Genomic DNA, 115,343 nt, shown 5'->3' on the forward strand with positions numbered 1-115,343 from the left:
TCACGCGCAACTCCAGGCCCGCAGCATTCCTGCCACCACCCGAACCAGACCAGTCCAGCCCCGAAGAGCTACACACCGCTGGGGTGAAGATGAATCCCATTTTCCCTACCCGCTTTACAAACCAAACTGCGGTTCAAGTGGGGGTGTTGTGTGAGAGATTCTCGCCGCCTGCGCTTTACCGCGCCGGCCAACAGATGAAAACATTACGCGGAATCGGGCAGACACACAAATCCGTGCGACCCACAAGAAGCCGACCCCAATGCTGGCAACGAAGTACCCCGCCCACCGGGCGTGTCCCACACGGGCGGGGCACTCAGTCAGCTCCGTTGTTCGCTAGGCGCCTTGTTCAACGAACTTCTCCATCCAAGCGGAAAAGATCTCAGTCGCAATTCTCCGGTTCCCCTCAACGGTCTCCGTCAGTCGCTCCATCACCCGCGCTGTCGCACCCTCTCCGTAGAGCGACTCGAGGGCGCGCTGATACGAGGGCAGCGACGCCCACTCCGCGGCGAGCTCTCTGCCCACCTCCACGTGAAACTGCACGGCGTATGCCGAGCCCACCGCGAACACCTGGTTCTCGTACAACTCAGATCGCACCAGCCGCCTGGCCCCCGCGGGCAGGTCAAACGTGTCGCTGTGCCACTGGAACACCGTGAAGCGCTCGGGTAGGCCCGCGAATACGGGATCCGCCGCCGCCTCCGCGGTGACCTCGACACCATAGGTGCCAACCTCGGGGGTGCGACCCGTGTACACCCGCGAGCCGAGCGCCGCGGCGAGCAGTTGCGCGCCGAGGCACACTCCCCAGTACGGAATTCCGGCGGCCACCGCGGTGGCGATATAGCTTCGCTCCGCGGCGAGCCACGGGTGATCCGCATCGTCGAGCGCCCCCATCGGCCCGCCCATCACCACGATCGCGGCAAAATCGTGGTGGTCGGGCAGTTGCTCGCCCTCGTCGAGTTCGACACGGTGGATCCGATAGCCGCGGTCGAGCAGTATCTCCTCGTACACGGCCGGCGGCTCGCTGCGGAAGTGCTGCAGCACGAGCACGGCATCGTCGCCGCGCGGCTCGCCCTGTTCGGTCTGGTTGTTCATCATCTGTGTCCTCGTTCTTTCGTGGTCGGGTCGGCGAAGCGCCCGGCAGGCTCGCTGCCGGCTCGTTAGTACATGCGGAAGTACTCGCGGTGCTCCCAGTCGCTGATCTCGTCTTGGTCGTCGCTCTCTCCGACCGCGGCGAGCGATTCGGTGTAGCGGCGCCACTCGTTGCGCTTGAGCCGCAGATAGTAGTCGACAAATTCGTTGCCGAACACCTCGCGAAACAGCGCGCTGCGGTCGAGCTCGTCTGCCGCCTCGGCGAGGCTGCACGGCAAACTCGGCAGGCTCGTGTCGTGCGGGTTCACCGTCATCGGGCCGGGGTCGAGCTGCTCATCAACTCCGTGCATGCCGGCTACCAGCTGCGACGCGATGTACAGGTAGGGGTTCGCCGCTGGTTCGCCGATGCGGTTCTCGAAGTGCGAAGCCGGGTCGTTCGCCTCGGCAAGCACCCGCAGGTAGGTGCCGCGGTTATCGGCCGACCACGTTGCACGATCGGGCGAGAGCGAGAATCGCGCGCTCAGCCGCTTGTACCCGTTCACGGTGGGGGCAGCAAAGATCGTCGTCGCGGGCGAGTGGGCGAGCAGACCACCGGCGTAGTGCGTCGCCAGCGGTGAAAGAATCTGTGATTCGTCGCTCGTAGCGAATGCGTTCGTCGCGCTCGCGGTGTCGAAGATCGACTGGTGCAGGTGCCACCCGTTCGCGTCAAATCCCTGCAGTTTCGGCGCGCACATGAACGACGCGTGGAGGCCCTGGCGCGCGCTGATCTGTTTCGCCGCCACGCGGAACAGCACCATCGCGTCTGCCGCCTGCAGCGCGTCGAGCGGCGCGAAGGTGAACTCCATCTGCCCCGGCCCAGACTCGTGCTCCGTGGTGCGCAGCGGCATGCCGAACTGGATGAGCGCGCGGCGCAGGTCGCGAATGTGCTCCTCGGCCTCGTCGCACAGGTTCTCGCTCATGAACTGGTAGCCGATGTTCAGCGGCGCGACCACAGGCGGCCCGCCAGGCTGCCCAAACCCGCCAATGTTCTCTGCCTCGTAGCGGTCGTCGACGAGCTTCGTGAGGTACCACTCGACCTCGAGCCCGATGATCATTTCCATGCCGCGCTCCGCAAGCTTCGCGAGCTCGCGCTTGAGCAGCAGGCGGGCCGAGTAGGGCAGCGGGTCGCCGTTTTTCAGGTACTCATCGGCGAGAATCCACCCGGTTGATTCGACCCACGGCAGCACCTGAAACGTGTCAGGGTCTGGCACGAGCAGAAAGTCGGCGGCGCCGGTCATCTCTTCGTTGCCGAGCCCGCCGCCCGACTCGAACGGGTTGAACACGAGTTCGAGGCCGGTATCGAAGATCACACCTCCGGGGCTCGTGTCGATACCGTTGCGCATCGCCGCTTTGAACGCCGACGGTGTGAGCGATTTGCTGCGCGTCAGCCCGTGCGGGTCGACGTAGACGACCCGAATAACCTCGAGGCCGAGCCTGTCGATCGTCTCGTAGATCCCCTCGGCCTTTCGGTATTGCTCCTTGGTCCAGAGCCCGCGGTCTGCGACGAAGCCGACGCGACCGGTTGCGAGCTCGTCGAGGGTGGATCGGGTTGTCGCAGCCGGGGCGGCCGTCGGTGTTGCGGTGGTATTCATGTGCATGCTCTCCTTTGAGTACTACGGATGAATTGTGGGATTGAGATGTGGGTAGGCTGAGCGCCAGTCGCTGGCCGCCTCGATGTCGCGCGCGAGTGAGAGCACGCGCGCATCGTCGTACAGTCGACCAACGAGCTGCACCCCGAGCGGCAAGCCAGCCTCTGAGACACCGGCCGGGAGCGAGATCGCTGGCCAACCGGTGAGGTTCAGCAGGTAGGTGAACGGCGTCCAGTCGAGACCGGTAATCGGTACGCGCGAGGCGCTCGGCGGGGCATCGTTGCCGAGCGCAAACGCCGGTTCGGGCATCGTGGGTGTGAGGAGCACATCGAACCCGTCGAGCGCCGCATGCAGCTGCGCGCGAATCGCGGCGCGGTCGCTGTGCGCTTGGGCGAGCTGGCGAGCGGTGAGCGTTCTGCCGTACTCGATGAGCGCGAGCAGCCCCGGGTCAAGCAACTCAGCCACCGAGGCGAGGTCGTCGCCGTACGACGGCGCCTCGTGCCCCGCCCACAGCGTCATCATGGTTGTCGCGAGATCCGGGAGGTCGAGGTCTGAGTGCACAACCTCATGGCCGCGCTCGGCGAGCATTTCGGCGGTGCGGTGAGTGGCGGCGGTCTGTGCCGCCCCGGCTCGGGCAAAGCCGAGCGACGATGCGACGCGCACTCGCAGGCGCGGCGAGGAGTGCGCGCTCGTGTCGGTGAAGCCCTGGCCGGGGGTGCTCATCGAGTCGGCCGGGTCGTAGCCAGACATGATTTCGACGGCGATCGCCGCGTCGGCAACGGTGCGGGTGAGGGGGCCGATGTGCGACAGGCCCTCCGGGCAGGCCGGCACGTACGGAATCGCCCCGAACGAGGGTTTGAACCCGACCACGCCACAGAAAGAGGCGGGGATCCGCACGCTCCCGCCACCATCCGTTCCAACGGCGATCGCGCCGAGCCCAAGCGCGGCAGCCACGCCGGCCCCGCCGCTCGAACCGCCAGCCGTGTAGCTCGGGTTCCACGGGTTCGCGCTGGGGCCGACGAGGCGGTTGCCAGCGTCGCCTTTCCAACCGCCCTCGCTCGTGTTTGTCTTCCCAACGATCACGGCGCCGGCCGCGCGGAGCCTCGATACCGCAGGCGCGTCGCGATCCGGCACAAAATTCTCAGTGACGAGCGACCCCCGCGTGGTGCGCAGGTCGCGCGTCCAGATGAGATCCTTCACCGTGATCGGAACACCGAGCAGCGGGTCTCGCACGGCCGCGTCAGGGTCGGCCGCGTAGATGGCATCCGCGCGCCTGGCCGCGTCGGTCGCGCCCTGTTCGTCAATCGTGATGAATGGTGTGAGCGCGGCGAATCGCGTCGCGCGGTCGAGTACCGCGGCGAGCACCTCGCTCGGGGTAAATTCGCGGGCGAGAAACCCCGCCCGCAGCTCCGCTACCGAGGCGAGAGCGAGCGGCTGCGAAGCATCTGGGAGCGCCGCAGTGGGCAGTGCAGGCAGTGCAGCCACCCCAGCAAGCCGGGCGCTCATGCTCGCACTCCCCCACCTCGGCGAGCGCGCCGGCTGGTTGCGGCGAGCGCGAGCACCACGAAGACGACGACAACCGCAACCTGCGCGCCGACGACGAGCGCCGTCGGGGTGTCGCCCCAGCGGCCCGTGAGCTGCAGTGCTCCCGGAATCGTCGTGGTGGTGAACGCCTGCATCACCGCGAGCCAGCCAGTTGGCTTCGCCAGGCGATCTTGGCCGAGCGCAAGCACGAGGAAGAATGCGAAGAACAGCACTGCCCAGGAGAGCCAGATTGTGCCAAATTTTGGGTCGCCAAATCGGTCAAAGTTTACCCAAGACAGAAACAGCGACACGAGCACGGCCCAGCCGCAGTACCAGCCGAGGCCGCTGCCCGGCAGATCTTTGAAGGTGTTCACGGCGACGTAGAGGTACGTGAAGGCGAAGAGCAGAAAGCCGGTGACGCCGAGCACCGCCGAGAGCTCGGGCTCGGAGCTGCCAGCGATGGGGAGCGCCCCCACGGCAACGGTTGCGACGAGCGTCAGCCCGATGAACAGGTTGATGGGGGCGGTGTCTTTCGCGCTGAGGCGGCCGAGCAGGCCGAGGCCGTTTGCGAGCAGCACCGAGCCGACGAAGAAGAGAGCGAGACTTGTCATGAGGTCCTTTGGGTACGGGTGTTGGGTGGTTGGCCCGGTGAGTACGAGGTGTTCCGCCTTTGGAACCTCCACCCACTAGCCGGAAGAAGCTGTTGGACCTATGGTTCTCACAACGGACTTTTCTATCAAGATGCCAATTCCGTGCAATGGATCACTGATGATTGGAGTTGCCGGTGCTGATTGCAGAGCTGCAGGAGCGACTTGCCGGCGACGGCGAGCGCTACAAGATACTCACAACGACAGTGCACGAGCTTGTGCAGAACGGCCGGCTGCGGCCCGGCGAACGGCTGCCGGCCGAGCGCGAGCTCGCCCGCGAGGTTGGGGTCTCGCGCACCACCGTCGTGCGGGCCTACGCCGCGCTCGAGGCTCTCGGCTCGCTCGAGCGCCGCGTGGGCAGCGGCAGCTACGTCACCCGCCGCGACGAATCCGACGCTCCGCGCATGGCCGATCTCATGACCGGGCCAATCGAGGTCGTGCCGCCGCGCGCACGCGGCCTGATCAATCTCTCGATCAGCACGCCACCGATCCCGCTCGAGCTCCCCGCGGCGATCCACTCCGTTGTGGCCGAGGTGTTCGCGCGAGCGCGCTTCGCCACCCAGCACATCGAGGGCGACCCCGAGCTTCGCCAATGGGTCGCCGACTGGTACACCGGGCGCGGTCTCGACACCGACCCCGGTCAAATACTCATCACCGCTGGCGCCCAGCAGGCGCTCGCCATGAGCACCAAGGTCGTGCGGCCGAGCGTTTCATCGTTCGTCGTCGAAGCACCCACCTACCTGGGTTTTCTCGACCTCGCACGCATGCGCAGCTCGCGCGTACTCAGCGTGCCGGCGCTGTTCGACGAGGAGCACATCAGGCAAGCCCACGCTGTGCTCGCGGCCGAAGACAGCCCGCTGCTGTACGCGATGACCGCTTGCCACACCGTCACCGGCCACGCGATGCCCGAGCACGACAAGGAGTTGCTCGCGTCGCTCCTGCACCGCACCGGAGGCATGGTCATCGACGACGACACGCTCGCCGATGAGCTCCTCGACGGGCCGCCCGGTGCGCCGCTCGCCGCGTTCCTTGACGAGCGTCAGATCATCACGATTGGGAGCACAAGCAAGTCGCTGTGGGACGGGCTGCGCGTGGGGTGGATCCGCGCACCGAAACACCTCGCCCGCGATCTCGCTCGCATGAAGAGCGCCTACGACCTTGGCACCCCCGTGCTGTCGCAGCTCGTCGCTCTCGAGCTGCTCCGCGGCTCCGTTGCAACCGCCGAGAAGCGGCGGCGTGATTCCCGTCGCGGGCTCACGACAGCGACCGCGTTCATCGCCGACCGAATGCCAAACTGGCGCTGGTTTACACCCGCTGGCGGCCGCTCGCTCTGGGTGCAGTTGCCACCGGGCAGCGACGGTTCGCGGCTCGCGGCCGACGCCCTCGCGCACGGCGTCGCGATCGCGAGCGGGGAGACGTTCACGAACAACGACACCCATCGCGATCACATCAGGGTCGGGTTCGTGCAGCCTCCCGGCGAGCTGCGTGAGGGGTTAAGCCGGCTGGCCACGGCCTGGGCGGCGCGCCGGTAACTGAGCGGGGGCAGGCACACTCTTCGTCTGCCGGGGCGCGAGCGCTTCTCCGAGCTACGCTGCCCCTGTGCCCGCGGCTGCCCCGCGCACCGACACCATGTCACCCTCACCGTATTGCTCCTTCAGCACGCGCAGGTTGGCCCAGCTCTCGACCGCGGTGATGCTCGGCTCCGCGCGCAAACGGTCGGTAACTGCAATGAGCTCCGCTGCCGATTCGCGCGAAAACGTCGCAACGAAGTTGAAGCTGCCGATCGTGCGTGCGACGAATTCGGGCTCGAGCTCGGTGAGCAGGCGCAGCGTGTGATCGTCGCCGGCGCGGGTGCGAATGCCCATGCCGATCGAGGGCGTCTCGCGCTGATGGTCGCGCACCGGCATTGCGACAACCTTCACCGCGCGGGCGCGCCGGAGCCGTTCGAAGCGCAACCGCGCGCCGCCAGCAGAGAGCCCCGAGGCCTCGCCGAGCTCTCGGTAGCTCGCCCGGCCATCGCGCTGCAGCTTGGCGATGATCGCGCGATCGGCCTCGTCAACTTCGAAATCGGTGTGCCCCGTGCGCAGCGGCGAGTAGCGATTGACCTCGATGCTCTCGTAGAGGTGGGTGCGCACGCTCCGCACCCCGGGAATCTCGTGGATCTCGCCGAGCACCCGGCTCAGGTGCGGGTCGGCGCCGACGCGCACCTCAACATCGATGGGAAAGACCCCGGCGACGTCGGCGACGAACGTCGACTCCGGGAGCGCGACGAGGGCGCGGCGCACCGGGTCGACCGCGCCCTCGACTGCCACCTGGAGGTAGGCGAACCGTTCGAGGCCGAGCAGGTCAGGGCTGATCGAGACCGTGAGGCGCACCTCGTTGTTGGCCACGGCCTGCTGCACGATGTGGGTCACGAGCCTGCGGGTGAGGCCAAGATCTGCGGCGATCTGCGAGTAGCTCGCCCGGCCGTCTTCCTCAAGCGCGCGCAGCACGGCACGGCGCACTGCCTGCGAGGCTTCGACAGCCATCGGGTCTCCAAACTCGATTCTTGCCGGTAGACAAATAATCATAATTGCCCGCGTTATCCACGAGGTTATTCACAATAGTATCCACAGTTGTGAACAATTCATCAGAATGCAGCGATAATGACCGCTGATTCGCTCGCGAATGCTCCGCGGTCGACGTAGGCTTCATACCTGCCCGCGTGTGCGGGCCTCCAGGGAAGGATCTCGTCATGGCGTTGGTGGCATGCAGCCAGTTCAGCCCGGTCATTGGAGCCGTTCGCGACAACGTGCGACGCTCCCTCGAACTCATCGCGGCTGCCGCTTCGATGGGCGCCGATGTTGTTGTGCTCCCCGAGCTCGCGAGTTCGGGATACGTCTTTGCCGATTCCGCTGAGGCCGCCGCTGCGAGCGAGCCCGCTGACGGGTTCGCCGTAAGCGCGTGGCGAGCCGCTGCCGTCGAGCACGGCATCGTGATCGTCGCTGGCTTCGCCGAGACCAACCCGGCCGGCGCGCCCTTCAACAGCGCCGCGCTCGTGATGCCCGGCGCCGAACCGGTGATCTATCGCAAGGCGCACCTGTGGGATCGCGAGCGGCTCGTTTTCACCCCAGGGTCAGACCTCCCACCGGTCGTCGACACCCCGGTTGGCCGCATCGGCGTGATGATTTGCTACGACCTCGAGTTCCCCGAGTGGGTGCGCATCGCGGCCCTCGGGGGCGCCGAGCTCATCTGCGCTCCAGTGAACTGGCCCAGCGTGCCGCGGCCCACGGGCGAGCGACCGGGCGAGGTTGTTCGCGTGCAGGCCGAGGCCTCGATGAACCGCGTCGCGATCGCCGCCTGCGACCGCTCGGGGCGCGAGCGCGGCCTCGAGTGGTCGGCAGCCTCCGTGATGGTCGACGCCGACGGGTGGCCCCTGGCCCTCACCGATCAGGCCGCAGACACGGTGCGACCCGGTGGTGGCACAGCCGCGGATCCGCACCCAACCGGCGAAGCCGAGAGTGCAGAACCAACCGGCTCAGACCGCGCCGACGCGCCCGTCACGCTCCTCGCCGAGATCGACCTTGCCGCCAGCCGCGTCAAGCGGATCGCGGAATACAGCGATGTGATGGCCGACCGGCGCACCGACCTCTACGAGCACTACTCAAGCTAACCCATCTCTCGGCGCTAAGCCGCCCGAGAGCACGACCTGCCCGCAGCGTTCGCGGGCAACAGCAGTAAGGATAATGATGTCTTCAGACACTTCGACGCCGCGCACCGGCGTGATCGAGACTCGCTCGATCGATGTCGTGCCGCTCGCCGAGCGCCACGGCAAGGTGTGGCACCAGGGGCCCTTCTGGTTCACCGGGAACTTCGTGCTCACCACGATGGTCGTCGGATTCACCGGGCCGAGCCTCGGGCTGAGCGTCTGGTGGACGGTGCTCGCCGTCGTGCTCGGCGCAGGCTTCGGCACCTTCTTCATGGCGTTCCACGCGAACCAGGGCCCCACGATGGGGCTCGCCCAGATGATCCAGTCGCGCGCGCAGTTCGGCAGTCGCGGCGCCGTGGTGCCGTTCATCGCGACGGTCTTCGTCTACATCGGGTTCCTGGTATTCGACACGATTCTCGTCACCCAGGGCATCGGGGTCTACTCCGAGGCGACCTGGTTCTGGTACCCGATTATCATCGCCGTGTCGATCGTGATCGCCGTCGTCGGCCACGACCTGCTGCACTTCATTCAGCGCTGGCTCACCTACGCGCTCGTCGCCGTGTTCGCGATCATCACCGTCTTCGCGATCGTGCACTTCTCGCAGGCCCCCATCGACCCGGCCGCCGCCGTCGCCACCGCGGGCTGGAGCACCTCCGCATTCCTCATTCAGTTTTCGCTCTCGGCAGGCTACAACATCAGCTACTCGGTCTACGTGTCCGATTACACGCGCTACCTGCCGGTGAATTCCTCGGCGCCGAAGCTCATCTCATCGGTCTACGCGGGAGCCGGCCTCTCGGCGATCTGGCTAATGTCGCTCGGCGCCGTGCTCGCGAGCTTCATTCCGGGGGCAGACCCCATCGGCACCCTGCGCGACGTCGGCGACATGATCTTCCCCGGTTTCGGCACGGTCGCCGTGCTCGTCTCTGTGCTCGCCCTCGTCTCGATCATGGGCGTGAATGCCTACGGCGCAATGCTCACGGGCGCGAGCGCCATCGATGGCTTCACTCCCGTGAAGCCCACGGTGAAGATGCGCGTTATCGCACTCACCATCGTCGGCATCATCACGCTCGTTATCGCGCTCGCGATCCCCGAGAACTACGTCGACAGCTTCAACAGCTTCGTGGGGCTCATGCTCTACTTCCTCGTTCCGTGGTCGGCGGTTAACCTCGTTGACTTCTACCTCGTGCGAAAGGGCCGCTACGCGCTCACCGACATCGCGAACCCGCGCGGCAGTGTCTACGGCAAGTGGGCCTGGCGGGGACTCGCGGCCTACGCGCTCGGGTTCGCGGCGATGATCCCGTTCTTCTCGCTGTCGTTCTTCACCGGGCCGGTCGCCAAGCTGCTCGACGGCGCCGACTTCGCGTTCGCGGTCGGGTTGATCGTCTCGGGTGTCTCGTACTACCTGTTCTCGCGCGGCCGGGATACCGCTGCAGAGGAGCGGGCGATCGCGCGAAGCGAGGAGGTCTTCGGCGCCTGGCGCCGCTAGGTTCGGGCGAATGATCTGCCGAGAGGGGCGCGCACTGTCATCAGTGCGCGCCCCTCTCGCGTCTGTCGCGGAAATGAATATGGCAGTTGTTGTCGCCATCGGAGATGGTTGGCGACAACAACTGCCATATTGAGCCCGGGTCGGGGGCCCAGGGGTGGCCCGGGCGGGGCGGGGAAGCTGGGGCTAGCCCGCGGTCGGGAGCAGCGGGGCCGTGTCGCGGCCCGTCACTGCTGCGCGGGGTGCGGATCCGCGACGCAACCAGGCCAGCACGTTTCGCGCGGGGTCGAGCGTGTAGTGCTCGAGCGAGCCGTCAGACAGGAACGCGACGTGCGGGGTGACGAGCACGCGCGGGTCGTTTCGCAGCGGGTGGTCTGCCGCGGGCGGCTCGCCGTGCAGCACGTCGACGGCGGCGCCGCGCAGCGTGCCGGAGTCGAGCGCGGCGGCCAGCGCCTCGGGGTCGACGAGCTCGCCGCGCGAGACGTTCACGAGACTCGACCCGGGCCGCATTGCGGCGAACGCGTTGCCGTCGATCGCGCCGTGGGTGTCTGCGGTGAGCGGTAGGTGCAGCGAGAGCACGTCTGACTGAGCGATGAGGGTGTCGCGGTCGACGAGCTCGACGCCGTGCACGGGCGCGGTGACGAACGGGTCGTGCGCGATGACGCGCGCGAAGCTCGGCGCTGCGATCTGGGCGAGCCGCTGCGCGATGCGCCCGAAGCCGAAGAGGCCGAGGGTGAGGCCGCTGAGCCTGCGCGGCACGGCGGTCACATCGTCGGTCCAGCCGCCGCCCGCCGTGACGGCGAGGCTCCCCCGCAGGTCGCGTTCGAGCGACAGCATGAGGGTGAGCGCGTGCGCGGCGACCTCCTCGGTCGCGGCGTCGGTGAGGTTCACGATCCAGATGCCGCGAGCCTCGGCCGCCGCGCGGTCGATCATGTCGAAGCCGGCGCTCATCGTCGCGATGAAGCCGACCTTCGGCAGCCGGTCGAGCAGCTCCGCATCAATGCGCGCGTAGCCAACGACGAGCGCGACGGCCCGTTCGGCACCCTCGGGGAGCTCGCGCGGCAGGTCGGCGCGCGACGGCAGCGCAGCGAGCACGGTGTCGCAGCCGGCGGCCTCGAGCAGCGCCCGGCCCGGTGCCGGGTCGAGGTCGGTCTCGTCGGTGAAGAGTACGAGTGGCCGGGTCATGCTGCTGCTCCGTTCGTGTCGGCGGTATCGGCTCCGGCGGTATCGGGTCCGGCGGTATCGGCTCCCGCGAGGCGGTCCAGGTGCGTCGGCGCGAAGAGTTCGAGCACGGCGGGCAGCACGACGACGCGGGGGCCGCCGGCGGCGAGGGCGCGCGCCACTACCGCCGGGGCGTCTTCGAGCGTGGTCTGTTCGGCGGGAATGCCGAACGACTCGGCGAGGGCTACGTAGTTCGGGCGGGTGAGCTCGGTCGCGGTGGCCGCACCGAATGCACCCTCCATGTACTCGCGCAGCACTCCGTAGCCGCCGTCATCGACAATGAGCCACACGACGGGCAGGTCGTGCTGGGCCGCTACCGCGAGCTCGGCGATGCCGTAGAGCGCGCCGCCGTCGCCGGAGACAGCGAGAACGGATGCGGTTTCGCCCTGGATCCGCCGCCCAAACGCGGCGCCGAGCGCCGCTGGGAAGCCGTAGCCGAGCCCGCCGGCGCCCTGCGCCGACGCGAACTCGGAGTCGCGGGCATCCCACGCCGACCACGCCCAGTAGGCGAGGATCGTCATGTCCCAGTACACCTTCGTGTCGTCTGCGATCGCGTCTCGCAGCCCGCGCACGAGCGCGAGCTCGGCCTCGCGGCCCTGGCCCTCGACCCTGTCGAGCACGGTGCCCAGCAGTTCGGCGATCGCCGCCTTCGCGGCGTCGCGGCGCTCGGGCGTCGACTCGCGGCCGGCCCCGGCAACCGCGGCCTCGAGCCCTGCGAGGGCGAGCTTCGCGTCGGCGTGGATGCCGATGCCGGGGTGGTTCGAGCCGAGCTTGCCGAGGTCGGCCTCGATCTGGATCACGCGGCCGTGCGGGCGGAACGTGTGGTAGTTGCTCGAGAGTTCCCCGACGCCGCTGCCGACGATGACGAGCACGTCGGCGTGCTCGAGGAACTCGGTCGTGGCGATGTCCTCGATCCACCCCTGCGCGGAGAGCGGGTGCCCCCAGGGCAGCGCGGTCTTGCCGCTGAACGTGGTGATAACGGGGGCGTCGAGGCGCTCGGCGAGGGCGGCGAGCTCGGCCTGCGCTTCGGCGCGCACGACGCCGCCACCCGCGAAGATCACGGGGCGCTCGGCGGCCGCGAGCACGGCGGCTGCGTGCGCGACGGTCTCGGCGATGGGCTCGAGCGGCGCCGGGGTCTGCGCGAACGTCGCCCCCGTGAGCACGGGCACGTCGTGAGCCGATGCGAGCAGAATGTCTTGTGGCACTTCGACGAGCACGGGGCCCTTCGGCGCGGCCGCTGCGATGCGCCAGGCCTCGGCCATCGCGGTCGGGATCTGCGCCATCGTGCGCACCGTCACCGTGTGCTTCACGACGCCGCGGAACGACGCCGACTGCTCGGGGAGCTCGTGCAGGTAGCCGTGACGGCCGCCCCCGAGGCCTGCGACAGGAATCTGCGCGCTGATCGCGAGCACCGGGATCGAGGAGGCCGCGGCCTCCTGCAGCGCGGCGAGCGAGGTGAGCGCGCCGGGGCCGGTCGACAGCAGCAGCGGGGCGACGTCGCCGGTCACGCGCGCAAGACCGTCGGCCATGAACCCGGCGTTGTTCTCGACGCGGGCACTGAGGTAGGCGAGGTCGGAGCGGCGCAGCGCGTCAAACAGGCCGAGGGCGTGCTGGCCTGGGAGCCCGACGACGCCGCGCGCGCCGAGGGCGAGCAGCGTCTCGAGTACGACGTCGCCGCCGATGCGCTGGCCGGTGTCTGGTGTCTGTGTGGTCATTGATTCCTCCAGAAGAACTGTGATGAGCAGGCACTCAGGGGGAAGGGAACCGGTCTCGCGGGCGTGCCCTCCGCGAGACCGGTGAGGTGTTATCGAACCCTAGCGCTCAACGTCTGAGTACACGACGTCGTTGACGGCCGTGCGGTCGTCGAGGCTGAGGCGGTGCGTCCACTCGTCGAGCACCTTCGGCGCGACGGGCTTCGTGCAGAGGCTGACTACGACGTAGGTGACGAGGCTCGCGAGCAGGCTGAAGTAGATCGGCTCGTTCGCGAGGATGCCCCACACGAACATCGAGATAACGACGGTGACGGTGCCGACGAGCATGCTCGCGAGGGCGCCTGCGCGGGTGCCGCGCTTCCAGAACAGGCCGCCCACGATCGCAACGAGCAGGCCGCCGACCAAGATGTCGTAGGCGATCGTGAGCGCCGCGACCACATCCGAGACGAGCGTCGAGATGAACATCGTGACGCCCGCGAGCACGAAGATGGTGACGCGGTAGCTCACGAGGCTGTCGCCCGAGACGTGGCCGTCTTCGACCTTTGCCTGCTTCGGGCGCATTCCGAGCACGCGCCGCACCACGGGCAAGAGGTCGGTCGTGAACACGGTTGCCGAGGCGATGAGCGCGCCGCTCGCGGTCGACATCATCGCCGAGAGCGCCGCCGCCAGCACGATGCCGCGCACGCCCGGTGGCAGCATTTCCTGCGCCATCAGCCCGAACGCGTCGTCGCGGTTCGCGAGCTCCGGGAAGAGCACGCGGGCAGCCATACCGATGAGCGCACCGGCGAGCGCGTACAGCAGGCAGTAAACGCCAGACGCGATCCCGCCCCACTTAGCGACCCGCGGGGTGCGTGCGGTAACAACGCGCTGCCAGATATCCTGGCCGATGAGCAGGCCCAGGGTGTAGACGATGACGTAGGTGATGATCGTCATTCCACCGATCGACCACGGCGAGAAGAATGAGTCGCCGAGGCGCTCGCGAATGCCCGCCCAGCCGCCGGCCTCGTCGGAGGCTGTCATGAGCGCGATCGGCAGCAGCATGAAGAACATGCCGACGGTCTTAATCACGAACTGCACGACGTCGGTCATGGTAATCGACCACATGCCGCCCATGATTGAGTACACCGCAACAATCGTGCCGCCGATGACGACGCCCCACACGTTCGAGATGCCGAAGAGCACGTGGAAGATCGTCGCGTACGCGAGCGTCGAGGTTACGGTGAGCATGAGCGTGTAGAGGAACATCACGATGCCCGAGATGAGCCCGTTTGAGCCGCCGTAGCGCAGATCGAGCATCTCGGTGACGGTGGTGACCTTGAGCTTCACGATGCGCTTGGCGAGGAACGCGCTGAGCACGAGAATGCCGAGGCCGATGCAGGTGACGAGCCACGCGCCCGAGAGCCCGTACTCCCAACCGAGGCCGATGCCGCCGACGGTCGAGGCGCCTCCGAGCACGATCGCACTCATAGCGCCCGAGTACATGAAGCCGCCGAGCCTGCGGCCCGCGACAAGGTAGTCGCTCTTCGACTTGGAGCGCTTCATGCCCCAGTAGCCGACGCCCAGAATGCCGGCGAGATACGCGGCGATGCTGATGTAGTCCAGGACCACAGTGTCCTCCTTGATCCGGTGGTATGGATCGACACCGATCCGTGGTGTCGACGCCGACTGCGTGTTTCTCCTAGGGACGGTACTCACGATTCGCACAAAATACGACGAGGTTTTATCCTGAATTAAGTTTGGTTTAGGTTAATTCATCCCAAGGGGCGACGTCTCGTGCAGCACACACCGCAGTACCTCGACCGCGCGACCGTGCCTCTGGCGACGCTCCTCGATGAGCCATCGCTGCAGGCGACCCTCGCATCCCCCTCCCCCGAGGTGCTCAGCGCCGACCCCCGCTTGGCGGCGCAGATCCGCAGCACGCCCGTCGCGGCAGCGATCGTCATTGAGCTGGAAGACCCCGGCCCGTACATGCTGCCGGGCGATCTGCTCATGGTCACCGGGCTCGCGTTCTCCGGCGATGCCGAGCACGACAGAGAGTATGTCTCGCGGCTGCGCGCGTCGGGCGTATCGGCGATTCTGTTCGGCCTCGAACCCGTGCACGCGCAGCTACCGGCAACGCTCCTTCAGGCATGCCAGGCCGAGAATTTTCCGCTCATCGTGCTGCCCCCGCCCATCTATTTCGCTGCGGTTACCAGCATCGTCAACCGCGCGCTTGAGACAGAGCGCACCCGCGCCCTCGAGCACATGAACACGCTTGCCAGGCACCTCACCGAGGCGGTGCTACAGCACCGCCCGGCCCAACGACTCGTCGAGCGGCTCGCAACCGAACCGGGCAGCTGGGCGGCGCTGCGCATCGGCGATGAGCTCTACCTCGGCGGCGACTTGCCGCACGGCGCGAGCTTCGACCCCCTCTTTCGCGAGCTCGACGAACGGCTACGTCGGCCGCGCGGCGCGCGAGGCGGCGCGCCAACCGTCTTCACGACGCTCTCGGCACTCCCCGGCGGCAAGACGGCAGGCGCCGGCCGCGTCGACTACGAGATTGCCGCCCACGCGGCGACGCCGCGCGGCGCACGCAGCCGAGGGTTGGAGGGCCGAGCGATTCTCGCCATCGGCCGCACACCCAGGCTCAGTCGCATCGACCTCACCGCGCTGCAACTCGCAGCGAACCTCGTCGGGCTGCTCCTCCAGCTGCCCGCGGCGCAGTCTCTCGCCGTCGACCAGCTGCTCATGCAACTTCTCATGGAGCGTCACGGTTCCCAGATCATCGGCGCGGAGCGGGAGCGGTTTGCGAGGCTCATCGGCAACGCCCTCGGCGGCAGCGGGAAGACCGCGCACGCGGTCATCGCAATGCGCGACCCGAACTTCTCGGCGCCGGGTGACCCCGTGCCTGCTGGCGAGACGGTCGCCTCCGACGCAAACTGGCTGCGTCATCTTCTCCACACGCCATTCGTGGAGCACCGAGCCAGGCAGCTGCGCGCCTTCGTTGGTTCGCCGCCCTCTGCCGGCGATTTTCAGCACGCTCGCCAGCTTGGCTGGCTTCTCGCGGTGAGCCGCCCGCAGCCCTTTCTCGAACTCCCGACAGCGATGCAGGAGGCAGAGGAACTCGCCCGCGCGGCCCTTCACATCGGCGACCACGTCGACGGCACCGCACCCCCGGGGCTCGCACCGTGGCCGCTCGGCGCGGCAACCGACCCGGCGGTCTCGAGGGTCGCCGCCGCGCAGTGGCTCGCGCCCATCCTCGCCCCCGGCACGCTCGAGCAACGCGCAGCCCTCGAGTGTTGGCTGCGGCAGCACGGCTCCTGGGATCGCAGCGCGCGCGCGCTCGGCGTTCACCGCAACACGGTGCGGCGCCTCGTCGGCGAAGCCCAGCATCTCCTCGGTCGCGACCTCGACGACCCGCTCGAGCGCGCCCGCGTATTGCTCGCGCTCACGGCGCTCGAGGCCGAGCCCATTCCCGGCCTACCACCGGGCATTCGGGCCCCCGGGAGCACTCCCGGGGGCCCGAAGCCAGAACCGCTCGGAGACTAGTCGCGAGCGGCCATCGCGCTCACGAGCTCGTACACGACGTGGCTCGCGGCGACCGCGGTGATCTGCGCGTGGTCGTAAGCCGGGGCGACCTCGACGACGTCGGCGCCAACGATGTTGAGGTCGGCGAGGCCGCGGATGAGGCGCAGCATCTCGCGGCTCGTCAGGCCACCAGCCTCGGGCGTGCCGGTGCCGGGGGCGTGCGACGGGTCGAGCACGTCGATGTCGATCGAGATGTACAGCGGCTTGTCGCCGACGCGCTTGCGGATCTTCTCGAGTGCTGCCGGAATGCCGTTTTCCTCGATGAACTCGCTCGTGACGATCTGGAAGCCGAGCATGGCGTCGTCCTCGAGATCCTGCTTGCCGTAGAGGGGCCCACGGGTGCCGCCGTGCATCGAGGCGGTCATGTCGATGAGGCCCTCCTCCGATGCGCGACGGAACGGGGTGCCGTGCGTCGTGGGGGCGCCGAAGTAAGTATCCCAGGTGTCGAGGTGCGCGTCGAAGTGCAGCACTGCAACGGGGCCGTGCTTCTTGTTGATCGCGCGCAGAAGCGGCAGCGCGATCGTGTGGTCGCCGCCGATCGTGACGATCTTGTCGACCTTCTCGCCGAGCTCGGTGGCCGCAGCCTCGACCTGGTCGACGGCCTCGTCGAGGTTGAAGGGGTTCGCGACGATGTCGCCTGCGTCGACGACCTGCTTGATGTAGAACGGCGAGACGTCTTGCGCGGGGTTGTAGGGGCGCAGCAGACGCGAAGCCTCGCGCACGTGCGACGGGCCGAAGCGGGCGCCGGGGCGGAAGCTCACGCCCGTGTCGAACGGCACGCCGACAACCGCGATGTCTGCTGCTGGCACGTCTTCGATGCGGGGCAGCTTCGCGAACGTTGCGATGCCGGCGTAACGCGGGGTCAGGCTCGCGTCGACGGGGCCCTGTGGAGTGTGTTCGGTCACGGGTTCTCTCTCCTTCGATGTTGCCTAATAGTAAACTCTTGAATACTATTAGTGAACTTTCCTCCAGCATAGACTGAGACCGTACGAGCGTCAACGCGACCGCTCACCCCCGACGAAAGAGGCCCCGCCGTGCGACCGATCCACCCCACCTCGGCCGAAACCCAGGTGCAGATTGGGGCGAAGCTGCGAAGCTCCCGCCAGGCACAGGGGCTGACCCTCGAGCAGCTCGCGGCGGCCTCCGACCTCACCAAGGGGTTCATCAGCCGGATCGAGCGAGACGAGACAATGCCGAGCGTGCCGACGCTCGTGCAGCTCTGCCAAGCACTGTCGCTGCCGATCGGGTCGCTGTTCGAGGAGCCAGACGTGCAGCTCGTCACGCTCGATGCCGCTCCGCGGATCAACATGGGCGGCATCGGAGCCGACGAACGGCTCGTCACGCCTCGGGCTGAAGAGCGCGTGCAGGTGCTTCGCTCGAGCGTCGAGCCCGGCGGATCAGGGGGCGATGAGCTCTACACCGTGAGCTGCGATGTCGAGTCGCTCCACGTCATCTCGGGCGAGGTCGAGGTGCGCTTCGCAGATCGCTCCACTGCGCTCAGCCCGGGCGACACCCTGACCTTCCCCGGGCGCACGCCACACACCTGGCACGCGGGCGACGGCGGCGCCGAGATCGTGTGGATCCTCGTGCCCGCGGCATGGAGCGGCTCGCGCTAGCCCGCAACGCTACGTTGCCGGCAACGTCTCCGCCAGCACACGCATCGTATTGCCACCCATGATCGCGTAGATCTCGTCCTCGTCGTAGCCGCGGTTCAGAAGCTCCTGGGTGATGATCGCGAGCTCGCTCGTGTCCCACGCGACCTCGGTCGAGCCGTCATAGTCGCTGCCGAGGGCCGCGGTTTCGATACCGCCGTGGCTCGCGACGACCGGCTTGGTCGCCATCTCGAGCACCTCGGCAACGCTCTGGTGGCTCGCGTGCGCAATGTCGACGACGATGCCGAGCTGCTCCATCTTCACGATGGCCTCCCGGCCCATGTCAGTCAGCCCGCCCTTGCCGACGCCGTGCATCGAGTCGGCGAGCTCGTTGTCGAAGAAGTGCGTGAGTCCCGCCATGCGCATCCATCGGCAAACAGCACGTCGAGGTTCGCGAGATCGCCCTCGAGGTTCTGCAGCCCCTCGACAGAGAACACCGCGCCGATGACCGGGGCGCCCTCGGATCGGTCTACGAGCAGCTGCTCGAGCTCGGCCCGAGTGGTAATCACGCGAAGCGCGCCGTCCGAGGCGGCCGCGTTGCGCTGCAGTTTCGCGGCGTGATAGCGCGAGCGCTCGAGCAGCGAGAACCAGGTCTTCGGCGGCTGGAGTTGCGCGAACGAGAGCAGGGTGATGTTGTCGGTGTCGCCAGTGTTCGATTCGTAGTTCTGCCCCTTCGGCGACTTCGACACCGACGAAAAGACCTGGAGGGCGACGTTGCCGTCTTGCAGCCTCGGCACATCGACGTGGCCGAGGTCTGCACGGGTGTTCAACGAGCGATCCCACATCAGGGTGTCTGAGTGCAGGTCTGCGACCTGCAGCTTCGAGTGCAGGGCGGCCGCCTCTGCCGAGACCTCCGGGATCGGGTCGCCGGTCACCTCGTTCATGCTCTTCTCGGCAATCGCGGGGGCGAGCGCGAAGAACGCGGTTGCGGCGAGCGCGATCACGAGGATCGCGCCGATGATGGTGCGCCGTACCCAGCGACGACGGTGTCGAGTAGTCATAGCGAGTGACGCTAGCAGTGCCGTATTACGCGCGCCGCACGCTTTGCGCGATCCGCACAACACGCGGTGCCCGAGCTATGAGGTTTCTGTGCCCGCACGAAAAAGCCGGGGTGGATCGCACGATCTGCGATCCACCCCGGCCTGCGACAGCGAGCCGGCAGCGCTAGCCCCGCACCGCCGCGAGCGTCTTCTTGCCGCGGCGGAGCACCGCGAACTTGCCGTGCAGCAGATCTCCGTCAGACAGCGTCGCGTCTTCTGCCTCTACCTTCACGTTGTTCACGTAGACGCCGCCCTGAGCAATCGCGCGCCTGGCCTCGCCAAGGCCCTTCACGAGCCCGGTATCGACCAGCAGCTGTGCAATCGAGGCTCCGGCCGCGCCGACGGCCTGAGGCAGCTCGCCGACCGCGCCCGCGAGCGAGGGCTCGTCGAGAGCGGTGAGCTCGCCCTGCCCGAACAGCGCTGCGGAGGCGTCGATCGCGCCCTGCGTCGCCTTGGCGCCGTGGACGAGGGTCGTCACCTCGAGCGCGAGGCGCTTCTGCGCCGCGCGCTTGAATGGCTCCTCGGCAACCTGCGTCGCGTAGTCCTCGATCTCTGCGCGGGTGAGGAAGGTGAACACCTTCAGGCGATCCACCACGTCAGCGTCGGCCTGGTTCACCCAGAACTGGTAGAACGCGTACGGCGAGCACATCTCGGGGTTCAGCCAGATGGCGTTGCCCTCGCTCTTGCCAAACTTCGTGCCGTCGGCGTTCGTAATGAGCGGGGTGCCGATCGCGTGCACGCTCGCGCCCTCTGCCTTGCGAATCAGCTCGGTGCCGCTCGTGAGGTTGCCCCACTGATCGGAGCCGCCCGACTGCAGCTTGCAGTCGTACTGCCGGTAGAGCTCGAGGTAGTCGAGCCCCTGCAAGATCTGGTAGCTGAACTCGGTGTAGCTGATGCCCTCGTCGGAGTCGAGGCGCTTCGCGACAATGTCCTTCTTGATCATCGTGCCGACGCGGAAGTACTTGCCGATCTCGCGCAGGAAGTCGATGGCAGACAGCGGCGCGGTCCAGTCGAGGTTGTTCACGAGACGCGCGGCGTTCTCGCCCTCGAAGCTCAGGTACTTCGAGACCTGCTCGCCAAGCGAATCGACCCACTGCGAGACGGTCTCGCGCGAGTTCAGCGTGCGCTCGCTCGTGGGGCGCGGGTCGCCGATGAGCCCGGTCGAACCCCCGACAAGCCCGAGCGGCATGTGCCCCTTGAGCTGGAGTCGGCGCATGAGCAGGAGCTGCACGAGGTGGCCCAGGTGCAGGCTCGACGCCGTCGGGTCGAAGCCGCAATAGTACGTGAACGGGTCGCCCTCAAGCAGTTCAGACAGCGCCTCGGCATCTGTCGATACGTGGATCAGCCCGCGCCACTCAAGCTCCGCCCACAGAGTGGGGAAGCTGTCGTCGATGCGCTGGCTGGCCATGAGCTCGGTGCGTTCGTTCAATTCAGACACGCCTCGCAGTTTACCCCGTTTGTGTGTGGCCCGATCCACCCCGCTGTTCGCGCAGGCCCCACCGTGTGCGCCGGGCGCCCCTCGCCCCGCCGCTCGTCCCCGGCACCGCGGTGCCGCGCGCACCCGGCGAAGCGGGTACCGGGGTACCACCGCCGCGGCACCCGAGACCGATGCCAGCTCGCGAGCGACCAGCGACAGTTGAAGTCATGACAAATGTGATCCTCCAGGCAGATCGCCTCACTCAGCACTACGGCAGCACCCGTGCACTCGACGGCGTCTCGCTCTCGCTCGCCGAGGGCACGTCGACCGCGATCATGGGCGCCTCGGGCTCGGGTAAGACGACGCTGCTGCATATGCTCGCCGGCATCCTCACTCCCGACTCAGGGTCGGTGCTATTCGCGGGCCAGCCCATCAGCGGGCTCCCCGACTCCGAGCGGAGCCGGCTTCGGCGCGAACAGTTTGGCTTCGTGTTTCAGCAGGGGCTGCTGATTCCCGAGCTCACCGCCGTCGAGAACGTCGCACTCGCTCCCATGCTCAACGGCGCGAAGAAGCGCGATGCAGTCGGCCCTGCCGCGCAGTGGCTGCACGCGCTCGGTCTCGCGGGCATGGAGGATCGGCGCATCGGCCAGCTCTCGGGCGGCCAGGCCCAGCGGGTCGCCATCGCGCGAGCCCAGGTTACCGGCGCCCGCGTGATCTTCGCCGACGAACCGACCGGGGCGCTCGACTCCGCAACCTCGCAAGGCGTGATGAACGCGCTGCTGTCAAGCACCTCGGGCAATGGTCGCACGCTCGTCGTCGTCACCCACGACCCGAACGTCGCGGCTCGCTGCCAGCGGGTGGTCACGCTCTCTGACGGGCGGATCGTCGCAGACACCGCGCAGGCGCCCAAGACCGATGGAGTCGCGCGATGATCTTCCGAGTACTCCCGCTTTTGTCACGCCCGAGCCGGCAAGGCGCCGCCGGGCTCATTCTCCCCGGGGTCGCCTTCGCGAGCGTCACCGCGTTGCTGGCGATTGTGGTCGGCGGTGCGCAAACATTCTGGGCTTTCGACGACGAGATGGCGCCGCTGTACTGGTTCCTCGCTGGCCTCGCCCTCACGCTCATGATTCCACCGCTACTCTCCCTCGGCTCGGCCGCGGCAAAACTCTCAGCTCGGCGGCGCGATGACCGGCTCGCGGTGCTGAGACTGCTTGGCGCGACCGGGCGCGGAACCGCCGGTCTCGCGGTGTTCGAATCCGCCGCCGTCGCGTTCGTTGGTGCCGTGACCGGTGTGCTCCTGGCCTACGCACTCTCCCCGCTCATCGGCATGATTCACTTCCGCGGTGAGGCGATCGGAGCGGCGCAGGCCGCGCTGCCGCTTGGGTGGGCAGCACTGCTCGTGCTGACCGTCGTACTCATCGCCGGGCTCAGCGCGATGATCGGTCTGCGAAGGGTGATCATCTCACCGCTCGGGGTCGCCATGAAGCAGTCGGCCCCGAAGATGCCGTGGGCGCAGGGGCTCGTCGCTGTCGCGGCGATTATCGCAGCGATCATCGGGGCACAAGCGGTGTCGAACCTGGGCGGCGACGCGAGCATGTACGCCGTCATCGTCGGCCTGCTCGTCGCGTTTGCAGTCGCGCTGCTCGCGATCGACCTCATCGGGGCCTGGGTGCTGTCGCTGTTTGGCAAGGCCCGGCTGAAGCGGGCGCAGACCCCCGTCGAACTCATCTCTGCCCGCCTGGTGCTCGAGTCGCCCCGCGCAGCCTGGCGTCAGGTCTCGGGCGTCGCGATGTCGAGTTTTATGGCGGTGTTCGCGGGCTCTGGCATCGCGCTCATGGGCGAAGCCTCAGGCGCAGACGTTGAGCTCACTGGCCCGGAGCAGTTCATCATGGCTGACATGCGCACCGGGCTCGCGATTGTCGTGATCGGCACCTTCATCATGGTTGCCTGCTCCGTCGGGGTCAACCAGGCCGCGCAAATCCTCGACCGGCGCGACGTGCATCGCTCACTCGCGATCATGGGGACACCGCTGGCGGTGCAAGACGGGGCACGGCGCAAGGCAGCCATGCTGCCGCTCGCGGTCGCTTCCCTCGGATCAGCATCGGTCGCCGCCTTGCTACTGCTTCCGGTGCTCGGTATGGCGCTCATCTTCGCTCCGTTGTCGCTCATCACGATGCTTTCGATGATTGTGCTCGGTACCCTCATTGTGCTTGGCACCCTCTTCGGAACGCGGCCACTGCTCCGCGACGCTGCCCGGGTCGAGTCGGGATCGCGCGCGAGCGAGTAAGCCGCGAGGCCGCGCGCTCTACGCCTCGCGCCTCGCGGCACCGCCCTCGCCGTTCGGTGCGCCCGAGCGAAGTGGCCGCGAGTCGCGCGCACCGCTAAGTGCCTCGCTGATTCGGTCGTTGAGCTCAGTTCTCGTGAGGTCAATCCGCTCGATAACATCGCCGTGAAGCCGAAGCATGCCGTCATAGAGGTTGTCGACTCGAGTGTGAACTCGCTCAAAGCCGACGTCGAGCCTGTCATGGATTTTGCCGTGCTGCTGTTGCATACCGTCGAGGCGCGAATCCACACCGTCAAACCGCGCATCCGCGCGGTCGAACCGGCCATCCACACCGGCAAACCGCGCATCGGTTCGCTGCTCAGAGGATTCAAAGCGCGCCTCGGTTCTCACATCGGACTCGTCGAAGCGCTTGTCCATCCCGTCAAACCGCGCATCCATCCTGTCAAACCGCCCATCCATCCTGCCGAACCGCGCGTCCATGCTGTCGAACCGCGCGTCCATCCCGTCAAACCGCGTATCCATCCCGTCAAACCGCGTATCCATCCCGTCAAACCGCGCGTCCATGCTGTCCAAGCGCGCGTCCACGCTGTCCAGGCGCGCGTCCACACGGTCAAACCGCGCATCGGCTCGCTGCTCCGAGGATTCAAAGCGCGCCTCAGTTCTCACATCGGACTCGTCGAAGCGCGCGTCCATCTTGTCAAACCGCGCCTCCATCCTGTCGATGCGTTTGCCGAGACTCACCTTCATATCCCGTGTCGCCCAGAGCACGGCAGTGATTATCGCTATGACGCTGGCTATGGTGCTGAAAAGCTCGAATGGAGTCACGAGCCACCTCCCAATTAATTGTCAATTGTTGCACATCGTGATCCAACATAGGTCGGAATCTGGCGCACAGGGAGGCGCTGGCGAGATCTGTGGAAAAGTGAGTTGATTCAACGCAAAAGCCGACCTGTGAACAAAGCTTCACGGGCCGGCTTCGGCTGCGCACCGCTCAACGGGCGCGCGTCGCTCGGGGCCAGGGTTTACAGCGCCGCGCTGAACTCCGAGATCCGCTCGGCGAGCTTTGCGAGCTGCTCGGTGACACGCACCTGCGCTGTCCCACCGGCTCCCACTCGCGAGTTCACTGAGCCCTCGATCGTGAGCACGTCGCGCACACCGGGAAGCAGGTGCTCAGACACGCTGAGCAGCTCCTCGTCGCTCGGCTCGTGCAGCTCAAGCCCACGCTCCTCGCAGTAGCGCACGAGTTCGCCAGAGATCTCGTGGGCGTCACGGAAGATCACGCCCTGCTTCACGAGCCACTCGGCAACATCGGTCGCGAGCGAGAAGCCCTGCGGCGCGAGTTCGGCCATGCGGTCGGTGTCGAAGCGCATCGTCGCAACCATGCCGGTGAACGCCGGCAGCAGCACCTCGAGCTGCTCTACCGAGTCGAAGACCGGCTCCTTATCTTCCTGCAGGTCGCGGTTGTACGCGAGCGGCATCGCCTTGAGCGTCGCGAGCAGGCCCGTGAGGTTGCCGATGAGGCGCCCCGACTTGCCACGAGCGAGCTCGGCAATGTCTGGGTTCTTCTTCTGCGGCATAATGCTCGACCCCGTTGAGTAGCCGTCGTGCAACCGCACGAAACCAAACTCCTTGGTGTTCCACAGGATGATCTCTTCGCTCAGCCGCGACAGATCGATGCCGATCTGCGCGGTGATGAACGCGAACTCGGCGACGACGTCGCGCGCCGCGGTGCCATCGATGGAGTTCTCGAGTGGGTCTCCAAGGCCGAGCTCGGCTGCAACCAGTCGCGGATCCAACCCGAGCGACGAACCCGCAAGCGCGCCGCCGCCGTATGGCGAGGCACTCGCGCGCTTCGCCCAGTCGCGCAGCCGCTCGAGATCGCGAACGATCGGCCAGGCGTGCGCTGCGAGCTGGTGGGCGAGCAGCACGGGCTGCGCGTGCTGCAGGTGGGTGCGGCCCGGCAGAATTGCGCCCTCGTGTGCCACGGCCTGCGCGTGAATGGCTCCGGCGAGGTCGACGAGCAGCTGCCCAATGACGGCTGCGTGATCGAGCAGGTACATGCGCACGAGCGTCGCGATCTGGTCGTTGCGGCTGCGACCGGCGCGGAGCTTGCCGCCGAGCTGCACGCCGGTGATCTCGATGAGTCCGCGCTCGAGCGCCGAGTGCACGTCTTCATCGGCCTCTGCCGCGACGAAGCGACCGTCGGCAACGCGCGCCGAAAGCTCGTCGAGCGCGGCGCGCATCTCTGAGAGTTCCGTTTCGGAGAGGTAGCCAGCCGCTGCGAGCGCGCTCGCGTGCGCCTTCGAGCCGCGGATGTCGTACTGCGCGAGCACCCAGTCGAACTGCGTCGACTTGCTGAGCTTCAGGAGCTCCGGTGACGGCCCGCTCGCGAACCGCCCACCCCAGAGGGCCCCATCTTCTGCTGCGCGGTTATTGGTCTCAGTCACTTGCTCTCCTTCAGCAGCCATGCCATCAGCGCCTTCTGCGCGTGCAAACGATTTTCGGCCTCGTCCCAGACGACGCTCTGCGGCCCGTCGATCACCTCGGGGGCGACCTCGTACTCGCGGTAGGCGGGCAGGCAGTGCAGGAAGATCGCGTCGCCCTTGGCCCCAGCCATGAGCTCCGGGGTCACGCGGTACGCGCCGAAGGTTGCGATGCGCTCGGCCTTCTCGGCCTCCTGCCCCATCGACACCCAGGTGTCGGTGATGACGGCGTCGGCGCCCGCAACGGCCTCGGCCGGGTCGGTCAGCACGGTGACGCTGCCACCGGTCTCTGCCGCGATCTTCTCCGCGTCGGCGATGATGTCGGCACGGGGGTGGAAGCCGGCAGGCCCTGCGACGCGAATGTGCATGCCTGCGGTGGCGAAGCCGAGCAGGTACGAGTGCCCCATGTTGTTCGCGGCGTCGCCGAGATAGGCAGCAGTCAGCCCCTGCAGCTCGCCCTTCTGCTCGCGGATCGTCTGCAGGTCGGCGAGAATCTGGCACGGGTGGAAGTCGTCTGACAGCGAGTTGATCACTGGCACGGTCGCGTTCTCGGCCATCTCCTCGAGCCCGGCGTGCGTGTGGGTGCGCCACACGATGAGCGACACCATGCGCGAGAGCACCTTCGCGGTGTCAGAGATCGACTCCTTCGCACCGAGCTGGGCCTCGCCCGGGTTCACGATGATCGGGTTGCCGCCGAGGTCGGCGACGCCCGCGGCGAAGCTGAAGCGGGTGCGCGTCGAGGTCTTGTCGAAGAAGATCGCGGCAGACTGCGGGCCCTCGAGGGGTCGCTCCGAGAATCGATCCTGCTTCATTCGTGCGGCGAGGTCGAGCACCTCGCGCTGCTCTGATGGGCTCAGGTCGTCGTCTCTCAGAAAATGCCTAGTCACCCGCCCAGCTTACTCTCCCGTCGCGGCCGGCCCAGAACCACGGCCACAGCTGCCAACGGCGGCCGCTGTGGGAGAATCGGGGCCATGTCACTTCCCAGCCTGGTCGCGTTCGATCTTGACGATACGCTCGCCCCTTCGAAGTCCCCTGTTCCCCAGCGCATGCTCGATGTCTTTGCCAGGTTGCTCGACCGCACGACGGTTGCGGTGATCTCCGGCGGCAATTTCGAGCAGTTCGAGTCGCAGCTGGTGTCGCAGCTTGACGGTCTTGAGGCGGTGTCGGAGGCCGCGCTCGAGCGTCTCCATCTGCTCCCCACCTGTGGCACCCGCTACGAGCGGCGCGAGGCCGGCGCGTGGCACACGGTGTACCGCGAGCACCTCTCAGCGCAAGAGCGCGACGGAGCGATTGCGGCGCTGCGCGAAGAGGCCGAGCGGCTCGGGCTGTGGGAAGCGGAGCCCTGGGGCGAGATTCTTGAGGATCGCGGCTCGCAGGTCACGTTCTCGGCGCTCGGGCAGCGGGCGCCGGTCGACGCGAAGCACGCGTGGGACCCGACGGGCGAGAAGAAGAACACACTGCGGGCCGCGGTTGCCGCGCGGCTGCCAGAGCTCGAGGTGCGCAGCGGTGGATCCACATCAGTTGACATCACCAGGCGCGGCATCGATAAGGCCTACGGTATGCAGAAGCTCGCGGAGCACACCGGGATCTCGCTCGACGACATGCTGTTTGTCGGCGACCGGCTCGACCCCGACGGCAACGACTACCCCGTCAAGGCGATGGGCGTGACCTGCCACGCGGTCACGGGCTGGGAAGACACGGCCGAGTTTCTCGAGCGGCTGCTGGCTGGCTAGTGGCCGTCTCTGGCGCCCAGCCGGCTGCGGTAAATCTGCTATCTGCAGCAGATAGGCCCCAGCCAGGGGGGGTTCGAGGCGATCGACGGCAGATTGCCGTTCGGGCGCAGACAGGCAGACCCAGAAACACGTGTGGCCTCACCCGACGGGTGAGGCCACACTCATGAGTCGTGCTACGCGGTGGCAGCCTCGGCCGCTGTGACCTCTGCCGGCGCGTCGGCAGCGAGCCCGAGCACCCGAGTGGTGCGCGCAAGCGATGCCTTCGCGGCGTCGGGCCGGCCGTTGAGGCCTTCGCCAAGGGCTGGAACCTGCTCCTTGAACGTCTGCTCCCACTCCGAGGTGTACTCGTCGGGGAAACACGTGCGCAGCACGCCAAGCATGGCGTGAACCGCGGTCGATGCCCCAGGCGATGCTCCGAGCAGGCCAGCAATCGAGCCGTCGGCCCCCGTGATGACCTCGGTGCCGAACTGCAAAATGCCGCCAAGCTTCGGGTCTTTCTTCATCACCTGAACGCGCTGGCCTGCGGTTACCATCTCCCAGTCTTCCGAGCGGGCGCTCGGCAGGTACTGGCGGAGGGTCTCCATCTGCTTTTCGCGGCTCGCGAGGAGCTCAGAGACGAGGTACTTTTCGAGCCCGAACTCGGTCAGGCCGACCTTCACCATCGGCCCGAGGTTGTGGGCGCGAATCGAGCCAGGCAGATCCCACCACGAACCCTTCTTCAGGAAGTTCGGGCTGAACCCAGCGTACGGCCCGAAGAGGATGCTCTTCTTGCCGTCGATAACGCGGGTGTCGAGGTGCGGCACCGACATTGGCGGCGCACCAACGGCCGCCTTGCCGTAGACCTTAGCGTTGTGCTGCTCAACAATCTCGGGGTTCGTGGTCTTCAAGAACTTGCCGCTGATGGGGAACCCGCCGAAGCCCTTGATCTCGGGGATACCCGAGGACTGCAGCAGTGGCAGCGCCCCGCCGCCCGCTCCGACGAACACAAACTTTGCGTTTGTCGTCGTCGCCCCGTAGCCGAGCCGGCTGCGCACGTGCACATCCCATGTGCCGTCGCTCTGGCGTTTGAGCTTCTGGACCTCGGTTTCGAGATGCAGGTTGGCGCCGGCGCCCTTGAGATAGTCGAAGAGCTGGTGGGTGAGTGCGCCGAAGTCGACGTCGGTGCCAGACTCCGAGCGCGTTGCCGCTACGACGTCGCTCTTGGCGCGGCGATCGATGACGAGGGGCACCCACTCGGCGATCTTGGCCGGGTCGTCACTGAACTCCATGTCGGAGAACAGCGGTTCGGTCTTCAGTAGTTCGTAGCGGCGACGGAGGTAGTCGACGTTCTCTTCGCCCTGCACGAACGTCATGTGCGGGGTGGGGTTAATGAAGCTCGACGGCTCGCCAAGAATGCCGCGCTCAACGAGCGTTGACCACCACTCGCGCGAGAGCTGGAACTGCTCGTTGATGTTGATCGCCTTATCGGCAGAGAGGGAGCCGTCTTTGCCCTCTGGCATGTAGTTCAGCTCGCAGAGCGCGGCGTGGCCGGTGCCCGCGTTGTTCCACCCGTTGCTACTCTCGGTCGCGACTTCGCTACGGGACTCGAAGACCTCAATGGTCCAGTCCGGGCGAACCTGCTTGATGAGGGTTCCGAGCGTTGCGCTCATTATTCCGCCGCCGATAAGTACGACATCTACCGTCTTAGTGCTCACGATCTTGTAGTGTACCTCGGTTGCGGGGCGGTTCGCGTCGGAGGGCGCTCAGGGAGCGCCGTTTCAGTCGATCGCCGCGCGCCTCGCCTCGGCGAGCGACTCGACGCCAGCATCGATGATTCGCGTGTACCCAAGGCGTTCTGCCTCGGCTACGCGCTGCGTGCCCGAGGTCACCGACCGAATTTCTCCGGCCAGTGAAATTTCACCGAACGCGACGAGTTCGAGGGGCAGCGGCCTGTCTGCAACCGCCGAAATTACCGCGAGGGCGATCGCGAGATCAGCTGCGGGCTCGGTGAGTTTCACCCCGCCCACCGTCGAGACGTACACATCTTGGTCGTGCAGGCGCACACCCGCGCGTCGCTCGAGCACCGCAAGAATCATTGCGACGCGCGAGGGGTCTACGCCGCTCGTTACCCTTCGCGGGTTTGGGGTCGCGCTCGTCGCGACGAGCGCCTGAATCTCGACGGGCAACGCCCGCCGCCCCTCCATCGCCACGGTCGCGCAGGTGCCGCTCACCGGCACGGCGCCGCGGCTGAGGAACAGGCCGCTCGGGTCGGCCACCTCGGCGATGCCACCACCCGTCATCTCGAAGCACCCCACCTCGTCGGTGGGGCCGAAGCGGTTCTTCAGGGTGCGCAGAAACCGCAGCGCGGTGTTTCGATCGCCCTCGAAGTGGCACACGACGTCGACGAGGTGCTCGAGCAGCCGCGGCCCCGCGATAGAGCCGTCTTTGGTGACGTGCCCCACAAGTATCACCGGAGTCCCGCGGTCTTTCGCGACGCGAATGAGCGCCGCCGCGACCTCGCGCACCTGCGAGGGCCCGCCAGCGATGCCCTCGACCTGGTCACTCGCGAGGGTCTGCACAGAGTCGATGATGATGAGGCCGGGGTCAACCATCTCGATGTGGCCGAGCACCGAGGCGAGGTCTGTCTCGGCGGCGAGGTACAGCGTGTCAACGAGCGCGTTCGTGCGCTCCGCCCGCATGCGAATCTGACCGGTCGATTCTTCGCCACTCACGTACAGCACCCGGGCCCCGTGCCCCGCAATGCGCGCCGCGACGTCGAGCAGCAGCGTCGACTTGCCCACCCCCGGCTCCCCCGAAAACAGCATCGCGGCCCCGGGAACAATGCCGCCGCCGAGCACCCTGTCGAGTTCGTTGATGCCGGTCTGCCTGTGCTTCACCGCATCGCCCGCGAGCTGAGTGATTGGCTTCGCCTCGCGGCCGGCCTCGGGCGCGGTCGCTTTCGTCGTGCGGGCGAGCGAGGCGCGGGCGACGCCGCGCACCTCGACCGTGCCCCACTGCTGGCATTCGCCGCAGCGCCCCACCCATTTCGCCGCCTGCCAGCCGCACTCGCTGCAGACGTATGCGCTGCTCGTTTTCGCCATGTATTCGAGGGTAGCCTGGGCCACCGACATTCCGCCGCGCCGGGGCGCGACACCCCGATTAGGTTCTGTGAGCACTTTCCCGTAAGCTTTTCCGCGGTGACGTGTCCGAGCGGCCGAAGGTGCAACACTCGAAATGTTGTGTAGGCAACCCCTACCGTGGGTTCAAATCCCACCGTCACCGCCACGAGAAAACCCCCGCTAGATCCCTTGGAAACATTGAGATCGCGGGGGTTTTCTGCACCCAGCGAAGGTAGCCGCCCCGGTTACGGGTCGCTTCACACCCCCGCCGGGAGCGAAATCCACCTTTTGAATATGGACTGGGCTGGGGCTGCTCCCCGCTGGGGCGGAGGCTCCGCGGCGGTTTTCGCGACACCCACGCTTTCAGTCAGCACGAGCCTCCACGTCGCAGGCAGCGTGCGGTGGATGAACGATGTCGTTTGCGGCACGACAACTCTCGAGACCTTCCCGGGTGCGAGGAACTCCTCCGAAGACGACGCCCGCGCATGGCTAGCTCAGACCGACACCCAGACCGCCATCAAGGTCATGCAATCTATCGAAATTCACTAGCCGAGGGCATCCGCATACACGCGCGGCAGCACAGCCAGCCCTTTACGCCGCAGCGCGCTCAAGCACCTCGGTAATGAACGCCCGCGCGCGCTGGGCGAGTTCTGCCCGCCGCTTGGCCACGAGCACGGGGGCCGGCGGGTCGAGCGGAGTGACCGGCTTCATTGCGTTAACCCTGGCATTGCAGTCGAGATCAACGCACAGGTATGTACCGAACGTCGACTGGTCGGCCTGCTTCAGCGAGGTTGGCGCGGTAAACAACACCACCTGGTCAAACCGGCGCGGGAGCCGGCAGAACTCGCACATCACCGCGCGCTGCACCGAGTTTCTGCTGCGGGTCTTCGTGATCATCACCCCGATGGGGCCCAGCTCCCCCTCAACGAAGAGGTAGCCGCGCTGCGGCGCGCTCGGGTCGCGCCAACCGAGGTAGTCGCGATCGGAGACAGCCGGGGTAAAGCTGTGGCGCGGCATGCGGGCGGTTTTGCGAGTGGCCGCGTCGACGTTGCCGAGGGCGCCGCGGAGCGTGGTGAGGGAATACGGGTTCATAGGGGGTTCTCCTTTCGGTGTTCGCACTCAAATTGTACGCATGTCCAAATTGCTCAGATAGACTAACACGCATCACGTGAGAGACGAGGATCGATGGCCTATTTGCCGAGGGACGAGCGCCGCGCGGCGATCATCGAGGCGACCATTCGGGTCATGCGCACGGCGGGGTTCGAGGGCGTCTCCGCGCGCTCGGTCGCAGCAGCGGTCGAGGGCTCCCCCGGCCTGATACACCAGCATTTTGCGAGCGTCACAGATCTCGTCGCCTGCGCGTGGCGCGAGTACGTCGCGGAAAGTCTCGCGGAGTTCACCGCTGCGGTGAACGAGCGCGGCGAAGACCCCCTTCACGAGTTTTTCGGCAACCATGTCGACCCGACTCAAGCGCCCGAATTGGGGCTGTGGGTAAGCGCTTGGGCCCAGGCGCTCCGCTCGCCAGACTTCGGAGCGGTGTTCGCCGAAACGGTCCGCGAGCTCACCGATGCTTTGCGCGCAGCTTCACCGGGCCTTGGGGAGATCGAGGCGGAGCGCACCGTGTTGCTTGGCATCGCACTCGCTGGCATGCAGCGGATCGCGCCAGAGCACTATTCCGCCGATCACCTCGGCGCCCTCATCGCCAGTTAGCGCACGATATGGCACTATTTGGCACCACACCAACGCTCGATGATTTCGACCTCTCGAACCAGACGGGCGGGCTCTGCATAAGCGACGCGAGCTATTTCGAAAACGCGCTCATCCTGGGAGCAACGGCGCTAATCATCGGCGTCGCGGTCTTACTTATTGGGCAAGTTGCAAGGCGACGAGCGGCAGCGAGGCTGCGGCAAAGCTCCAGCGAAGATGCGACGCCCTCCACCGCAGATCAACCGAGACTCGAGCGCACACAGACGGCGAGATCACGATGATGAAGCCTGGGGGCCGCTCGCAACCGGGCGTGAGAGGATCGAGCGCATAAGCACTCGTCTCGAACGGAGCCGTCAATGCCGCAGATCAATCTTGCGAAGCAACACCCAGCCGTCTACGAGCAGCTCGCCTCGTTCAGCGGTGCGGCAGAGAACGCAGCCGCAGCCGCCGGCCTCGACCCGAAGCTCGTTGAGCTCGTGAAGATTCGCGTGTCGCAGCTCAACGGCTGCGCATTCTGCATCAGACTGCACACCCGCGACGCGCTCGCGCTCGGCGAGCACAGCGACCGGCTCGCCGTGCTCGCGGCGTGGTGGGAGTCACAGTACTTCTCGCCGCTCGAAGCGGCAGCGCTCGGCCTCGCGGAAGAGGTCACGAAGCTCAGCGTGCCGCCCCGCACTGACTGGGATACCGGCGCGCTCAGCGAGGAGCAGAGCTCTGCGGTGAGCTGGCTCGCCGTCGTCATGGGCGCGTGGAACAGGGTCGCAATTCGCAGCGGCTACCGCGTCGCCCCCTAGACCGCGGGGCGCACGACGCCCTGACGGCAACAGGGCAGCGACGCGCCCGAATCGCAGGGAAATGGTACGGTTTTCTGAGACCCCTCCCATTGGGGCGCTCATGCCACGGCCAGAATTGTCCTCGCGTGTTCGCGCTTCGGGGGTCGTTCACATTGATTTTCAATCCCGCAGCGGTGCGCCCTCGCACTCAGCGCGGGCGGTCTCGTGAGCGGTGTATCCCGAGGGGAAACACGTGTCATCACCCACAACGCAGCCCGATAGCCCGGTGCCGGCGAAGCAGCCGGGGTCGCAACAGCGCGGCTTCTTCGGCCACCCGTGGGGGCTCGCAAACCTCGCGGGCGTCGAGATGTGGGAGCGCTTCAGCTTCTACGGCATGCAGGCGCTGCTCGCCTTCTACATCTACTACTCGGTCACCGATGGCGGGCTCGGCATGTCACAGGCCGCCGCGACGTCGATCGTCGGCGCGTACGGCGGCCTCGTCTACCTTTCAGCGGTGCTCGGCGGCTGGGTCGCCGACCGCGTACTCGGTGCCGAGCGCACACTGCTCGCCGCTGCCTGCTCCATCATGGCCGGCCACCTCGCGCTCGCGTTCATTCCCGGAGCCGCTGGCCTCGCGATCGGCCTCATCGGCGTTGCGCTCGGCTCGGGCTCGCTGAAGACCACGACGTCGACCGTGCTCGGCGACCTCTACGAGAAGGGCGATCAGCGCCGCGACGCAGCCTTCTCGATCTACTACATGGGCGTGAACATCGGTGGTTTCGTCGGCCCGCTGCTCACGAGCGCGCTCTGGGGCTGGAAGGGCTTCCATTGGGGCTTCGGGCTCGCGGCCGTCGGCATGGCGATCGGCCTCGGCCAGTACCTCGCGATGCGCAAGCACACGGTGCGCGAGGAGAGCCGCAAGCCCTCGAACCCGCTCTCCCCGAAGCAGGGTCGCGTGTGGATCCTCGTCTTTGCCGTCGCTATCGCCCTCGCAGCCCTCGCCGTGTCTTTCGGTGTGGTCACCGCAGAAAATCTGTCGTCGGTCGTCGTGCTGCTCATCGTCATCGCGGTCGTCGTGCTGTTCACCGTGATTCTCACGAGCACACAGGTGACCCGGTTCGAGCGCCGCCAGGTGCTCTCGTTCATTCCGCTGTTCTTCGCCTCTGCCGTGTTCTGGTCGCTCTTCCAGCAGCAGTTCACCGTGCTCGCGATCTACGCAGACGAGCGCCTGAACCGCAATGTGTTCGGCACGATCCTGCCCCCGAGCGTCGTGAACTCGATCAACCCAATCTTCATCATCATCTTCGCGGGTGTCTTCGCCGCGATGTGGGTGAAGCTCGGCGACCGCGCTCCGAGCACGCCGGTGAAGTTCTCGCTCGGCACCGCGATCATGGGCATCGCGTTTCTCTGCTTCATCCCGTTCGCCGGCGGCGCGAACGGCAGCGTCCCGCTCATCGCATTCGTGTTCATCATGCTGCTCTTCACGTTCGCCGAGCTGTGCCTGTCGCCCGTCGGCCAGTCGCTCGCGACGAAGCTTGCGCCGAAGGCGTTCCACTCGCAGATGGTCGCGCTGTTCTTCCTGTCAATCTCGCTCGGCTCGGCCTCGGCAGGCACGCTCTCGACGATGTACTCGCCCGAGAACGAGGCACCGTACTTCCTCATCATCGGCCTCGCGTCGATCGCGGTCGGGGCAATCCTGTTCCTCGTGCGCAAGCCCGTGCTGAAGCTCATGGGCGGCGTGCGCTAACCCGCGCCGCCGCCTGCCACGCTGGCAGCACGAAGGGCCGGGGAGGCGTTCGCGCCTCCCCGGCCCTCCTCATCGCGCAGCGGGCCTTTGGGCGTGGCCGCCGAGGGGCTCCTGGGGGATCGTCTCGGCAACCGCGCTGCGCGGCCTCGGTGTCGGGCTACACGCGCCGCTCTGCCCGCCTGCGCTGTCGCCCGACGAGGAGCGCCGCGCCTCCGAGCAGCAAGAGCGCCGCGGCTCCAGTGGCGATGCCTGCCGCCTGCCCGCCCGTCACCGAGAGCCCCCAGAGCAGCACGTTCGCACTGTCTGAGTCGCGCCCGCTATCGTCGGGGTCACCGAAGGTGTGGTAGTCGACAGTCGCCGTGTTCGTGATGTCGGTGCGGGTCGAGCCCGGATCAACAATCACCGCGAGCGTGATCTCCGGCGCTGCCGACGCGCCCTCCGTCGAGCCCTTAGGCTGCAGCGGGCCGAACAGCTCGCAGCTGAGCGTGCCGCCGTAGCCGCGCGAGTCCTTGCCTGTCACATCGCACTCCCGCCAGTTCGGGAACGCTCCGGGCTCGCCCTTACCGGCCCAGCTCACGTTCGTCACCCGCAGGCCCTTCGGAATCTGGTCGGTCACCACCACGCCCTCGGCCGCGGCATCATCGCTTTCGTTCTGCACCGCGAGGGTGTAGTCGAATGCCTTGCCCGGCTGCGTGCGCTTCACGCTCGCGTCCTTCTCAATCTGCACGTCAGAGTGGCGAGCCGCGCCGCACCCTGCCGTCGCCGGCGGGTAGCCTGCGTTGAACGTCAGCTCCGGGTTCACGCTGAACTCGATTGTGGTGTTGCCGCGCCAGGCGAAGTCGAGCTCGCTCGGGTCGAGAATCAACCCGTTGAACACGTATTCCGAGACCTGGGCTGGCGTCATCTCTGTCGCCGTGCCGGGCAGCAGGTACTTGCCAGCCGCGTTGAGGTCGGAGGCCCGAATCGCGCGCCAGCCCGGGTAGTCGATGCTGATGCCCGACGGGGTGAACGCGGAGCCAGGCCAGGTGACCTCGTCGCTCCAGTTCGTTGCCCCGGCCGGCGACGCGAGCGTCACCTCGGCCGGCACGGTTGCCTGGGTGCCAGCGTCTGGGGTCCACCGGAAGTTCACCGGCAGATCTTTGAGCAGCTCCGACTTGTCGACCGACCAGCCGAGCAGCGGCGCGTCGGCGACGCAGAGCGTGTACACGGTCGCCGTGAGGTCGCGCGTCGGCACCTCGGCGTCGTCGCAGTTGTTCTCGGCGTTCGAGTCGCCCTCCATCTCTACGCAGGCCTTGTTCGCGAGCGAGTCGATCGCCTCGGGCGCCGAAGGTTTCGGGTCGCCCGAGAGAATCGGCTTCTCGTTCAGCTGCTGCGCCGGCAAGAACTCGACGGTGACGCGCACCTCGACAGACTCGCCGACCCCGATCTCGTCGATCGAAAGCTCAACGGTGTTTCCCGTGAAACCGGGGGCGGGGCCCCAGCCCGAGTTCGGGTCGACAGTGAGGCCGGTGACCTTGAGCCTGTCGTTGATGTCGGTGTCGGTCACAAGCACGTCGGTCGCGGGCACGTTGCCCTCGTTGGTCACGGTGAGCACGTAGTCGAACACGTCGCCCGGCTGCACCGAGGTCTCGTCTTCAGCAAGCTCCGCGGTCTTCTCGATGCTCACGTCGGTGATGTCTGGCACGGTGACGACCTGGCAGCCATCATCCTCTGCCTCAAAGTCGCCCGAGGCGATGCGCCCGATATTCGGGATGACGATGCCGCTGCCCCCCGTGTCGACGCACTCCTCAGTGGTGCCCTTCTCGGTCGTCGTTACCTTCACAGTCGCGGTCACTGTGTAGCGGTACTCCGTGTGCCCGGCGCGCACCCCCTCCGGGGTGAATTCGGCCCCGTCGACGATCGTCCACTCCCCCGTACCGTTCCAGCTCGCGCCGTCGGGTGCCGGGGTGTGATCCGTGACCGCCGCCGCACTCCAGTTGCCGACGAGCTCGACGCCGGCGGGCAGCTGCGGCTCGTCGGTGAGCGTGAAGTTCACGCCGGCTGGGTTCTCGGCCCCTGTCGCTGTGTAGCGCACCGCGATGTCGTAGCTCAGGCCGAAGGTGCCGTCACCGTTGTCGGTTGTCGCGCCGCCGGTTTTCTCGATCGATGGGAGTACTGGTTCGGCGCACGCCTCGACAGGCGTGGTGACCGGGCCGGAGGTGAGCTTCGCGGTGTTCAGGAAGCCGCCGGCCTCGCCCTCAGCTGGCTCACACTCGGTGGTTCCGTCGGTGATCGCGGCGGCCGTGACCTTCGCCGACACCGTCACGAGGTACTCGTGGGTGGCACCAGCGGCGAGGGAACGGTCGCGGGCGAGCTCGGCACTCCAGTTCGCGCTGTCGAAGTCACCGGCACCCGTGCCGGGGCCAGTCCACGAGGCCGCGGTCACCTCGATGCCCGCACCGAAGGTGAGCGTGTCGTCGAGGTCGTACTTCGCCGAAAGCCCGTCGGGGTTCGCGGTGTCGCCACTAGGCACGGCGACGCGGATCGCGTACTCGATCTTCCAGCTGCCGTCTGGCTGCTGCGTGGTCTCTACGACTGTCTTCTCGACCGTCGGGTACACGCGATCGGTCACCGGGAGGCAGGCGCTGCCCTCGTCGACGGTCTCGCCGCCCTGGAGCAACGCTGCCGTGTTGAAGAACGCCGACCCCGGCTCACCGCACTCGGCGGCCTCGCCGGCGATGTCGCCCGCGATCGAGGCATCCCACGTGACGAGCCAGGTGTGCGGCGCGTCGTCAGCGCCGAGCGCGACCGGGGAGCCGTCGAACACCGCGCCAGCGGTGATCGGGAACGCGGGGGCATTCGGATCCACATCGGTGCGCTTCGCCGTTCCCGCGCCGAGCACAATGCCGTCGGCGAAATCAGGCGTATCGGTGAGTGAGTAGAACGTGTCGAACCCGCTCGGCGTGACGGTGAGCAGGTAGCTCACGTGCCAGGTCTCTGGGTCGGTAGCGTCTTGCACAGCGCTCACCGCGCTCTTCGCGATGCTCGGCTGAGCGGGCTCTGCGCAGTCGCTGTCGGTTTGCGGCACGCCGGCGGCCGTCACCGTCGCGGTGTTCAGGAAGCCGCCGGCTTCGTCGCCTGCCTCGCAGCTCAGCCCCGCGGATTCGGAGGCCCACGCGGCCTGCGCGATTGTTGCGCGCGCGGTCACCTGGTAGCTCGCGGATCCGCCAGCGGCGAGCGCGGCGTCGGTCGCGAGCGTCGCCGTGCCGTCGGCCGCGAAGCTCCCCGCCGCGCCAGCCGGCCCTGTCCAATCGGCGCCGTCGACGACGATTTCGCCGCCGAACCTCAGCTCGTCACTCAGGCTGTAGGTCGCGATGAGCGTTGCAGAAGTGTTCGTCACCTGCACGTCGTAGCCGATAACCCAGGAGCCGTCGGCCGCCTGTGTCACCGAGGTAACCGTCTTGTCGATCGTCACGCCTGGCAGCTCAACTGTCGCGCAGGCGCTTGACTCGCCGCCGCCGATGCCGTTCGTCACAGTTGCGGTGTTCCAGAGCCCCGTGTCCTCGGTGCACTCGAGCGCCTCGGCTGTTGTCGCCGCCCCCAGCGTGACGTCGCGCGAAACAACGTACGTGTGCGTTGCGCCTGCCGAGATCACGCCCGTGGCGAGCTCGCCAGCCCCCGCCCACTCGGGTACGAGCGTGCTCGAGTCTGCCGGGGTGCCGCCGATCACTGTCGGGTCTGCGACCGTCCAGTCGCCGCCCGTCGCGCCTGCCGGCAGCGCGGCCGCGGTGTCATCGAGCGTGTATGCGAGCTGAATATCCGAGGTGTTCGTCACCTGAATCTGGTAGCTCAGCTTCCAGCTGCCGTCGGCGTTCTGCGCACTCGCCTGCGCAGATTTCACGACCGCGGGTGCTGCCGGTTCGGCGCACCCGGTGTCGGTCGCGTCGCCGCCGGGGAAGGCGACTGTCGCCGAGTTAAAGAGGGCGCCGCCGTCAGCGGGGTCGCAGGTCAGCGAAGGATCCGCGGCCTCCGGGTCAAAGGCGGCGATCACGCGGTACACGTAGCGCTTCGTCGTGTTGCCTGCGATCGGGGTGTCGGCGGCGGGAGCGGTGATCTCCGTGCCCGGGTCCGAAGCGTCGCGCCAGCTCGTCGTTACGACGGAGAAGCCGGCGCCGAGCGCTGGTCTGTCGGTGAGCGTGAAGGTGCTCGGAATCGCCGTCGCGTTCTCGACGGCGAGCGCGTAGTCGATCTGCCAGGTGCCGTCAGCGAGCTGGGTGACCTCGCCGTCGCTCTTCTCGATCGTGAGCGGCGGCTGAATCTGCGTGTTCACGATCGTGCACTTCGCGGTGTCCCCGGCGTCAAGGTTCAGCGCGTTGGCCGCGCCGGCGTCAATGAGCTGCGGCTCCTCGTCGTTCACCACGCACGAGAACTGCGTGCCGTTTTCGTACCCGCTCTGCGCCGCAGACTCGGCGAGCGTGTAGCTGCCGGGCAGCACGGGCGTCGCCGCGGTGCCGCCTGCACCCTCGAGCTTCGCCTGCGTGCCTGGGTACGGTGTGATCGGGGTGTCGCCGCCCGCGGTTGGGGCTGCCCAGTCGGCGCTCAGCGTCCAGCGGGTGTCGCCGAGGGCGACGGTCGTCACGTCGTCGCCGCGCTTGATCTGCTTCACGAGCTCAAGCGTTGGCTTCGGGTCGTTGACCGCGGTGCACTTCGTCCAGCCACCTGGCTGCACGGTCACGCCGCCGTTGCGGCCGTCGCTCTGGTTCGTGGCCCACACGGGGGTGTCGCCGTCGAGCCCTGTTGCGACAACACACACCCACGAGCCGGTCGCGCCGAGCGCGTGGTTCGCGGCCCACTGGGCCTGCAGCGTCGGGTTCCACTGCTGCACGTAGGTCTTGGCGGCCGCGGTCTCTGCCTGCTCGGCGAGCGGGTAGGTGGCCCCGGGGGTCACGTTCGCGGTCGCTGCGGCGGATCCCGACGTGCCCGCGGGCCCGGCGAGGGCGTCGCCCTGGGCGAGCGCGTCGAGCGTCCAGTCGGCAGCCGGGGTCTGCCCGTCGCTCACCCACTTCTCGAGGGTGAGCTTCGACTCACAGGTCACCGTGTTCGTGATGGTGACCTCGTTGATGCCCTCGTCGCTTGCGAGCTCAAGCGTGAGTTTGCCGTCTGGCAGTTCCGGTTCGTAGCTGGCCTCGTTCGTGCAGAGCAGCGGCAGGCCTGTGACGGTCTCAGAGATCGCCACCGTGGAGTCGAGCGCGAGGTTCGACACCGTCTCGCCGAAGCTCACCACCCCGCTCGGGAGCCTGGTGTTGTCGCTCAGCGTGAGCGCGGCGCTCAGGCCGGGGATCGAGGTGGGTGCCTCGTTCGGCTCGGTGACTTCGTCGAAGCCGCCCGTACCGTCGGTGTCGATCTGCCACACCTTGTTCACCCGCAGCTGCGCGCTCCGATCCTGCGCCTGGTTGTACACGGTGCAGGTGATTGTCGCGTTCTGAATCGGGTCGACGGCGAAGCCTGGGCTCGCCGGGTCGTCAATGTTCGTCACCGGCACGCTCGCGCCCGTGTCGTTTCGGGTACAGACCGCGTTCTTACCGCCCTGGGGCGCGAGCGTGTGCTCGAGGTCGAGCGTCTCGGTGACGCTCATGCGGCGATCAGCCTGCGAGGTCCCATCGAAGTTCGAACGGAACCCGAGCACCCCGGTGTCGCCAGTGAGGCCCGAGGCCGAGTTCGCAAACGAGGTGCCGACGGCGTCGACGCGCACGGCATTGCCCTGCGTGGCTGCGCTAAACCCCCAGGCGCTTCGCGGCTGGGCCTGCGCCACGGTGCCCCCGACGGGAATGACCTGCTTCGTGACGTTGACCGTGCCGTCGCAGTTGCCCGAGGCGAGTGCGCGCAGCTGCGCCTCGAGGTCGTTCCAGTTCGAGACCTGAAAGAAGTCGTCGCCGGCGTTCTTGCCCGAGATTGCCTTGAGGTTGTCGGGGTTGCCCTGCACGCCGAGGCCGACGCCAACTGCGATGATCTTCGTGTTCTTGGCCTTGATCGCGTTCGCCGATGCGATTGCGTTCTCCATCTCGAAGAAGCGCGTGGCGCTCGCGCCGTCGCCGTTTGTCCCGTAACGGGTCGGTAGGCCGTCGGTGATCATGATCACCGCGTCGAGCTGGCTTGCGATGCCGTTGAGCGACCAGAGCCCGGCATCCCAGTTCGTGTACTGGTTGGGGCTCGACGGGATCGACAGGTTCTGCGCCTTCGTTTTCACCGGGCCTGCGAGCGCGGGCGTCGCTACGCTCGTGAGGCCGAGGAATGCGTTGTTGCTCCCCTCAGCTGGGGCCTTGGTCGAGAACGTTTGGAGCGCGACCCGCGACGGGGTGCCAGTGAGCGCGTCGACGACGGCGGCCGAGGCATTCTGCACCTGCGTCAGCGCGCCACCCGTCATACGCACGGAGGTCGAGAGGTCGACGAGCAGAGCCACGTCGATGCCGCACTCCTTCGGAACCGACGGGTTGTTGCGCACGCTCGACCAGGTGCCCGAGCTCGCGCGGAGCGACGTGCCCGTCGGCGGGGTAAAGATGCGCGACGATTGCTGCACGTCGCTGCGAGCCGGGCCCGTGTAGAAGCTGTACGGCTCGTTCGCACCGACCCCGAGCCCGTCTTCCGAGGTGTTCATCGAGGCGAGAATCGACCAGCCGGCTGGCGCCTCGACCGCGCGCACAACGTAGCCCGGGGCGCTGTTGCCCGAACCGCGGGTAGGCACCTTCATCCAGCACTGGCCGTTCTGGTCGGTGGTGCAGGTCGCGACCGCGGTGTTGTTCGTCACGTTCGTGAGGCTGGAGGCCTGAAATGCGCTGAAGGCAGCGCCTGCGAGGTTCGCGCGGCCGTTCGCCGCCGTGCGGTCGCCCGTCGCCGTGATGCGGATCAGCCACTCCTGGGCACCCGGGGGCGTGCCAGGGCCTGGGCCGCCGCTCAGCGTCGGAACGGCCGCGGGGGCAACGTCTGGCGCTGCGAGCGCCAGCGCGTCAGCGGCCTGCTGTTGGGTATCGGCCGCGGCCGGGGCATCAGCGCCGCCGGGCGACTCATCGGTATCGGGCGCCTCGGTACCCGCAGGCGTCTCAGTGCCCTCCGGCCCCTCCGCGCCATGCGCCGAGTCGATGGCGTCGGGGCCGCCAGTGTTCTCGGGGGTGGCTGCCTCGCCAGGGGCGGTCGGCTCGGCGAGCGCGGCCTCGACGCCCGCGGTCGCGCCAGCAACCGCAGGCGCGTTGGGATCGAGCGGGGACTCGACGGCGAAAGCCGCGGTTGGTAGGCCCGTGACGAGCACTGCTAGCGCGAGCGCGGCGCCGAGCGATCGCCGAGCACTGCGTGCCTGGCCCCGTGAAAACAACTGCCGTCGCCGTCGAAACATGCGGTTTCCCCATCCCCAATGATGCTGCGTTGTGCTGGGCTCAGAAAGAGCCCATAGCTTTCTCGAAGGAGAATAGGTGGCAAGATGCCGAATAGCAACAGTACTTTGCGCTCAAAGTAATGTGACATAAGTAGCCAGATGCCCACCAGCATGCGCACGTCACCCACCAAAGGCGATCGTTCAGCGAGAAAAATACCTACTGCGATCAGGGATTTGCAGCGCCAAACAGCGTGTTCCAGCCAGCGGAACGATGCCACCGCGTTCAGATGTTCCACCACGCAGAACCAGGTGCAGAATTCACTGTCGACACGCCGGTGAGGTCAGCCGCCGCGACGCGCGGAGCCAGGCCAGCAGGCGCCACCGCGACCTCGCGCCCGAGCCCGACTGCGGGGGCCAGCACGCACAGCGAAGGGCCGGGCGAGACTGGGGAGGTCTCGCTCGGCCCCTCTTTTCACATCGCAGCTCGGGCTGTGTTGGGGAAACGTATCGAGTGGCCCTGGGGGGAAGCCTCGATGCCCGAGCTGCGGGCTCAGTGGGCGCTAGCGCCGCTGACCTAGGCGGCGCCACGGCACCGCGAGGCCGACCGCCGCGAGGCCGGCGGCACCGAGGGCAGCACCGAGCACCCACAGCAGCGCCGGCGAGGTCGCCCCCGCCGCAGCGAGCGACGGGCCCGGTGGCGGGGTCACCTCCGGGGCGGGCGGGGGCTTCACCGGCGGGCCGGGCGGCGTCACCGGCGGCGCCTCACCCTCTGTGACGGTGATGGTGACCTGGCCCGTGATCTCATTGCCGAGCGCGTCGCGCGCGATCACGGTCACCGTGTGCTCCCCGGTCTCGGGCGCAACGCCCGAGATGACGCCGGTGATCGGGTCGATCGAGAGGAAGGCCGGGGCGTCTGGCCCGAGCTGCCACACCGCAACGGGAAACTTCGATGGCGTGCCGTCGGCCGGGTTCACGAGCTCTGGCGTGCCCTCGCCCGTCTCGCCCGCGGTGAACTCGAACGCCTCGGCTATCAGTTCAACCCGCTCGATCGCGTTCGTGACCGTGCCGTCAAACCAGAGCGCCCCGTTCGCGCCCTCGCTAAATCCCCAGGCAACGCCGGTCGACGCCGCACCAAAGGTGAAGCGGAACACGGGCGATGCCGGCGCGGGCTCCGTGAGCCCGACGATCGGGGTGCCGAGCGTTGTCGGCGGGGTGGTGCCGTCGTGCAGGCTCACCGGGGTGCTGAGGTTCGCAACATACGTGGTGGCCCCGACCGCGGCGTAGAACGGCTCCCCAGCGATATACGCCTGCTGGGTAATCTTCTGTGAGCCGGCCCGGTTCAGCCCTTTCAGGCTCGAAATGCGATTGCCGATCGCCTGGAAGTTCGCGATGCCCGGGTGGTCGGCGAACACCTCGAGGCTCGTCGCTCCGGTGTAGTTGATATTCACGACCAGCAGGTTGAGCTTTCCAGCCAGCGCGTCGAGGTTGCCTCCGAGTGCCGCGTTGTTTTGCAACAAGATCTGGCTCAGCGCATCGGCCCCCGCGAGCCCAGAGATATCGGTGAGCGTCGGGTTGTTTGCCAGGGACACGATGCTCAGCTTGGTCAGCCCCGCGAGCTCGTTCACGTGCAACAGCTGGTTGCCCGAGGCGTCGATCGTAGCGAGGTTCGTGAGGCCCTGCACGCCGTCGAGGCTCGTGAGACCCGTGCCACTCACCGAGAGCCGCGTGAGCCCGGTGAGGCCCGCGAGGGGTCGGAGCGCGCCCGCAGCGCTCAGATCTGCACTGCCCCAGTTCTCAATATTTCGGAGCCTCGTCGCGTGCTGGAGGCCCTCGAGATTGCGAATCGTTCCGTGCGCGCCACTGCCGCACAGCAGTTCAGGGATCTTCGCGATCTCCTCAACGAGGAGTTGTTGGTCTGCCGGTCTCGTGGGGTCGATCATGGCGTTCAGACACGACGCGAGCGCCGCGTCTGGCACGAGGGGATCTGCCGCGTGCGCCGCAGCGGGCGCAACGCCCAGCATCACGATCACGGCCGCGGCACACCACGCGCCGCGACGCCGCATAACTCCAGGATCATTCATCGCACACCCTGTTTCTGCCGTCACCCGCCCCGCTCCTATGCGTTTCCAAGCAGACAGCTTTAGTTACTCTACTTTCCAGGCATCTCATTCCGATGTCAAGGTTCTGGGTCTTTGATCCACCGATGCGCGCACGGCGCCCCCGCTCCACCGGGCCTTCCCCAGCAGCTGATCACCCCTGCTCAGCTCATCCCCAGCACCTCCCACCGGCATGCGGCACAATGAGAGTTACTATGAGCCCAAGAAACCTCTTTCGCCTGTTTGCCACCGCAGAAGTGATCACCTGGGCGGGGCTCATCGCGGCCCTGATTCTCCGGGCAACCGGGGTCACCGACGGGGCCGTGCGCATCGCCGGGGGCATTCACGGCTTCGTCTTTCTCGCGTACTGCGTCTCGACGGTCTTCGTGTGGATCAATCAGCGCTGGCGCGCGAGCATCGGCGTCACAGGCCTACTCCTCGCGGTGGTGCCATTCGCGACCTACCCGTTCGAGCTCGCCGTCGATAAGCGCGGCCTGCTCGCAGGCCCGTGGCGGCTGGCCCCGGGCGGCGAGGCGCCGCGCGGGTTCGTGGAGCACGTGCAGGCCTGGGTGCTGCGCCGCCCGTTGCTCGCGATCGCGCTCATCGCGGTGCTCGTCGTGCTCGTATTTGTCACCCTGCTCTGGCTAGGCCCGCCCGTGCCTAAGAGCTAGGATCCTGTCAAAGGAGCAATACCATGAGCAATCTTGAGTCACAGCCTGAAGAAACTCTTTGCATAGCTGAGCCGGGCGCCCCGGGCGGCATCGAGGTGCTCGAGCCGCGCGAGGTGCCGCTTGGCGGCCTGCGGGCAATGCCGGTGCGACGCACCCTGCCGCAGCGCGGCCGAAGCCTTATCGGCGCATGGTGCTTCCTCGATCACTACGGCCCAGACAACGTAGCAGACACCGGCGGCATGAACGTGCGCGCGCACCCGCACACCGGGCTGCAGACCGTGAGCTGGCTCTTCAGCGGAACCATCGAGCACCGCGACAGCGCGGGCAATCACGCGCTGGTGAAGCCAGGTGAGCTCAACCTCATGACCGCGGGTTCGGGCATCAGCCACTCCGAGCGATCCACCCCCGACACGACCGTGCTGCACGGCGCGCAGCTCTGGGTCGCGCTCCCGACCGCCGCCCGCGGGGTGCCCAAGCGCTTCGACCACTACGCGCCGCCGCTCGTCACGGGCGCCGGGTTCACCGGGCAGGTATTCCTTGGCGCCCTGCTCGGGCAGACGTCGCCGGTCGAAACCCATACTCCGCTCGTGGGGGCAGAGCTCAACCTGGCACCGGGGGCGGTCATCGAAATCGCCGTGGATTCGGCGCACGAGCACGGCGTGCTTGTCGACCACGGAGCCGTGGCGCTTACAGCCGGGGCCGGCAGCGACCCACACGGTGGCACCGAGCTGCGCGCAGCAGACCTCGGCTTCGCAGCGACGGGCTGCGAAACGCTCACCCTCACCGCGGGGCCGGCCGGCGCGCGCGTGCTGCTCATCGGCGGGGCGCCCTTCGGCGAAGAGCTCGTAATGTGGTGGAACTTTATCGGAGGCAGCCACGAAGAGATCGCCGCGGCCCGCGAAAACTGGCAGCAGACCATCGCGGCGGCCGACGTCGACTCGGAGCTGGCAGACAGCCGCTACGGGATCCCCGACAACGAGCCCGAGCCGCCGCTGCCCGCGCCCGCGCTGCCAACCTCGCGCCTTGTGCCGCGCAGCCAGCTGCCGCCGCTTCCCAGTCGCACCCCAACCATCGCAACCGAACGCACGGAGGTACCCATGACCCCGACACCTGAGCACCCCGAATCGGCTGAACCGCGCGTCGCGCACGAGCCCGACGCCCGCCGCTACGCCATCTACCTCGGCGACACCCTCGCTGGGTTCGCAGACTACCGCCCAACCCCGCGCGACGGGGGCCGGGCCTTCGTGCACACCGAGGTCTTCCCCGAGTTTGGCGGGCGCGGGCTCGCCGGTACGCTGGTCACTGAAGCCCTCGCAGACACGCGAGACGCCGGCCTGCGCATCGTGCCTTACTGCCCCTACGTGTCGGCGTGGCTGAAGAAGCACCCCGAATACGAGGAGATCGTCGATTGGCCGAACATCTGAGCGAACCGATCCGCGTCAGCGCAGTCGTGATGCGCGACCCCGACGGGCGGGTGCTCAACGTGCGCAAGCGCGGCACGTCGTCATTGATGCTGCCCGGGGGTAAACCCGAGCCCGGCGAAGACCCCCGCGACACGGCGGTGCGCGAGTTCCGCGAGGAGCTCGGCATCGACCTCGACCTGCTGCGGTTGCGCGGGCTCGGCGAGTTTCGTTCGGCCGCCGCGAACGAGCCAGATCGCGACGTGGTCGCGCAGGTCTTCGAGCACCCGTATATCGCGGTGGATCGCCCGCTCGCGGAGATCGAGCACCTCGAGTGGGCGGATCCGCGCGCCGCTGACCCGGCCATGGCCCCGCTGAACACCGAGCACGTCTTCCCCGCGCTCGAGCGCGCCTCGCGCCCGCCCCAGCGCCTCGCCGTGTTCACCGGCTCGGCGCTCGGCAACTCCCCGGAGTTCGCCGCGGGTGCGCGGGCGTTCGGCACGGCGATGGCTGGCGCCGGCATCGAGCTTGTCTACGGCGGAGGCAAGGTCGGGCTTATGGGCACCGTCGCCGACGCCGTGCTCGCTGCCGGGGGCCAGGCCTTTGGAGTGATCACGGAGGCGCTGCTCGCCGGTGAAACCGGGCACGGCGGCCTCACGCGCCTCGAGGTCGTCTCGTCGATGCCGGAGCGTAAGCGCCGCATGGCAGAGCTCACCGATGCATTCGTGGCCTTGCCAGGCGGGCCGGGCACGCTGGAGGAGATCTTCGAGGTGTGGACGTGGGTGACCCTCGGCATTCACCAGAAGCCCGTTGCGCTCTTCGATATCGCGGGTTACTGGCAGCCGCTCGTCGCGGCGATCGACAACATGGTTGCCGCGGGCTTCTCGGCGCCCGCTGCCCGCGACTCGCTCATCGTCGCGACCGAGCCCGAAGAACTCTTCGCGAAGCTCGCCGCGTGGCAGCCGCCGCAGCCCAAGTGGTCGTAGAGGCCCGACCTTAGCCGGCGACTTCCATTACGCTTAGGGCATGGACGAAGCGCCGAAACATACTCCGGCAGCCATGCCGCCCTCGGCGGGTGCACCCCTGCAGCAGCCGGGGCTCGCACCCTCAGTCACCGTGCTCCTCGGTCTCGCGGCCGCCGTCGTGGTGCTCGCAGGGGTGTCGCTCGCCCGCGAGGTTATCGGCCCGCTCGCCCTGGCCGCCGTGATCGTCATCATCTGCGCGCCGCTGCGTAAGCCGCTCACGCGACTCGGGTGGCCCAGCTGGGTGTCGACGACGCTCGTGGTCGCGCTCTCGTGGGCGATTCTCCTCGTGCTCGCGGGCATGCTTGCCTTCGCAACCGCCGAGTTCACCCAGCTCGTCATCGCCTACAGCGCAGACCTGCGCGCAACGGCAGACGCGCTGTTCGAGTTCTTTACCTCGCTCGGGCTCAGTGATCAGTTCACCGACGCAATCACCTCGGTGCTGACCCCGTCGACCATTGTGCAGTACGCGACATCGCTCGGTTCGAGCCTGCTCGGGGTGCTCACGGCCCTGTTCTTCATTTTCGCCTACGCGATCTTCATGGCAGCCGACGCTGGGCGCTTCTCGCGGGCGACGCGAGAGTTCGGCCCGGCCGCGGCTCCTCGGGTGCGCCGATTCGCAGACTTCAACAGCAACGTTCGGCGCTACTACGTCGTGAACGCCGGGTTTGGCCTGCTCGTCGCGGTCGTTGACGGCCTGGCGCTGTGGGCGCTCGGCATCCCGGCACCGCTCGTCTGGGCAATCCTGTCGTTCGTGACGAACTTCGTGCCGAACATCGGCTTCGTGCTCGGGCTCGTGCCGCCCGCCATCCTCGCGCTCGTCGTCGGCGGCTGGCCGCTCATGGTCGCCGTCATCGCGGTGTACGCGGTCGCGAACGTGCTGCTCCAGGTGCTCATTCAGCCCAAATTTGTGAGCGACGCGGTGAGCCTTAGCCTGACCCTGAGCTTTGTCTCCGTGCTGTTCTGGACCTTCATCATCGGGCCGCTCGGGGCGATTCTCGCGATTCCACTCACCCTGCTGGTGCGCGCCCTCATTCTCGAACGCGACCCGAGTATGCTCTGGCTGCGTTGGCTCTCGGGCGACAACGCGGCGACACCCTCGGGCGACGCGCGGGCCGGGTAGCCCAGCTGCTCCGCGCCGACCTCGCGCCGGGGCCCTGGCTGACTACGGTCGGGCGCGGTGGCGTCGCACGGCCGCGCGGTTTGCACAGCGCACCGAGCAGTAGCGCTGGCGGCCGTTACGGGTGACGTCGACCACCACGTTCTCGCAGGGTGCGGCCTCGCACCGCCCGAGCCGCGTCACACCGCGCGTGGTCAGGTGGAGCGCCGTGCCCACCGGAATCACCGAGCGGAGCACACCGGGCAGCGACTGCCTGTCATCGCGGTAGTGCAGGTGCCAGCCCTCGTCGTCGTGGTTGACGAGCTGCGGAAACGCAGCGGCGTCTGCCATCTGCGCGTTGAGAATGTCGGCGCGCGCCTCGGGCGTCGGCGCATCGACCACTCGCAGCCACTCGTCGATCACCCGCCGAGTGCCGCCGTAGTCGCTCGCGTGCTCGTCGAACCGCATAGTCATGCCGAACTCGCGGGTGCGCGCCTCGATGCCGGCGCGGCCTGCCGGCCAGTCGTTCGCAAGCGAGGCCGCCAATTCGACCGCGTACGTTCCGTAAGGGTTGAGATGCATAAGGACATTACATCACGCTTATACGTATGAAACTCATCGAGCACCCAACACCAGCCCCCACAGGCGCCGCGGCGTCACCCCAGCGCTCGCACACGCACCGCTGGCGCACGGAGTCGAGCCACCACACATCCGAGGGCATCGTTCGCTACGTTCACTGCGGCTCCTGCGGCGCCCGGCGCGTCGAGTCGCGCGCCAGTCAGCGCACCACCGAGCGCGGTGCTTCGCCGGCGAGCCGGGAGGTCACGTCGCCTGCCCAGGCCTCCAGCCCAATCGGCCGGTCTTAGCGCAGGCGATCCTCCCAGAATGCGCGCAGCTGCCGGCTCTTTGCGAACACGATCTCGTCCCACTCTTCATCGGTCGTCGAGCTGTCGGCAAAGTCAGACGGAATCTTGAACAGCTGCAGCGCGACGCCGAAGCGCTCGCAGAGCGCGGCATACGCGTAGCCCTCCATGTCGACGAGCTGCGCCCCAAGGCCCGCGATGTGCGCGCGCTGCACATCATCCTTCACGAACTGGTCGCCAGTCGCCATCCTCGCGGTCTCCGCGAGCAGCACCTCGCCGGCTGGCTCGAGCAGCGGCGACGGCAGCGAGAAGTCGTGCTGCACCAGCCCGGTCACCTGATACACCGTGTCGAGCGAGAGCCGATCCGCCCCCTCGCCAACAACGCCCGCCGTGCCGAGCACGATCACGCGATCCACCGCGCCCTCGCGCAGCGCCGCGGCGAGCGATGCGGCGGCGTTCACCTTCCCGACGCCCGTCACGAGGTGGGGCACATCGCCAAAGGCCGAGGCCTCATCGCCGTGCGCAAATACGAGCAGGGTGCGGTCAGTCATGGGGTCTCCTCTGTCACAACGCGTGCGGCGGCAAGCGACGGTTCGCTCGCCAGCCAGGCGGGGCTCCTGGGCTCGGGCCTGTTCCGAGCCTTGCCTATACGACAAGGTTAGTCTGCCCCAGCACGCAAGCCCGCCAGCCCGCCAGCCTCGTTGCGGCTGAGCGGCTCGGCACCCGGCTTGCGCGGCTCGCGGCTCGCGGCTCGCGGCTCGCGGCTCGCGGCTCGCGGCTCGCGGCGCACCAGCACGGCTCGCGGCTCACCAGCACGGCTCGCGGCTCAGCTCCCGAGCACCTCGTAGGTCACGCGCACGAGGCCGTCCGCCGTGACGTGCGCCCCGCGCACCGCGAACTCCGCGCTCGCACCCTCGGCAAATAGCCTGGTGCCGCCACCAATGACGATGGGCAGTGTCGCAACCGTGAGCTCGTCGAGTAGGCCGCGCGCAAGAAAATCTTGCACGGTTCGCCCGCCGTCGACATACACCTGTCTCGCCCCAGCGTCGTTCAGCACGGCGACGGCCTCATCGACCGAGCCGACGACGCGCGCGTTCGGCAGCGTGTCGGCGAGGGTGGTGCTCAGCACGAGCACCCGCAGCCCCGGGTAGGGCCAGTCGCCGAACGTCAGCACCTTCTCGTAGGTCGTGCGACCCATGACGAGCGTGTCGATCTCCGGGAAGAAGGTCTCCCACACGAGCGCGGGGGCGGTGTCGGGCGTGGTCACGTGCCGCCCCTTCCCCGGCTCCGATTCGAGAAACGCCAGGTCGCCGCCGGGCCCGGCAATGTAGCCATCAAGGCTCGCGCCAAGAAACGCGCGGCCGCGCCAGCTGCGCGCTGTGTGCGCCTGTGATGCTTCGGTCATGCGAGTTACCTCCAGAGTGTGAGAAAGTAGTCGATCGTCGTGTCGACTGCGCCAGCAGGGACGCCCGCGCTGCCCGCGCCGCTTGCGCCACTTGCGCCGCCTGAGTCGCTTGCGCCGCCTGAGTCGCTTGCGCCACTTGCGCCACGAATCAGGCCTCCGTGGAGCGCGTCGAGCAGCACGCGCGCCGCGAGCAGCGGATCCCCGACCCGCGGCAGCGCCATGCCCCGAAGGAGCGCCGCGACGTAGCGCGCCTGCTTGTCGCTCCCCTCGCGCAGCAGCGCCGCTGAGGTCTCGTCTGCGAGGTCGGCCAGCAGATCGCCGAGCCCGCCGAGCGCGGCCGCGGCGCTTGGCGCGGCAAACATTGCGCCGCAATAGGTGCGCAGTTCGGTGAGCGGATCGGCGAAGCGTGGCCCACTCGGGATCGTGTCGAGCCATTGCTGCCCGAGCGCCCGGAGCAACCCGGCCCGGGAGCCAAACCGCTTGAGAATGCCAGCCGGGCTGAGCCCGGCCGCCGGGGCGACCTCGGCGAGCGTCCAGGTGGCGGATGGCCACTCGCGCGCGCCTAGAAACGCCGAAACGCGCTCGACTATCTCCGCGTCTGTCGCTCCCCGTGGTCTCACCATGGAGTTAGTGTATCACCGTTCACTAACCCCCAGCCCATGCGCAAGGGCTGGGCAATCACGACGACACTGGCGTTTTTCGAAGATGTGTTCTATGATGTTCTCTAGAGCTTGCAAGCGACCGCGATTTCGTCCAGTGCAGGGCCAGTCTTCATTCCAGCGAAGTGCGCAGCAGCTCGAACCGATCCAAACGGATCCACCGCCTCCTCCGAGGCCAACCACGCACAGTGGCTGCACACAGCACCGCGTGGAGATTGCCGCCGCGCATCGCGAACGATGACGCGGTTACGAAAGGACCTATCCATATGCATACGCAAAACATCACCCCCATTCGCCCGGCACCGCGTACCCCGTACCATTCGCTTGGCGAGGACGCAAAGATGCGGATTCCCGAGTGGGCACAGCACCGCTCCGTCTACCGCAGCGCCGGCCGCACCCTGTACGTCGTCGAAACCGACAAGCTCGCTGCCGCAAGCAGCGACCTCGCCCGGCTCGACAGTGCCGGCTGGAACGTCGCCGTTGAGACGGCGGGCCCCTCGGCACGCATCGCGCTCAGTCGCGCGGCGTAGGCCCCGAGGCCGCGCGGCGTAGGGCGCGAGGCCGTGAGGCCGTGAGGCCGTGAGGCCACGGGGCCAAGCACCGCCGCCTGAGCCCGCGAACCACATGAGTGTCCCGGCGATCCACCACGGATCGCCGGGACACTTCTGCGTTCGCGGGCGCACTCAACTACCGCCGGGCTCCGGGCGAAGCACCCGCTCGGCTACGCCATGGGCACCGCCTAGCCATGTGCTGGGCGCCCCATTTGCGCCCGCTGCACGGTACGTTGCGCACTGTTGTAGCCGCGCGTCACATTCGACCCGAGTCGCAGCGAGCGAAGCTACACTTGCCGCATGAGTGACGTAGAGCTTGCAGCGGTAGAGAGTTTCGCCCTCGATCACACGAAGGTACTGGCGCCCTATGTGCGCCTCATCGGCGTCGAACGCGGGCCGAAGGGCGACGCGATCTCGAACTTCGACATTCGCCTCGTGCAGCCGAACGCGGGCGAGATTCCCACGGCGGGGCTGCACACCATCGAGCACACGGTCGCGGCGCTGCTGCGCACCAGGCTCACCGGGCTCATCGATATTTCGCCGTTTGGGTGCCGCACCGGCTTCCACCTCATCGTGTGGGGCGAACCGACTCCGGCCGTGGTCGCCGCCGCCTTCAAGTCGTCGCTCACCGACCTCGTCGAGCGCATCGAGTGGGAAGATGTGCCCGGCACCACCGCCGAGAGCTGCGGCAACTACCGCGATCACAGCCTGCACTCCGCGAAGGAGTGGTCGAAGCAGGTGCTCGCCCAGGGCATCAGCGTCGACGCTTTCGACCGCAGCACCCTCGCGTAACCGCCCGCGCGCGCTCCCGCCCGCCCGCGCCCGCCCCCGGCCGCCCGCGCCCGCCTACCCGGCGCCGGCGCCGGCTCCCGCCTACCCGGCGCCGGCGCCCGCCCGCTCCCTCAGAGCCTTTTCGCCCCGTCACCACGCAAATGCCGGTGTTTTGCATGGTGACGGGCCGAAAACATGGTGACGGAGCGAAATCCGCCCAGCCCCGCGGCCGCCCAGCCCCGCGGCGGCCCGGCCCCGCGGCCGCCCAACCCGCCGCCCAGGCCCCTACTTCACGAGCCGCGCCCGCGCCGCCCGCGCCCGAGCCCGCACAGCATCGGCGTCGAGCGTCAGGTGCCGCCCGTCGGCGTAGACGTGCCGCCCGCCAATAAACACGTGGCGCACGTCGCGCCCGCTGGACGCGTAGACGAGGTGTGCAGTCAGCGACTGCGTGGTGTGCGCTTCGGGGGCGACCGGAGCGGCTGCGGTCACCGCAAGATCCACCGCGACGATGTCAGCGAACCGCCCGACGGCGAGCGCGCCCGACTCCGCGAACCCGATCGCCGCGGCCCCTCCCCTCGTCGCGATGTCGAGCACCTGCGGCCCGAGCACGGCGGCCGCATCTTGCCGCACGCCCCGGTGCAGAATCGTCGCGTGCTTGAGCTCCTCGAACAGGTCGAGCGAGTTGTTGCTCGCCACCGAGTCAGTGCCGATCGCGAGTGCGATGCCCGCGCCGATCATCTCGGGCAGCGGCGCGATGCCGTTGCCGAGCTTGAGGTTCGAAACTGGGTTGTGACTCACCGACGTGCCGGTGGCGGCAAACGTCGCGATCTCTCCCTCGGTGAGGTGCACGCAGTGCGCGGCGTGCACCTCGGCGTCGAAGAAGTCGAGCGATGCGAGGTGCTCCCCCGGCGTCTTCCCGTACTGTTCGAGCAGCTGCGAGACCTCGGCCGCCGACTCCGAAATGTGCGTGTGAATCGGAATATTCCCGGCGAGCGCCCGCGAACGTACCTCCCGCAGAAACTCGGGTGTGCAGGTGTACGGCGCGTGCGGCCCGAACCCGACCCGCACGAGCGGGTCTTCGCTGTAGCGCTCGGCGAGGCGCTCAACCTCGTCGAGCACCTCGGCGCCGGTCATCGGCGATACGGTCGGGTAGGCGACGTGGTCGGTCGCGCTGCAGGCGAGCGCCGCGAACACGCGCATTCCGGCAGCTCGCACCCGCTCGATGAGCGCCTCGTCCCAGTAATACATGTCGGCGAAGGCGACGGTGCCAGTCTCGATCATCTCGACGAGCGCGAGCTCGAGGCCGGCCACGAGGTCGTCGTGGGTGAGCTGCTGCTCGATGCCCTGCACGGTGGCGAGCCACTGCATGAAGCTTTCGTCGTCTGAAACGCCGCGCTGCAGCGTCATCGCGGAGTGCGTGTGGCCGTTGACGAGCCCGGGCATGAGGGCGTGCCCGACGAGGTCGTGCGTGACCTCGCTCGCTGATCGGGGCGGGCCCGCGTAGCTGATGTGCCCGGTCGCATCGAAGGCGAGCTCTGCGGGGGCAATTACTCCCGCCGGTGTCAGCATGGCGTCGGCACGGAGCACGGTCTCAGTCGTCATGGCCCCAGGGTACCCGGGAACCTCGGGCTCGCGCTCGGGAAAACCGCACGCTACCGCCCGCAGCGGCAACTGTCGCGGGAGTTACCCGCCGAGCCTGCGCTGCCGCGAGGAGTAATCGCGCAGCGCCCGCAAAAAGTCGACCTCGCGCAGGTCGGGGTAGAGCGCCTCGACGAAGTAGAACTCGGAGTGCGCCGACTGCCAGATCATGAAGTCGGAGATGCGCTGTTCACCCGAGGTGCGAATGACGAGGTCGGGGTCGGCCTGGCCGCGCGTCCACAGGTGCTCACCGATCTTGTCTGGGGTGAGCGTCTCGGCGAGGTTTTCGAGGGTGCCACCAGCCTCTTGGTGGGCCTCGATGACGCTGCGCACGGCCGCGGCGATCTCGCTGCGGCCGCCGTAGCCAACCGCCAGATTCACGTGCAGGCCGGTGTGGTCGCGCGTGCGCTCCTCTGCTGCCCCGAGCGCGGCGGTGAGCTCGGGCGACAGGCCCTCGCACGAGCCGACGTGCTGCACCCGCCACGACGGGTTGCGCGAAAGCTCGGTTGCGAGCTCGCCGATGATGCCGAACAGGTCGCCGAGCTCGTCGCTGCCGCGCGCGCTGAGATTATCGGCCGACAGCAGGTAGAGCGTGACAACCTCGACGCCGGCGCTCTCGCACCAGCCGAGAAACTCGGGCACCTTCCGGGCGCCGGCGCGGTGGCCGAACGACGCGCGCTCCTGCAGCCGCTGCTTCGCCCAGCGCCGGTTGCCGTCGACGATGACGGCGACGTGGTGCGGCACCTGCGCGTCGACGATCTCGCGCCGCAGCCGCTGCTGATACAGGCGGTACAGCAGGCCGGTGCGCGGCGGTTTGGGCGGGGTACTCACTTGGGTAGTCTAGCGATGCGCGGGGCCGCGCGGCCGTGTGTTCGCTCGGTGGATCAGGCAGCGAACTGGCCAGCACCTACATATATGCCCGCGCAGAACTGTTGGGAACATACACTCAAGGCATGACCGTTTCGGATGCCGAGGGCGCGGCGGGCACCCCCGAAGACCCACAGCACGACTCCGAGCGCCTCGCGCTGCCGCTCCTCGACGACGCGATCGAGCACGAGGCGGAGCACGGCGGCGACGGCGCAGCGGCGGCTGCCACGCCGGAGGTCAAGCCGAAGTGGCGGGGGTGGATCCACGCCGGTACATTCCCCGTTGCGGTCGCGGGGGGTATAGTGCTCATCGCGCTCGCGCACGGCGCGCTCGCGAAGTGGGCGTCGGCGGTGTTTATGCTCACGAGCATGCTGCTGTTCGGTATCTCGGCGCTGTACCACCGCATCAACTGGCAGCCGAAGACGAAGCAGCTGTTTCGCCGCCTCGATCACGCGAACATCTTCCTGCTCATCGCGGGCACCTACACGCCGATCGCGCTGCTCGCGCTGCCACCCGAGCAGGGGGTGCTGCTGCTCGCTATCGTGTGGACAGGGGCCGCGCTCGGCATCGGTTTTCGCATGTTTTGGATCGGCGCGCCTCGCTGGCTCTACGTCGCGCTCTACCTGCTGCTCGGCTGGGCCGCGGTGATGTACCTCGGCGATATCGCGCGGGCGAACCTCGCGGCCATGGTGCTCGTCGCCGTCGGCGGGCTGCTGTACACGCTCGGCTCGGTCGCCTACGCGACGAAGCGACCCAACCCGGTGCCCGGGGTGTTCGGGTTCCACGAGATCTTTCACGCGCTCACCGCGCTCGCGTTTCTGTGCCACTGGTCGGCGGCGCTGCTGCTCGCGCTCGACCCGCTCGGCCTGCGCTAGACTTGCGTTCGGGGGACGCCACGTGCGCATATCGCGGCGGGGCGACGTTCGAGTAGTAGAAAGCACCGGCGGCGTGATCGACGAGACCCTCATCAATTCCCTGAAAGACTCGGCTGTCGACGCCTGGGTCGTGTCTGAGTCTGGCTATAGCTGGGCAATACGTGGCGGGGTGTACTTTGACCCCTCGGGCTCGCACACGGCCACTCTCACCCGACCCTCTGGCGGCGGTGGCGGTGGCGTATTCGCCCTTCTGGGTGAGGTCAGCGGCGAGGCAACTGCCTACTATCAGGAGTGCTTCGAGCAAGTGCGATCGACGGTCGACGCGATTTTGGAGCCTTGGCGGGAGGTTCCCGACGACCTGGCTTTCAGGCCCCCAAGAAACAACAGCAAGGCAGCCGTTGACAAGTACGGCTCGGGCATGGAGCTGTCGACGACCGGCGAAGTTCTTGGCGCGAACCCTGGGCTCGCGACCCCGCTCACCAACCCTGGGCTCGCCCTCGCAGACATGAGCGGGGGTGCGATTCGCACGATGGAGGAGGCGCTCCTCGCAAAGCTCGCGGGGGTCGTCAACGCGTTTGGCGTGGTCGCACAGGTGAGGTTGAACGCTATTACCGTGCAGCGAAGCATCTGGAGCGGGGTGAACAGGAAAGTCCCCGAGATCGTGCGGGCGATCGACGGCGGAATGCGTGCGATTGCCGAGCACAACACCCCGACGCTCGAGAAGGGGCTCGGCCAGTTCGCCTATCTCCTCGACGTCGCAGGGCTCTTGCCCGGCGCGGCCGGGAAGTTCGCCGGCATGGCCAGCAAACTCGCCAAGGTGAGTGAAGATGCGGCGGGCGCAGACCGGGCGAACGCGGTCTTCTGGCACCCCACAGAAGCGGGCACCTACTCTGCACTGATCAACGAGCTCTCCCGCGGCCTCAAGAACCTCGACTCCTGGATAGCGCAGCGCGAATCCCGGCTCGCGACGCAAATGCGGGAGCACATGGCGGCGATCGGCAAGAGCCAGGGCGAGTTCGACCTGAGGGTGCCCGAGGCGTCTCCCACCGGCACGGAGCTGGCATACAACCCCGAAGTCATCGAGAACCTCATTGCCGTCGAGCTCCCCGCCCTCGCCGCCGAGCTCACCGCGGTCGCCGAGACCAGCGCTGGCTGCCTGGTGGCGGGCGCGGCAGACCGCCGGCACGTTGGCAGAACGCCGGCCGGGGCCGCGCCCGAGATCGACGAGCTGACGTACCTGCTTCGGGCGGTCACGCTCGACCTGGCTGGCGAGGTCGCCGAGTCAGCCTTAACCGTGCGGGCCGTGCTTGACGACCTGGTTTCCGTGGAGCAGTCGGTGATGGATTCCGTTGCCCGCTATCTCGCAGAGCTCGACGACGCCCGCGTCAGAGACCCGCTGCTTGAGAGCGCCGTGCCGGCCGACCTGCCCCCACTTTCTCCGGCGATTCCCGGCCTCCTCGGTATGATGGCCGCAGATGACACACAGTAATCGCTCCGCGCAGCGCGCAGCCATGCGGCGGCGCATCCTCGCCGCAGTCGGGGGCCTGGCCGTAGGCGCCACCGCGCTCTCCGCGACGCCGGCGGCCGCCGCGGAGGGCCCGGTGCCAGACCCGGCGCTGCGAGCCTGCGTCAACGAGGCCCTCAGGCACGCGCCAGACGCCCCGATCATCGAGGCCGAGCTCGCCACCCTGCGAACGCTCAAGTGCGAGAGCCCCGACGTGAGAGACCTCACGGGGCTCGCGGGCGCCACCGCATTGACCGAGCTCTCGGTTCGAGCCGGCGACCCCTATCGTCGCTGCGACACGGCGCCGACGCTCGACCTCGAGCCGATTCTCGGCCTCACACAACTGAAGTCGCTCGGCATCGAGTGCGCCGGGCTCAGGCAGCTCGAGCCGCTGACCGCGTTCAGCCACCTCACAGAGCTGAACGTCAACGGAAACGGCATCTCCGATCTCGCCCCGCTGGCACAGCTCACCGAGCTCGAGACGCTCTATCTTCAGGTGAATAAGATCGACGAACTCACGCCGCTAAGCAGCCTGAAGCGCATGCGCGTGCTGGTGCTGGACGCCAATGAGATTGTTAATCTCGGGCCGTTGGCAGAACTGAGCAAGCTTTCAACCCTCTCCGCGACAGACAATCAAATCTCTGATCTTTCGGCACTGTCAAACCTTCATGGGCTCGAGGATTTGACGCTCGACGGAAACCAGATCACGGATATCGAGCCGCTCAGGGAGCTACTCAACCTCGAACACCTCACGTTGCTCGGCAACAAGGTGACCGACATCTCGCCGATCGAGCCACTGAAAAACATGCGGTTCGCCGAGCTCTCCATGCAGCGAATCGAGCTGCCGGAGGCGCGCGTCGGCGACACGATCACCTTCGAAGTCATGGGCATCGCGGGCGACGCCCTGGCGCTCACGCCCGCGCACAACTACAAGCTCACCACAGACGGCATCGTGCTGCTCGAGCCGGGCAACATCGAACTGGCCTGGTCGCAGCCCTTCATACTCGGCTCGGCAGACACCGGCTTTGCAGGCGCTGCCTACGTCACGGCAAAGCCGCGACCGCCGGTCTTGAAGTGGATCGGCATCGGCGGCGCGGCCGCGGCCGTGCTCGGCATCATCGTGTGGCTCCGCTCCCGCGCGACCGCGCGCGACCGGGCCGTCGTGGAGGGCGCCGCAGCCCGCAGCGGGCTGTAACCGCCCGGCTGCTGCCCGCTCACCCGGGCTGCTGCCCGCCCGCTACGCCCCACCATTTCCGGCAGCTCCACGCTGCCGCCCGGCTACTCCCCCGCGAGCACCCGAAGCACGGCCTCGCCGTAGCGTTCGAGCTTCACCTGGCCGATGCCGTTGATCGCGAGCAGCGCCTCGTCGCTCGTCGGCTGGTGGGCGGCGAGGGCCGCGAGCGTCGCGTCGCCAAAGACGACGTAGCCAGGCACGCCCTGCTCCTTCGCCTCGGCCGCGCGCCACAGCCGCAGCCGCTCAAACACCTCGGCCTGCTCAGGCGTGAGGTCGGCCGCCGCGGCTGAGCGCTTGGTGCCGCCCAAGCGCGATCCACCACCCGAGGCGCTCGCCCGCGACATCACCTCCTCGCGCATGAGCACCTGCTCCTCGCCCCGCAGCACCGGCTTCGCGGCCTCGCTCGGCCACAGCACGCCCCACTCGCCGCGCGCCTCGAGCAGGCCGACGGCGACGAGGTGTCGCACGACGCCCCGCCACTGCGCGACCGACCACTCGGCGCCGATGTTCCACGTGGAAAGCTCGTCGAGCCGCATCTGCGTCACCCGCTCCGAGCCGACCCCGCGGAGCACGTCGATGTGCTGGCCGGCGGCGTAGGTGCGGCCGCGCTCGTTCTGCGTGCGAATCACGGTAGACAGCAGCATCTGCGACGGAATCGTCGCGTCCCACAGCTTCGGCGGGTCAATACAGACGTCGCAGTTACCGCAGTTCTCTGGCGCATCGAGCTCGCCGAAGTAGTTCAGCAGGTAGCGGCGCCGGCAGGTGACGCTTTCGCACAGCGCGAGCATGTGGTCGAGGTGCCTGGTCTGGTTCGCCCGCGTCGCCTGATCGCCGTCGCCCGAGTCGATGAACTGCCGCTGCTGCACGACATCTGCGAGCCCGTAGGCGAGCCACGCCTCGCTCGGAGCGCCGTCGCGGCCAGCGCGGCCCGTCTCTTGGTAGTAGCCCTCGACAGACTTCGGCAGGTCGATGTGCGCGACGAAGCGCACATCGGGTTTATCGATGCCCATACCGAACGCGATCGTCGCGACGACGACGACGCCGTCTTCGCGCAAGAACCTGGTCTGCGCGTTCAGCCGCACATCAGCGGGCAGCCCGGCGTGGTAGGCCACGGCGTCGACGCCAGCGTCGCGCAGGGCGGCGGCGGTCTGCTCGACGCGCTTGCGGCTGAGCGCGTAGACGATGCCGGCCTCGCCAGCGTGCTCACCCTTCACGAACGACAGCAGCTGCGCCCGCGCGTTCTGCTTCGGCACGATCTGGTAGCGAATGTTCGCCCGGTCGAAGCTCGAGACGAAGTGCCGCGCCTCGCCGAGGTGGAGCCGCTCGGTGATCTCGCGATGCGTCTCGGGTGTCGCGGTCGCGGTGAGCGCAATGCGCGGCACGTCTGGCCACTCGGTCGCGAGCGCCCCGAGCCTGAGATAGTCGGGGCGAAAGTCGTGGCCCCACTGCGACACGCAGTGCGCCTCGTCGATCGCGAACAGTGCGATCTTGCCGCGTTTCAAGAACTCGACGGTGCCCGGCGCTGACAGCTGCTCTGGCGCGAGGTAGAGCACGTCGAGCTCGCCGTCGAGATACGCCGCCTCGACGGCCCGGCGCTCCTCGGGTGCGAGCGACGAGTTCAGCGCCGCGGCGCTGACGCCGGCGAGCCTGAGCGCCATCACCTGATCGTGCATGAGCGCGACGAGCGGCGAAAGCACGATGCCCGTGCCCTCACGCGCGATCGCCGGAATCTGGTAACAGAGCGACTTCCCGCCGCCCGTTGGCATGAGCACGACGGCGTCGCCGCCGGCGACCACGTGGCGAATAATCGCCTCCTGCTCGCCGCGGAAGTCGCTGTAGCCGAAGACCCCCGAGAGGATCTCCTGGGGGTCGCGCACAGTGCCCGTCATGCCGAAATTAGGCGCCGTCCGGGCGCGATCCACCGCTCGCGGGTGACTGCCCATCGGCACCGGAGGCCTCCGAACCGGCCCCGCCGGCACCACCGGCCGCGGCGCCCCCGCCGGCCGCGGCGCCCGGGGCCCCCTCGGCGGCCGCGAGCTCGGCCGCGATCTCGTCCCGAATCTCGTGCCGATAAGCGTTGCGGCGCAGCCGCTTCACGAGCAGGAAGCCGAGCAGAATCACCGCTGCGGCAAATGCTGCGGTCGCGATGAACCCCGCGGGGCCGGGCGTGACCTTGTTCGGGTCAAACTCCGCGCCACCCTTCGTCGACAACACCGCCGTCGACAACGCCGCAGCCGACAACGCCGCAGCCGCATTGACCGCAACCGTGTGCACCGCGTGCACGGCGCTCATGACAACACTCATCGTGCCTACTCCTCAATTCCTTCGAACAGGTCTGCTTCAAACTCTCCGGTCGCCACGCGTGTTGCCGCGAGGCGGTAGTCTTCGAACGGCCACGCCTGCAACTGCACTTCGTTCGGCCAAAAGAAGAACGAGCTATCTGGCGACACCTGGCTCGCGTGGGCCCGCAGCGCGTCATCGCGCCTGTCGAGAAACGGGCCGACGTTGACGCGGGCGGTGCCAGTATAGCCACGGCGCAGCAGCCACTCGCTCATCTCCTCTATTCTGGCGATGATCGGCGACTCCGGGTCGTTTTCCACAAGCCAGGCCTGAATCGCCTTCACGCGCTCCGAGTTGAAGATGTCTTCGAAGTACACCTTCGACATCTCCCAGGGCTCGCCGGCATCGGGGTAGGCGGCAGCGTCGCCCGACTTCTCCCAGGCGATCATGCTGATCTCGTGGGTGCGAATGTGGTCGGGGTGCGGGTAGCCCCCCTGCTCGTTGTAGGTGATCATGACGTGCGGCTTGAACTCGCGAATCACCCGCACGAGTGCCTCTGCCGAGACCTCTTTCGGGATGTCGGCGAAGGAACCCGCCGGAATCGGGTCGCCCTCGTCGGGCAGCCCCGAGTCTTCGTAGCCGAGCCAGGTGTGGTCGAAGCCAATGATCTCTTGCGCGCGCGCCATCTCGCTGCGGCGCATGCCGGCGAGGTCGCGGCGGCTGCGCGGGTCGCGGGCCGCGAGCTCGTTGAGCACGTCACCGCGTTCCCCTCCAGTGCAGCTCACGATGAGCACCTCTACGCCCTGCTCGAGGTAGTGCGCGTACGTGCCTGCGCCCTTGCTCGATTCGTCGTCGGGATGCGCGTGTACGGCGATCAATCTGAGCGTCATGGGCGTCCTTTCACATGCAGCGATCATGCGTTCCCGATACGCTGGCACGGGACTAGTCTAGCCAGCACACACCGGAGGTTCGCCGTGACCGAGATCGCCAGCGAGAGCGTAGCCGACCGCTACGGTGCGAGCCGCTCGAAGCGGTGGGACCGACGCGTCGGCTGGACGCTCGCCTCGGTCGCCATTGTGGTCGGCGTGCTCGTCATCGCGTTCGGCAACTGGCGGCAGAGCACCACTGAGTTTCAAAACATTGGGTTCACGCTGAACAACGATTCCGGCGACGCCGAGATCTTCAGCGCTACCACCCGCTTCGAGGTCAACGCAGAACCCGGAGCGCGCGTGAGCTGCGCAGTCGAGGCGCTGAACACCTCGAAAGCGACCGTGGGGTGGAAGGTTGTCGACCTGCCCGTGATCGACTCGCGGTCGCAGACCGTGAGCGTCGACATCGTCACCCTCGGCCCCGCGACGGCCGCCCACGCAAAAGCCTGCTGGCCGGTCGAACCCTAGCGCGCCTGCTCCCACTGATACCCTAGTTGCGAACGCCCTGCATGACGGGGCGTTCGTCTTAGATCAGCGGTGATGCTCCCAGGGTGAGCATCGGCGCTCCCAAGAAACGAGGACAGCATGGCCGAGACCGCACAGACCTGGCTCACACAGGAGGCTTTCGATCGCCTGCAGTCGGAGCTTGATGAACTCTCAGGCGCCGGCCGCAAAGAGATCGCAGCGCGCATCGAAGCCGCGCGCGAGGAGGGCGACCTCAAAGAGAACGGTGGCTACCACGCTGCCAAAGACGAGCAGGGCAAAATGGAGGCGCGGATCCGCGACCTCACAGAACTGCTCAAGCATTCCACAGTCGGCGAGGCCCCCGAGGCGAACGGCGTCGTCGTCGTCGGCACCGTCATCACCGCGGAGGTGTTTGGCGACGAGGAGCGCTTTCTGCTCGGCAACCGCAATCTTGCCGACGGCTCAGACCTCGACGTGTACAGCGCGGAGAGCCCCCTCGGCGCCGCAATTCTCGGGCTGAAGGTCGGCGAGCAGGCGAGCTACACGGCGCCCAACGGCAAGGAGATTCCCGTGAAGGTGCTCGCAGTCGAGACGTACGCGTAGCGGGTGGGCCCGTATGGCGGGTCCACCCGAGACGAGAACGGGCCCGGGAGCTGCGCGCAGCTTCCGGGCCCGTTTCGCGTTCGGTGCGGCTAGTAGCGCTCCCCGACCCGCACCTCGTAGCCCTGATCTCGCAGCGCCTGTGCCACTGCCTCGCCGTGCTCGGGCCCGCGAGTCTCGATGTGCAGCTCGAGCTCGACTTCGCTGACTGGCAGCTCGGTCGCGTGGCGGGTGTGAATCACCTCGACCACGTTCGCGTTCTGCTCGGCGACGATGGAGGCGGTGCGCACGAGCTGACCCGGCACGTCTGGCAGCAGAATGCGCAGCTTCGTGTAGCGCGCCGAGGCGGCCAGACCGTGCCCGATGACTCGCTGCAGCAGCAGCGGGTCGATGTTACCGCCCGAGAGAATGACCGAGGTCGGGCCCGTCGGCGCAATCTTGCCCGCGATCATCGCTGCGACCCCAGACGCACCCGCCGGCTCCACGACGAGCTTCGCGCGCTCGAGCAGCAGCACGATCGCGCGCGCGATGTCGTCGTCGCTCACCGTGACGATCTCGTCGACGTAGTCGCGCACGACCTCGAAGTTTCGTGCACCAGGGCGCGCGACGGCGATGCCGTCGGCGATGGTGGGCGAGGTCTTAATCGTCACCGGTTCACCGGCCTCGAGCGACACCGAAAAGGGCGCGGCGTTCTCGGCTTGCACCCCGATGATGCGCATCGGCTTGCCGCGCTTGGCCGCCCACTGCTTCGCGGCTGCCGCGACGCCCGAGATGAGCCCGCCGCCGCCGATCGGCACGACGATCGTTTCGACCTCGGGTGCGCTCTCGAGAATCTCGAGCGCGACCGTACCCTGCCCCTCGATGACCGCGTGGTCGTCGAACGGAGCGATGAAGACGGCCCCTGTCTCGCGCACGTACTCCTGGGCCGCGACCGCGGTCTCATCGAAGATATCGCCGGCGAGCTGCACGTCGGCCCCGTAGTTGCGGGTGGCCTGCAGCTTCGGCAGCGCGACGCCCTTTGGCATGAAAATCGTCGCTTTGATGCCGAGCTCACGCGCCGCGAACGCGACACCCTGAGCGTGGTTGCCTGCCGAGGCGGCGACGACGCCGCGCGCCCGCTCCTCGTCAGTGAGCTGCAGTAGGCGGTTGTAGGCGCCGCGCAGCTTGTAGGCACCCGTGCGCTGCAGGTTCTCACACTTCAGGTAGACCTGCGGCGCGCCGCTAATACCGGCGAGAAAACGCGAGGTTTCGAGCGGCGTGCGCTGCGTAATTCGGTGCACCCGCTCAAGGGCTCGCTCAAAGTCTTCAAGCGTTGGTGCCTGGTAGGCCTCGCTCATGCGATTGTTCCTTTCCGCGCGTGTTTCGCTGCTAGTTTCGCGCGCAGTTTTGCCGCGCGATGTACCTGGTCTTTCTTATGAAACGCTGCCGCCGGGTCGCCGTCTTCCCACTGCCGTTTCGCGAGCACGTTGACAATGGCGTTCGCCGCCGCAGCGATCGGCACGGCGAACAGTGCGCCGGGGATGCCAGCGAGCAGCGTGCCAGTGGTCACCGCGAGCACCACACCGAGCGGGTGCACGCGCACGGCATTGCCCATGACGAGCGGCTGCAGAACGTGCCCTTCGATCTGGTTCACGAGCACCACGACGCCGAGCATGATGAGCGCGGTCACCGGGCCGTTGTACACGAGCGCGATGAACGCTGCGAGGCCGCCGGTGACGATCGCGCCGAGGAACGGGATGAATGAGCCGAGGAAGACGAGGATCGCGATTGGAATGGCGAACGGCACCCCCAGAATGCTCGCGCCGAGACCGATGCCGACCGCGTCGACAAACGCAACGAAGATCTGCACGCGCACGTACTGCCCAACCGACACCCAACCGGCCCGACCCGATGCGTCGAACGCGGCGTGCGCGCGGGCGGGCGCAAACCCGACGACCCAGTACCAGATGCGTTTGCCGTCGATGAGCAGGAAGATGAGCGAGAACACCGTGAGCAGCAGCCCGGTCACGAGCTGGGTTGCGGTGGTTGCGACGCCCATGGCGCCCGTCCACAGCGTGCCCTGGTTGTTTTCGATGAGCTGCATCGCCTGGTTCATGAAGTCGTCGAGCTGGTCGACGGGGATGCCAAGGGTGTTGTGCTGCACCCAGTCGAGAATCTCGTTCCACACCTCGACGGAGCGCTTCGAGAAGTCGCCGAAGCCGTCGCGCAGCTGGGTCACGATCAACCAGATCAGCACCCACAGTGCGGCAACGAACACGCCGAGCGCAGCGACCACGCCGGTCCACCGCGGCATACCGCGACGAATAAACCAGTCAACAACCGGGTTCAGCAGCGCGGTGAGCAGAATGGCGATGAGCAGCGGGATGACGATGATTCGCACCTGCACGATGCCCCAGATCAGCCCGCCGACGGCGGCGGCGATAATGATCAGCCGCCACGACCACGCTGCCGCGACGCGCATACCGAGCGGTAGCTCCTGCTCGGCCCGTTGCGTCGGCGACGCCGGGTCAGGGGTCTTGTTCGGCTCTTCCACGTCCACAGTCTACTGAGAGGCATATGCGTCTCCTGAGAGACGTCGGTGCCCCGCAGGCGGCAATTGCCCTAGAGCAGCTTCCGAAGCCACCTGCGCACGAGGCCATCTTTCGCCGCTGTGTAGGGTGGCATGACCGTCGCGGCGAGCGTGTCTGGCCGCAGCGGCTTGGCGAGCACTGCCTTCTCGTGGCTGAACACCCGAAACGACAGCTCACCGTGGTACGCGCCCATTCCGCTTTCGCCTACGCCGCCGAACGGCAGTTCTGGCGCGGTCAGGTGCATCACCGGAACGCCGAAGGCGAGCGCACCCGAGCTCGTCTCGAGCTCCCAGCGCTCGCGCACCGCGGTGTCGTCGCTGAACACATACGCTGCGAGCGGCTTGTCTCGGCCGGTGACGAAGCTCAGGGCGTCGTCGAGACCCGCGACCTCCACGAGCGGCAGAATGGGGCCGAAAATCTCCTCCTGCATGACCCGGGCCCCGCGATCCACCCCTGTGAGCACCGTTGGGTCGATGTGCAACGCTGCCGCGTCGTGCGCGCCACCCACCGCTATATCACCGTCGTCAAGGTAGCCGATGAGCCGATCGAACTGCGCGCGGTTCACCACGCGGCCGTAGTCGGGGTTCTGCGCCGGGGCGGATCCGTAGAGCTCGTGCACGGCATCGGCGAGCAGCGGTGCGAGCCGATCGAGCACCGCCCGCGTGCCGAGCACGTAGTCGGGCGCGACGCACGTCTGCCCGGCGTTCATGAATTTGCCCCACACGATGCGCTTTGCGGCGTCGGCGAGCGGCACCGATGCGTCGACGTAGGCTGGCGACTTCCCACCGAGCTCGAGCGTGATCGGCGTGAGGTGCTCGGCCGCGGCGCGCGCCACGACTCGACCAACCCTCCCGTTGCCCGTGTAGAAAATGTGGTCGAAGCGTTCGGTGAGCAGCGCCGTCGTCTCGGGCACGGCGCCCTCGATGACCGCGACAGCGCGCTGGTCGAGGGTGTCGGGGATGACCCGAGCGATCAGCTCGGCGGTTGCGGGGGCGAGTTCGCTCGGCTTGATCACCACCGCGTTGCCGGCCGCGAGCGCGCCGATCACCGGCGAGAGCGCGAGCATCAGCGGGTAGTTCCACGGCGCAATGACGAGCACGACACCGAGCGGCTCGGGCACCACCCTCGCGGTCGCCGGCTGCAGCGCGAGCGGCACCCCGGCCCGGCGCGGGCGCATCCACCCGCCCAGGTTCGCGAGCGCGTGATCTAGCTCCGCAACGAGAAACCCGATCTCGGTGAGCTGCGCCTCTGTGCCAGACTTGCCGAGATCTGCGGCAAGCGCCCGCTCGAAATCGGCCGCACGATCGATCAGCAGATCGCGCAGCCGACTCAGCTGCTCCCGCCGCCAGGCAGCGGGGCGAGTCACCCCGTGGTCGAAGGAGTACCTCAGCCCAGCGACAATGCCGGGGATGCGTTCAATTGCGGTGAAGCTCATGCGCCCACACTACTCTGCGCGCCTGACCAGGGGGTATGCGAGGCGCTAGCCGTGCAGGGCTGGCACGATCAGGTAGATGCCGACGAGCACCGCGACGACCGACAGGCCGAAGCACACATTGGCCGCAATGGTCGCCCAGAGCGGGCGCCCAGCCTCCTCATCGATATCGTCGTCTTCGTCGTCGCGATCCGGCCCGACGGGCTCGATCGTGCCGTCTGGCCTACGAGCTGGCCGCGGCGGCGTCGCGAGAAAGCGGATCCCGAGCGAGTAGAGTGCCACAACAAACACGGCCGAGAACAGGGCAGCCCCGAACACCGTGACGAATGCCATCCAGTTGATGTCGCTCATCGCTTGTCTCCCTCACGCTGCTTTGCGGCAGCCTGCTTCGCTGCGGCTTTCGCTGCGGCCTTCTTCGCCGCCTTGCGCGCCGCCTTCTCAGCCTCGCGCTGCGCCCGCTCCGCCTCGCGGCGTGCCTTCTCGGCCTCGCGCTTCGCCTTATCGGAGCGAACCGCCGACTGCGCAACCGGGGTGAGTGGCGGGACGGTGCCCGTCTTCGTTGCGACCTTCTTCACGCGGCCCTTACCCATGCGCACGGCATAGCCCGACTCAGCGACGTCAGGCACCGCGATCGCGTTCCCGGCGTCGACCTTGTTGCGGCGCGAGCGCCAGAAGATAAACAGAATAACCGCGAGGCCAAGCACCGCGTCAACGATGATGCCCCAGGTGCCAAGGCGCGCGATGAGTGCCGCGACTGCGCCGACGAGGCCTGCAGCTGGCAGCGTAAACAGCCAACCAGAGGCAATGCGACCGACGGTGCGCCAGCGAACAGTCGACCCCTTGCGCCCGAGGCCCGAGCCGATGACAGAGCCAGACGCCACCTGCGTCGTCGAGAGCGCGAAGCCGAGGTGGCTCGACGCGAGAATCGTCGCCGCAGTTGAGGTTTCAGCGGCGAAGCCCTGGGCGGGCTTCACATCGGTGAGACCAGCACCGAGCGTGCGAATAATGCGCCACCCGCCGGAGTAGGTGCCGAGCGCGATCGCAAGCGCGCAGCTCGCGATCACCCAGAAGTGCGGGCCCGTGCCCGGTGCCTGCATACCCGCCGCGACAAGGGTGAGGGTGATCACGCCCATCGTCTTCTGCGCGTCGTTCGTGCCGTGCGCGAGCGCGATCAGCGACGACGACGCGATCTGCGCGTACCGGAACCGGCCGCGGCCGTCTTTGCGGCCGTCGTGCCGACGGGTGATGGCGTAGGCGACCCTCGTCGCCGAGAACGCCACGATGCCCGCGGTGAGCGGCGCCGCGAGCGCGGGCAGGAGAATCTTCGAGAGGAAGACCCCGCCGTCGATCGAGGAGAACCCGGCGCCGACGACTGCGGCGCCAATGAGGCCGCCGAAGAGCGCGTGCGAGGAGCTCGACGGGAGTCCGTAGAGCCAGGTCACGAGGTTCCAGACAATCGCACCGATCAGGCCTGCAAAGACCATCTCGGGGCTGATAAGCACCCCACCGTCGGCGCCCTCGCGAATAAGGCCGCCCGAGATCGTCTTGGCGACCTCGGTCGAGAGGAATGCGCCGATGAGGTTGAGAACGGCCGCGAGAATCACGGCGGTCTTCGGCTTGAGCGCGCCGGTCGCGATGGGCGTTGCCATCGCGTTGGCCGTGTCGTGAAAGCCGTTCGTGAAGTCAAAGAAGAGTGCCAGCGCGATAACTAGCAGCACGATGAGGGTGAATTCCACCGTCGCCTTCCGGTCGGCGTTATTAAAGACGTGTGTGTTCTCGCGCACGCACTAGACAGGTTTTCACCCACCGTTCACGTTCGCGCTATCTAAATGTAGGCACCCCGCCGCATCTTGGTCAAGCTGAGGCGAGGGCGTTTACCTTCCGTTCACCTTGTGGCTGGTCGCGCAACGGGCGACAGGCGGAATACGCGCTTGACCCCGTATGTTGGTGGTGGTGAGCGATGGCTGTCGCACACACGACCGAGGAGGGTGCAATGAGCACTGCACAGATTTCAGATTTCACGCCCGAGGCGGGCGCGATCACCATGTTTTCGACCGAGTGGTGCGGGTACTGCAAGCGACTGAAGACGATGCTCGCCGCGACCGGCATCGGTTTCACCGAGGTCGACATCGAGCACACACCGGGTACCCCCGAGCTCGTCGAGCAGGTCAACGGCGGCAACCAGACCGTGCCGACGGTCGTCTACCCCGATGGCACAACGGCGACAAACCCGTCGCTCAACGACGTGAAGGCGAAGCTCGGCCTCTAGCGTTGCCCACGGTTCGGCCCCGCTGTTGCGTCATCCACAGCCGGGGTGCGCGCGGGTTATCCACATCGGGGCCGCTGAGCTCCCGGCCTCTCCCGTGCCGGGTCATGCTCGTGGTGTGACAGCGACCGCAGACCTCAACGCGGTGTCGAAGCTCCTCGTGAGCACCGACGAGCTTCGACACTCAGGAATGACCGATTCGTGCATCGCAGCCGCGATCGCATCGGGTGCTTTCGTGCGCCTTCGACGAGGCTGGCACGTGCCCTCAGCATTCTGGGGTGACGCCCGACCCGAGGTTCGCCACCTTGCGGCAGTTCTCGCCGCTCACCGTGGGGCAGTGCACCCGCCGGTGTTCTCTCACCTCAGCGCAGCTGCGCTGCACAGCATGCCTGCCTGGTCAAATTGGCTGCGGGTGCACGACGCCGCTGCGCGCGCCCCAGACCCGCTGGCTGTGCATACGACGCTGTCGCGGCTGGCGGGCGCCTCGTCAAATCGTCGCACGATTCGACATCGCGCGACGCTGCCGCTCGAAGACACAGAATCGCAGTTCGAGCTTCTCACAACGACACCCGACCGCACGCTGGCGGATCTTGCCCGAACGCAGCCGTTTGCGGTCGCGCTCGCGAGTGCCGACGCACGATTACGGAGCCTCACCCGCATCGAGCGCCAGGTCGATACTGCGGCGCTCACCGAGTGGCGGGAGCGTATGGCCCAGCGCGCCCACGCGCTTGGCGGGGTGGCCGGCAGCAGGGCCATCCGTGCGCTCGCGGAGCTGGCGAACCCACTCGCCGATTCGCCATTGGAGAGCCTGAGCCGCATGCGGTTTCTGCAGTTGGGGATCGAGGTGCGGCTTCAGGTGAGGGTGCCTGGGCCGGGGTCTCGCAGCTTCTATCTCGACTTCGAGCTGCCCGGGCTCGGCTTCTGGGGTGAGGCAGACGGCAGATACAAATACTCTGACGAGCGGGCAGGGTCAGCGAGGTCGGCCGCAGACGTACTGTATGCCGAGAAGCGGCGAGCTGATTGGATTGCAGGCACGACCGGCCTGCGGCTGATTCGGTGGGGCGCGCGGGAGGCTTCGTCGCTCACCAGATTCGCCTCCCACCTTCGCGCACACGGGGTGCCGATACCTGCCTCACAGCCGGCCAGGTGGAGCAAGGAGACAATGCAGCTACTGCGTCGACTGGGGTAGCCCCCGCCGCCCCGGCCCCCGCCCCCGGCCGCCGGCCGCCGGCCCCCGCCGGCCAGCGGCACCGTCGCCGAAGCACACGATAATCACCAGAGCACACGAAGTTTCCGCTCAATAACGTGTGCTCCGGTGAACTTCGTGTGCCCCGGCGGGCGGCGGGGCGGCGGCGGGGCGGGGCGGGGCGGGGCGGGCGGGGCGGGGGCGGCGGCGCGGGGCGCCTAGCCGAAGTTCAGGCGAACCTCGGCGTAGCGCGACTCGGGCACGGTCTTGAGCTTGCCAACGGCGTCTGAGAACGGCACGAGCTCGATGCGATCGCCCCGGAGCCCCGCCATCTTGCCCCAGTCGCCCGCCAGCACGGCGTCGGCTGCAGCGATGCCCGAGCGGGTCGCGAGCACGCGGTCGAACGCAGTCGGGGATCCACCGCGCTGCACGTGGCCGAGCACCGTCGAGCGGGTCTCGATTCCCGTGCGCTCCTCGATCAGCGGGGCAAGCATGTCGGCGACGCCGCCGAGCCGGGGCCGGCCGAAGCCGTCAAGCCCGTCGCGCGTCACCGCATCATCGGAGCCCTCGAGTTTGAAGCCCTCGGCGACAACGATCAGCGCCGAGCGCCCTCGGTCGCGAACGTTCGCGACCCAGGCGCACACCTGCTCGAGGCTCTCGGGAAACTCGGGCAGCAGCATCGCCTGGGCGCCGCCAGCCATACCGGCGTGGAGCGCGATCCACCCCGCATCGCGCCCCATGACCTCAAGCACCATGCAGCGGCGGTGCGAGTCTCCGGTCGTGCGCAGGCGGTCGATGGCCTCGGCAGCGATCGAGACCGCCGTGTCGAAGCCGAAGGTGTAGTCGGTGCCCGCCAGGTCGTTGTCGATCGTCTTCGGCAGGCCAACGACGTTCACCCCGTGCTCGGCGAGGATCGAAGACACCGTCTGCGTTCCGTTGCCGCCGATGAGCATGAGGCCGTCGAGGCCGTAGGCGTCGAGCTTCTGCGTGAGCCCGGCGATCGCCTCGGCGGTCACCGGGGCCTCCCACGGCGGCACGCGGCTCGTCCCGAGAAAGACGCCTCCGAGGGGAGACAGGCCGCGCACCGTCGGGCGATCGAGTTCGACAAACTCGCCGTCGTGAAAGCCGCGCCAGCCGTCGACGAAGCCGATCATTTCGAAGCCGTGAACGTCGACGCCCCGAAGCACGGCGCCCCGAATCGCGGCGTTCATTCCGGGGCTGTCGCCGCCCGAGCAGAGCACACCAATACGCATGCTCACCATGCTAGTGGTGGCACGAATACTGCTGACACATATATTCGCGCCAATCTAGCGCGCGGAAACGCCAGCCGGCGCGCCACCCGCGCAGCAGGGCTTACTGCCCAGCCGCCTCGACGGCGCGGGTGAGCACACCGATCAGGGCAAGCAACTGAACCGGATCCGCATCTTCCTCGGCGGCGGGAGCGCCGTCGAGCGCGCGCGCCGCGAGCCCCGCCTTGCCGTCGATGAGCTCCGCGATGCGGGCATCGATCGTCTGCGCGGCAATAATGCGCCACGCGGTTACGGGCTCTGCCTGGCCGATACGGTGCACTCGGTCGATCGCCTGGGTCTGCTCTGCGTCGGTCCAGCTGAGCTCAGCGAGCACAACGTTCGACGACGCCTGCAGGTTCACGCCGACGCCCGCGGCCGTCAGCGAACAGACTGCCACGGAGACCTCGGGGTCTTGGTTGAACGCATCGATCTGCGCCTGGCGGAACGTCGCGGTCTGCTCACCGCGAATAGAGACGGTGCGCAGGCCGGCCTCGGCGAGCTGCGCCTCGACGCGATCCATGACGTCGATGTGCTTCGCGAAGAAGACCACCTTGCCGACCGAGCGCGCGAGCTGCGCCGTGTAGTCGGCCGCAAGACCGGCCTTGGCGACGCCGATCTCGCGCACCATAGAGAAGACGTTCAGGCCGTCGGCAGAGGCGTTTGCCTCCTCGAGCTCCTGCGCCGCGACCATGCGAATGATCGCCGCGTCAGACAGCTTCGCCCCGAGCTTGCCGTTCTTGACAGCGGTGAAGCGGTCCATGAGCTTCTGGGCGAGCTTCGCCTCTGCGGCGAGAATGCCGCGGCCGAGCTCGTCGTCGAGCTCGACGGGCAGGTCGACCACGCGCTTGGCCGGAAGATCTGCCGCGACGTCGATCTTGCGACGTCGCACGATGCCCATCTCGATGACGCTCTGACGGGCCTCGGGGTAGAACGGCGGGTCAGCCGGCGTCCACCCGTTGTTCTCGAGCTTCGCCATGAGCTCTGGGCCGGGCTTCTCACCGTCGGTCCAGCCGAGGAAGCGCCAGATTGCCCGGAAATCATCGATGCCGTTGATGAGCGGCGTACCGGTCAGCGCGATGAGCAGGGGCTGCGAGCCGCGCGTGCGCTCGCGAATACTCTCGGCGATCGTAAGCACATTGCGCGAGCGCTGCGACTGCGTGTTCTTAATCATGTGCGCCTCGTCGACGACCATGCTCTTAAAGCCGAACCGCGAAATCCAGCTGAGGTGCCTGTCCAAAATGTCGTAGTTCACCACGAACACATCGGCGAAGGCATCGATCGACTCGCCATCGCCGTGGATGACGGTGACGCGGCGCTGCGGCGTCCACCGTTCGACCTCGCGCGCCCAGTTCATTTTCACGACGTTGGGCACGACGACGAGCATCGGGTACGCATCGGCAACCGAGGCCGCGAGCACCGACTGCGCGGTCTTGCCAAGGCCTGGTTCGTCGGCGAGCAAGAAGCTGCGGTGCCCGTCGCGCACGCTCGCGAGGAAGCGCGCCTGGTGCGGCATGAGCTCACGCCCAGCCGGGGCGAGCCTGTCGGGCACCGGTGCCTCGGGAAGTTCCATGCACGCCGCACCGCCGCCGCCCTGCTCGAACGACTTCAGCAGTGGGCTGAGCAGCTCCCAGTTCGCGAGCCGCACGACCGGGGTCGGCTGCTTCGGTGCGTCGAGCGCTGGGGCAAGGAAGGGGTTGGCGAGCATTCGCGAGTGAATGCCTGAGGGCTCGACCTGACGCTCCGCGAGCTCAGGTGGCACGAGGGTCTTCGTGGGCTCCGGGGCCGCCGGGGCCTCCTCTGGCACATCGATGCCAGCCTGAACGAGCATCTTGCGCTTGAGCTGGCGCGTCGCCTCGGTGATCGTCGCACCGGGCTCAAGCAGCGTGATAAGGCTCGTGTCGCGGGCGGCCGTCTTCGCGAGGATCGCTGCGACACCATCAAGCCGCTTCAGCGTCTCAGCGCGCTCGCTATCACTCACGCCCTCTTCGGTCTTCACCCTGGCGCGCTCCTCGCGCATGAGCAGCGCGATCACCTGAAACTTGGTGCGGTTCTGCGGGCTTGCCTTGCCGCGCTGCGCCGAAGCCTCGACCTCGCGCACGGCGCGTGCGAGCAGCGGAATAATGCCCTCGTTGTGGGCGTGCTTGCGCGCGCCGCCTGAACGCTGACGCTTCGCTGACTGGCGGGTGGCAGTGCTGCTTGCCAATTGCTCTCCTGGTGGATCTTTGCGTGACGCACCGAACTTGGGCGCCGCGTAGCATGCGCGTCCCTCAGATATCTGGGACGAAGCCGCTCGCGCGTTGAAGAACCTGAACCGTGAGATACACGGGGTTCGACTCACCGTCGCGCGACTATGCCTCGATACTACCACCCGAAACGCTGTACACGCCGCACGCGTTCACTGATCGCGAGATTGCCAGAGGTGTGGCTAGTGCTGCGGTGCCGCGGCGGCGCGCAACCCCGCGAGAATTGTGCGCGTTTCAGCGACATCCTCGTGCATGCGCGCGACAAGGCCATCGACTGAACTGAAAGGCAGCATCTCGCGAATGCGCTCAGCGAATCGCACCTCCATCTGCTTGCCGTAGAGATCGCCAGTGAAGTCGAGCACGAAGGCCTCGACCCGCGGCGCTCCCTCTGGCTCAAAGGTCAGATTCACCCCGACCGAAATAGCGGCGTCGCGCTCGACGCCATCGAACACGACCGAGCCGGCGTAGACGCCGTGCGCCGGTACGAGCCCCTCGATCTCTCCGCCGAGGTTTGCTGTTGGAAAGCCGAGCTCTCGCCCCCGGGCGTCGCCGTGCACAACCTCGCCGCGCACCGAGTGGCAGCGACCGAGCATGCCGCGGGCGGCGACGAGTTCACCCGACAGCACGGCGTTGCGAATGAGCGTTGACGACACCGCACGGGACTCATCATCGCCGACGCTCGCGACGACCTCGACCGTAAACCCAAGCTGCGGGCCGAGTTCGCGCAGCAGCGCGGCGTCGCCCGCACCGCGGTGCCCAAAGCGAAAGTCGTCGCCGAGGAGCACGTGGCGCACGCCGAGCTGACCGACGAGCACGCGCTCGACGAACTCGCGCGCGGGGATAGCGGCGAACGCCGCGTCGAATTCGACCATCACGCAGGTGTCAACCCCGGCGGTCTCGAGTAGTTCGAGGCGCTGGGCCCGGCTCGCAAGGGGTTGCGGGCACGCCTCGGGCCGCAGCAGGCTCAGCGGGTTGTTCGCGAACGTGAACACGACCGATTGCAGGCCGGCCGCCCGCGCGTTGCGCAGCAGCGAAGCGATGATCGCTCGGTGGCCGAGGTGCACACCGTCGAATTTTCCGACGGCAACGACGGTGCCGCCGGAATAGTCGGCGGGCTCGAGGCCCTCGATCGAGGTGACAAGCCGCATCAGGCGGCCTTCGTTTCTCGAGAGAGCCAGATCAGGCCGAGCACCGGCAGCACGAGCGGGATGAAGCCGTAGCCCTGCCCGAAGAACGACCAGACAGAGGGGTGCGCAAACAGCTCGGGCGCAGCGATGCTCAGTGTGCCGACCACGAGCACGCCAACGAGCTCGAACAGCAGTGCCGCCCACGCGATGGGCCGCCACACGCCCTTGCCTCGGCGAATGAGCGCGATCGTCGCAACGATGTACACCACGCCCGAGACGGCTGAGAGGATGTAGGCGAGCGGCGCCTCGTCGAACTTCGTGAGGATCTGGTAGACGGAGCGGAACGTCGCAGCGATCGCGAGGATGATGTAGACGGTGATGAGCACCCGCCCGAGCCCACTCATTCGCTCGCCGCGTGCTTCTGTCTGTCCGTTAGTTTCCAGGTTACTCACCCTTCGAGTGTACTCGCCCGCTAGCCCCAGATCACGAGCATGCGATAGGTCATCACGGCGACGGCGAACCCAACGACAGCGAGCACGAGGTTCGCGAAGCGGGTGCGGTCGATAAGCGCCCAAAACCCGGCTCCCAGCGGCAGCGCGAGCGCGACGATAAGGTACATCCAAAACTCGAGCAGGTCACCCGTCGCCGGATTGCCGGCGAACGGCGCGATGATCGAGATCACGATCTGCACGATGAGCAGGAGCGCGACGAGCACGGTCGCCCCCATGGTGTAGTCGTTTGGCGCCTGCTTTCGCAGCCCCTGCACGAGACACATCACGGCGGCGGCCAGCGACACCGCGATAGTCAGGTACCCAAACCAGGCGATCATGCTGCTCCTGCGCTTTCCTGTGACGGGAAGTTCGTGACGACGCGGGTGCGCCCGCCCTTCACCTCGACAAGGCCAACAAGCCGGTCGGCGGGGCTCCCCGACACCGTCGCAGACAGCACCGCTGCGACGAGCGGAGCCGGCGCCTGTCGTTCAGGATCGACCGGGAGCCGTTTGCCGTTCGCGAGATCGGTGGCCTCGCCCGCGGTGAGCTGCAGCTCGGGGAACAGCTTTCGCGCGATGTCGGCGGGGGTATGCAAGGTTCCCGGATCCGCCGGGGTCTCGCCGTCACCCACGAGCTGCGCGTGCGCCGTCGCGTCGCCGACCATGAACGGGCCGACGGCCGTGCGCCGCAGCGCCGTGAGGTGGCCGCCAACGCCGAGCGCCGCGCCAAGGTCGCGAGCGAGGGCGCGAATGTAGGTGCCCGTCGAGCAGCGCACGACAGCATCGATGTCGATGACGTCGACCGGGGCACCGTCTGGCCCCGGCACGCTAGTGAGGCGCGGCTCGCCGGTGTCGAAGCTGTATATCGTCACCGGCCGCTGCTTGAGAACCACGTCTTCGCCGTCGCGCACGCGGTCGTAGGCTCGCTTGCCGTCAACCTTGATGGCGCTTACCGCGCTCGGTGCCTGTTCGATCGGGCCGGTGAGCGCTCGCACGCCCGCGACGATGCGCTCGGGCCCTGCGAACACTTCGGCCACCGCGCCGGCGGGGGCGGTCGCGGTGACGTCGCCCTCGCGATCATCGGTCACCGTCGTCATGCCGAGGCGGATCGTCGTGGTGTACGTCTTGTCGAGGCCAACGAGATGCGTCAGCAGCCGCGTGGCTGGGCCAGCTCCGAGCACGAGCAACCCCGTCGCCATCGGGTCGAGCGTGCCGGCGTGGCCGACCTTCTTCGTGCCGAGCGCGCGGCGCGTCTTGGCGACGACGTCGTGGCTCGTCCACCCCTCGACCTTGTCGACGAGCAGGATCGCGCCCTGCGGCATATCTGCAAATCTCACCCCTCCAGCCTAACGGTGGGGGCGGCTCGCAGCTCCCCGGCTGCCGGTCGGGGCACGCTCGTAGAATTGCGGGGTGGAAACTACTGGCGCACCAGCCCCGCCGCGCTCCGAGCTCAGCGCGGCGCTCAACGCGTGGTTCGAGCTCAGCGCACGCGAGCTGCCGTGGCGGGCGCCCGACACCACCGCGTGGGGCGTGCTCGTGTCTGAGTTCATGTCGCAGCAGACTCAGGTCGAACGGGTAATTCCGCACTGGCTCGAGTGGATGGAGCGCTGGCCCACCCCTTCGGCGCTCGCGGCAGCAGAACCGGGAGAGGCGGTGCGGGCATGGAAGCGGCTCGGCTACCCCAGGCGGGCGCTGTGGCTGCACCGGGCCGCGGTCGAGATCGCCGAGCGGCACGGTGACAAAGTGCCTGCCGACGTCGACGCCCTGCTCGCCCTGACAGGCATCGGCCCGTACACCGCCCGCGCCGTCGCGGTGTTCGCGTTCGGCGACACGCACCCCGTCGTCGACACGAACACCCGTCGCGTGATCGCGCGCGCGGTTCAGGGCCGGGCGGCCGCGGGCATGCCGGCCGCCCGCGACCTCACCGACATGGCCGCACTGCTCCCGTCAGATCGCGCTGCTGCGGCGACCTTCAATGCCGCGGCGATGGAGCTCGGCGCGATCGTATGCACGGCCCGGGCACCCCGGTGCGACGCATGCCCGATCGCGAATATATGCGAGTGGCGCGGCGCCGGGTACCCCGACAACGCCCCCGAGAAGCGGCCGAAACAGGCGGCCTTCGAGGGCAGCGACCGGCAGGCCAGGGGCAAGATCATGGAGTTGCTGCGATCCGCCGACGCCCCCGTGGCCGTGGCAGACGCTGTCGCCGCGGCGCGTGCCGGGCGCCGCCCGCGAGGCGCGCCCGACCCCGCGCAGCCGCGGCGCGCCTACGACTCGCTCGTCGCCGACGGGTTGCTCGTCGAATTTGAGGGCCTCGTGCGGCTCCCCTAGCAGCCCGGCCGGTGAACCGGGAGTGAAGCAGAATTCATGCTGCTGTCACGCCCGCGACGAACTGCGGCCACGCTGTATAGACAACTTGGATACCTGTGCACCATTCGCCGTGCACGACAGAAAGGAATCCATGTCCATCGGCAGAATTGCGGGGCTCGCCCTCGCGGGCGCAGCGCTCCTCGGCGCGCAGGCGGCATTCCCGGCCGCGACCGCCGCCAGCGCGGTCACCCAGACCGAGATCGCGGCGCCCAGCGCGAGTCTCGAGAGCGGCCGCTACGTCGGCCCGCAGACCATCACGTTCACCGCCCAGCAGGGCGCGGAGATTCGTTACACCCTCGACGGCACCCACCCCACGCGGCTCAGTCCCGTCGCGGCGGGCCCCATCACGGTCGATAAGACCGCGAACATCACCGCCGTCGCCTTCACCGAGCGCGGCGAAAGCCTGCCGACGATCCGCGGCATCCTCATCAAGACCGCCGAGGAGCCGCTGTCTCAGTTCGCGGTAATGAGCGACATCCACCTCTCCACTGGCAGCGGCCCGTCGTGGGACAAGTGGACCGGGTACTTCGACACCCTTAAGCGCATCGCACCCAACCCCGACGCGATCATCTCCAACGGCGATCAGATCAACGACAACAACTTCAACACTGCGACGGATCATCAGTACCCGCGCACGATGCTCGAGCAGAACCTCGCCCGCACCGGCATGACCGACACGAAGATCATGATGTCGTTCGGCAACCACGACGACCGTGTGAACAAGATGGCTGAACAGTACCCCGACGAGTGGTTCCCCGGCGAGACCGGCTACTACGAGTCCGAGATCGGCGGCTTCCCCGCATTCGTCGTGAACACTGAGGCGTGGAACACGACGCAGGCGAACTGGCTGTACGGGCGACTCGACGCGCTCAGCAAGGACCCCGTGACGCAGGGCCAGCCGATCTTCGTCTTCGGCCACCGGCCGATCCCCGCGACCGTGTGGGATGGCGCGCAGTCGTCGAACTCGGGGCTGAAGACTAACCTCAGCGCGTTCCCGCAGGTCGTCTACTTCTCCGGTCACTCCCACCTGAACATCACCGACGAGCGGTCGATCCACCAGCAAGACTTCACCTCGGTGAACGAGGGCTCAATGTCGTACGAGGAGATCGACGGGAAGTTCCAGGCGTTCGGCCCCGGCCTCGCGAAAAACGCCACTGTCCCCACCGCGCAGTCCGTCGTCGTCGATGTCTACGCCGACCGCATCGAGATCGACCGCATCAACTACGCTGCAGACCCAGGCCGCACGTACACCGATGACGGAACGTGGAGCTTCCTCAACAACCCACCGTTCAAGTCGTCCGGCTCGCTCGCAGGCCCGACGTGGACCATCGCGCGCGGCGCGACGCCTGCCGAAACGAAGGCGAAGTTCACGTATACGCAGGCGAACCGCAACAAGGTCTCGCCGGTGTGGAGTGAACAGCAGCCGACCGTGCGCCAGACGGACACGGGCCCGGTGCTGCGTCTCCCCCAGGCAGCTGACGACCAGTTCGCCTCCGAGTACACCCTCGTCGTGCGCGACACCGAGACGGGAGCGATCACCCGACTCGTGCCGGCAAACGGGCGGATCTACTCCGACTACGTCGTCGCCCCGAAGCCCGCCGTGCTCGACATTCCGCTCGCGGTGCGCGCCGGCGACGCGGTCGGGAAGCCCATCGACCGCACCCTCGAGATCGGGCGCAGCTACGAAGCGACACTCACCGCATGGGATTCCTACGGCAACAAGAGCGAACCGCGCACCTTCACGTTTGTGGCCGGGGCGATCGACCGGAGCAAGGCCGACGCGGCGGCGGCAGCGGCCGAACCCACGCGCGAGCGAGTGGAGCGGATCCTCGGCAACACAGTACCCGCCGAAAGTGGCGATTTCGACTTCGCACTCGCCGACAGCGCTGCAGCCGGTGCCGCGTCGAGCGCGCTGCGCGAGCTCGTTGAGGCCGTGCCCGCGACTCAAGATGCCGCGGATGAGCTCGCGTGGTCGATCACCGATCGCGCGGCAGAGCTCGCCGCGCAGCTGTTGCCGGTGGATCGCGAGGCCCTGGCTGAGGCGATCGGTGCCGCCGAAACCGCGCTTGATGGTCGGGCCAAGGCTGCGCCGGCGACGGCTGAGGTAACGGCCGCAGCGGCGCAGCGGGCGACGGCGCCCACCACAGGCTCTCCAGCTGCGGCCGAGGCAACGCTCCGCTCCGAGCTTGCCGAGGCCCGGGCGCTGCAGCGCACGCTTAACGTGCAGCAGCAGGGGCTCGACACCGCCACGAGCGAGCTGCGCGGGGCGCTCGCGGCCTGGCAGGAGGCGACCGGGCCGGGAACCGGGCCAGGCGTAGGCGCCACCCCAGGCGGCACCGGCGTTCCCGGCATCGGAGGCTCGGGATCCGCATCCGGCTCGCTCGCAGAGTCGGGCGCGTTGATCGGAACCGGCATCGGCGTACTCGCGGCCGTTGCGATGGCGGCCGGAACGTGGCTACTCGTGGCCAGGCGCGCTCGGCCGGGCGAGGCCCAGTAGGGCCTGCAGGGCCCCGTGGCTGCGCGCTGAAATCAGTCGCGCGCCAACGGGGCCCGCCGTGCTGTGGCCGCTAGGCGCGTTCCTCGTCGTCCTCGAGCTCTTCTTCGTCGAGACCGTCTTCGTCTTCTTCGTCGAAGTCGTCGTCTGGCTCATCGTCGAGATCGTCGTCGTCAGACTCGCCCGCTTCGTCTTCGAGGTCTGCCTCGGTGCGCGGCTTCGCGTAGGGGTCGGCCTCGCCCGCGTACGCAGCGCCCGTTGCGAGCGCGCGGGCCTCGTCGTCGCGCCGCTTCGCCTCGGCGAGGAGTTCATTCATGTGGTCGGCCGACGCCGGCAGTTCGTCGTGGAGAAACTCGAGTGTCGGAGTGAGGCGGGTGCCCAGCTGCTTGCCGACCTCACTGCGGAGCATACCGGTCGCGGCCTTCAGGGCGGCAGCGGTATCCGCTTGCGACGCCTCGTCACCGTACACTGTGTAGAAAATACTTGCGTTCTGCAGGTCACCCGTGACGCGGACTTCCGTGATCGTCACGAACCCGAGCCGCGGGTCGCGCAGCCCCTTGTCGAGCCTGCGGGCGACGATCTGATGGATGCGCTCGGCAACCTTCCCTGCACGTGGATTACTCATAGCTCAAGCCTACCCGCGTTGGGCCGGGGCGCGCTGCTTTCGGGGCAGCCGCGGCGCCGGTCACATCGAGCGCTGGCACGCGCGTCAGCACCCTGCTCGTGCGCTGCCTAGACGCTCGCGGTACTAATGAGATAGTCGTCGACGAACATACGCAGCTTCTTCTGACCGTAGTCACCATGGAAGGTGTTCATATCGGGCTCGATTCTCACACGGTGCAACTCTTAATACCCGACCATAATCGTCGAGGTGAGCCTACAGTTCGGCGCCTGGCGCGCACGAATGTTGCGCATCGACACGTTGAACAGCCGTATGTACAGGCCCATCTGCTGTGGCTCCATATTGATTCAGCCTAACCGACGCGGCGCTGGCAATCGAGCGCCGGCCGTATCGGCCCTGGTGCCAGGCCACCAGCACAACGACACGAGGCCGGGGAAGCTCTCGCTCCCCCGGCCTCGTGATCGCAGCTACTCGTTAGCCGCGCGGCTTCTCGACCATCTCGGTGGTCTCGATCTCATCGCCGATCTGAATGTCGTTGAACTTGCCGAGACCGATACCGGCCTCGAAGTCCGTCTTCACCTCAGTGACGTCGTCCTTGAAGCGACGCAGCGACTCGATGGCGAGGCCATCGGCCACGACGACACCCTCGCGGATGACGCGTGCCTTCGCGTTTCGGGTAATGGTGCCCGAGCGCACGATGACACCGGCGATGTTGCCGAACTTCGACGAGCGGAAGACCTCGCGGATCTCCGCGACGCCCGACTGAACCTCTTCGTACTCCGGCTTGAGCATGCCCGTGAGCGATGCCTCAATGTCATCAAGCGCGTTGTAGATGACGTTGTAGAAGCGGATGTCGATGCCCTCGCGCGCAGCGCGCTCGCGAGCTTTGACGTCGGGGCGCACGTTGAAGCCGATGACGATCGCGTTGTCGATCGTGGCAAGATCCACGTCAGACTCGGTGATCGCGCCGACGCCGCGGTGGAGGATCCGGAGCTGAACCGAATCGTCGACCTCGATCTTCATGAGCGACTCTTCAAGCGCCTCAACAGCACCCGAAACGTCACCCTTGATGATGAGGTTGAGCGACTCAACCTTGCCGTCCTCAAGCGCCTTCGTGAACTCTTCGAGGCTGATGCGCTTGCGTGCCTTGGCCAGCATTGCGTTGCGCTCTGCCGCTTCACGCTTCTCAGCGATCTGGCGCGCGGTGCGATCTTCGGAGGTCACGATGAAGTTGTCACCAGCGCGCGGAACGGACGAGAGGCCCTGCACCGAGACCGGGCGCGACGGGAGCGCCTCGAGCACGGGGTCGCCGTTCTCGTCGTGCATCGCACGGACACGGCCATAGGCGGTGCCAGCAACGATCGCATCGCCGACGCGGAGCGTACCCGACTGAATGAGCACGGTAGCAACTGAACCACGGCCCTTATCGAGCTTGGCTTCGATCGCGACGCCGCGTGCTTCCTTATCGGGGTTCGCGCGCAGGTCGAGACCGGCGTCAGCGGTGAGCAGCACCGCCTCAAGCAGCTCGGTGATGCCGACGTTGTTCTTCGCCGAGACGTTGACGAACATGACGTCGCCGCCCCACTCCTCCGACACGAGGCCGAATTCGGTGAGCTGCTGACGCACCCGGTCGGGGTTCGCCTCTTCCTTATCGATCTTGTTCACCGCGACCACGATAGGCACGTTCGCCGACTGCGCGTGGTTCAACGCTTCAATCGTCTGCGGCATGATGCCGTCGTCAGCCGCGACCACGAGGATCGCGATGTCGGTGACCTGCGCACCACGGGCACGCATGGCGGTGAACGCCTCGTGGCCCGGGGTATCGATGAAGGTCAGTGCACGGTCCACGCCGTCATGCTGCGTGTGCACCTGGTACGCACCGATGTGCTGGGTGATGCCGCCGGCCTCGCCGCCGCCAACGTTCTCCTTGCGAATCGCGTCGAGCAGGCGGGTCTTACCGTGGTCAACGTGACCCATGACGGTGACAACGGGCGGGCGCGGCTTGAGCACGTCGTCGCCCTCTTCTTCAAGCTCAGCCTCGATGTCGATGTCGAAGGCCTCGAGAAGCTCGCGATCCTCGTCCTCGGGCGAGACGATCTGGATCTTGTAGCCCAGCTCCTCGCCGAGGATCTCGAACGTGGCCTGATCGAGCGACTCGGTCGCCGTCGCCATCTCACCGAGGTGGAACAGCACCGTCACGAGGTTCGAGGCACTCGTATCAATCTTGTCCGCGAAATCGGACAGCGAAGCGCCACGGCGCAGGCGGATCGGCGTCGAGCCGTTGCCACGAGGTACGCTGACGCCGCCAAGCGACGGCGCCTCGCGCATCTCAAATTCTGCCCGCTTCGCCCGCTTCGACTTGCGTGCCTTGCTCTTGGAGCCGCCGCGACCGAACGCGCCAGCCGTGCCCGCACCGCGGCCGCCACGGCCACGACCTGCGAACCCGCCTGCGGGGCGAGGAGCGCCGAAGCCGCCACCGGGGCCACCAGCGCCGCCGGGGCCGCCGCCTGGGCGGTTGAAGCCGCCGCCACCGGGGCGCGGAGCCCCACCGGGGCGCGGAGCGCCACCCGGACGGGGACCGCCGGGACGCCCACCGGGCGCACCTGGGCCACCGGGGCGCGGAGCTGCCGGGCGCGGGATGTTGCCGGGGTTCGGGCGGTTACGGCCCATGCCCTGGTTCGCTGCGAACGGGTTGTTGCCCGGACGCGGCGGGCGGGGAATGCCCATGCCCTGGCTCGATGCGAACGGGTTGTTCCCCGGGCGCGGGCCGTCGGCCTTCGGAGCGCCAGGCTTGGCAGCGCCGCCGGGCTTTGGTGCACCTGGCTTTGCAGCGCCGGGCTTTGCGTCGGCAGCGGGCTTTGCGCCCTCTGCGGCAGCGGCGGGCGCGGCCGATGCTGCCGGCGCGGGAGTTGTCTTGGGAGCAGCAGGGGCTGCAGGCGCCGGAGCGGCGGGCACTTCAGCTGCAGGTGCCGCGGGGGCAGCCGGAGCGGGCGCACCGGGCTTCGGGCCGGGGCGACCCGGCTTCGGCGCGGCGCCTGGCCTCTTCGGAGCCGCGGCCTTGGCCGGGGCTGCCTCAGTAGCTGCCTCGTCGCTCTTCACGAGCTCCGGGTGGTCCTTGACGAACGCCCGGAGCTTGCGCACCGTCGGGGGCATGATCGTCGAGGACGGGGTCTTGACGAACTCGTTGAGTTCGGCATTCAAAATCTCGACCGCTTTTTTGCTCTCAATTCCGAGCTCTTTAGCGATCTCGCTTACGCGTGGGTTAGCCACATTTCTCCTGTCTGGGTTCACGCCAGACAGGCGAGAACCAAAATTACCGGACGGGTCTCATAGTGAGCCGCTCATTACTTGTCCATCAGCATTTTCAGCCTGTTCTCTAGTGGTTGAGCATCGAGCTTCCCCGACGCCCTGAGTGCCCGCGTGAAGGTCCCACGCTGCACTGCAAGATTCATACACTCTGCGGTCTCGTGCACCCAAGCGCCTCGCCCTGGCAGCACAGCACGGTCATCGATAATCAGATGACCGTCACGCACCACCACACGAAGGAGTTCCGCGCGCGCCGCCCGTGTCCTACAGGCAACGCAAGTCCGAATCGGATCCATCTTACCAGCTTCCCGCTGACCGCACCCCCAGGCACACCCTATGTCGGGGCTGTGCCTGGGCGATGAGGTCGTGTTTCGTCGCCCAGAGACTCAATCATTCATGATTGAGTCTGGCTGAATGTCTGCGATCCAGACGTTCCCCGTCGCGCTGTGAGCGCTCCGGGAAACGCGCAAAGATCGCCATTCAGACTCAATCATTCATGATTGAGTCTGGCTGAATGTCGATCTTTGCGCCCGTGAGCTTCGCGGCGAGGCGAGCGTTTTGGCCCTCCTTGCCAATCGCGAGCGAGAGCTGGAAATCAGGGACGAGCGCGCGCACCTGCTTCAGCGATTCGTTCAGCATGAAGACATCGGTCACCTTCGCGGGCGACAGCGCGTTCGCAACGAACTTCGGCAGCTCGGGTGAGTAGTCGACGATGTCGATCTTCTCCTCGCCGAGCTCGCCCATGACGGCGCGCACGCGGCTCCCCATCTCACCGATGCAGGTGCCCTTGGCGTTGATGCCGGCCTGTTTCGCGCGCACGGCGACCTTGCTGCGGTGGCCTGCCTCGCGAGCGAGCGACACGATCTCGACGAGCCCCTCGCCGAGTTCGGGAACCTCGCGTTCGAACAGCTTGCGCACGAGCCCGGGGTGGGTGCGCGAAACGACGATCTGCGGGCCCTTCAGGCCCTTCGACACGCTCGTGACGTAGACGCGAATGCGGGTGCCGTGCGCGTAGTCTTCACCGGGCACCTGCTCCTCGGGAGGCAGAATCGCCTCGACCTCGCCGAGGTCGATGTGCACCATGCGGGGGTTCGGCCCCTGCTGAATGACACCGGAGACGACCTGGCCCTCTTTGTCTTTGAACTGGCCGAGCACGGCGTCGTCAGACAGGTCGCGCAGCCGCTGGTTGATGACCTGCTTCGCGGCGCTCGAGGCGACGCGGCCGAACTCGTCGGTGGTGACGTAGGCTTCGCCGATAACGTTGCCTTCGTCGTCGTGCTCTGGCACGAGCACGGCAATCTCGCCGCTCTTGCGGTCGAGCGTCACCCGCACGTCTTCGGTTGGGGGTACGGGGAGCGCCTGGTTCTCGGCGTGCCGCACGTAGGCAGTCTGGATCGCCTGCTCGATGATCTCAGCGAGCTCCTCAAAAGGAATCTCCCTCTCGCGTTCGAGCCCTCGCAGCATGGCAAGATCGATCTTCACGGTGTCCTCCTGGATATTGAGATGTCTATTCAGCTGTCTCGGCGGGTCGCCCCACTCGAGTAGTCCACCAGAATAGCCCACCGGGCCGAATATGGCCTCCCGGTACGCTTGCAGCATGACATTCGAAGTGGATCCGCACCCCCTGGCGCAGCTCGGCGTTGTGCTCGTTGCGGCCGGTCGCGGCGAGCGCCTGGGCGCGGGGGTGCCGAAGGCGTTCGTTGAGCTCGGCGGGCGCACGCTCGTTGAGCACTGCGTCGAGACCATCGTCAGCCTGCACGGCGGTGGGCACCTCGTCATCGTGGTTCCCGAGGAGGCCGCCGCGGCAACGCTCGAACTCGCCTCGCGGCTCGTTCCGGCTGGCTCCGCCTGGGAGGTTGCCGTGACGCCGGGCGGGCGCGAGCGACACGAGTCGGTGCGCTTCGGCGTTGCCGCGCTGCACGAGACGGTCGATCTCGTGCTCGTGCACGACGCCGCTCGCCCGCTCACCCCCGCGGCGCTGTTCGAGCGCGTCGGAGCCGAGGTACGGCGCACGGGCGCCTCGGTGATCCCGGCGCTGCCCGTCGTCGACACCCTCAAGCGCGTGAGCGCCGACCGGGTCGTGCACGAGACGGTGGATCGAGCACCGCTGGTCGCGGTGCAAACCCCACAGGGCTTCCCGCGCGAGCAACTCGCTGCGGCACACGATCGCCTCGGATCCGCCCCCGCCGGATCCGAGCCAACCGACGACGCCGAGGTCGTGCAGCGCGCCGGCGGCTCCGTGCGCACGGTCGAGGGCGAGACGCTCGCGCACAAACTCACGACGCCCGGCGACCTCGCGCTGCTCGAGGCGCTGCTTCAGGCACTGCTCGCCGAGCGGCGCCTTGCCACCACGCAGCCGGGAGGCGACCGATGAGCACACTGCCAGATATTCGCGTTGGATCGGGGTTTGACGTGCACGCCTACGACCACGCTGCCCCGCTGCGGCTTGCCGGCCTCGACTGGCCAGGCGAGCCCGGCCTCTCTGGGCACAGCGACGGAGACGCCGTCTGCCACGCGGTCGTCGACGCGCTGCTCGGGGCCGCGGGGCTCGGAGACATCGGCGGTCTCGTGGGGGTCGACGCGCCAGACACGGCGAACGCGGCCAGCACCGGCTTTGTGCGGCTCGCGCTCGAGAGGCTTGCCGCAGCGGGGTTTCGCCCGGTGAACGTTTCGGTGCAGATCGTCGGCAACCGGCCGAAGTTCTCGCCGCGCCGGGAGGAAGCCGAGCGTGTGATGACGGAGCTCGTTGGTGCCCCCGTCTCGCTCAGCGCGACGACGACCGACGGACTGGGGTTCACCGGTCGCGGGGAGGGCATCGCGGCTATCGCTACCGCGCTCATCGCGCGCTAGGTGTCGCGCACGCCCGGGCCCGCCCCGATAGGGCGGAGCATACGCTGCGCAGCGCGGGCACATCACCCCAGCGGGCTGATCGGCAAGCGCGGCTCACGGGAGCGCGACGTGGACCGGCGTGACTCGGCCACGCTCTACGGCAAACCCGCGGCCGGGCGGAAAATCGGCCCGTGAAACCCGCCCCAGGCTCTCGCGAAACGGCGTCTGCCCCTCGCCGTCGTCTGGTTGCAGCGCCAGGCCCCACGTTGGCTGTTTCAGCGCCGTAAACAGTTCCCACACTCCCCCGCCTGTGCCCTGCTCAAACTCGAACAGCACGAGCTCACCCGCTCGCCGCGCCACCTTCGCAAGCGCTACGAGCTGCGGCAGCGCCTCGCTACCCTCCGCGTCCGTGGCACGCTCAACGACGATCACCCCGCGGCTGCCGCGCCGCGGAAACTCGATCGCCAGGTCAGCGGCCGCGTGCGGCATCGCGGCCGAGCGTGCCGCCCGGCCCAGCCCCACGGGTTCGTCATCCCCAGACAGACTGAGATCGTCGCCGATCACCCCAACGAGCGAGGGCATCGGCCGGTGCGGCTTCCCGCCGAGAGCAGCAACGAGTGCGCCGGCAAGCTCGGTCACGGCTGCATCTCCCCTGGCTACCCTGTCCCACTCCACGGTTTCGGCGCCGGTCTCACTCTGCGGCGCGAGGGTGAGTAGCACCCGATCCACCGCTTCGTCATTGCCCTGCGACATGCGCTCGATCGCGCGCACGCAACTGCGAACCGCGGTCGAAAGCCCGGCACCGGCGGGGCCAGCGACCACGCCGAGTCCGCTAACTGGCAGTCCCACGCTCGCCAGGGTGTCGGTCTGCACGCCGAAGACCGGGCGGCCCCCTGTTGTAGCGGGCAGGTCTGTGAGGAGTATGCGCTCGGGAGCATTGCGAAGCGCCACCGGGGGCACGATCGGGGCTGCTCGCAGCCGCTCCGCCAACGCAGACAGCGCGTCGGCCTGCGCCGCGAGGTCGGGCTCCGCGCTGCTGAGCGCGAGCTGTAGTTCTTCACCCCGACCGGCGAGCACCCCGCGGCCGGGCGGGGCTCCCTCGAACGCCTCGGGCGACACACCGACATAGGCGTACTCGCTCGGAGACGCAAGCCGCAGCACAAACTGCGCCTGCACGCTTGCGGCGAGCGCTGCCGGCACCGCCGCCGGCCGATCAGCCGTCAGCACCACGTGCACCCCGACTGCCCGCCCCGAACGCATAATGCCCGCAAGTCGCTGCGCCGCGGCAGCTTGCTGGCCGGCCCCCTCAAAAACTTGGGCAACAGCCCCGAAGCCGTCGATGAGTAGCAGCACCCTTGGGGCGGCCCGGCTGCCACCGGCAGCTTGGGCCCGGTATGCGGCGAGGCTGCTCGCCCGCGCCTCGGCGAAGGCTGCCCCGCGCTCAGTGATGACCTCCTCGATGTGTCTCAGGATTCGCTGCGTGAGTTCGACGTCGGCGAGCTGCGCGACTCCGCCCACGGTCGGGAGCGCCGAGAGCGCATCGAGGCTGCCCCCGCCAGCGTCGATTGCGTAGATGTGCACCGGGTCGTTTGCCGCGCCCGCACTCACCGCGACTGCGAGCGTCAGGAGAGCCGTGGTTTTGCCCGCGCCGCCGGCGCCGAAGACCGCAACGTTGCCGACCTCGTCGAAGTTTATGGTGACCGGGTCTTGCGACTGCTCCTCGGGGTGGTCGGCCAGACCGAACGGCGTGCCCTGTCTCGGCTGGGCCAGAACATCTTCGAGCGCTACCCGTTCAGGCAGCGGCGGGAGCCACGGCCTCCGCGGCTGCCGTAGCTCACACGCTGTCGCGGCTGCAATGAGCGAATCGCGCAGCCGCTCAATGTCGCGGGCGGGCTGGGTTTGGGGCTGAGTTTGGGGCTGAGTTTGGGGCTGGGCTTGGGGCTGGGTTCGGCTTTGGGGCCGCGCCTGTGGCCGCGCCCGTGGCCGCGCCCCACTCTGCCCGCGCTCGCCCGGAATGACCCACGGCGGGCCCTCGGCGAACCCCAGCGATCTCACCTCGAGCCCGGTGCCAGCCGATCCCTGCGTGGCGCGCCCACCAACGTAGCCGGTTTGAAAGTGTGAAATTCTGCCTGGCCCAACCTTGATCGCACCGCGCCCGGGGGTCTCAGGCGCAAAAAAGGCCGCGTCGGGCACGCCAATGACATCGTTCGAGTCTCCCTCGTCGGCCATGCGGAGGGCCACGCGCAGGTTCGTGTTCGCCCGCAGGTTGTCGGTGACCACGCCCGCCGGCCGCTGCGTCGCCATGATCAGGTGGAGCCCGAGCGAGCGCCCGCGCTGCGCGACGTCTATGACTCCGTCGACAAACTCGGGCACGTCATTGACGAGCGCGGCGAATTCGTCGATCACGATGACCAGCACCGGCGGGGCCGCCGGGTCGGAGCGCTGCTCCAGGGTGATCAGGTCTTTCGCGTTGTGCTCGGCGAGGAGCTCCTCGCGGCGGCGAAGCTCCGCCCGCAGCGACGTGAGCGCGCGCCGAACCAGGTGTGGCGAGAGATCGGTGACCAGCCCAACGGTGTGCGGCAGATCAACGCACTCGGCGAATGCCGCCCCGCCCTTGTAATCGATGAGCAGCAGCGTCAGCCTGTCGGGGCTGAGGTTCGCGGCGAGGCTCATGATCCAGCTCTGCAGAAACTCCGACTTGCCCGAGCCTGTCGTACCCCCGACGAGGGCGTGAGGACCGTGCGCGCGGAGATCTAGTGCCACCGTCGCGTCGCTGCCGTGGCCGACGACGGCCCGCAGCGCCACGGGCTCACGCTCGTCGCCACGTCGCCACTGGCGCATGACACTGCCCGAGCGTTCCCAGCTTTGGGCGATTGGGGCGTGCCCGCCAAGCAGATCGACGCCGTGGAGCTCCCGGAGTTGTACACGCTGGGGCAAATCTGACTCGTCGAGTGCGCGCGCCGCGGTGTCGTCGACGGGTGAGATCGCCCTCGCTAGGCTCGCGGCGACTGCGGTGTCGGCATGCTCGACGCGATTGAGCTGCACGACGCGGCGCTGGCGCACGAAGCTGACAGTCGCGGCACCCAGCTCGACGAAGGTGCGGCAGGCAGCCGGAATATGCGCAGTTTCTGCCGCAACCCAGATGAAGTGAATCCCGAGGTCGGGGCCGGCCTCGGCGAGCGCGATAAGCCGGGGGCGGTGCGCAGGCACGATCTCGCCGTCGAGCACGAGCACGGTTATCACTGGCGTCATCGGTAGATCGCTGACGGCCGGCTCGCCCAGCGCACCTCCCGACTCGGCGCTGAGGTGGGAACGGATTGTCGCCTTTGCACTGCGGCTGCCACCGCCGCCGCTCCGGCCGTCGGCCACGGCCTCGAGCGCACTGAGGAGCGTCGCTGCAGACTTCTCGGAGTCGGCGAGCTGCCACACCGGAATCGGGCTACCGACGTGATCAACGTGGGGCAGCCATTTGAGCCACTCCCAGCCAACGTAGTTCTCTGGGGCGTGGGCGGCGTCTCGTGTGGCACCGGCGAACACAGCGAGGGCGAGCTCGGCCGGTGAGTGCAGCCCGACGAGCTGCAAGAGGAGCGAGCGCGCAAGCCCCGCAGTGGCTTCGACCGGGCCGGCCAACCCGATTGAGCCGCAGCGATCGAGTCGCTCGGTCACCGGAACGGGCGTCACGGTCGAAAACTCCTGTTCGATGGCCCGCAACGTCGCCCATTGCTCGGCGAGCGCATCACCGCGCTTGGGCAGTCTGATCTCGGTGCGGCTCGGCAGCTCACCCTCGCCAAAGCGCAGCTCGAGAAAGCTGCCGTGTTCTGGCCTGCGGCACCACAGCAAGCGCGACTGAGAGCTCATCGCCTCAAATATCTCCGCGTGCGTTGGCGTCTCGCGCCCCCGCACCAAGATCTCCTCGGCCCGGCTTGCCGCCAACTGTTCGCGTTCGGAGGCGATCGAGTCTGCAAACCCAGCATCGTCGCGCCCGCGTTTTCTTCGCGAAGCGAGGCGCCCGTCGAGCCACGCCCCGATCATCATGATTGGCGTGAAGGCGACCATCACCAGGCTCATGGGCGACCGGGTGATCGCAAACATGGCCGTGCCCATGAGCATGGGGGCGAGCATGGCCAGCAGCGGAATGCGGTTGCCGGCGGCTCGCTGCGGGGGCGCGGGGAGTTCTCGGGAGGTCACGGGAAACGTCGGATCGACCCGTGGCGCCCTGGTGTGCTCGCGCCTGTGGTCGAGGAGAGGCTCACCGCCGGGCACCGGCGCCGCGGCGTGGACGCTCGCGAGGGCCTCGCCCCGCGAGGCTACCCCCACGGGCGCCAAGGCGTTCGGCGCAGTGCTCGACCGCGCCGGGCCGAACGGCGTGATGCGAAGCGTCACGGTGCCGAGGGTGACATCGAGTACGCGTTCGAGCGGCAGCGATTGGAATCGCTGCCCGAGCGACTCGATGCCGTTCGCGGAGCCGAGGTCGCGCAAGACGATGCGTTCCCCGGCTTCAATGACGGCGTGCCGCCGAGAGACGCTGCGGTCGTCAAGCCGCACGCGACTGTGTTCGTCTCGCCCCACCATGTTGCTCCCCGATACGAGGCTGAAGCGCGCGCCCGCTTGTTCCCCGGTGAGCACCTCGACGAGCCCAACCGCGGGAATGAGGCGGGGGGCGTTGGTATCGAACTCACCCACGACGCGGATTCGCCAGCCCGACTGGATGCCCGACTGGCCGATGGGCGCGCCAGGGTCAAGCAAATACTCTCGCTCGCGCGCGGGGCCACCAATGAGGGTCACGTGGCCGAACCGGAGTGCCGAAAACTCCTCGATATTGGTTCCGCGAAAGGCTCCCGAGCGAATCAGCGCGTCAGCGACCTCCCGCACCGTGGTCGTGACATCGCACGCGAGCGTGACATCGTGTTCGGTGTTGCCCGCGAGCGCCAGCGAGAGTTTGAGCTTCACGGCTCGATCTCCGCTTCGATGCTGTCGAGGAAGGCGTCGCGCTCCTCCACGTCCACATGCCACGACGATAGCGACGAGTGCACCGAACACGGTGCGTAGGCTTTAAGTATCAACCCGTCCGGGTTCCCGTCGAAGCCCATCATCGCCCCGTCTTCGCGGTCTGCCCGAAAGACCGTGAACTCGGGCGTTGGCGGGCCGTAGAGGTCGGTGACGACCCACCCCTCGGCCTCCCAGGCGGCGCGGATGCGTAGGGCGGCCCCGAGCGGATCGGGTGCATCGAGGAGCAGGGCGCTTTCGTTGAGCCTTCCACCCGTGCCGCAGGCCTTGGGAATCATGGACCCGAGCACGGTGAGTCGGTTCTCAGGAGCCCCGTCCCAGTCGACCCTGTCGGCCCCGAACGGCACAAACCACCCCTCGGTAATCCCTACGGCCGCAATGCCCTCGTTGAGCTGCGATTCCACCCACAGCAGCTGCTCGACGAACGTCATGCTCGTGAAGCGCCTCGGCTCTGAAATCATGGGAACCCCCTCTGGCACGCAGCCGGTGACGCCGAGCAGCGCGAGCGCCGCGAGCGCTCCGACGCCGCGGCGCGAGTATCGTTGCTTTCGCATGGTTAGTCATTCCTTTCAGCGGGCATGCGCCACTGGCCGACGTAGCCCGTGTGCTTGTCCACGATCTTGACAACGGGTTGCGCTTCGGTGACGACGAGGTCGAGCCCGTCGGGCCCCGCGATGAGCCCCGTCGTCGCGCGAGCCGTCGTGTCGAGCGCCTGCGTCTCGTTGTCGCCGTACCCGCGCCCCGCCGAGGCAGTCATGCCCGCGATGCCTGCCGTCTTGCCGGCGCCGACGAACGAGTGCCCGTCGGTGCCCTTCAGCCCACGCGCAGGGTCGCCCTCCGACGAGAATGCGATGACCCCGCCGTACACCGGCACCCGCTGCTCGAGGCCGAGTAGCGCTCGCGCGTCGGGGGTGGGGAGGCCGCGCTCGGCCTGCGCCGCCCCCGTCGGGGCGAGCCTGTCTCGTGCCGCCGAGGTCGCGAAGACCGCCAGTTGGCCCGGCGTGAGCTCTCGCACGTTCAGAGAGCCGAGGCTCGGCACGGCCTCGGTGTCGAGCCCGGCCGAGCCGAGCATCACGAACGAGTCGACGGGGTGCTTCGTCTTGGTGAGCGCGATGGCTGCCATGGTCGTGCCGTAGGAGTGCGCCACCACCCCGATAGCTGGCAGCCCGGCGTCGGCCGCCTCCCGCGCCGCCGCCATGCCGTCGAGCTCGGCGGCGAGCCGCCCGGCACCAAGGCTCGCCGAATCCGAGCGAAACACCTCGGAGTTTGGCAGCATCGCGGGGGTGTCGTACCCGAGCCAGGCCACGACCCCAGGGCCACCACCTTCGAAGCGTGGCAGGAGGGCCTCTTGCGCCTCGTACAGATTTCGCGCCGCCACGTCCCAAGTGGGGAGCGCGGTGTGGGCGTCGCTGCCCATACCCGCGGCTTGAAAGGTGGTATGAGACGACGTGTCGAGGTCGCCATAGCCGATGGCCGCCCTCGGCACGGGCCCGCTGAGGTCAAATGCCAGTACCTGAATCGGCGGTTTTGGCGACCGCTGCCGCGCCTCATCGTCGAGTATGCGCTGCGCCTCGGCCACGAGCGTCAGCTGCTCGGGGGTGAGCGTCTGCGGGTACTCTCTGTAGAATGCCACGAGCTCTCGGTTGGCCCGGTCACGCACCGATGGCAGCAGGCCCGGCAGGTTGCCGATCACCCACGGCACGCTGCGAATCAGCTCCTCGCGCACGGACTCATCGAGCCCAGCCCACTTCTCGGCGACGAAGGCAGGGGCTGGCGGAGCGTCCCAGACTTTCGCACCGTCTGCAGAGTCGAGTAGCTCGCGCAACTCCGGATGAAAGGTGCGCGTCGTTCGAATCCCCGCACGGACTCCGCCGATTTCGCCGGTGAGGCCAACCGCGATCGCCCGCCGACGACCTCCCGGCATGCCGGCGCCGACGGTGATGAGCTCCCCAACCGAGGTGCGCCCCAGCCGCTCTGCGACGGCGCCCTCGCACAGCAGCCGCTCCTCTTGCAGCTCAGACCAGCGCCGCACGCAGCGACGCACCTCGGCGAGCTCGAGCTGCCATTCGAGCACCGTGTTCAGCCATCGTGTGCGGTACCCATCGCGCAACCCCGAAATCAGTTCGGCCACCCCGGCCGTGTCTGCCGGCCCAGCCCCCGCGCGCAGCCTCGGCTCAGGCAGCGCCGCTGGCGGCGGCGTATCCCAGCTGTAGCTGAAGGGCGCCGCAATCACGTCGCAGATTTGCGCGATCGATTGCAGCGCCGCGGCTATGCTCCCCAGCGCCCGCTCCGCGCTGGCCCACACCTGATCGGCCTCGCGGTGAATCTCCGCGACCTGCGCCGCATAGCTCTGCACCGCTGACTTCGCCTCGTCTGCCGAGTCTTCGAGTGCAGCGACACCGGGGAACAACCCGCGACCCAACCGCGCATGTAGCCGCTCCACCGCCGCGCTCTCGAGCCCCGCGATGGCCTCCTGCGCAGGTCGCGCCGCGGTCACATACTGCACCGCGTCGTAACGCACGTTCGTGAGGTATTGGCTCACCGCGTTGATTTCCTCGACCGTTCCGGCCCGTGGCGTACCACGCAGCAGCACGCCGACGCTCGGTGGCACGGGTCGACCAGCGGCACCCATCACGGGGCCTCTCCAAGCACGAACCCTGCTGGCAGCGCCGCCGCGATCTCGGCGTCGAGCTCGGCGCTCTGCGCAAGTATGTCGGCGAGCGCTAGGGTCGCCGAATGCGCGGCGTCGGAGAGCGCTGCGCGCGACACCGCAAGCCCGCGTAGATACAGGTCGAGCTCGGCGCGCAGCGCACTGAGCGTCGCGGGAGTCGGTGGGCGCTTCGCCGCACCGCTGCGCATCACCTCGGCGGCGCTGGCAAAACCCCGTGCGGCTGACTCCAGCACCGCGTCATTGAGCTGCAGATTCTCTGACATGGCGGAGACACCTGCCCGGTCGCTCAGCTAATCCGCGCGGCGATCTCGTCATCCATTGACCGGTGCGCGGCGGCCGTCTGGGTGATGAATTGCTGAATCTCTGTGAGCTTCTCGATTACCCGGTTCGCGCTCGCTGTGTACTCGGTGTAGGCGCCCTCGAACCGCTTCGAAGCGCTGTCGGTCACAAACCCAGAGCTCACGAGGCCCTGAATCTGCCGCTGCAGCTGCTGTAGCTTCGCGGTGATCTCATCACGCCCCGCGCCGAGCTGGGTCGCCGCTGTTTCCATCTCCTGGTACGAGATATTGATGTTTGCCATGTTCGTGCTTTCCAATCTGATTGTCAGATTGCGAAGAGCCCCCGGTTCGCAGGGCCAGCTGCTCGGCCGACCCGTCGCGCGGTGCGACCTCTTCAGCTTGACATTCAGCGGTGCAGCCCGCCAGCAATTTCACGCACATGTGGATAAATGAGTTGACAGACGACCCCCAGTCGGCTTCTCGATCACGCTGCGCTGACCCGGCGTCGGCCCGAGGCCCGGACACCCAGCACCCAGCTCAGCACCCAGCCCAGCCAGCACCCAGCCCAGCTCACCACCCAGCCCAGCACCCAGCCCAGCCCAGCCCAGCCCAACCCAGCCCAGCCCAGCCCAGCACCAGCAGAACGCCGGGCGATCCACCCAGCCAGGGCAGTATCTGCCGATTTCGCACCTATATTCGGCAGATCACCTATCGAGCGCAGCCACACGCACCCGAGCGCAGCCACACACACACACACACACACACACACACACACACGAAGCACACAACCGGCGGGCGCCGAGCAAAACTCCAGGCACCCGCCGGTCGCGAGAAAACTAGTTCTTGTACGAGCCGACGAGGCGCACAGCCCCGCCGTCGACACCCTTGGCGCCCTGCTCGAAGCCGGTGAAGTCGCGCGCGGCGGTAGAAACCGTCCCGACAACCCAGGGGTCGAGCCCCTCAGCGGTGAGCGCGGTCGCGACGAGCGGTGCCTTGTCTGCCGCAACGACGGCGAACATGCCGACGCCAAGGTTCCATGCTCCCTCGAGCGACTCGAGCGTGTGCCCGCCAAGGTCGGCGAGGTGCCGGAAGACGGGAAGCGGCGACCAGGTTGCGCGATCCACCTCGATCCACGAGCCAACGGGGAGCACGCGCGCGAGGTTCGCTGCGATGCCACCGCCCGTGACGTGGCTAAGCGAGTGGATTGCGCCTGCCGTCGCGGGGTCTTCGAGCACGCGCAGCAGCGGTGCCGTGTAGAGCGCGGTCGGCGTGAGCAGCGCTTCGCCGTAGGTCGCACCGAGCTCAGCCGAGTGCTGCTCGTAGCCGATGCCCTTGTCGGTGAGAATGTGACGCACGAGCGAGAACCCGTTCGAGTGCAGGCCAGAGGCCGCCATCGCGATGACGACGTCGCCATCAGCGACGAGGCCGGGGTGCAGCATCTTGTCTGCCTCAACGACGCCGGTTGCCGCGCCGGCAACATCGTAATCATCTGGCCCGAGCAGGCCGGGGTGCTCAGCGGTTTCGCCACCAACGAGGGCAGTGCCGGTGGCCTCGCAGGCCTCGGCGATGCCGCGCACGATATCTGCGATGCGCTCGGGCACGACCTTGCCGCACGCAATGTAGTCGGTCATGAACAGGGGCTTCGCGCCGACCACGACGATGTCGTCGACGACCATCGCGACGAGATCTTGGCCGATGGTGTCGTGCTTGTCGATCGCCTGGGCGATCGCGACCTTCGTGCCGACCCCGTCTGTGGACGAAGCGAGCAGCGGCCGCTTGTAGCCCAGCAGCGCAGACGCGTCGAACATGCCGGCGAAGCCACCGACCCCGCCAAGCACCTCCGGCCCGTGGGTGCGCTGAACGGCCGACTTCATGAGTTCGACAGCGAGGTCTCCGGCGGCAGTGTCAACACCGGACTGGGCATAGATCGACGAGTTTTCGCTCACATCACTAAGGGTACCCTGCCTGGGGCCACGCTTTCGGCACTCGATTCGCCGAGAGAGCGTTCACTCATCGTTTACGGGGCGCAAGGTGTGGGAAACTATTAGCTGCGTCGTCTGGCGCCAACACCTACCCAGTGGAGCGAACTCGCAACATGTGCGGCATCGTCGGCATCGTCTCGTCTGAAAACGTCAACCAACAGATTTACGACAGCCTCCTGCTGTTGCAGCACCGCGGACAAGATTCCACGGGCATCGCAACGCTCGACGGCGATCATTTTCACACCGTGAAGATGAAGGGCCAGGTGCGCGAGGGCTACCGCACCCGCGACATGCGCATGCTCATGGGCAGCGTCGGCCTCGGCCACGTGCGCTACGCCACCAAGGGCGACGCAGCCCGCGAAGAAGAGGCGCAGCCGTTCTACGTCGGTGCCCCCTACGGCATCATCCTCGTGCACAACGGCAATCTCACGAACACCCGCGAGCTCACGGCCGAGCTCTACAACGTCGATCGCCGTCACCTGAACACGCACTCCGACACGGAGCTGCTGCTCAACGTGCTCGCGAACGAGCTGCAGACCGGCATCGCTGGCCTGTCGCTCGACGCCGACCAGGTGTTCGACGCTGTGTCGCGGCTGCACGATCGCGTCGAGGGCTCGTACGCGGCAATCGCGCTCATTGCGGGCTACGGCCTCGTCGCATTCCGCGACCCGAACGGCATCCGCCCGCTCGTGCTCGGCCACCGGCTCTCGGAGACCGGCCAAGACGAGTGGGTCGTCGCCTCCGAGTCGCTCGTGCTCGAGTCTGGCGGCTACGAGATCGTGCGCGATGTCGAGCCCGGCGAAGCGATCCTCATCTCTTCCGACGGCACGATGGTGTCGCGCCAGTGCACCAAGAACACGCAGCTCGTCCCGTGCGCGTTCGAGTACATCTACCTCGCGCGCCCCGACTCCGTGCTCAGCGGAATCTCCGTCTACGACGCCCGCCTGCGCATGGGCGATGTGCTCGCGGAGCGGATCCGCGAGGAGCTGCCCGGCGTGAACATCGATGTGGTCATGCCGATTCCCGACTCGGGACGCCCCGCCGCGATGCAGCTCGCGCGCAACCTCGGCGTTGAGTACCGCGAGGGATTCTTCAAGAACCGCTATGTCGGCCGCACCTTCATCATGCCCGGCCAGTCGGTGCGCAAGCGCAGCGTGCGCCAGAAGCTCAACGCGATGCACATCGAGTTCAAGGGCAAAGACGTGCTGCTCGTCGACGACTCCATCGTGCGTGGAACGACCTCGCGCGAGATCGTCGAGATGGCGCGCGCCGCCGGTGCCCGCTCGGTGATCTTCGCGTCTGCGGCTCCCCCGGTGCTGTTCCCCCACGTGTACGGCATCAACATGCCGTCGCGCGAGGAGCTCATCGCGCACGGTCGCACGCCGGCCGAGATTGCCGCAGAGCTCGGGGCGGATCACCTGATCTACCAGACGGTCGAGGGTATGAATCGTGCGATCCTCGCCGGCCAGACAGACGTCACCAAGCTCGAGGAAAGCTGCTTCACCGGCGAGTACATCGCCGGCAACATCGACGAGGAATACCTCGCCTGGATCGAAGCCACGCAGACGAGCTAGCGGGCACGCCGGGCCCCGGCCCGGGCCCTATCTCCCTGCCAGGCATGTGGCACTTGTTGTCGCCTGAGTCGCAAAATGGCGACAACAAGCGCCATATAGGCCATCGCCGCTACCTCGTGGTCACAGCGCGCACGGCCGAGACGCACGGCCGAGATGCACGGCCGAGATGCACGGCCGAGACGGGGGCCGCTGCCCCACCAACGCAAAAGCCGCCCGGCTCAACGAGCTGGGCGGCTTATCGCGGGTCAGACGGGGCTAATCAGGGTTACTCAGGCTTCTTCGGGCTCTCAGGGTCGGCACCGGGAGTGCCGTCTGTGCCCGCGCCATCTGCCGTGCCCGTCGTGTCGTCGTCCGAGCGAACTTCCTTCTTCAGAATCTTCATCGACTGGCCCAGGCTCTTCGCGAGCGCGGGGAGCTTCGGAGCGCCGAACAAGAGCAGCACAATAAAGACAATGACGATGAGGGTAGGGCCACCCATATTGCCGAACATGACGAATGCACTCCTCGCTAGTTAACGCTTGCATCAAAACTACCGCAGTTCCGAAATGCGCGCGCGACAAAGCCTGAGAGCGCATGCAGCCTCGCGGGCGGCTGAGCACCCAAGCGACACCCAGGCGGCCAGCTCCCCAGGCGGCGAGTTTGCCACGGCGGCGAGTTTACCCCTGCGGCTAGTTCGCCCCTGCGGTGCCGCCCGGCTTCGGCTGCTCGGCGGCGGCGGCAGCTGCGGCCGTGGTTTCGCCATCAACCGCGCCGGCCCCGTCGTCGTCCGAGCGAACTTCCTTCTTCAGAATCTTCATCGACTGGCCCAGGCTCTTCGCGAGCGCGGGGAGCTTCGGAGCGCCAAACAACAGCACCACGATGAAGACGATAACGATGAGGTGTGCGCCGCTCAGTCCCTGCAACATGACGAGCCCCTTTCAATACGAACTGGCTGATTATTGCACAGCCGGCTGCGTGTCAGCCCTGCTCGCCTTCACTGGGCGTCGCTGGCTCAGACTCATCATCGTTATGGGCTACGCCCTCGCCGACCACGGTCGTGTGCTCGATCACAGCCGTGCCGCGCTTACGCTTCGCGACAGCAGAAAGAATGAGCGCGAGCACGCCGCCGAGCGTGAGCCCAACAGCGCCGCCGATAAGCAGCATGAACCCGGCGATCTGCCCCACTGTGTAGAGCGCCCCCTCGGGCACCTTGAACAGCGTCGTCACGAGGCCGCCGACGACGGCGCCGATGATCGCGCCGACAATCAGCAGTCGCCCGATGCGCACCGATCGCTGGAGTTCGACGGTCTGCTGAGTTTCGCTTGACATACGGCTATTGTCTCAGGTTTCGCCCGCCGGTTTCTTCACGCTCGCCTCACCGCGGCCGCCGCACAACGGGGAGCAGCCCGTCGAGATTCGCGCGCGACCCCGAGGCGAGCACCCTGGCAGCCGCCGTCGCATCGCCCCAGCTGAGTCGGCCGGTCGCGATCCCGATCCACGTTTCGGCATCCATCTCAATCACATTCGGCGGCGTGCCGCGCGTGTGAGTGAGGCCGCCAACGCACTGCACGGCACCGTAGGGCGGAACGCGCACCTCGACGCTCTTTCCCGGTGCGAGCTCGCCGAGCTCCTCAAGCAGAAACCGCACTGCGGTCGCGATATCGGCGCGCGCGGTGCTGCCCGCTTCGACGGCGGCGAGCGCTGCGAGCCCGGCTGCCGGCTGAATCCTGCGTCTGGCCATCTGCCCAGACTATCCTTGAGGGGTGAAGATTCTCGTCTTGGGGCCGGGTGCCCGCGAACACGCCATCGTCTTGTCCCTGCTCTCGGAAGAGGCCCCGCACCAGATCGTGTGCGCGCCCGGCAACGCCGGCATCGCGGCGAGCGGGGTCGAGACCGTCGATCTCGCGTTCACTGATCCGGTCGCCGTGACGAAGTTCGTGGCGGATCGCGGTTTCGACCTCGTCATCATCGGCCCCGAGGCGCCGCTCGTCGCAGGCGTGGCCGACCCGCTGCGCGAGGGCGGCGTTCCCGTCTTCGGCCCGAACGCCGACGCGGCCCAGCTCGAGGGTTCGAAGGCCTTTGCGAAGCGCATCATGGACGAGGCGGGGGTGCCAACGGGCCGCGCCGCGCACGTCGCGAGCGCCGCCGACGCGGGCGCCGTGCTCGACGAGTTTGGCGCCCCCTACGTGGTGAAGGCCGACGGGCTCGCTGCGGGCAAGGGTGTGCTCGTGACCGAGGATCGCGACGCCGCGATCGCCCACGTCGCTACCTGGGCCCCGCACGGCGAGGTGCTCGTCGAGGAGTTTCTCGACGGCCAGGAGGTCTCGCTCTTCTTCTTTGCCGACGGCAAGGACGTGGTCGCGCTCACGCCGGCGCAAGACTACAAGCGCATCTTCGACGGCGACCAGGGCCCGAACACCGGCGGCATGGGAGCGTACTCGCCGCTGCCGTGGCTACCGGGCGGCACCGAGGCCTTCGTCGAGGAGATCAAGCAGACCGTCGCGATTCCCACCGTGCGCCAGCTCGCAGCCGAGGGCGCGCCCTTCATCGGGCTGCTCTACTGCGGCCTCATCGTCACCCCGAAGGGCGTGCGCGTCATCGAATTCAACGCACGCTTCGGCGACCCCGAGACCCAGGTCGTGCTCGCGCGGCTCGAGTCGCCGCTGAGCGAGTACCTGCTTGCGGCCGCCGAGGGCGACCTGGCGCGGCTGCCCGAGCCGACGTTCTCAGACGAGCCCGCGATGATCGTGGTGCTCGCGAGCGAGGGTTACCCGGGCGACGTCGCGACGGGGCGCGAGATCACCGGCCTCGATGCCGCTGCCGCGGTGACGGGAGTGCACCTGGTGCACGCGGCTACGGCGCGCACGCAGGCGGGCGGGTGGATCGCGACCGGCGGGCGTGTGCTCGGCGTCGTGGCGCGCGGATCGGGCTTCGCAGAGGCCCGCGCCCGGGCCTACTCCGCGCTCAACGAGATCGACCTCGAGGGCGGGCAGTTTCGCACCGACATCGCAGAGCGCGTGGCGTAGCTCGCGGTGGTCGCTGCGCTCATACGGCCCGCTCACGGGACCTGCAGCGCCCACGGCACCAGCTGCACCCATGGCGCCAGCTGCGCCCACGACACCAGCTGCGCCCACGACACCAGCTGCGCCCACTAGGCAATCTGCCGCCAATAGGCCAGAATCAAGCGATTCTGTGCTGCGGGCCGCGGATTACATATCGAGCGCAGGGGCTTTCGAGCGACCCTATGGGGCGACCACGCGGGGCCTGGACGGAGCCTGGGCGCCGCCCAGCAGCGGGCATAGCTCTCGCTGTAGGCTACGGGGCGGCCACGCGGAGCCTGGGCGCTGCTCGGCAGCGGCCGTGAGCCTCGCTGTGGGCTAGGGTTTGCCGCCCTGTTCGCCACGTATGAGGCTGTCGAAATCAGGCTCGGGGTTCGGCTCGGGGTTCGGCGCAGACTCGGGCTCGGCCGCTTCTGGCTCGGCCACGTCTGCCTCAACCGGCTCAGGCGCAGCTAGCTCGGGGTCGGTCGGCTCGACGGCCTCGGCATCGGACTCGGTCGACCCGGGCTCGGCGGCATCAGCAGCCTCGAACTCAGCAGCGCCGGACTCAGCAGTCTCCGGCTCGTCAGCCCCGGGCTCGTCAGCAGCATCAGCCACCGGCTCGGCGGCCCCGGGCTCGTCAGCCACGGGCTCGGCGGCATCCGCCGCCCCGGCGTCGGGCACAGCGGGGGAATCGTTCTCCACAGGCACTACCTGCTGCGGCGCAGCCGCGGGAGCCGCACGCCGCAGCACCTCGGCGAGGTCGCTGAGCAGGTCGATCCAGCTCTGCTGGGCATCGGCGGTGCGCTCGAACGCGTCGGGGAACAGGCCGAACCCGGTTTCGGTCACAATGATGTCGGTCTCTGCGGCCTGCGACCTCAGCGAGATGAGCACTGCCGTCTCGTGCTCGTCGGCGCCGTCGCGCCACCGGAAGCCGAGCGCGTGCCCATCGATGAACACATCGATCGCCCCGACGGCGCTTCTGCCAGCGGCCTCTGACCCCGTTCCGTCGACCCACTGCTCAGAGATCGCACCGCCGAAGACGGCCTCGAGTTCGGCGTCGGGCCACCAGCTTGCGCGCAGCTCCGGGTCGACGATGTAGCTCCATGCAAGCTCTCGCGCAGCACTCACACGCACACGCGCAATCACCGGTCCGACAGCAGCCATGACACTCGCCCTTCACTCTGTTCCCATCATCATATTCGCGCACGGCGCCCGCCGCCCGGCGAGCGGTCACACGCGATCCGCCCACGCCGCCCGGCGAGCGGTCACACGCGATCCGCCCACGCCGCACGCCAGCGGCTACGCATCGCCAAGCGCGGGGTGGGAGAATGGTCGAGTGAACGCTCTTCCCACTCCCCTCGCGCTGCCCGGCTGGACCCACACCTACTCGGGGAAGGTACGCGACCTGTACGTACCCGAGGGCGCCGACCCCGCGACCTCGCCCTACCTGCTTGTTGTCGCGAGCAACCGGGTGAGCGCCTTCGACTTCGTGCTCGAGCCACCGATTCCGGGTAAGGGCGCGCTGCTCACTGCGCTGTCGAATTGGTGGTTCTCGCGAATCCCGCTCGCGAACCACCTCGCGACCGACGGCGGAGCCCCCGCGGTGCCCGAGGCTGTGGCAGACCGCGCGGTCGTCTCGCGCCGCCTCGACATGTACCCCGTCGAGTGCGTGGTGCGCGGGGCGCTCACCGGCTCGGGGCTGCTCGAGTACCAGCAGACGGGAGCCGTGTGCGGCATCGAGCTGCCGGCCGGCCTGAGCGACGGCGACCTGCTCGACGAGCCGATCTACACGCCGGCGTACAAGGCGCCGTACGGCGAGCACGACGAGAACATCACGTTCGAGCGCTCCGTCGAGCTCGTCGGCGCCGACGTCGCGACGGCGCTGCGCGATGCGTCGCTCAAGATTTTCACCGAGGCGCGCGAGCTCGCCGCCGAGCGCGGGGTCGTGCTCGCAGACACGAAGTTTGAGTTCGGCAAAGACCCCGTCACCGGTGAGCTCGTGCTCGCAGACGAGGTGCTCACGAGCGATTCGTCGCGCTACTGGGATGCCACGGCGTATTTCGACGAGAGCCTCTCAGGCTCCGCGAAGCTCGCATCGTTCGACAAGCAGATCGTGCGCAACTGGCTCGCTGCAAACTGGGATAAGCAGGGCGAGCCCCCAGTGCTCCCCGGCGAGATCGTCGCCCAGACCCACGGTCGCTACCGCGAGCTCTACGTGCGCCTCACGGGCTCGGAGCCCGACTTCGCGCCGCCCACCGCCTGAGGCCCCCGGGCCGCTTCAACACAGCGGCGCCCACAGCCTGAGCACCCCTGCGCCGGTTCAACCCAGCGGCGCTACAGCCCCCTGGCGAGCCGCGCAAACGTGTCGGCAACCGGCTCCGAGCGGGCGCTCCGGTAGCCTGTGCCAGCCCACAGGTGCAGCCTGTCGCTGTCGCCAGCTGCGCCCGCCCGCCCGCGCAGCTCGCGCGTGAGGTGGTGCACCGCTGGGTAGGCCGTGATCTCGTGCGGGCCGTGGCGGTCGATAAAACCGTTGCGCAGGGCCCGCGCCGGGCGGCCAGTGAACGCGCGCGTCCCCACCGTCTCGGTGAACTGCTCAGCGGTAAGGGCGGCGCGGTGCGTCGGCGACGTGCCGGCTTCGTCGGTGCGCAGCAGCATGGTGCCGACGGCAACAGCCGAAGCCCCGCACGCAAGCAGCTCCCGCACCGCCTCGGGGCCGTCGACCCCGCCGGCTGCGATGAGCGGCAGCCGGCTCGCGGGTCGCACCTCGGCAAGCACCTCGGCATGCACGGCCGCCAGCACCGCGGCGGTGGCCGCATCGGCTATCCGCCGTCGCGGATCCCACGTCGCAGAGTGCCCACCGGCACGCGGGCCCTGCACGACGAGCGCGTCGACCCCGGCGTCGGCCGCCGCCCGGGCCTCAGCAGCGGTCGTGACGGTTGCAAGCACCGCGGATCCGCCCCGCCGTAGCGCCGCGATATCGCGCGCCGCGGGCAACCCGAACGTCAGCGACACCACCGGCACCGGGTGCTCGCGCAGCAGCGCCATCTTGGCGCCCCAGTCTTCGACGTCGGCGACCGGCACGGGGTCGAGCGGCACCCCGTAGGCCGCTGCCTCCGCCTCGAGCGAGGCCGCGTAGGCCGCAAATGCGGCCCGGTCGACGCGCTCCCGCGCAGCCGCCTTGGCGCGCGCGCTGTCTGGCACGAACAGATTCACGCCGAACGCGTCGGTCTGCTCGCGGAGCGCGTCGACCTCGGCGGCGAGCCCGGCAGCGGTCTTATACCCACCTGCGAGAAACGGGAACGCCCCGGCCGCGCTCGCCGCGCCTGCCAGCGCGACGGTCGTCGCCCCGCCAGCCATCGGGGCGGCGACGAGGGGCAGTTCGCTCGGCAGAAAACCGGGGGTCATGCGGTTACTCCTTGGCATTCGTTGGCGGGGGCTGCTCCGGGTGAAGCGGCGCCTATAGCCAGGGTAGACTTGATCTGCACGCATCCCGTTAATTCCGCGAACCTGGAGGCACTCCTTGCCCACGATTGTTGTTGATGTCATGCCCAAGGCCGAACTCCTCGACCCGCAGGGTAAGGCGACGACGGGGGCGCTCGAGCGCCTCGGTCACGGCAAGTTTGAAAACGTGCGGATCGGCAAGCGCTTCGAGCTGACCGTCGAGGGCGACGTTACCGACGAGGTGCTCGCAGAGGTGCGCCAGGTGGCCGACGAGATTCTGTCGAACTCGGTCATCGAAGACGTCGTCGCGATCTCCGTCGACGGCACCGCGGTCGAGGCACGCTAATGGCGACCCGCATCGGTGTAGTCACCTTCCCCGGTTCGCTCGACGACCGCGACGCGCAGCGCGCCGTTCGCCACGTCGGCGCGGAACCCGTTGCGCTCTGGCACGCCGACCACGACCTGCAGGGCGTCGACGCGATCGTCTTGCCAGGCGGCTTCAGCTACGGCGATTACCTGCGCCCCGGCGCGATCGCTGCGCTCGCCCCGATCATGACAGAGATCGTTGAGGCGGCCGGCAAGGGCATGCCCGTGCTCGGCATTTGCAACGGCTTTCAGATGCTCGTCGAGGCGCACCTGCTGCCCGGCGGGCTGATTCGCAACGCGCACCAGCAGTTCATTCGCCGCGACCAGCGCCTCGTCGTAGAGAACGCTTCGACCGCCTGGACGAATTCGTTCGAGCAGGGCCAGGAGATCACCATTCCCCTGAAGAACGGTGACGGCGGCTACATCGCGAGCGACGAGACCCTCAAGCAGCTCGAGGGCGACGGCCTCGTCGCATTCCGCTACGCCGGTATCAACCCGAACGGCTCGCTGAACGACATCGCCGGCCTCACGAACGCCGCCGGCAACGTCGTCGGCCTGATGCCGCACCCCGAGCACGCGATCGAGGAGGGCTTCGGCCCGAACACCCCGGCAGCGATGCGCTCGGGCGTCGACGGGCTTGCGTTCTTTGAGAGCGCGCTCAGCGCGATCTCGGCGCGGGTCTAGGGGTTTTCGGGGGCGGATCGGCGGCTTTCTGACGCCCCGCCCGCGCGGGCTCGCGCACGCCCGCACGCCCGCACAATCACCAAGTCGATGTCAGTTTGCCCCAGAAATCTCCGCTGTCGCGGGGGTTGAGTCGGGCAAACTGACATCGACTTTTGTGTGCCAGGGGTGGCGGGGTCGGGGCCCGGCCGTTACACCCTGTAGTAGATCGCCACCTTCTTGCTCTCGTGCTCGATGACCTCGACCTCGGTGCCGAACACCTGCTCGAGCACCTCGGGCGTCATGATCTCGTCGGGGGTGCCAGAGGCGACGAGACGGCCGTCGGCGAGCGCAATGATGCGATCGGCATAGGCAGAGGCAAAGTTCACGTCGTGCACGACGAGCACAATCGTCTTGCCGAGAGCGTCGGCTGCCGCGCGCAGCTGCCGCATCATGCCGGCGGCGTGGCGCATGTCGAGCCCGGTGAGCGGCTCGTCGAGCAGCACGTAGTCGGTGTCTTGCGCGAGCACCATCGCAACGAATGCGCGCTGGCGTTGCCCGCCCGAGAGCTCGTCGATGAATCGATCTTCCATGCCGGCGAGGTCGAGGAACGCGATTGCCGCGTGGATAGCACGCCTGTCGGCCTCGGTCGTGCGCCCCGCCGAGTGCGGGAAGCGCCCGAAGGTGACGAGCTGGCGCACCGTGAGCCTGGCCATGAAGTGGTTCTCCTGGCGCAAGATCGAGACAACCTTCGCAAGCTCCTTCGGCTTCGCCTGTGTCACGTCGAGCCCGCCGACAGTGACGGTGCCTGCGTCGGCGCCAAGGAGCCTGCCGATGATAGTGAGCATCGTCGACTTGCCAGCGCCGTTCGGGCCTATGAGCGCGGTGATGCCACCCGGCTCGATCGCGAGGTCGATCGGGCCGAGCACTCGCTTGCCGGCGTACTCTTTGCCGACGGAGGTGAGCTGAATCAACGCAGCCCCTTTCTGAGCAGAACGATGAGGAAGAGCAGGCCGCCAGCGAACTCGATGATCACGGTGACGAGGCCACCCGCCGAGAAGATGTGCTTGAGCACGAACGTCGCGCCGATAAGCGTCACGAGCCCGATGCCGATCGCCAGCGGGAGCACCTCGCCGTGTGAGTCGTTTCGGGCGAACTGGTAGGCCAGCGTCGCGACGAGGAAGCCGTAGAAGGTCATCGGCCCAACCATCGTGACAGACACCGAGATCAGCACGGCAACGAGCACGAGGATCGTGACGATCTCGCGCCGGTAGTTCACCCCGAGGCTGACCGAGGCCTCGCGGCCAAGCGCGATCACGTCGAGCACGCGGCGCTTGCGCCACACATAGATGAGCACTCCGAGCGCGATCGCCGCGGCGAACGGCAGGTAGGCGGTGTTTGCCTGGCCGATGCTGCCGAAGAGCTTCGCGCTGAGCACGTCAAACTCACTGGGGGTGAGCAGTCGCTGCATGAACGTCGACACGGAGCCGAAACCGATGCCGAGGACGATGCCGACGAGCAGCAGCAGGTGCAGGTTTGCGCGCTTGCCCGAGAACAGCCACCCATAGAGCGCCGTCGCGAACAGCACCATGAGGCCGCTCTGGGCGAGAATCTTTGGGATGCCCTCGAGCCCCGCCGCAGCCGACCCGAAGACAAACACGAGCGCGGTCTGAGTGAGCACGTAGAGCGCGTCGAAGCCGAGAATCGACGGGGTGAGAATGCGGTTCGAGGTCGCGGTATGGAACAGCACTGTTGCGACTGCCTGGCAGACGGCGACGAGCGCGATCGTGCCGAGCGAGGCGAAGCGCGAGCGCACGATCACCCAGTAGCCTGCGCTGCCCGGGTTGGCCGGGTTCGCATAGACGAGAATGGCGATCGCGAGCGCGATTGCCACGCCGTACACAATGACGAGCGGGAGGGCGCGCTTCCAGCGGGGCTCGGCCGGGAGGGGCTCTTCCGGGAGCAGCCCCACCGGGCTGAGCATTTCGATGTTACGCACGGGAGCGGCTCCTCAACAGAATCGCGATGAAGACGACCGACCCGACCATGCCGAGCACCATCGAGACGGGCACTTCGAACGGCATGCGAATCGTTCGCCCGATGAGGTCACACACGGTCACGAGCGCGATGCCCCCGAGGCACACCCACGGCAGGTTGCTGCGCACGTTGTCGCCGCGCAGCATTGCGACGATGTTGGGCACGACGAGCCCGATGAATGGGAGGAAGCCGACGACGACGGTCGTCACGCCCGCCGCGATCGCGACGAGCGCGGTGCCCGCGATCAGGATCGTCTCGTAGCGCACCCCGATGCTCGTTGCGACGTCACGGCCGAGGCCAGCAACGGTGATTCTGTCGGCGAGCAAGAACACGAGGATGGTGACGATCGCGACGATCCAGAGCACCTCGTAGCGGCCGCGCACGACGCTCGTGAAGCTGCCCATGAACCACGTGCCGACCATCTGCAGCAGGTTGAACTGCACCGCAAGGAAGGTGGTCACCGCGCTCACGACCGCTCCGAGCATGATGCCGATGAGCGGCACAACGAGGGTGGATCGAATCACGATGCGGCGCAGAATCAGCATGAACGTCATGGCGCCAACAAACGCGAACACACTCGAGACGACCATGCGCCCGACCAGCCCGAAGTCTGGCACGAGCAGCGTGGTCAGGAGGAGCCCAAGCGCCGCCCACTCTGTTGTGCCCGAGGTTGTCGCGTCGACGAATCGATTTTGCGTGAGCATCTGCATCACGAGGCCACTCGCTGCCATGGCGGCACCCGCGAGCAGTAGCGCCAGGGTACGCGGCACGCGCGTGATCCAGATCATTTCACTGCCGAGCTCGCCCTCGGAGATGTCGTACACCCCGACGAGCAGCGAAACGACGAGGAGCCCAGCGACCCCGAGTACTGCGAGGGCGAGTGGCCACCACTTGGCTCGCGGCGCCTCGGCGATCTCTGGCTCGGAGGGTGCGGCCGGGGTGGCCACGGTGCCGCGCACCGGGGCCTCCCCGCCGTTCACGCGAGAGCGCCCGCTTCTCGAAGCGGGCGCTACTCCACCACCGTCGCCGGAGGCACTGTGCTGGTTACTCATGCAGCTTTGAAGGCATCCCGAATCTGGGCGAAGAGGCCCGTGTACGCCTGAATGTCTTCGGTGAGGTAGAAGTTCGCGTCAAGGTAGACGATCTGCTTCTTCGACACTGCGGTCACGTTCTGCAGCGCCTCCGAGCCCGCAATGAGCTCGTCTGCCGGCGCCGAGCCCGGCTCGAGGTCCTCTGGAGCGAACGATGCGTCGCGGTCGAGCACGATTGCCCAGTCGGGGTTTGCTGCCGCGATCGCCTCGACGGAGATGTCGTCGCCGTGCGAAGTGTCTTCGGCCTCCTGCTCAATGGCGGGAACGAGGCCGAGGGCCGGGAATACCGGGCCGACCGAGCGGCCGGTGTTCGCCGCAACGTACTCGACCTTGCCGCCCGAGGTGATGAGCCCCATAACGGTGTCGGTGCCGTTGTAGGCCTCCTTGGCCTCGGCGATGGTCGAGTCGAGCTTCTCGTTCAGCTCGGTCGCCTCGTCTTCGTGGTCGAAGATCTGGCCGAGAATCGTGGTGCTGCGCTTGAGCTCGCTCATGAGGTCTTCGCCCTCGCGGGGCGAGAAGTCAAGCACGACCGCATCGGGGTTCTGCGCCTTGATGTCTTCGTACTGGCTGCTGAAGCGGTAGCCAGCGATGATCACATCGGGCTCCGCTGCGACGATGACCTCGAGGTTTGGCTCGCGGTGGTTGCCGACGTCGATCACTGACTCGTTGTCGACATAGTTCGGCCAAACGGAGCCCATGATGCCCTTGGGGGCAGCGGCAAGCTCGACATTCCAGCTATCGAGCGTCTCAAAGACGTGGTTGTCAAGCGCGACGACAGTCTCGGGGTTCACAGGAACTTCAACGGTTCCGTAGTTATCAGTAATCGAGACAGTCGACGCGCCTTCGGGCTTGGTCTCAGCCTCTTCAGCCGGCGAAGAGCTGCAAGCGGAGAGGACGAGCGCGGCGCCCGCAGCCATGGCTGCGAGGCCCACAAGGCGCGGCCTGCGGGAGGTTCGGAGAGTCACGGTAATGAATTCCTTTGAGTGGGGGAGGTTCATGGCGCACCAACTTCCGGTCGGAAGCGAAGAGGGGCCTCGAGCGAGCCCGTGCACTGGGCATCATTCCGCCGTTGGACCCTGCTTAGGCAAGCCTAACCTTGAATTCATCTGATGTTCAAGCCATTCGGCCAAATATCATTCTGACCAGCACATCTTCCCGCGAGGAGTTACTCCGGCAGCGCGAACCCATAGGTGAGGAGCCGCAGCGGGCTCCCATCGGCGAGCGTGATCTCGCGTTCGCGGTCGCGCAACCGGTCGAACCCGAGGCGCTCGTACAATCGCCAGGCGGCCCCCATGAGCGGGCTCGTTTCGAGCGTCAACCCGCTCGCACCGCGAATCGTCGCGAGTGCGATGCTGTGCTGGGTGAGCAGCGCCCCAATTCCCCGCCCCCGCGCGGCACGCGAGACACCGAGCAGGCGAATGTCCATTTCGCCACTGCGCGCAACGCTCGTGAGGAGCTCACGGATCCGCGGCGTCGTAACGGTTCCGAGCAGCTCCCCGCTCGCGCAATCTTCGGCGACCCACACCTGGGAGGTCGCCACCCGCCCCGCGACATCCGCGATATCCGCGAGATAGGCGGGGTCGAGATGGGCGTAGTCATCGCGATACGCGGCGAGCACGAGGTCGCTGACCGCGGAGATCTCGTCGGGGCGGATCAGCCGCACCCGCACATCATCGCGCCCCTGCAGTGGGTATCGATAGCTCAGAGAGCCGCCGTAGCCTGCGCTGGGCACGGCCTCGTCAAGCTCAGGGGTGCGCTCAAAACCGAGCCGCTCGTAGAGGTGCTGCGCTGGGTTCTTCACCCCGGTGTCGAGCCGCAGCGCCGTTGCGCCCCACCCGAGTGCCTCTTCAAGCCCCGCACGCACGAGCGCGGCGCCGTACCCGCGGCCCCGCACACGGGGGGCCACGGCGACGAGCCTGAGCTCGGCCTCGCCAGGGCCAGCGAGCTTCGCGAACGAGCTGCCGTGTCTGAGCACAGAGGCGGCCCCGACCATTTCGCCCTGCTCCTCAGCGATGAGCACGCGGCCGGCTGCATCGCGGCCGGCCGTGTCGCGTTCGACCCGGCCCCAAGCTTCATTTTGCGCGAGCTCGGGCGCATATGGCCCTGCCGCGTAGGCCGCATGCAACAGCGCGGCCTCTGCCGGGTACTCGTCAGGGTGGATCGGGCGAATCAACGGGACATACTCGGCATTCACCCAGCAATTCTAGTGCCGCCGGAAAACCTGTCGCGCGCAGGCCGAACCCGGGCACTCGGGAGGCTAGAACTTGGGTGGCAGCGGTGCGCCGGGCACCGAGAAGTCAGGTTGGCCGTCTGCTCGCGCCGGGATCGGGCGCCCGTCTGCGAACGTCGGCCACGGGAGCAGCACCTCGGACGGGGCCGCCTGAGCTGGCTGCTGGGCTGGCTGCTGAGCTGGCTGCTGGGCGGCCTGTGCCGCGTGCTGTTCTCCCGCGGCCTGCTGGGTGACCTGGGGCACGGGGCCTGGAGCCGGGGCAGCCGGGGCGACATACGGCGGCACTGGTTGAGCTTGCTTCGCAGCAGCGCGCTTCGCGGCTCGGGCTTCTGAGTTGTTTGCCCAGCGCAGCAGCAGCGTGATCGAGAGCCCGAGGGCGGTGAGAATCAGCACGGCCGTCGCGATCTTCCAGTAGAGATCGGGGATGCGCAGGCTAAACGCCTCGATACCGACGGGGGCGGTGAAGAGAATGCCAGACAGCACCGCGAGCACGCTCGTGGCAAAGGCGAACCTGTTCCCCGCGTCATCGCGTTCGTCGCCGAGACGCAGCAGCACCTCGCAGCACACGATCACGAGCCGCGTCACGAGAATCACGAGGAACGACTTCCAGAAGATCTCGAGCATGAGCGTGTACGAGTTGTACGGCGTCATCCAGATCACGACGAGCAGCAGGCCGAGGATGTAGGTATTCGCGATGAGCGCGACCGGGGCATACCACTCGTTCGTGCGTTCCCGACTCGTGTCGATAGCGGTGAGCACAACAAAGACCGCGAACAGCGCAAACGTCGAGAAGACTCGTTCGAACCTGCCCTCGAAATCGCCAATAAACAGCAGGGAGATAGACGCGAGGGTCAAGCCGATAAGCAGAATGATGCTCACCCGCAAGAACATCGAAAGCTTCTTCTTCACCGGCGCGACGGCCGCATGATCGATCGCGGGCGCGACTCCCTCAGGTGCGGCGGCGGTTCTCGCGTCGCCCGCGCTGGCCTGCTGCGGTGTGTGGTTCTCGCTCATAGTTCTCAGTCTGTCACCTGTGGGCTGCAAACTGCCAGAAATCGTTTCGCAAACACCATTCTCTACGCCCGCTCCTGCCGCGGCAGCGGCGGGATTTTCTCGGTACGAAAGCCGCGTAGACTGAGGGGGTGACTGACTTCGCTGCCTCTTCATCCCGCCCCGATACGGTTGCCGACGCGGCCGCCACCCCCGAGAAAGAACAGCCATACGCTGCTCTCGGGCTTAAGCCAGACGAGTACGACAAGATCCGCGAGATCCTCGGCCGCCGCCCCACCTCGGGCGAGCTCGCCATGTACTCGGTCATGTGGTCCGAGCACTGCTCGTACAAGTCGTCGAAGATCTACCTGCGCCAGTTCGGCAAGAAGGTCAACGACAAGATGAAGGAGCGCCTGCTCGTCGGCATGGGCGAGAACGCCGGCGTTGTCGACGTGGGCGAGGGCCTCGCGGTCACCTTCAAGGTCGAAAGCCACAACCACCCCTCATACATTGAGCCGTTCCAGGGCGCCGCGACCGGCGTCGGCGGCATCATCCGAGACATCATCTCGATGGGCGCGCGCCCGGTCGCTGTGATGGACCAGCTCCGCTTCGGTGCAATCGATGACCCCGACACCGCACGCGTCGTGCACGGCGTCGTCTCGGGCATCTCCTCGTACGCGAACTGCCTCGGCCTGCCAAACATCGGCGGCGAGACCGTGTTCGACGGCGTCTACCAGCAGAACCCGCTCGTGAACGCGCTCGGCGTCGGCGTGCTCCGCCACGAAGACCTCCACACCGCGAACGCGTCGGGCCTCGGCAACAAGGTCGTGCTCTTCGGCGCCCGCACCGGCGGCGACGGCATCGGCGGCGCGTCGATCCTCGCCTCTGACTCGTTCGACGAGGGCGGCCCGACCAAGCGCCCCGCAGTGCAGGTCGGCGACCCCTTCGCCGAGAAGGTACTCATCGAGTGCTGCCTCGAGCTATTCCAGGGCGAGCTCGTCGAGGGCATTCAAGATCTCGGCGCGGCAGGCATCTCCTGCGCGACGAGCGAGCTCGCAGCCAACGGCGACGGCGGCATGTTCATCGAGCTCGACAGCGTGCTGCTGCGCGACCCCTCGCTCACCGCCGAAGAGATCCTCATGTCAGAGAGCCAGGAGCGCATGATGGCGATCGTCGCTCCCGAGAAGCTCGACGAGTTCCTCGCGGTCACCGCGAAGTGGGACGTCGAGACGAGCGTGCTCGGCGAGGTCACCGACACGAACCGCCTCATCATCAACTGGCGCGGCGAGGAAATCGTGAACGTCGACCCGTCGACCGTCGCCGTCGATGGCCCCGTCTACGAGCGCCCCGTCGCCTACCCGACGTGGATCGACGCGCTCCAGGCAGACTCCGTGAACGCGGCCGGCCTCGCCCGCAACGACTCGGGCGACGCGCTGCGCGAGCAGCTGCTCGCCGTCTCGTCGTCGCCGAACCAGGCAGACGTGTCGTGGGTCACGAACCAGTACGACTACTACGTCGGCGGCAACACCGCACTGTCGTTCCCCGACGGCGCCGGCATGATCCGCGTGAACGAAGAGACCGGCCTCGGCATCGCGATCTCGACCGACGCAAACGGCCGCTACTGCCAGCTCGACCCCTACGCTGGCGCGCAGCTCGCGCTCGGCGAGGCGTACCGCAACGTCGCAACCTCGGGGGCGGTTCCGACCGCCGTCACCGACTGCCTGAACTTCGGCAGCCCCGAGAACCCCGAGGTCATGTGGCAGTTCTCGCAGGCCGTCGAGGGTCTCTCAGACGCGTGCCTCTCGCTCGAGGTGCCCGTCACCGGCGGCAACGTGTCGTTCTACAACCAGACCGGCGACACCCCGATTCACCCGACCCCCGTCGTCGGCGTGCTCGGCATCATCGACGACGTCGCCCGCCGCATCCCGTCGGGCTGGCAGGATCAGGGCGAGAACCTCTACCTGCTCGGCGTCACCCGCGACGAGCTCGACGGCTCGGCCTGGGCCGAGGCCGTGCACTCGCACCTCGGCGGGCTCCCCCCGAAGGCTGACCTCGACGCAGAGCGCACGCTCGCCGAGCTGCTCCACGCGGCGAGCCAGGGCGGGCTGCTCTCGGCCGCTGTCGACCTGTCGGAGGGTGGCCTCGCGCAGGCCGTCGTCGACGGGGCGCTGCGCTTCGGCATCGGCGCCCGCGTGTGGATCGAAGAGATCATGCAGCGCGACGGCGTCGACGCGGTCTCGGCACTCTTCTCGGAGACCCAGGGCCGCGTGCTCGTCGCGGTTCCCCACGAGGAAGACGTGAAGTTCCGTGGACTCTGCGAGGGTCGCAACTACCCGGTGCTGAAGGTCGGCGTCACCGACCTCGCGGGCGACGACGCTGCGATCGAGCTGCAGGGCCGCTTCACGCTGCCACTCTCGGAGCTGCGCGCTTCGGTGCAGGCCACGCTGCCGGCCGCGTTCGGGCCGGTCATCGCGGAGTAGTTACAACTAGCGACGTAACCTCTCGCTGAATACGAACACGGGCCGGGCGATTTTCGCCTGGCCCGTGAGATTTTCCGGGGCGCCGAGCGACCAAACACGTGCGTTCTAAGGCAAATTTGCCTCAACGACTCGCGAGGCATGGATTCTGAGTCACCTGCAACGACCCGACCCTCACCAGTCACGAACAATCGACCATAAGGCAACAAAAGGAGTTTATTTATCAAACCTGTATAGCTAATTTCACAGTAATAGTCTACTCTTTTAGTGCCGAGCTCATCATTGAGTCTTGTACTGTAGTTGAGAGACAACAACTGGCCACGGCAGTTGGCCCAGAGAATTCGCGAGTGAAGCCGAACCGACGCTCTATGGGAGTTTTGTGGCCGATCTGAACGCACTTGATTCTTCGTCTCTGGCTACAGTTAGCTTGACGCTCAGACCATTGGAATGAACGTCAAATTAGCGGTCAGGAGACGATGTGTTTTCGAAGCAAGATCCCAACGCGGCCAGTCGCACTCCTCGCAAGAAGGT

At 67.6% G+C, this 115,343-nt stretch carries 97 protein-coding genes, 1 tRNA gene and 1 pseudogene (1 of these 99 running past the window's edge); 36 read left to right on the top strand and 63 right to left on the bottom strand.

Annotated elements, in window-relative coordinates; all coding sequences use genetic code 11:
- Positions 1 to 333: 333 nt before the first annotated feature.
- From ABD115_RS13170 to ABD115_RS13185, 4 genes are all read right to left on the bottom strand, one after another.
- Positions 334 to 1,089 (bottom strand): type 1 glutamine amidotransferase, encoded by a 756-nt coding sequence (locus tag ABD115_RS13170; protein ID WP_343961602.1) that lies wholly within the window; start codon positions 1,087 to 1,089, stop codon positions 334 to 336.
- Between the two features lie 65 nt (positions 1,090 to 1,154).
- Positions 1,155 to 2,717: a glutamine synthetase family protein gene (locus tag ABD115_RS13175; RefSeq protein ID WP_343961604.1), complete on the bottom strand. Its 1,563-nt coding sequence runs from the start codon at positions 2,715 to 2,717 to the stop codon at positions 1,155 to 1,157.
- 21 nt (positions 2,718 to 2,738) lie between these two features.
- Positions 2,739 to 4,220, bottom strand: coding sequence for an amidase (locus ABD115_RS13180; protein ID WP_343961606.1), 1,482 nt, complete (start codon positions 4,218 to 4,220; stop codon positions 2,739 to 2,741).
- Positions 4,217 to 4,849, bottom strand: coding sequence for an AmiS/UreI family transporter (locus ABD115_RS13185; RefSeq protein WP_343961608.1), 633 nt, complete (start codon positions 4,847 to 4,849; stop codon positions 4,217 to 4,219). The genes ABD115_RS13180 and ABD115_RS13185 overlap by 4 nt, the downstream gene beginning before the upstream one ends.
- A gap of 173 nt (positions 4,850 to 5,022) precedes the next feature.
- On the opposite strand from ABD115_RS13185, the gene ABD115_RS13190 reads away from it, so the two are divergent.
- Positions 5,023 to 6,417: an aminotransferase-like domain-containing protein gene (locus tag ABD115_RS13190; RefSeq protein ID WP_343961610.1), complete on the top strand. Its 1,395-nt coding sequence runs from the start codon at positions 5,023 to 5,025 to the stop codon at positions 6,415 to 6,417.
- 54 nt (positions 6,418 to 6,471) lie between these two features.
- Here the strand turns inward: ABD115_RS13190 and ABD115_RS13195 are convergent, their stop codons facing one another.
- Positions 6,472 to 7,413 (bottom strand): Lrp/AsnC family transcriptional regulator, encoded by a 942-nt coding sequence (locus tag ABD115_RS13195; protein ID WP_343961612.1) that lies wholly within the window; start codon positions 7,411 to 7,413, stop codon positions 6,472 to 6,474.
- A 206-nt stretch (positions 7,414 to 7,619) separates the two neighbouring features.
- On the opposite strand from ABD115_RS13195, the gene ABD115_RS13200 reads away from it, so the two are divergent.
- Entirely contained in the window at positions 7,620 to 8,537 is a 918-nt protein-coding gene (locus ABD115_RS13200; protein ID WP_343961614.1) for a nitrilase-related carbon-nitrogen hydrolase, read from the top strand.
- Positions 8,538 to 8,613: 76 nt separating this feature from the next.
- Complete coding sequence (locus ABD115_RS13205; protein WP_343961616.1) at positions 8,614 to 10,059, top strand: purine-cytosine permease family protein; 1,446 nt, start codon at positions 8,614 to 8,616, stop codon at positions 10,057 to 10,059.
- 183 nt (positions 10,060 to 10,242) lie between these two features.
- Here the strand turns inward: ABD115_RS13205 and ABD115_RS13210 are convergent, their stop codons facing one another.
- From ABD115_RS13210 to ABD115_RS13220, 3 genes are all read right to left on the bottom strand, one after another.
- The gene (locus ABD115_RS13210; protein WP_343961617.1) at positions 10,243 to 11,241 is read right to left on the bottom strand and encodes a C-terminal binding protein; all 999 of its coding nucleotides are present in this window, start codon (positions 11,239 to 11,241) and stop codon (positions 10,243 to 10,245) included.
- On the bottom strand, positions 11,238 to 12,992 hold the full coding sequence (locus ABD115_RS13215; protein ID WP_343961619.1) for a thiamine pyrophosphate-binding protein: 1,755 nt from the start codon (positions 12,990 to 12,992) through the stop codon (positions 11,238 to 11,240). The genes ABD115_RS13210 and ABD115_RS13215 overlap by 4 nt, the downstream gene beginning before the upstream one ends.
- 99 nt (positions 12,993 to 13,091) lie before the next feature.
- A complete protein-coding gene (locus tag ABD115_RS13220) occupies positions 13,092 to 14,597 on the bottom strand; it encodes a sodium:solute symporter family protein (protein ID WP_343961621.1) in 1,506 nt (501 codons plus the stop codon).
- 165 nt (positions 14,598 to 14,762) lie between these two features.
- On the opposite strand from ABD115_RS13220, the gene ABD115_RS13225 reads away from it, so the two are divergent.
- The gene (locus ABD115_RS13225) at positions 14,763 to 16,517 is read left to right on the top strand and encodes a PucR family transcriptional regulator ligand-binding domain-containing protein (RefSeq protein ID WP_343961623.1); all 1,755 of its coding nucleotides are present in this window, start codon (positions 14,763 to 14,765) and stop codon (positions 16,515 to 16,517) included.
- Here ABD115_RS13225 and speB read toward each other — a convergent pair.
- Positions 16,514 to 17,461 (bottom strand): agmatinase, encoded by a 948-nt coding sequence (speB, locus tag ABD115_RS13230; RefSeq protein WP_343961625.1) that lies wholly within the window; start codon positions 17,459 to 17,461, stop codon positions 16,514 to 16,516. The genes ABD115_RS13225 and speB overlap by 4 nt on opposite strands.
- 129 nt (positions 17,462 to 17,590) lie before the next feature.
- On the opposite strand from speB, the gene ABD115_RS13235 reads away from it, so the two are divergent.
- The gene (locus tag ABD115_RS13235) at positions 17,591 to 18,172 is read left to right on the top strand and encodes a helix-turn-helix domain-containing protein (protein ID WP_343961627.1); all 582 of its coding nucleotides are present in this window, start codon (positions 17,591 to 17,593) and stop codon (positions 18,170 to 18,172) included.
- A 9-nt stretch (positions 18,173 to 18,181) separates the two neighbouring features.
- Here ABD115_RS13235 and ABD115_RS13240 read toward each other — a convergent pair whose 3' ends face one another.
- The 3 genes and pseudogenes from ABD115_RS13240 to tyrS form a co-directional block, all read right to left on the bottom strand.
- Entirely contained in the window at positions 18,182 to 18,397 is a 216-nt protein-coding gene (locus tag ABD115_RS13240) for a membrane dipeptidase (protein ID WP_343962062.1), read from the bottom strand.
- Between the two features lie 21 nt (positions 18,398 to 18,418).
- Positions 18,419 to 19,209, bottom strand: a pseudogene (locus ABD115_RS13245) (dipeptidase); the annotation flags it as partial.
- A 163-nt stretch (positions 19,210 to 19,372) separates the two neighbouring features.
- A complete protein-coding gene (gene tyrS, locus ABD115_RS13250) occupies positions 19,373 to 20,656 on the bottom strand; it encodes a tyrosine--tRNA ligase (RefSeq protein WP_343962064.1) in 1,284 nt (427 codons plus the stop codon).
- A gap of 236 nt (positions 20,657 to 20,892) precedes the next feature.
- Here tyrS and ABD115_RS13255 point away from each other — a divergent pair, with 236 nt between their 5' ends.
- Both ABD115_RS13255 and ABD115_RS13260 read left to right on the top strand, forming a co-directional pair.
- Positions 20,893 to 21,597, top strand: coding sequence for an ABC transporter ATP-binding protein (locus tag ABD115_RS13255; protein ID WP_343961628.1), 705 nt, complete (start codon positions 20,893 to 20,895; stop codon positions 21,595 to 21,597).
- Positions 21,594 to 22,952, top strand: a complete 1,359-nt coding sequence (locus tag ABD115_RS13260) for an FtsX-like permease family protein (RefSeq protein WP_343961629.1) — start codon at positions 21,594 to 21,596, stop codon at positions 22,950 to 22,952. Before ABD115_RS13255 ends, ABD115_RS13260 begins: the two co-directional genes overlap by 4 nt.
- Positions 22,953 to 22,970: 18 nt before the next feature.
- Here the strand turns inward: ABD115_RS13260 and ABD115_RS13265 are convergent, their stop codons facing one another.
- The 3 genes from ABD115_RS13265 to argF all read right to left on the bottom strand — a co-directional run bounded on the left by ABD115_RS13265 (position 22,971) and on the right by argF (position 26,319).
- Complete coding sequence (locus ABD115_RS13265) at positions 22,971 to 23,774, bottom strand: hypothetical protein (RefSeq protein ID WP_343961632.1); 804 nt, start codon at positions 23,772 to 23,774, stop codon at positions 22,971 to 22,973.
- 197 nt (positions 23,775 to 23,971) lie between these two features.
- Positions 23,972 to 25,417, bottom strand: coding sequence for an argininosuccinate lyase (gene argH / locus ABD115_RS13270; RefSeq protein ID WP_343961634.1), 1,446 nt, complete (start codon positions 25,415 to 25,417; stop codon positions 23,972 to 23,974).
- Positions 25,393 to 26,319, bottom strand: coding sequence for an ornithine carbamoyltransferase (gene argF / locus ABD115_RS13275; RefSeq protein WP_343961636.1), 927 nt, complete (start codon positions 26,317 to 26,319; stop codon positions 25,393 to 25,395). Before argF ends, argH begins: the two co-directional genes overlap by 25 nt.
- Positions 26,320 to 26,403: 84 nt before the next feature.
- Here argF and ABD115_RS13280 point away from each other — a divergent pair, with 84 nt between their 5' ends.
- Entirely contained in the window at positions 26,404 to 27,165 is a 762-nt protein-coding gene (locus ABD115_RS13280) for an HAD-IIB family hydrolase (RefSeq protein WP_343961638.1), read from the top strand.
- A 173-nt stretch (positions 27,166 to 27,338) separates the two neighbouring features.
- On the opposite strand, the gene ABD115_RS13285 is transcribed toward ABD115_RS13280, so the two are convergent.
- Entirely contained in the window at positions 27,339 to 28,859 is a 1,521-nt protein-coding gene (locus ABD115_RS13285) for a malate:quinone oxidoreductase (RefSeq protein WP_343961641.1), read from the bottom strand.
- Between the two features lie 63 nt (positions 28,860 to 28,922).
- On the bottom strand, positions 28,923 to 30,245 hold the full coding sequence (gene radA / locus ABD115_RS13290) for a DNA repair protein RadA (protein ID WP_343961643.1): 1,323 nt from the start codon (positions 30,243 to 30,245) through the stop codon (positions 28,923 to 28,925).
- A gap of 95 nt (positions 30,246 to 30,340) precedes the next feature.
- On the opposite strand from radA, the gene ABD115_RS13295 reads away from it, so the two are divergent.
- Positions 30,341 to 30,429, top strand: a tRNA-Ser gene (locus tag ABD115_RS13295).
- 425 nt (positions 30,430 to 30,854) lie between these two features.
- Here ABD115_RS13295 and ABD115_RS13300 read toward each other — a convergent pair.
- Positions 30,855 to 31,355, bottom strand: a complete 501-nt coding sequence (locus ABD115_RS13300; protein ID WP_343961645.1) for an FBP domain-containing protein — start codon at positions 31,353 to 31,355, stop codon at positions 30,855 to 30,857.
- A gap of 93 nt (positions 31,356 to 31,448) precedes the next feature.
- Here ABD115_RS13300 and ABD115_RS13305 point away from each other — a divergent pair, with 93 nt between their 5' ends.
- The 3 genes from ABD115_RS13305 (at position 31,449) to ABD115_RS13315 (ending at position 34,490) form a co-directional block, all read left to right on the top strand.
- On the top strand, positions 31,449 to 31,973 hold the full coding sequence (locus ABD115_RS13305; protein ID WP_343961648.1) for a TetR family transcriptional regulator: 525 nt from the start codon (positions 31,449 to 31,451) through the stop codon (positions 31,971 to 31,973).
- A gap of 353 nt (positions 31,974 to 32,326) precedes the next feature.
- Positions 32,327 to 32,764 carry a carboxymuconolactone decarboxylase family protein gene (locus ABD115_RS13310; protein WP_343961650.1) on the top strand — a complete coding sequence of 146 codons (438 nt, stop codon included), beginning with the start codon at positions 32,327 to 32,329 and terminating at the stop codon, positions 32,762 to 32,764.
- Positions 32,765 to 32,996: 232 nt separating this feature from the next.
- Positions 32,997 to 34,490 (top strand): peptide MFS transporter, encoded by a 1,494-nt coding sequence (locus ABD115_RS13315; protein WP_382389562.1) that lies wholly within the window; start codon positions 32,997 to 32,999, stop codon positions 34,488 to 34,490.
- 157 nt (positions 34,491 to 34,647) lie between these two features.
- Here ABD115_RS13315 and ABD115_RS13320 read toward each other — a convergent pair whose 3' ends face one another.
- The 3 genes from ABD115_RS13320 to ABD115_RS13330 form a co-directional block, all read right to left on the bottom strand.
- Positions 34,648 to 41,856, bottom strand: a complete 7,209-nt coding sequence (locus ABD115_RS13320; protein WP_343961652.1) for a VWA domain-containing protein — start codon at positions 41,854 to 41,856, stop codon at positions 34,648 to 34,650.
- Positions 41,775 to 42,131, bottom strand: coding sequence for a hypothetical protein (locus tag ABD115_RS13325; RefSeq protein WP_343961654.1), 357 nt, complete (start codon positions 42,129 to 42,131; stop codon positions 41,775 to 41,777). Before ABD115_RS13325 ends, ABD115_RS13320 begins: the two co-directional genes overlap by 82 nt.
- 264 nt (positions 42,132 to 42,395) lie before the next feature.
- Positions 42,396 to 43,916 (bottom strand): putative Ig domain-containing protein, encoded by a 1,521-nt coding sequence (locus ABD115_RS13330; RefSeq protein WP_343961656.1) that lies wholly within the window; start codon positions 43,914 to 43,916, stop codon positions 42,396 to 42,398.
- A 230-nt stretch (positions 43,917 to 44,146) separates the two neighbouring features.
- Between ABD115_RS13330 and ABD115_RS13335 the strand changes: the two genes are divergently transcribed.
- Genes ABD115_RS13335 through ABD115_RS13350 form a run of 4 tightly spaced genes read left to right on the top strand, consistent with a single transcriptional unit; the run spans position 44,147 to position 48,147 of the window.
- On the top strand, positions 44,147 to 44,602 hold the full coding sequence (locus ABD115_RS13335; RefSeq protein WP_343961658.1) for a DUF3817 domain-containing protein: 456 nt from the start codon (positions 44,147 to 44,149) through the stop codon (positions 44,600 to 44,602).
- Positions 44,603 to 44,625: 23 nt separating this feature from the next.
- Positions 44,626 to 46,026 (top strand): bifunctional pirin family protein/GNAT family N-acetyltransferase, encoded by a 1,401-nt coding sequence (locus ABD115_RS13340; RefSeq protein ID WP_343961660.1) that lies wholly within the window; start codon positions 44,626 to 44,628, stop codon positions 46,024 to 46,026.
- On the top strand, positions 46,011 to 46,988 hold the full coding sequence (locus ABD115_RS13345) for a TIGR00730 family Rossman fold protein (RefSeq protein WP_343961662.1): 978 nt from the start codon (positions 46,011 to 46,013) through the stop codon (positions 46,986 to 46,988). Before ABD115_RS13340 ends, ABD115_RS13345 begins: the two co-directional genes overlap by 16 nt.
- A gap of 40 nt (positions 46,989 to 47,028) precedes the next feature.
- Complete coding sequence (locus ABD115_RS13350) at positions 47,029 to 48,147, top strand: AI-2E family transporter (protein WP_343961665.1); 1,119 nt, start codon at positions 47,029 to 47,031, stop codon at positions 48,145 to 48,147.
- 42 nt (positions 48,148 to 48,189) lie between these two features.
- On the opposite strand, the gene ABD115_RS13355 is transcribed toward ABD115_RS13350, so the two are convergent.
- The 4 genes from ABD115_RS13355 to ABD115_RS13370 form a co-directional block, all read right to left on the bottom strand.
- Positions 48,190 to 48,705, bottom strand: coding sequence for a CGNR zinc finger domain-containing protein (locus ABD115_RS13355; RefSeq protein ID WP_343961667.1), 516 nt, complete (start codon positions 48,703 to 48,705; stop codon positions 48,190 to 48,192).
- A gap of 280 nt (positions 48,706 to 48,985) precedes the next feature.
- Positions 48,986 to 49,537 (bottom strand): phosphorylase family protein, encoded by a 552-nt coding sequence (locus ABD115_RS13360; protein WP_343961670.1) that lies wholly within the window; start codon positions 49,535 to 49,537, stop codon positions 48,986 to 48,988.
- Positions 49,538 to 49,812: 275 nt separating this feature from the next.
- Positions 49,813 to 50,391, bottom strand: coding sequence for a dihydrofolate reductase family protein (locus tag ABD115_RS13365; RefSeq protein WP_343961672.1), 579 nt, complete (start codon positions 50,389 to 50,391; stop codon positions 49,813 to 49,815).
- A 5-nt stretch (positions 50,392 to 50,396) separates the two neighbouring features.
- On the bottom strand, positions 50,397 to 51,014 hold the full coding sequence (locus ABD115_RS13370) for a TetR/AcrR family transcriptional regulator (RefSeq protein WP_343961674.1): 618 nt from the start codon (positions 51,012 to 51,014) through the stop codon (positions 50,397 to 50,399).
- A gap of 302 nt (positions 51,015 to 51,316) precedes the next feature.
- Between ABD115_RS13370 and ABD115_RS13375 the strand changes: the two genes are divergently transcribed.
- Both ABD115_RS13375 and ABD115_RS13380 read left to right on the top strand, forming a co-directional pair.
- Positions 51,317 to 51,580, top strand: coding sequence for a hypothetical protein (locus ABD115_RS13375; RefSeq protein ID WP_343961676.1), 264 nt, complete (start codon positions 51,317 to 51,319; stop codon positions 51,578 to 51,580).
- A gap of 321 nt (positions 51,581 to 51,901) precedes the next feature.
- Positions 51,902 to 52,393: an S-ribosylhomocysteine lyase gene (locus ABD115_RS13380; RefSeq protein WP_343961678.1), complete on the top strand. Its 492-nt coding sequence runs from the start codon at positions 51,902 to 51,904 to the stop codon at positions 52,391 to 52,393.
- A gap of 264 nt (positions 52,394 to 52,657) precedes the next feature.
- On the opposite strand, the gene ABD115_RS13385 is transcribed toward ABD115_RS13380, so the two are convergent.
- Complete coding sequence (locus tag ABD115_RS13385; RefSeq protein WP_343961680.1) at positions 52,658 to 53,974, bottom strand: amidohydrolase family protein; 1,317 nt, start codon at positions 53,972 to 53,974, stop codon at positions 52,658 to 52,660.
- 81 nt (positions 53,975 to 54,055) lie between these two features.
- A complete protein-coding gene (locus tag ABD115_RS13390; protein WP_343961682.1) occupies positions 54,056 to 54,841 on the bottom strand; it encodes an isoprenyl transferase in 786 nt (261 codons plus the stop codon).
- 122 nt (positions 54,842 to 54,963) lie between these two features.
- Here ABD115_RS13390 and trhA point away from each other — a divergent pair, with 122 nt between their 5' ends.
- The 3 genes from trhA to ABD115_RS13405 all read left to right on the top strand — a co-directional run bounded on the left by trhA (position 54,964) and on the right by ABD115_RS13405 (position 58,451).
- Positions 54,964 to 55,752, top strand: coding sequence for a PAQR family membrane homeostasis protein TrhA (trhA, locus tag ABD115_RS13395; RefSeq protein WP_343961684.1), 789 nt, complete (start codon positions 54,964 to 54,966; stop codon positions 55,750 to 55,752).
- Between the two features lie 73 nt (positions 55,753 to 55,825).
- Entirely contained in the window at positions 55,826 to 57,241 is a 1,416-nt protein-coding gene (locus ABD115_RS13400) for a hypothetical protein (protein ID WP_343961686.1), read from the top strand.
- Positions 57,228 to 58,451 carry a leucine-rich repeat domain-containing protein gene (locus ABD115_RS13405; protein ID WP_343961688.1) on the top strand — a complete coding sequence of 408 codons (1,224 nt, stop codon included), beginning with the start codon at positions 57,228 to 57,230 and terminating at the stop codon, positions 58,449 to 58,451. Before ABD115_RS13400 ends, ABD115_RS13405 begins: the two co-directional genes overlap by 14 nt.
- A gap of 83 nt (positions 58,452 to 58,534) precedes the next feature.
- Here the strand turns inward: ABD115_RS13405 and recQ are convergent, their stop codons facing one another.
- From recQ to mca, 3 genes are read right to left on the bottom strand one after another with little or no spacing between them, the layout of a single operon-like run.
- Positions 58,535 to 60,379 (bottom strand): DNA helicase RecQ, encoded by a 1,845-nt coding sequence (recQ, locus tag ABD115_RS13410; protein ID WP_343961690.1) that lies wholly within the window; start codon positions 60,377 to 60,379, stop codon positions 58,535 to 58,537.
- A 7-nt stretch (positions 60,380 to 60,386) separates the two neighbouring features.
- On the bottom strand, positions 60,387 to 60,794 hold the full coding sequence (locus tag ABD115_RS13415) for a hypothetical protein (protein ID WP_343961692.1): 408 nt from the start codon (positions 60,792 to 60,794) through the stop codon (positions 60,387 to 60,389).
- Between the two features lie 5 nt (positions 60,795 to 60,799).
- Positions 60,800 to 61,660, bottom strand: a complete 861-nt coding sequence (gene mca, locus ABD115_RS13420; RefSeq protein ID WP_343961694.1) for a mycothiol conjugate amidase Mca — start codon at positions 61,658 to 61,660, stop codon at positions 60,800 to 60,802.
- A gap of 84 nt (positions 61,661 to 61,744) precedes the next feature.
- On the opposite strand from mca, the gene ABD115_RS13425 reads away from it, so the two are divergent.
- On the top strand, positions 61,745 to 62,167 hold the full coding sequence (locus tag ABD115_RS13425; RefSeq protein WP_343961696.1) for a DUF4307 domain-containing protein: 423 nt from the start codon (positions 61,745 to 61,747) through the stop codon (positions 62,165 to 62,167).
- 117 nt (positions 62,168 to 62,284) lie between these two features.
- Positions 62,285 to 62,767: a transcription elongation factor GreA gene (greA, locus tag ABD115_RS13430; protein ID WP_343961698.1), complete on the top strand. Its 483-nt coding sequence runs from the start codon at positions 62,285 to 62,287 to the stop codon at positions 62,765 to 62,767.
- Between the two features lie 89 nt (positions 62,768 to 62,856).
- Here the strand turns inward: greA and ilvA are convergent, their stop codons facing one another.
- The 5 genes from ilvA to ABD115_RS13455 all read right to left on the bottom strand — a co-directional run bounded on the left by ilvA (position 62,857) and on the right by ABD115_RS13455 (position 68,502).
- Positions 62,857 to 64,101, bottom strand: coding sequence for a threonine ammonia-lyase (gene ilvA / locus ABD115_RS13435; RefSeq protein WP_343961700.1), 1,245 nt, complete (start codon positions 64,099 to 64,101; stop codon positions 62,857 to 62,859).
- Positions 64,098 to 65,297 carry an AI-2E family transporter gene (locus tag ABD115_RS13440; protein WP_343961702.1) on the bottom strand — a complete coding sequence of 400 codons (1,200 nt, stop codon included), beginning with the start codon at positions 65,295 to 65,297 and terminating at the stop codon, positions 64,098 to 64,100. Before ABD115_RS13440 ends, ilvA begins: the two co-directional genes overlap by 4 nt.
- Before the next feature lie 68 nt (positions 65,298 to 65,365).
- Positions 65,366 to 66,769, bottom strand: coding sequence for an aldehyde dehydrogenase family protein (locus ABD115_RS13445; RefSeq protein ID WP_343961704.1), 1,404 nt, complete (start codon positions 66,767 to 66,769; stop codon positions 65,366 to 65,368).
- 45 nt (positions 66,770 to 66,814) lie between these two features.
- The gene (locus ABD115_RS13450; RefSeq protein WP_343961706.1) at positions 66,815 to 67,117 is read right to left on the bottom strand and encodes a hypothetical protein; all 303 of its coding nucleotides are present in this window, start codon (positions 67,115 to 67,117) and stop codon (positions 66,815 to 66,817) included.
- Complete coding sequence (locus ABD115_RS13455) at positions 67,114 to 68,502, bottom strand: inorganic phosphate transporter (protein ID WP_343962069.1); 1,389 nt, start codon at positions 68,500 to 68,502, stop codon at positions 67,114 to 67,116. The genes ABD115_RS13450 and ABD115_RS13455 overlap by 4 nt, the downstream gene beginning before the upstream one ends.
- 257 nt (positions 68,503 to 68,759) lie before the next feature.
- Here ABD115_RS13455 and ABD115_RS13460 point away from each other — a divergent pair, with 257 nt between their 5' ends.
- Positions 68,760 to 69,035: a mycoredoxin gene (locus ABD115_RS13460; RefSeq protein ID WP_343961709.1), complete on the top strand. Its 276-nt coding sequence runs from the start codon at positions 68,760 to 68,762 to the stop codon at positions 69,033 to 69,035.
- Between the two features lie 115 nt (positions 69,036 to 69,150).
- The gene (locus tag ABD115_RS13465) at positions 69,151 to 70,221 is read left to right on the top strand and encodes a hypothetical protein (RefSeq protein ID WP_343961712.1); all 1,071 of its coding nucleotides are present in this window, start codon (positions 69,151 to 69,153) and stop codon (positions 70,219 to 70,221) included.
- Between the two features lie 215 nt (positions 70,222 to 70,436).
- Here ABD115_RS13465 and ABD115_RS13470 read toward each other — a convergent pair whose 3' ends face one another.
- The 6 genes from ABD115_RS13470 to truB form a co-directional block, all read right to left on the bottom strand.
- Positions 70,437 to 71,471: a 6-phosphofructokinase gene (locus ABD115_RS13470; protein WP_343961714.1), complete on the bottom strand. Its 1,035-nt coding sequence runs from the start codon at positions 71,469 to 71,471 to the stop codon at positions 70,437 to 70,439.
- Between the two features lie 100 nt (positions 71,472 to 71,571).
- Positions 71,572 to 73,710, bottom strand: coding sequence for a DEAD/DEAH box helicase (locus tag ABD115_RS13475; RefSeq protein WP_343961716.1), 2,139 nt, complete (start codon positions 73,708 to 73,710; stop codon positions 71,572 to 71,574).
- A 222-nt stretch (positions 73,711 to 73,932) separates the two neighbouring features.
- A complete protein-coding gene (locus tag ABD115_RS13480) occupies positions 73,933 to 74,898 on the bottom strand; it encodes a bifunctional riboflavin kinase/FAD synthetase (protein ID WP_343961718.1) in 966 nt (321 codons plus the stop codon).
- Positions 74,898 to 75,281, bottom strand: a complete 384-nt coding sequence (locus ABD115_RS13485; protein ID WP_343962071.1) for a hypothetical protein — start codon at positions 75,279 to 75,281, stop codon at positions 74,898 to 74,900. Before ABD115_RS13485 ends, ABD115_RS13480 begins: the two co-directional genes overlap by 1 nt.
- 68 nt (positions 75,282 to 75,349) lie before the next feature.
- Positions 75,350 to 75,706 (bottom strand): hypothetical protein, encoded by a 357-nt coding sequence (locus ABD115_RS13490; RefSeq protein WP_343961720.1) that lies wholly within the window; start codon positions 75,704 to 75,706, stop codon positions 75,350 to 75,352.
- Positions 75,703 to 76,689: a tRNA pseudouridine(55) synthase TruB gene (truB, locus tag ABD115_RS13495; protein WP_343962073.1), complete on the bottom strand. Its 987-nt coding sequence runs from the start codon at positions 76,687 to 76,689 to the stop codon at positions 75,703 to 75,705. Before truB ends, ABD115_RS13490 begins: the two co-directional genes overlap by 4 nt.
- Positions 76,690 to 76,777: 88 nt before the next feature.
- Between truB and ABD115_RS13500 the strand changes: the two genes are divergently transcribed.
- Positions 76,778 to 77,698, top strand: a complete 921-nt coding sequence (locus ABD115_RS13500; protein ID WP_343961721.1) for an HhH-GPD family protein — start codon at positions 76,778 to 76,780, stop codon at positions 77,696 to 77,698.
- Positions 77,699 to 77,828: 130 nt separating this feature from the next.
- Positions 77,829 to 80,234, top strand: a complete 2,406-nt coding sequence (locus ABD115_RS13505; protein ID WP_343961722.1) for a chitobiase/beta-hexosaminidase C-terminal domain-containing protein — start codon at positions 77,829 to 77,831, stop codon at positions 80,232 to 80,234.
- A gap of 70 nt (positions 80,235 to 80,304) precedes the next feature.
- Here ABD115_RS13505 and rbfA read toward each other — a convergent pair whose 3' ends face one another.
- The 4 genes from rbfA to nusA all read right to left on the bottom strand — a co-directional run bounded on the left by rbfA (position 80,305) and on the right by nusA (position 85,641).
- On the bottom strand, positions 80,305 to 80,856 hold the full coding sequence (gene rbfA / locus ABD115_RS13510; RefSeq protein WP_343961723.1) for a 30S ribosome-binding factor RbfA: 552 nt from the start codon (positions 80,854 to 80,856) through the stop codon (positions 80,305 to 80,307).
- A 471-nt stretch (positions 80,857 to 81,327) separates the two neighbouring features.
- Entirely contained in the window at positions 81,328 to 84,123 is a 2,796-nt protein-coding gene (gene infB, locus ABD115_RS13515) for a translation initiation factor IF-2 (protein WP_343961724.1), read from the bottom strand.
- Between the two features lie 74 nt (positions 84,124 to 84,197).
- A complete protein-coding gene (locus ABD115_RS13520; protein ID WP_343961725.1) occupies positions 84,198 to 84,455 on the bottom strand; it encodes a YlxR family protein in 258 nt (85 codons plus the stop codon).
- 190 nt (positions 84,456 to 84,645) lie between these two features.
- Complete coding sequence (nusA, locus tag ABD115_RS13525) at positions 84,646 to 85,641, bottom strand: transcription termination factor NusA (protein WP_343961726.1); 996 nt, start codon at positions 85,639 to 85,641, stop codon at positions 84,646 to 84,648.
- 115 nt (positions 85,642 to 85,756) lie between these two features.
- Here nusA and ispD point away from each other — a divergent pair, with 115 nt between their 5' ends.
- Both ispD and ispF read left to right on the top strand, forming a co-directional pair.
- Positions 85,757 to 86,533, top strand: a complete 777-nt coding sequence (ispD, locus tag ABD115_RS13530) for a 2-C-methyl-D-erythritol 4-phosphate cytidylyltransferase (protein ID WP_343961727.1) — start codon at positions 85,757 to 85,759, stop codon at positions 86,531 to 86,533.
- Complete coding sequence (ispF, locus tag ABD115_RS13535) at positions 86,530 to 87,009, top strand: 2-C-methyl-D-erythritol 2,4-cyclodiphosphate synthase (RefSeq protein ID WP_343961728.1); 480 nt, start codon at positions 86,530 to 86,532, stop codon at positions 87,007 to 87,009. The genes ispD and ispF overlap by 4 nt, the downstream gene beginning before the upstream one ends.
- Positions 87,010 to 87,102: 93 nt before the next feature.
- Here ispF and ABD115_RS13540 read toward each other — a convergent pair whose 3' ends face one another.
- The 6 genes from ABD115_RS13540 to purM all read right to left on the bottom strand — a co-directional run bounded on the left by ABD115_RS13540 (position 87,103) and on the right by purM (position 96,890).
- Positions 87,103 to 91,938: a type VII secretion EssC family protein gene (locus tag ABD115_RS13540; RefSeq protein WP_343961729.1), complete on the bottom strand. Its 4,836-nt coding sequence runs from the start codon at positions 91,936 to 91,938 to the stop codon at positions 87,103 to 87,105.
- Positions 91,935 to 92,549, bottom strand: a complete 615-nt coding sequence (locus ABD115_RS13545) for a hypothetical protein (protein WP_343961730.1) — start codon at positions 92,547 to 92,549, stop codon at positions 91,935 to 91,937. Before ABD115_RS13545 ends, ABD115_RS13540 begins: the two co-directional genes overlap by 4 nt.
- A gap of 2 nt (positions 92,550 to 92,551) precedes the next feature.
- Complete coding sequence (locus ABD115_RS13550; RefSeq protein WP_343961731.1) at positions 92,552 to 94,627, bottom strand: alpha/beta fold hydrolase; 2,076 nt, start codon at positions 94,625 to 94,627, stop codon at positions 92,552 to 92,554.
- The gene (locus ABD115_RS13555) at positions 94,627 to 94,929 is read right to left on the bottom strand and encodes a hypothetical protein (RefSeq protein WP_343961733.1); all 303 of its coding nucleotides are present in this window, start codon (positions 94,927 to 94,929) and stop codon (positions 94,627 to 94,629) included. Before ABD115_RS13555 ends, ABD115_RS13550 begins: the two co-directional genes overlap by 1 nt.
- 23 nt (positions 94,930 to 94,952) lie before the next feature.
- Positions 94,953 to 95,246: a WXG100 family type VII secretion target gene (locus ABD115_RS13560; protein WP_343961735.1), complete on the bottom strand. Its 294-nt coding sequence runs from the start codon at positions 95,244 to 95,246 to the stop codon at positions 94,953 to 94,955.
- 534 nt (positions 95,247 to 95,780) lie between these two features.
- Entirely contained in the window at positions 95,781 to 96,890 is a 1,110-nt protein-coding gene (purM, locus tag ABD115_RS13565) for a phosphoribosylformylglycinamidine cyclo-ligase (protein ID WP_343961737.1), read from the bottom strand.
- Between the two features lie 149 nt (positions 96,891 to 97,039).
- On the opposite strand from purM, the gene purF reads away from it, so the two are divergent.
- Positions 97,040 to 98,500 (top strand): amidophosphoribosyltransferase, encoded by a 1,461-nt coding sequence (gene purF, locus ABD115_RS13570; RefSeq protein WP_343962075.1) that lies wholly within the window; start codon positions 97,040 to 97,042, stop codon positions 98,498 to 98,500.
- Positions 98,501 to 98,765: 265 nt separating this feature from the next.
- Here the strand turns inward: purF and tatA (ABD115_RS13575) are convergent, their stop codons facing one another.
- The 4 genes from tatA (ABD115_RS13575) to ABD115_RS13590 form a co-directional block, all read right to left on the bottom strand.
- The gene (tatA, locus tag ABD115_RS13575; protein ID WP_343961739.1) at positions 98,766 to 98,978 is read right to left on the bottom strand and encodes a twin-arginine translocase TatA/TatE family subunit; all 213 of its coding nucleotides are present in this window, start codon (positions 98,976 to 98,978) and stop codon (positions 98,766 to 98,768) included.
- Positions 98,979 to 99,168: 190 nt separating this feature from the next.
- Positions 99,169 to 99,405, bottom strand: coding sequence for a twin-arginine translocase TatA/TatE family subunit (gene tatA / locus ABD115_RS13580; protein ID WP_343961741.1), 237 nt, complete (start codon positions 99,403 to 99,405; stop codon positions 99,169 to 99,171).
- A 52-nt stretch (positions 99,406 to 99,457) separates the two neighbouring features.
- Entirely contained in the window at positions 99,458 to 99,808 is a 351-nt protein-coding gene (locus ABD115_RS13585) for an MFS transporter (RefSeq protein WP_343961743.1), read from the bottom strand.
- A 46-nt stretch (positions 99,809 to 99,854) separates the two neighbouring features.
- Positions 99,855 to 100,220 (bottom strand): sterol carrier family protein, encoded by a 366-nt coding sequence (locus tag ABD115_RS13590; protein WP_343961745.1) that lies wholly within the window; start codon positions 100,218 to 100,220, stop codon positions 99,855 to 99,857.
- A gap of 22 nt (positions 100,221 to 100,242) precedes the next feature.
- On the opposite strand from ABD115_RS13590, the gene purD reads away from it, so the two are divergent.
- Complete coding sequence (gene purD / locus ABD115_RS13595) at positions 100,243 to 101,505, top strand: phosphoribosylamine--glycine ligase (RefSeq protein ID WP_343961746.1); 1,263 nt, start codon at positions 100,243 to 100,245, stop codon at positions 101,503 to 101,505.
- A 351-nt stretch (positions 101,506 to 101,856) separates the two neighbouring features.
- On the opposite strand, the gene ABD115_RS13600 is transcribed toward purD, so the two are convergent.
- Positions 101,857 to 102,684, bottom strand: a complete 828-nt coding sequence (locus tag ABD115_RS13600) for an SRPBCC family protein (RefSeq protein WP_343961747.1) — start codon at positions 102,682 to 102,684, stop codon at positions 101,857 to 101,859.
- Positions 102,685 to 102,856: 172 nt separating this feature from the next.
- On the opposite strand from ABD115_RS13600, the gene ABD115_RS13605 reads away from it, so the two are divergent.
- Positions 102,857 to 103,783: a phosphoribosylaminoimidazolesuccinocarboxamide synthase gene (locus tag ABD115_RS13605; RefSeq protein WP_343961749.1), complete on the top strand. Its 927-nt coding sequence runs from the start codon at positions 102,857 to 102,859 to the stop codon at positions 103,781 to 103,783.
- A gap of 71 nt (positions 103,784 to 103,854) precedes the next feature.
- On the opposite strand, the gene ABD115_RS13610 is transcribed toward ABD115_RS13605, so the two are convergent.
- Complete coding sequence (locus ABD115_RS13610) at positions 103,855 to 104,925, bottom strand: NAD(P)H-dependent flavin oxidoreductase (RefSeq protein WP_343961752.1); 1,071 nt, start codon at positions 104,923 to 104,925, stop codon at positions 103,855 to 103,857.
- A 115-nt stretch (positions 104,926 to 105,040) separates the two neighbouring features.
- Here ABD115_RS13610 and purS point away from each other — a divergent pair, with 115 nt between their 5' ends.
- Both purS and purQ read left to right on the top strand, forming a co-directional pair.
- A complete protein-coding gene (gene purS, locus ABD115_RS13615) occupies positions 105,041 to 105,307 on the top strand; it encodes a phosphoribosylformylglycinamidine synthase subunit PurS (protein WP_343961754.1) in 267 nt (88 codons plus the stop codon).
- A complete protein-coding gene (gene purQ / locus ABD115_RS13620; protein ID WP_343961757.1) occupies positions 105,307 to 106,011 on the top strand; it encodes a phosphoribosylformylglycinamidine synthase subunit PurQ in 705 nt (234 codons plus the stop codon). The genes purS and purQ overlap by 1 nt, the downstream gene beginning before the upstream one ends.
- Positions 106,012 to 106,199: 188 nt before the next feature.
- Here purQ and ABD115_RS13625 read toward each other — a convergent pair whose 3' ends face one another.
- The 6 genes from ABD115_RS13625 to ABD115_RS13650 form a co-directional block, all read right to left on the bottom strand.
- Positions 106,200 to 106,961 (bottom strand): iron ABC transporter ATP-binding protein, encoded by a 762-nt coding sequence (locus ABD115_RS13625; RefSeq protein ID WP_343961759.1) that lies wholly within the window; start codon positions 106,959 to 106,961, stop codon positions 106,200 to 106,202.
- Complete coding sequence (locus ABD115_RS13630) at positions 106,958 to 107,986, bottom strand: iron chelate uptake ABC transporter family permease subunit (RefSeq protein WP_343961761.1); 1,029 nt, start codon at positions 107,984 to 107,986, stop codon at positions 106,958 to 106,960. The genes ABD115_RS13625 and ABD115_RS13630 overlap by 4 nt, the downstream gene beginning before the upstream one ends.
- The gene (locus ABD115_RS13635; RefSeq protein WP_382389525.1) at positions 107,979 to 108,983 is read right to left on the bottom strand and encodes an iron chelate uptake ABC transporter family permease subunit; all 1,005 of its coding nucleotides are present in this window, start codon (positions 108,981 to 108,983) and stop codon (positions 107,979 to 107,981) included. The genes ABD115_RS13630 and ABD115_RS13635 overlap by 8 nt, the downstream gene beginning before the upstream one ends.
- An 89-nt stretch (positions 108,984 to 109,072) precedes the next feature.
- Positions 109,073 to 110,080 (bottom strand): siderophore ABC transporter substrate-binding protein, encoded by a 1,008-nt coding sequence (locus ABD115_RS13640; protein ID WP_343961762.1) that lies wholly within the window; start codon positions 110,078 to 110,080, stop codon positions 109,073 to 109,075.
- A gap of 200 nt (positions 110,081 to 110,280) precedes the next feature.
- The gene (locus ABD115_RS13645; RefSeq protein ID WP_343961765.1) at positions 110,281 to 111,309 is read right to left on the bottom strand and encodes a GNAT family N-acetyltransferase; all 1,029 of its coding nucleotides are present in this window, start codon (positions 111,307 to 111,309) and stop codon (positions 110,281 to 110,283) included.
- A gap of 63 nt (positions 111,310 to 111,372) precedes the next feature.
- Positions 111,373 to 112,359, bottom strand: a complete 987-nt coding sequence (locus ABD115_RS13650; RefSeq protein WP_343961767.1) for a hypothetical protein — start codon at positions 112,357 to 112,359, stop codon at positions 111,373 to 111,375.
- Positions 112,360 to 112,487: 128 nt separating this feature from the next.
- On the opposite strand from ABD115_RS13650, the gene purL reads away from it, so the two are divergent.
- Positions 112,488 to 114,815 carry a phosphoribosylformylglycinamidine synthase subunit PurL gene (gene purL / locus ABD115_RS13655; protein WP_343961769.1) on the top strand — a complete coding sequence of 776 codons (2,328 nt, stop codon included), beginning with the start codon at positions 112,488 to 112,490 and terminating at the stop codon, positions 114,813 to 114,815.
- A gap of 475 nt (positions 114,816 to 115,290) precedes the next feature.
- Positions 115,291 to 115,343, top strand: partial view of a matrixin family metalloprotease gene (locus ABD115_RS13660; RefSeq protein ID WP_343961771.1) — the 5' end (the start) only. 520 nt of this gene lie beyond the right edge of the window; only the first 53 of its 573 coding nucleotides appear in the window; it begins with the start codon at positions 115,291 to 115,293; its stop codon lies beyond the right edge, outside the window.

The organism is Leucobacter albus (assembly GCF_039528015.1).
Classification (GTDB): Bacteria; Actinomycetota; Actinomycetes; order Actinomycetales; family Microbacteriaceae; genus Leucobacter; species Leucobacter albus.

Bases quoted from the DNA above. Each gene is read 5' to 3' on its own strand.
- ABD115_RS13170 (WP_343961602.1), bottom strand. From the start codon at position 1,089: ATGAACAACCAGACCGAACAGGGCGAGCCGCGCGGCGACGATGCCGTG.
- ABD115_RS13175 (WP_343961604.1), bottom strand. From the start codon at position 2,717: ATGAATACCACCGCAACACCGACGGCCGCCCCGGCTGCGACAACCCGA.
- ABD115_RS13180 (WP_343961606.1), bottom strand. From the start codon at position 4,220: ATGAGCGCCCGGCTTGCTGGGGTGGCTGCACTGCCTGCACTGCCCACT.
- ABD115_RS13185 (WP_343961608.1), bottom strand. From the start codon at position 4,849: ATGACAAGTCTCGCTCTCTTCTTCGTCGGCTCGGTGCTGCTCGCAAAC.
- ABD115_RS13195 (WP_343961612.1), bottom strand. From the start codon at position 7,413: ATGGCTGTCGAAGCCTCGCAGGCAGTGCGCCGTGCCGTGCTGCGCGCG.
- ABD115_RS13200 (WP_343961614.1), top strand. From the start codon at position 7,620: ATGGCGTTGGTGGCATGCAGCCAGTTCAGCCCGGTCATTGGAGCCGTT.
- ABD115_RS13205 (WP_343961616.1), top strand. From the start codon at position 8,614: ATGTCTTCAGACACTTCGACGCCGCGCACCGGCGTGATCGAGACTCGC.
- ABD115_RS13210 (WP_343961617.1), bottom strand. From the start codon at position 11,241: ATGACCCGGCCACTCGTACTCTTCACCGACGAGACCGACCTCGACCCG.
- ABD115_RS13215 (WP_343961619.1), bottom strand. From the start codon at position 12,992: ATGACCACACAGACACCAGACACCGGCCAGCGCATCGGCGGCGACGTC.
- ABD115_RS13240 (WP_343962062.1), bottom strand. From the start codon at position 18,397: ATGGCGACCAAGCCGGTCGTCGCGAGCCACGGCGGTATCGAAACCGCG.
- tyrS (WP_343962064.1), bottom strand. From the start codon at position 20,656: ATGGCCAGCCAGCGCATCGACGACAGCTTCCCCACTCTGTGGGCGGAG.
- ABD115_RS13255 (WP_343961628.1), top strand. From the start codon at position 20,893: ATGACAAATGTGATCCTCCAGGCAGATCGCCTCACTCAGCACTACGGC.
- ABD115_RS13260 (WP_343961629.1), top strand. From the start codon at position 21,594: ATGATCTTCCGAGTACTCCCGCTTTTGTCACGCCCGAGCCGGCAAGGC.
- argH (WP_343961634.1), bottom strand. From the start codon at position 25,417: ATGGCTGCTGAAGGAGAGCAAGTGACTGAGACCAATAACCGCGCAGCA.
- ABD115_RS13280 (WP_343961638.1), top strand. From the start codon at position 26,404: ATGTCACTTCCCAGCCTGGTCGCGTTCGATCTTGACGATACGCTCGCC.
- radA (WP_343961643.1), bottom strand. From the start codon at position 30,245: ATGGCGAAAACGAGCAGCGCATACGTCTGCAGCGAGTGCGGCTGGCAG.
- ABD115_RS13300 (WP_343961645.1), bottom strand. From the start codon at position 31,355: ATGAACCCGTATTCCCTCACCACGCTCCGCGGCGCCCTCGGCAACGTC.
- ABD115_RS13305 (WP_343961648.1), top strand. From the start codon at position 31,449: ATGGCCTATTTGCCGAGGGACGAGCGCCGCGCGGCGATCATCGAGGCG.
- ABD115_RS13310 (WP_343961650.1), top strand. From the start codon at position 32,327: ATGCCGCAGATCAATCTTGCGAAGCAACACCCAGCCGTCTACGAGCAG.
- ABD115_RS13320 (WP_343961652.1), bottom strand. From the start codon at position 41,856: ATGTTTCGACGGCGACGGCAGTTGTTTTCACGGGGCCAGGCACGCAGT.
- ABD115_RS13330 (WP_343961656.1), bottom strand. From the start codon at position 43,916: ATGAATGATCCTGGAGTTATGCGGCGTCGCGGCGCGTGGTGTGCCGCG.
- ABD115_RS13335 (WP_343961658.1), top strand. From the start codon at position 44,147: ATGAGCCCAAGAAACCTCTTTCGCCTGTTTGCCACCGCAGAAGTGATC.
- ABD115_RS13340 (WP_343961660.1), top strand. From the start codon at position 44,626: ATGAGCAATCTTGAGTCACAGCCTGAAGAAACTCTTTGCATAGCTGAG.
- ABD115_RS13350 (WP_343961665.1), top strand. From the start codon at position 47,029: ATGGACGAAGCGCCGAAACATACTCCGGCAGCCATGCCGCCCTCGGCG.
- ABD115_RS13355 (WP_343961667.1), bottom strand. From the start codon at position 48,705: ATGCATCTCAACCCTTACGGAACGTACGCGGTCGAATTGGCGGCCTCG.
- ABD115_RS13360 (WP_343961670.1), bottom strand. From the start codon at position 49,537: ATGACTGACCGCACCCTGCTCGTATTTGCGCACGGCGATGAGGCCTCG.
- ABD115_RS13365 (WP_343961672.1), bottom strand. From the start codon at position 50,391: ATGACCGAAGCATCACAGGCGCACACAGCGCGCAGCTGGCGCGGCCGC.
- ABD115_RS13370 (WP_343961674.1), bottom strand. From the start codon at position 51,014: ATGGTGAGACCACGGGGAGCGACAGACGCGGAGATAGTCGAGCGCGTT.
- ABD115_RS13375 (WP_343961676.1), top strand. From the start codon at position 51,317: ATGCATACGCAAAACATCACCCCCATTCGCCCGGCACCGCGTACCCCG.
- ABD115_RS13380 (WP_343961678.1), top strand. From the start codon at position 51,902: ATGAGTGACGTAGAGCTTGCAGCGGTAGAGAGTTTCGCCCTCGATCAC.
- ABD115_RS13385 (WP_343961680.1), bottom strand. From the start codon at position 53,974: ATGACGACTGAGACCGTGCTCCGTGCCGACGCCATGCTGACACCGGCG.
- trhA (WP_343961684.1), top strand. From the start codon at position 54,964: ATGACCGTTTCGGATGCCGAGGGCGCGGCGGGCACCCCCGAAGACCCA.
- ABD115_RS13405 (WP_343961688.1), top strand. From the start codon at position 57,228: ATGACACACAGTAATCGCTCCGCGCAGCGCGCAGCCATGCGGCGGCGC.
- recQ (WP_343961690.1), bottom strand. From the start codon at position 60,379: ATGACGGGCACTGTGCGCGACCCCCAGGAGATCCTCTCGGGGGTCTTC.
- ABD115_RS13415 (WP_343961692.1), bottom strand. From the start codon at position 60,794: ATGAGTGTTGTCATGAGCGCCGTGCACGCGGTGCACACGGTTGCGGTC.
- mca (WP_343961694.1), bottom strand. From the start codon at position 61,660: ATGACGCTCAGATTGATCGCCGTACACGCGCATCCCGACGACGAATCG.
- greA (WP_343961698.1), top strand. From the start codon at position 62,285: ATGGCCGAGACCGCACAGACCTGGCTCACACAGGAGGCTTTCGATCGC.
- ilvA (WP_343961700.1), bottom strand. From the start codon at position 64,101: ATGAGCGAGGCCTACCAGGCACCAACGCTTGAAGACTTTGAGCGAGCC.
- ABD115_RS13445 (WP_343961704.1), bottom strand. From the start codon at position 66,769: ATGAGCTTCACCGCAATTGAACGCATCCCCGGCATTGTCGCTGGGCTG.
- ABD115_RS13450 (WP_343961706.1), bottom strand. From the start codon at position 67,117: ATGAGCGACATCAACTGGATGGCATTCGTCACGGTGTTCGGGGCTGCC.
- ABD115_RS13460 (WP_343961709.1), top strand. From the start codon at position 68,760: ATGAGCACTGCACAGATTTCAGATTTCACGCCCGAGGCGGGCGCGATC.
- ABD115_RS13470 (WP_343961714.1), bottom strand. From the start codon at position 71,471: ATGCGTATTGGTGTGCTCTGCTCGGGCGGCGACAGCCCCGGAATGAAC.
- ABD115_RS13480 (WP_343961718.1), bottom strand. From the start codon at position 74,898: ATGCGGCTTGTCACCTCGATCGAGGGCCTCGAGCCCGCCGACTATTCC.
- ABD115_RS13485 (WP_343962071.1), bottom strand. From the start codon at position 75,281: ATGAGTGGGCTCGGGCGGGTGCTCATCACCGTCTACATCATCCTCGCG.
- ABD115_RS13490 (WP_343961720.1), bottom strand. From the start codon at position 75,706: ATGATCGCCTGGTTTGGGTACCTGACTATCGCGGTGTCGCTGGCCGCC.
- truB (WP_343962073.1), bottom strand. From the start codon at position 76,689: ATGCCGCAGGGCGCGATCCTGCTCGTCGACAAGGTCGAGGGGTGGACG.
- ABD115_RS13505 (WP_343961722.1), top strand. From the start codon at position 77,829: ATGTCCATCGGCAGAATTGCGGGGCTCGCCCTCGCGGGCGCAGCGCTC.
- rbfA (WP_343961723.1), bottom strand. From the start codon at position 80,856: ATGAGTAATCCACGTGCAGGGAAGGTTGCCGAGCGCATCCATCAGATC.
- ABD115_RS13520 (WP_343961725.1), bottom strand. From the start codon at position 84,455: ATGGATCCGATTCGGACTTGCGTTGCCTGTAGGACACGGGCGGCGCGC.
- ispD (WP_343961727.1), top strand. From the start codon at position 85,757: ATGACATTCGAAGTGGATCCGCACCCCCTGGCGCAGCTCGGCGTTGTG.
- ispF (WP_343961728.1), top strand. From the start codon at position 86,530: ATGAGCACACTGCCAGATATTCGCGTTGGATCGGGGTTTGACGTGCAC.
- ABD115_RS13545 (WP_343961730.1), bottom strand. From the start codon at position 92,549: ATGCGAAAGCAACGATACTCGCGCCGCGGCGTCGGAGCGCTCGCGGCG.
- ABD115_RS13550 (WP_343961731.1), bottom strand. From the start codon at position 94,627: ATGGGTGCCGCTGGTCGACCCGTGCCACCGAGCGTCGGCGTGCTGCTG.
- ABD115_RS13555 (WP_343961733.1), bottom strand. From the start codon at position 94,929: ATGTCAGAGAATCTGCAGCTCAATGACGCGGTGCTGGAGTCAGCCGCA.
- ABD115_RS13560 (WP_343961735.1), bottom strand. From the start codon at position 95,246: ATGGCAAACATCAATATCTCGTACCAGGAGATGGAAACAGCGGCGACC.
- purF (WP_343962075.1), top strand. From the start codon at position 97,040: ATGTGCGGCATCGTCGGCATCGTCTCGTCTGAAAACGTCAACCAACAG.
- tatA (WP_343961739.1), bottom strand. From the start codon at position 98,978: ATGGGTGGCCCTACCCTCATCGTCATTGTCTTTATTGTGCTGCTCTTG.
- tatA (WP_343961741.1), bottom strand. From the start codon at position 99,405: ATGTTGCAGGGACTGAGCGGCGCACACCTCATCGTTATCGTCTTCATC.
- ABD115_RS13585 (WP_343961743.1), bottom strand. From the start codon at position 99,808: ATGTCAAGCGAAACTCAGCAGACCGTCGAACTCCAGCGATCGGTGCGC.
- ABD115_RS13590 (WP_343961745.1), bottom strand. From the start codon at position 100,220: ATGGCCAGACGCAGGATTCAGCCGGCAGCCGGGCTCGCAGCGCTCGCC.
- ABD115_RS13600 (WP_343961747.1), bottom strand. From the start codon at position 102,684: ATGGCTGCTGTCGGACCGGTGATTGCGCGTGTGCGTGTGAGTGCTGCG.
- ABD115_RS13610 (WP_343961752.1), bottom strand. From the start codon at position 104,925: ATGACCCCCGGTTTTCTGCCGAGCGAACTGCCCCTCGTCGCCGCCCCG.
- purQ (WP_343961757.1), top strand. From the start codon at position 105,307: ATGGCGACCCGCATCGGTGTAGTCACCTTCCCCGGTTCGCTCGACGAC.
- ABD115_RS13650 (WP_343961767.1), bottom strand. From the start codon at position 112,359: ATGAGCGAGAACCACACACCGCAGCAGGCCAGCGCGGGCGACGCGAGA.